Annotated in this window: 99 protein-coding genes, 3 tRNA genes and 1 pseudogene (1 of these 103 only partly in view); 54 read left to right on the top strand and 49 right to left on the bottom strand. The window is 70.6% G+C overall.

What is annotated here, in order from left to right; genetic code table 11:
- On the bottom strand, nt 1–153 hold the 5' portion of the coding sequence (locus tag ASF68_RS12760; protein WP_056010859.1) for a DUF4287 domain-containing protein. It extends 141 nt beyond the left edge of the window; the window shows 153 of its 294 coding nt (coding positions 1–153); it begins with the start codon at nt 151–153; the stop codon falls past the left edge of the window.
- 128 nt (nt 154–281) lie between these two features.
- Between ASF68_RS12760 and ASF68_RS12765 the strand changes: the two genes are divergently transcribed.
- Complete coding sequence (locus ASF68_RS12765; protein ID WP_056010862.1) at nt 282–662, top strand: DUF3054 domain-containing protein; 381 nt, start codon at nt 282–284, stop codon at nt 660–662.
- Nucleotides 663–669: 7 nt separating this feature from the next.
- Nucleotides 670–1,596, top strand: coding sequence for an isoprenylcysteine carboxylmethyltransferase family protein (locus ASF68_RS12770; RefSeq protein ID WP_056010865.1), 927 nt, complete (start codon nt 670–672; stop codon nt 1,594–1,596).
- A gap of 34 nt (nt 1,597–1,630) precedes the next feature.
- Here the strand turns inward: ASF68_RS12770 and ASF68_RS12775 are convergent, their stop codons facing one another.
- The 3 genes from ASF68_RS12775 to ASF68_RS12785 form a co-directional block, all read right to left on the bottom strand.
- On the bottom strand, nt 1,631–3,037 hold the full coding sequence (locus ASF68_RS12775; protein WP_056010868.1) for an MFS transporter: 1,407 nt from the start codon (nt 3,035–3,037) through the stop codon (nt 1,631–1,633).
- 5 nt (nt 3,038–3,042) lie between these two features.
- Nucleotides 3,043–3,495, bottom strand: a complete 453-nt coding sequence (locus tag ASF68_RS12780; protein ID WP_327078820.1) for a MarR family transcriptional regulator — start codon at nt 3,493–3,495, stop codon at nt 3,043–3,045.
- 70 nt (nt 3,496–3,565) lie between these two features.
- Nucleotides 3,566–4,624, bottom strand: a complete 1,059-nt coding sequence (locus tag ASF68_RS12785; protein WP_056010871.1) for a magnesium and cobalt transport protein CorA — start codon at nt 4,622–4,624, stop codon at nt 3,566–3,568.
- Nucleotides 4,625–4,971: 347 nt separating this feature from the next.
- On the opposite strand from ASF68_RS12785, the gene ASF68_RS12790 reads away from it, so the two are divergent.
- From ASF68_RS12790 to ASF68_RS12805, 4 genes are all read left to right on the top strand, one after another.
- Nucleotides 4,972–5,862, top strand: coding sequence for an alpha/beta hydrolase (locus ASF68_RS12790; protein WP_082498608.1), 891 nt, complete (start codon nt 4,972–4,974; stop codon nt 5,860–5,862).
- Between the two features lie 138 nt (nt 5,863–6,000).
- Nucleotides 6,001–7,419 carry an FAD-binding oxidoreductase gene (locus ASF68_RS12795; protein ID WP_235526802.1) on the top strand — a complete coding sequence of 473 codons (1,419 nt, stop codon included), beginning with the start codon at nt 6,001–6,003 and terminating at the stop codon, nt 7,417–7,419.
- Between the two features lie 56 nt (nt 7,420–7,475).
- Nucleotides 7,476–8,525, top strand: a complete 1,050-nt coding sequence (locus ASF68_RS12800) for a biotin/lipoate A/B protein ligase family protein (protein WP_056010874.1) — start codon at nt 7,476–7,478, stop codon at nt 8,523–8,525.
- A gap of 67 nt (nt 8,526–8,592) precedes the next feature.
- Nucleotides 8,593–9,138 carry a HEAT repeat domain-containing protein gene (locus ASF68_RS12805; protein WP_056010877.1) on the top strand — a complete coding sequence of 182 codons (546 nt, stop codon included), beginning with the start codon at nt 8,593–8,595 and terminating at the stop codon, nt 9,136–9,138.
- Between the two features lie 30 nt (nt 9,139–9,168).
- Here ASF68_RS12805 and ASF68_RS12810 read toward each other — a convergent pair whose 3' ends face one another.
- From ASF68_RS12810 to ASF68_RS12820, 3 genes are all read right to left on the bottom strand, one after another.
- Nucleotides 9,169–9,669: a hypothetical protein gene (locus tag ASF68_RS12810; RefSeq protein ID WP_056010879.1), complete on the bottom strand. Its 501-nt coding sequence runs from the start codon at nt 9,667–9,669 to the stop codon at nt 9,169–9,171.
- A gap of 57 nt (nt 9,670–9,726) precedes the next feature.
- Entirely contained in the window at nt 9,727–10,647 is a 921-nt protein-coding gene (ppk2, locus tag ASF68_RS12815) for a polyphosphate kinase 2 (RefSeq protein WP_056010882.1), read from the bottom strand.
- 64 nt (nt 10,648–10,711) lie between these two features.
- The gene (locus tag ASF68_RS12820) at nt 10,712–11,005 is read right to left on the bottom strand and encodes a GNAT family N-acetyltransferase (RefSeq protein ID WP_056010885.1); all 294 of its coding nucleotides are present in this window, start codon (nt 11,003–11,005) and stop codon (nt 10,712–10,714) included.
- Nucleotides 11,006–11,074: 69 nt separating this feature from the next.
- Between ASF68_RS12820 and ASF68_RS12825 the strand changes: the two genes are divergently transcribed.
- Nucleotides 11,075–11,944, top strand: a complete 870-nt coding sequence (locus ASF68_RS12825; RefSeq protein ID WP_056010888.1) for a site-specific DNA-methyltransferase — start codon at nt 11,075–11,077, stop codon at nt 11,942–11,944.
- A gap of 2 nt (nt 11,945–11,946) precedes the next feature.
- Here the strand turns inward: ASF68_RS12825 and ASF68_RS12830 are convergent, their stop codons facing one another.
- The 4 genes from ASF68_RS12830 to ASF68_RS12845 all read right to left on the bottom strand — a co-directional run bounded on the left by ASF68_RS12830 (nt 11,947) and on the right by ASF68_RS12845 (nt 17,808).
- Entirely contained in the window at nt 11,947–12,957 is a 1,011-nt protein-coding gene (locus ASF68_RS12830) for a LacI family DNA-binding transcriptional regulator (protein WP_235526803.1), read from the bottom strand.
- Between the two features lie 141 nt (nt 12,958–13,098).
- On the bottom strand, nt 13,099–14,547 hold the full coding sequence (locus tag ASF68_RS12835) for a GH1 family beta-glucosidase (protein ID WP_056010894.1): 1,449 nt from the start codon (nt 14,545–14,547) through the stop codon (nt 13,099–13,101).
- Between the two features lie 260 nt (nt 14,548–14,807).
- A complete protein-coding gene (locus ASF68_RS12840; protein WP_056010897.1) occupies nt 14,808–16,604 on the bottom strand; it encodes an MDR family MFS transporter in 1,797 nt (598 codons plus the stop codon).
- A gap of 109 nt (nt 16,605–16,713) precedes the next feature.
- Nucleotides 16,714–17,808, bottom strand: a complete 1,095-nt coding sequence (locus ASF68_RS12845) for an alpha/beta hydrolase (RefSeq protein WP_056010900.1) — start codon at nt 17,806–17,808, stop codon at nt 16,714–16,716.
- Between the two features lie 81 nt (nt 17,809–17,889).
- On the opposite strand from ASF68_RS12845, the gene ASF68_RS12850 reads away from it, so the two are divergent.
- Nucleotides 17,890–18,747 carry a D-alanyl-D-alanine carboxypeptidase family protein gene (locus tag ASF68_RS12850; protein ID WP_235526804.1) on the top strand — a complete coding sequence of 286 codons (858 nt, stop codon included), beginning with the start codon at nt 17,890–17,892 and terminating at the stop codon, nt 18,745–18,747.
- Nucleotides 18,748–18,827: 80 nt separating this feature from the next.
- Here ASF68_RS12850 and pgm read toward each other — a convergent pair whose 3' ends face one another.
- Together pgm and ASF68_RS12860 are read right to left on the bottom strand one after the other, a co-directional pair.
- Nucleotides 18,828–20,447 (bottom strand): phosphoglucomutase (alpha-D-glucose-1,6-bisphosphate-dependent), encoded by a 1,620-nt coding sequence (gene pgm, locus ASF68_RS12855; protein ID WP_056010909.1) that lies wholly within the window; start codon nt 20,445–20,447, stop codon nt 18,828–18,830.
- A 79-nt stretch (nt 20,448–20,526) separates the two neighbouring features.
- Nucleotides 20,527–22,074 (bottom strand): alpha/beta hydrolase, encoded by a 1,548-nt coding sequence (locus tag ASF68_RS12860; protein WP_056010912.1) that lies wholly within the window; start codon nt 22,072–22,074, stop codon nt 20,527–20,529.
- A gap of 291 nt (nt 22,075–22,365) precedes the next feature.
- On the opposite strand from ASF68_RS12860, the gene pheA reads away from it, so the two are divergent.
- On the top strand, nt 22,366–23,328 hold the full coding sequence (gene pheA / locus ASF68_RS12865) for a prephenate dehydratase (protein WP_056010914.1): 963 nt from the start codon (nt 22,366–22,368) through the stop codon (nt 23,326–23,328).
- A 14-nt stretch (nt 23,329–23,342) separates the two neighbouring features.
- Here pheA and ASF68_RS12870 read toward each other — a convergent pair whose 3' ends face one another.
- Nucleotides 23,343–24,011 (bottom strand): GntR family transcriptional regulator, encoded by a 669-nt coding sequence (locus ASF68_RS12870; protein ID WP_056010917.1) that lies wholly within the window; start codon nt 24,009–24,011, stop codon nt 23,343–23,345.
- 151 nt (nt 24,012–24,162) lie between these two features.
- Between ASF68_RS12870 and ASF68_RS12875 the strand changes: the two genes are divergently transcribed.
- The 4 genes from ASF68_RS12875 to ASF68_RS12890 all read left to right on the top strand — a co-directional run bounded on the left by ASF68_RS12875 (nt 24,163) and on the right by ASF68_RS12890 (nt 29,552).
- Nucleotides 24,163–25,392 carry an MFS transporter gene (locus ASF68_RS12875; RefSeq protein WP_056011974.1) on the top strand — a complete coding sequence of 410 codons (1,230 nt, stop codon included), beginning with the start codon at nt 24,163–24,165 and terminating at the stop codon, nt 25,390–25,392.
- A 76-nt stretch (nt 25,393–25,468) separates the two neighbouring features.
- Complete coding sequence (locus tag ASF68_RS12880) at nt 25,469–26,725, top strand: FAD-binding oxidoreductase (RefSeq protein WP_162239359.1); 1,257 nt, start codon at nt 25,469–25,471, stop codon at nt 26,723–26,725.
- A complete protein-coding gene (locus tag ASF68_RS12885) occupies nt 26,722–27,888 on the top strand; it encodes an FAD-dependent oxidoreductase (RefSeq protein WP_056010923.1) in 1,167 nt (388 codons plus the stop codon). The genes ASF68_RS12880 and ASF68_RS12885 overlap by 4 nt, the downstream gene beginning before the upstream one ends.
- Nucleotides 27,889–27,977: 89 nt before the next feature.
- Nucleotides 27,978–29,552, top strand: a complete 1,575-nt coding sequence (locus tag ASF68_RS12890) for an ABC transporter substrate-binding protein (RefSeq protein WP_056010926.1) — start codon at nt 27,978–27,980, stop codon at nt 29,550–29,552.
- 300 nt (nt 29,553–29,852) lie between these two features.
- Here ASF68_RS12890 and ASF68_RS12895 read toward each other — a convergent pair whose 3' ends face one another.
- The 6 genes from ASF68_RS12895 to ASF68_RS12920 all read right to left on the bottom strand — a co-directional run bounded on the left by ASF68_RS12895 (nt 29,853) and on the right by ASF68_RS12920 (nt 37,067).
- On the bottom strand, nt 29,853–30,458 hold the full coding sequence (locus tag ASF68_RS12895; protein ID WP_056010929.1) for a HutD family protein: 606 nt from the start codon (nt 30,456–30,458) through the stop codon (nt 29,853–29,855).
- Nucleotides 30,455–31,648 (bottom strand): imidazolonepropionase, encoded by a 1,194-nt coding sequence (gene hutI, locus ASF68_RS12900; protein ID WP_056010932.1) that lies wholly within the window; start codon nt 31,646–31,648, stop codon nt 30,455–30,457. The genes ASF68_RS12895 and hutI overlap by 4 nt, the downstream gene beginning before the upstream one ends.
- Nucleotides 31,645–33,114, bottom strand: coding sequence for a formimidoylglutamate deiminase (locus ASF68_RS12905; RefSeq protein WP_235526805.1), 1,470 nt, complete (start codon nt 33,112–33,114; stop codon nt 31,645–31,647). The genes hutI and ASF68_RS12905 overlap by 4 nt, the downstream gene beginning before the upstream one ends.
- Complete coding sequence (locus ASF68_RS12910) at nt 33,111–34,328, bottom strand: allantoate amidohydrolase (RefSeq protein WP_082498609.1); 1,218 nt, start codon at nt 34,326–34,328, stop codon at nt 33,111–33,113. Before ASF68_RS12910 ends, ASF68_RS12905 begins: the two co-directional genes overlap by 4 nt.
- Entirely contained in the window at nt 34,325–35,995 is a 1,671-nt protein-coding gene (gene hutU, locus ASF68_RS12915; RefSeq protein WP_056010935.1) for a urocanate hydratase, read from the bottom strand. Before hutU ends, ASF68_RS12910 begins: the two co-directional genes overlap by 4 nt.
- 103 nt (nt 35,996–36,098) lie before the next feature.
- Nucleotides 36,099–37,067, bottom strand: a complete 969-nt coding sequence (locus ASF68_RS12920; protein WP_056010938.1) for a diacylglycerol kinase family protein — start codon at nt 37,065–37,067, stop codon at nt 36,099–36,101.
- 57 nt (nt 37,068–37,124) lie between these two features.
- Between ASF68_RS12920 and serS the strand changes: the two genes are divergently transcribed.
- The 6 genes from serS to ASF68_RS12950 all read left to right on the top strand — a co-directional run bounded on the left by serS (nt 37,125) and on the right by ASF68_RS12950 (nt 42,469).
- Nucleotides 37,125–38,390, top strand: coding sequence for a serine--tRNA ligase (gene serS / locus ASF68_RS12925; RefSeq protein ID WP_056010941.1), 1,266 nt, complete (start codon nt 37,125–37,127; stop codon nt 38,388–38,390).
- On the top strand, nt 38,387–39,226 hold the full coding sequence (locus tag ASF68_RS12930) for an HAD family hydrolase (protein WP_056010944.1): 840 nt from the start codon (nt 38,387–38,389) through the stop codon (nt 39,224–39,226). Before serS ends, ASF68_RS12930 begins: the two co-directional genes overlap by 4 nt.
- Nucleotides 39,227–39,373: 147 nt before the next feature.
- Nucleotides 39,374–40,603, top strand: coding sequence for an LCP family protein (locus ASF68_RS12935; protein WP_200921157.1), 1,230 nt, complete (start codon nt 39,374–39,376; stop codon nt 40,601–40,603).
- Between the two features lie 96 nt (nt 40,604–40,699).
- Nucleotides 40,700–40,784 (top strand) — tRNA-Ser (locus ASF68_RS12940).
- Nucleotides 40,785–40,899: 115 nt separating this feature from the next.
- Nucleotides 40,900–42,240 (top strand): LCP family protein, encoded by a 1,341-nt coding sequence (locus ASF68_RS12945; RefSeq protein ID WP_082498610.1) that lies wholly within the window; start codon nt 40,900–40,902, stop codon nt 42,238–42,240.
- A gap of 140 nt (nt 42,241–42,380) precedes the next feature.
- Nucleotides 42,381–42,469: transfer RNA gene (locus ASF68_RS12950), tRNA-Ser, on the top strand.
- 206 nt (nt 42,470–42,675) lie between these two features.
- On the opposite strand, the gene ASF68_RS12955 is transcribed toward ASF68_RS12950, so the two are convergent.
- Nucleotides 42,676–42,924, bottom strand: coding sequence for a DUF2795 domain-containing protein (locus ASF68_RS12955; protein WP_056010950.1), 249 nt, complete (start codon nt 42,922–42,924; stop codon nt 42,676–42,678).
- A 102-nt stretch (nt 42,925–43,026) separates the two neighbouring features.
- On the opposite strand from ASF68_RS12955, the gene ASF68_RS12960 reads away from it, so the two are divergent.
- The 3 genes from ASF68_RS12960 to ASF68_RS12970 all read left to right on the top strand — a co-directional run bounded on the left by ASF68_RS12960 (nt 43,027) and on the right by ASF68_RS12970 (nt 45,830).
- Nucleotides 43,027–43,920, top strand: a complete 894-nt coding sequence (locus ASF68_RS12960; RefSeq protein WP_056010953.1) for a hypothetical protein — start codon at nt 43,027–43,029, stop codon at nt 43,918–43,920.
- A gap of 108 nt (nt 43,921–44,028) precedes the next feature.
- A complete protein-coding gene (locus ASF68_RS12965) occupies nt 44,029–44,997 on the top strand; it encodes a putative RNA methyltransferase (RefSeq protein WP_157580356.1) in 969 nt (322 codons plus the stop codon).
- A gap of 89 nt (nt 44,998–45,086) precedes the next feature.
- Nucleotides 45,087–45,830: an RNase H family protein gene (locus ASF68_RS12970; protein ID WP_056010959.1), complete on the top strand. Its 744-nt coding sequence runs from the start codon at nt 45,087–45,089 to the stop codon at nt 45,828–45,830.
- A gap of 78 nt (nt 45,831–45,908) precedes the next feature.
- On the opposite strand, the gene ASF68_RS12975 is transcribed toward ASF68_RS12970, so the two are convergent.
- Nucleotides 45,909–46,619 (bottom strand): endonuclease/exonuclease/phosphatase family protein, encoded by a 711-nt coding sequence (locus tag ASF68_RS12975; protein WP_056010962.1) that lies wholly within the window; start codon nt 46,617–46,619, stop codon nt 45,909–45,911.
- A 102-nt stretch (nt 46,620–46,721) separates the two neighbouring features.
- Nucleotides 46,722–48,956 (bottom strand): UvrD-helicase domain-containing protein, encoded by a 2,235-nt coding sequence (locus ASF68_RS12980; RefSeq protein ID WP_162239360.1) that lies wholly within the window; start codon nt 48,954–48,956, stop codon nt 46,722–46,724.
- 178 nt (nt 48,957–49,134) lie between these two features.
- Between ASF68_RS12980 and ASF68_RS12985 the strand changes: the two genes are divergently transcribed.
- Nucleotides 49,135–49,644, top strand: a complete 510-nt coding sequence (locus ASF68_RS12985; RefSeq protein ID WP_056010968.1) for a DUF4190 domain-containing protein — start codon at nt 49,135–49,137, stop codon at nt 49,642–49,644.
- A gap of 26 nt (nt 49,645–49,670) precedes the next feature.
- On the opposite strand, the gene ASF68_RS12990 is transcribed toward ASF68_RS12985, so the two are convergent.
- Nucleotides 49,671–50,567 carry a hypothetical protein gene (locus ASF68_RS12990; RefSeq protein WP_056010971.1) on the bottom strand — a complete coding sequence of 299 codons (897 nt, stop codon included), beginning with the start codon at nt 50,565–50,567 and terminating at the stop codon, nt 49,671–49,673.
- Nucleotides 50,568–50,692: 125 nt separating this feature from the next.
- On the opposite strand from ASF68_RS12990, the gene ASF68_RS12995 reads away from it, so the two are divergent.
- Nucleotides 50,693–51,058 carry a hypothetical protein gene (locus ASF68_RS12995; RefSeq protein WP_056010973.1) on the top strand — a complete coding sequence of 122 codons (366 nt, stop codon included), beginning with the start codon at nt 50,693–50,695 and terminating at the stop codon, nt 51,056–51,058.
- Nucleotides 51,059–51,190: 132 nt separating this feature from the next.
- Here the strand turns inward: ASF68_RS12995 and ASF68_RS13000 are convergent, their stop codons facing one another.
- From ASF68_RS13000 to ASF68_RS18800, 3 genes are all read right to left on the bottom strand, one after another.
- Entirely contained in the window at nt 51,191–52,219 is a 1,029-nt protein-coding gene (locus ASF68_RS13000) for a YdcF family protein (protein WP_056010976.1), read from the bottom strand.
- 61 nt (nt 52,220–52,280) lie between these two features.
- Entirely contained in the window at nt 52,281–53,861 is a 1,581-nt protein-coding gene (locus ASF68_RS13005) for a sodium:proton antiporter (protein ID WP_056010979.1), read from the bottom strand.
- Nucleotides 53,862–54,016: 155 nt separating this feature from the next.
- Nucleotides 54,017–54,187: a hypothetical protein gene (locus ASF68_RS18800; protein WP_157580359.1), complete on the bottom strand. Its 171-nt coding sequence runs from the start codon at nt 54,185–54,187 to the stop codon at nt 54,017–54,019.
- 33 nt (nt 54,188–54,220) lie between these two features.
- Between ASF68_RS18800 and ASF68_RS18805 the strand changes: the two genes are divergently transcribed.
- Nucleotides 54,221–54,499 carry a hypothetical protein gene (locus ASF68_RS18805; RefSeq protein WP_157580362.1) on the top strand — a complete coding sequence of 93 codons (279 nt, stop codon included), beginning with the start codon at nt 54,221–54,223 and terminating at the stop codon, nt 54,497–54,499.
- Between the two features lie 268 nt (nt 54,500–54,767).
- On the opposite strand, the gene ASF68_RS13010 is transcribed toward ASF68_RS18805, so the two are convergent.
- Genes ASF68_RS13010 through ASF68_RS13025 form a run of 4 tightly spaced genes read right to left on the bottom strand, consistent with a single transcriptional unit; the run spans nt 54,768 to nt 58,373 of the window.
- Nucleotides 54,768–55,607, bottom strand: coding sequence for a class II fructose-bisphosphate aldolase (locus tag ASF68_RS13010; protein ID WP_056010983.1), 840 nt, complete (start codon nt 55,605–55,607; stop codon nt 54,768–54,770).
- On the bottom strand, nt 55,604–56,617 hold the full coding sequence (locus ASF68_RS13015; protein ID WP_082498612.1) for a 1-phosphofructokinase family hexose kinase: 1,014 nt from the start codon (nt 56,615–56,617) through the stop codon (nt 55,604–55,606). Before ASF68_RS13015 ends, ASF68_RS13010 begins: the two co-directional genes overlap by 4 nt.
- Nucleotides 56,614–57,492 carry an ROK family protein gene (locus ASF68_RS13020; RefSeq protein ID WP_056010986.1) on the bottom strand — a complete coding sequence of 293 codons (879 nt, stop codon included), beginning with the start codon at nt 57,490–57,492 and terminating at the stop codon, nt 56,614–56,616. Before ASF68_RS13020 ends, ASF68_RS13015 begins: the two co-directional genes overlap by 4 nt.
- Nucleotides 57,489–58,373, bottom strand: coding sequence for an SIS domain-containing protein (locus ASF68_RS13025; protein WP_056010989.1), 885 nt, complete (start codon nt 58,371–58,373; stop codon nt 57,489–57,491). Before ASF68_RS13025 ends, ASF68_RS13020 begins: the two co-directional genes overlap by 4 nt.
- A gap of 176 nt (nt 58,374–58,549) precedes the next feature.
- Here ASF68_RS13025 and ASF68_RS13030 point away from each other — a divergent pair, with 176 nt between their 5' ends.
- The 5 genes from ASF68_RS13030 (at nt 58,550) to ASF68_RS13050 (ending at nt 64,074) form a co-directional block, all read left to right on the top strand.
- Nucleotides 58,550–59,338, top strand: a complete 789-nt coding sequence (locus tag ASF68_RS13030; protein WP_056010991.1) for a DeoR/GlpR family DNA-binding transcription regulator — start codon at nt 58,550–58,552, stop codon at nt 59,336–59,338.
- A gap of 261 nt (nt 59,339–59,599) precedes the next feature.
- Nucleotides 59,600–60,850, top strand: a complete 1,251-nt coding sequence (locus ASF68_RS13035) for a Gfo/Idh/MocA family protein (RefSeq protein WP_056010994.1) — start codon at nt 59,600–59,602, stop codon at nt 60,848–60,850.
- 23 nt (nt 60,851–60,873) lie between these two features.
- Nucleotides 60,874–62,211, top strand: a complete 1,338-nt coding sequence (locus ASF68_RS13040; RefSeq protein WP_056010997.1) for a sugar ABC transporter substrate-binding protein — start codon at nt 60,874–60,876, stop codon at nt 62,209–62,211.
- A gap of 11 nt (nt 62,212–62,222) precedes the next feature.
- Nucleotides 62,223–63,152, top strand: a complete 930-nt coding sequence (locus ASF68_RS13045; protein ID WP_056011982.1) for a carbohydrate ABC transporter permease — start codon at nt 62,223–62,225, stop codon at nt 63,150–63,152.
- A complete protein-coding gene (locus ASF68_RS13050; RefSeq protein ID WP_082456197.1) occupies nt 63,145–64,074 on the top strand; it encodes a carbohydrate ABC transporter permease in 930 nt (309 codons plus the stop codon). The genes ASF68_RS13045 and ASF68_RS13050 overlap by 8 nt, the downstream gene beginning before the upstream one ends.
- A gap of 4 nt (nt 64,075–64,078) precedes the next feature.
- Here ASF68_RS13050 and ASF68_RS13055 read toward each other — a convergent pair whose 3' ends face one another.
- The 6 genes from ASF68_RS13055 to ASF68_RS13080 all read right to left on the bottom strand — a co-directional run bounded on the left by ASF68_RS13055 (nt 64,079) and on the right by ASF68_RS13080 (nt 70,914).
- Nucleotides 64,079–65,275, bottom strand: a complete 1,197-nt coding sequence (locus ASF68_RS13055; RefSeq protein WP_056011989.1) for an acyl-CoA dehydrogenase family protein — start codon at nt 65,273–65,275, stop codon at nt 64,079–64,081.
- On the bottom strand, nt 65,272–66,498 hold the full coding sequence (locus tag ASF68_RS13060) for a hypothetical protein (RefSeq protein ID WP_082498613.1): 1,227 nt from the start codon (nt 66,496–66,498) through the stop codon (nt 65,272–65,274). Before ASF68_RS13060 ends, ASF68_RS13055 begins: the two co-directional genes overlap by 4 nt.
- A complete protein-coding gene (locus tag ASF68_RS13065; protein WP_056011000.1) occupies nt 66,495–67,160 on the bottom strand; it encodes a methionine ABC transporter permease in 666 nt (221 codons plus the stop codon). The genes ASF68_RS13060 and ASF68_RS13065 overlap by 4 nt, the downstream gene beginning before the upstream one ends.
- Nucleotides 67,153–68,379, bottom strand: coding sequence for an ATP-binding cassette domain-containing protein (locus tag ASF68_RS13070; protein ID WP_235526806.1), 1,227 nt, complete (start codon nt 68,377–68,379; stop codon nt 67,153–67,155). Before ASF68_RS13070 ends, ASF68_RS13065 begins: the two co-directional genes overlap by 8 nt.
- A 60-nt stretch (nt 68,380–68,439) precedes the next feature.
- Nucleotides 68,440–69,420 carry a MetQ/NlpA family ABC transporter substrate-binding protein gene (locus ASF68_RS13075; protein ID WP_056011003.1) on the bottom strand — a complete coding sequence of 327 codons (981 nt, stop codon included), beginning with the start codon at nt 69,418–69,420 and terminating at the stop codon, nt 68,440–68,442.
- A gap of 222 nt (nt 69,421–69,642) precedes the next feature.
- Entirely contained in the window at nt 69,643–70,914 is a 1,272-nt protein-coding gene (locus tag ASF68_RS13080; protein WP_056011006.1) for a hypothetical protein, read from the bottom strand.
- 142 nt (nt 70,915–71,056) lie between these two features.
- On the opposite strand from ASF68_RS13080, the gene ASF68_RS13085 reads away from it, so the two are divergent.
- Nucleotides 71,057–72,433, top strand: a complete 1,377-nt coding sequence (locus tag ASF68_RS13085; RefSeq protein ID WP_056011009.1) for an MFS transporter — start codon at nt 71,057–71,059, stop codon at nt 72,431–72,433.
- A gap of 26 nt (nt 72,434–72,459) precedes the next feature.
- Here ASF68_RS13085 and ASF68_RS13090 read toward each other — a convergent pair whose 3' ends face one another.
- Nucleotides 72,460–72,957: a MarR family winged helix-turn-helix transcriptional regulator gene (locus tag ASF68_RS13090; protein ID WP_056011012.1), complete on the bottom strand. Its 498-nt coding sequence runs from the start codon at nt 72,955–72,957 to the stop codon at nt 72,460–72,462.
- Between the two features lie 38 nt (nt 72,958–72,995).
- On the opposite strand from ASF68_RS13090, the gene ASF68_RS13095 reads away from it, so the two are divergent.
- Nucleotides 72,996–73,238, top strand: coding sequence for a hypothetical protein (locus ASF68_RS13095; protein WP_056011014.1), 243 nt, complete (start codon nt 72,996–72,998; stop codon nt 73,236–73,238).
- A 114-nt stretch (nt 73,239–73,352) separates the two neighbouring features.
- A complete protein-coding gene (locus ASF68_RS13100; protein ID WP_056011017.1) occupies nt 73,353–74,363 on the top strand; it encodes a DUF418 domain-containing protein in 1,011 nt (336 codons plus the stop codon).
- A gap of 36 nt (nt 74,364–74,399) precedes the next feature.
- Here the strand turns inward: ASF68_RS13100 and ASF68_RS13105 are convergent, their stop codons facing one another.
- The gene (locus ASF68_RS13105) at nt 74,400–75,203 is read right to left on the bottom strand and encodes an NAD(P)H-binding protein (protein WP_056011020.1); all 804 of its coding nucleotides are present in this window, start codon (nt 75,201–75,203) and stop codon (nt 74,400–74,402) included.
- 79 nt (nt 75,204–75,282) lie between these two features.
- On the opposite strand from ASF68_RS13105, the gene ASF68_RS13110 reads away from it, so the two are divergent.
- The 5 genes from ASF68_RS13110 to ASF68_RS13130 all read left to right on the top strand — a co-directional run bounded on the left by ASF68_RS13110 (nt 75,283) and on the right by ASF68_RS13130 (nt 80,705).
- Nucleotides 75,283–75,696 (top strand): helix-turn-helix domain-containing protein, encoded by a 414-nt coding sequence (locus ASF68_RS13110; RefSeq protein ID WP_056011023.1) that lies wholly within the window; start codon nt 75,283–75,285, stop codon nt 75,694–75,696.
- Between the two features lie 39 nt (nt 75,697–75,735).
- On the top strand, nt 75,736–76,137 hold the full coding sequence (locus tag ASF68_RS13115) for an MmcQ/YjbR family DNA-binding protein (protein ID WP_056011026.1): 402 nt from the start codon (nt 75,736–75,738) through the stop codon (nt 76,135–76,137).
- 84 nt (nt 76,138–76,221) lie between these two features.
- On the top strand, nt 76,222–77,736 hold the full coding sequence (locus tag ASF68_RS13120) for a hypothetical protein (RefSeq protein ID WP_056011029.1): 1,515 nt from the start codon (nt 76,222–76,224) through the stop codon (nt 77,734–77,736).
- 72 nt (nt 77,737–77,808) lie between these two features.
- Nucleotides 77,809–79,299 carry a hypothetical protein gene (locus tag ASF68_RS13125; RefSeq protein WP_056011032.1) on the top strand — a complete coding sequence of 497 codons (1,491 nt, stop codon included), beginning with the start codon at nt 77,809–77,811 and terminating at the stop codon, nt 79,297–79,299.
- 23 nt (nt 79,300–79,322) lie between these two features.
- Complete coding sequence (locus tag ASF68_RS13130; RefSeq protein ID WP_056011035.1) at nt 79,323–80,705, top strand: LLM class flavin-dependent oxidoreductase; 1,383 nt, start codon at nt 79,323–79,325, stop codon at nt 80,703–80,705.
- A gap of 19 nt (nt 80,706–80,724) precedes the next feature.
- Here ASF68_RS13130 and ASF68_RS13135 read toward each other — a convergent pair whose 3' ends face one another.
- The 3 genes from ASF68_RS13135 to ASF68_RS13145 all read right to left on the bottom strand — a co-directional run bounded on the left by ASF68_RS13135 (nt 80,725) and on the right by ASF68_RS13145 (nt 84,830).
- Nucleotides 80,725–81,966, bottom strand: coding sequence for an acyl-CoA dehydrogenase family protein (locus ASF68_RS13135; protein WP_056011037.1), 1,242 nt, complete (start codon nt 81,964–81,966; stop codon nt 80,725–80,727).
- A 123-nt stretch (nt 81,967–82,089) separates the two neighbouring features.
- Nucleotides 82,090–83,352 carry an acyl-CoA dehydrogenase family protein gene (locus tag ASF68_RS13140; protein ID WP_082498614.1) on the bottom strand — a complete coding sequence of 421 codons (1,263 nt, stop codon included), beginning with the start codon at nt 83,350–83,352 and terminating at the stop codon, nt 82,090–82,092.
- Nucleotides 83,349–84,830, bottom strand: a complete 1,482-nt coding sequence (locus ASF68_RS13145; RefSeq protein WP_082498615.1) for an LLM class flavin-dependent oxidoreductase — start codon at nt 84,828–84,830, stop codon at nt 83,349–83,351. The genes ASF68_RS13140 and ASF68_RS13145 overlap by 4 nt, the downstream gene beginning before the upstream one ends.
- Nucleotides 84,831–85,023: 193 nt before the next feature.
- On the opposite strand from ASF68_RS13145, the gene ASF68_RS13150 reads away from it, so the two are divergent.
- The 5 genes from ASF68_RS13150 to ASF68_RS13170 all read left to right on the top strand — a co-directional run bounded on the left by ASF68_RS13150 (nt 85,024) and on the right by ASF68_RS13170 (nt 87,523).
- On the top strand, nt 85,024–85,560 hold the full coding sequence (locus tag ASF68_RS13150) for a TetR/AcrR family transcriptional regulator (RefSeq protein WP_056011040.1): 537 nt from the start codon (nt 85,024–85,026) through the stop codon (nt 85,558–85,560).
- Nucleotides 85,557–85,919, top strand: a complete 363-nt coding sequence (locus tag ASF68_RS13155) for a multidrug efflux SMR transporter (protein WP_056011043.1) — start codon at nt 85,557–85,559, stop codon at nt 85,917–85,919. Before ASF68_RS13150 ends, ASF68_RS13155 begins: the two co-directional genes overlap by 4 nt.
- Nucleotides 85,916–86,242 carry a multidrug efflux SMR transporter gene (locus ASF68_RS13160; protein ID WP_200936427.1) on the top strand — a complete coding sequence of 109 codons (327 nt, stop codon included), beginning with the start codon at nt 85,916–85,918 and terminating at the stop codon, nt 86,240–86,242. The genes ASF68_RS13155 and ASF68_RS13160 overlap by 4 nt, the downstream gene beginning before the upstream one ends.
- A gap of 46 nt (nt 86,243–86,288) precedes the next feature.
- Complete coding sequence (locus ASF68_RS13165; RefSeq protein WP_056011046.1) at nt 86,289–86,900, top strand: GNAT family N-acetyltransferase; 612 nt, start codon at nt 86,289–86,291, stop codon at nt 86,898–86,900.
- 107 nt (nt 86,901–87,007) lie between these two features.
- A complete protein-coding gene (locus ASF68_RS13170; RefSeq protein ID WP_056011049.1) occupies nt 87,008–87,523 on the top strand; it encodes a hypothetical protein in 516 nt (171 codons plus the stop codon).
- A gap of 138 nt (nt 87,524–87,661) precedes the next feature.
- Here ASF68_RS13170 and ASF68_RS13175 read toward each other — a convergent pair whose 3' ends face one another.
- A complete protein-coding gene (locus ASF68_RS13175; protein ID WP_056011052.1) occupies nt 87,662–89,347 on the bottom strand; it encodes a hypothetical protein in 1,686 nt (561 codons plus the stop codon).
- A 310-nt stretch (nt 89,348–89,657) separates the two neighbouring features.
- Here ASF68_RS13175 and ASF68_RS13180 point away from each other — a divergent pair.
- A tRNA-Arg gene (locus ASF68_RS13180) sits at nt 89,658–89,730 on the top strand.
- A 143-nt stretch (nt 89,731–89,873) separates the two neighbouring features.
- On the opposite strand, the gene ASF68_RS13185 is transcribed toward ASF68_RS13180, so the two are convergent.
- Nucleotides 89,874–90,656 carry an HNH endonuclease family protein gene (locus ASF68_RS13185; protein WP_056011055.1) on the bottom strand — a complete coding sequence of 261 codons (783 nt, stop codon included), beginning with the start codon at nt 90,654–90,656 and terminating at the stop codon, nt 89,874–89,876.
- 210 nt (nt 90,657–90,866) lie between these two features.
- On the opposite strand from ASF68_RS13185, the gene fdhA reads away from it, so the two are divergent.
- The 9 genes from fdhA (at nt 90,867) to ASF68_RS13230 (ending at nt 97,501) form a co-directional block, all read left to right on the top strand.
- Nucleotides 90,867–92,087 carry a formaldehyde dehydrogenase, glutathione-independent gene (gene fdhA, locus ASF68_RS13190; RefSeq protein WP_056012001.1) on the top strand — a complete coding sequence of 407 codons (1,221 nt, stop codon included), beginning with the start codon at nt 90,867–90,869 and terminating at the stop codon, nt 92,085–92,087.
- A gap of 287 nt (nt 92,088–92,374) precedes the next feature.
- Nucleotides 92,375–93,412, top strand: coding sequence for an AraC family transcriptional regulator (locus ASF68_RS13195; RefSeq protein WP_056011058.1), 1,038 nt, complete (start codon nt 92,375–92,377; stop codon nt 93,410–93,412).
- Nucleotides 93,413–93,585: 173 nt separating this feature from the next.
- The gene (locus ASF68_RS13200; RefSeq protein WP_056011060.1) at nt 93,586–94,005 is read left to right on the top strand and encodes an Asp23/Gls24 family envelope stress response protein; all 420 of its coding nucleotides are present in this window, start codon (nt 93,586–93,588) and stop codon (nt 94,003–94,005) included.
- A complete protein-coding gene (locus tag ASF68_RS13205) occupies nt 94,002–94,190 on the top strand; it encodes a DUF2273 domain-containing protein (protein WP_056011063.1) in 189 nt (62 codons plus the stop codon). The genes ASF68_RS13200 and ASF68_RS13205 overlap by 4 nt, the downstream gene beginning before the upstream one ends.
- Nucleotides 94,187–94,540 (top strand): hypothetical protein, encoded by a 354-nt coding sequence (locus ASF68_RS13210; RefSeq protein WP_056011066.1) that lies wholly within the window; start codon nt 94,187–94,189, stop codon nt 94,538–94,540. Before ASF68_RS13205 ends, ASF68_RS13210 begins: the two co-directional genes overlap by 4 nt.
- Nucleotides 94,537–95,112, top strand: a complete 576-nt coding sequence (locus ASF68_RS13215) for a DUF6286 domain-containing protein (RefSeq protein ID WP_056011069.1) — start codon at nt 94,537–94,539, stop codon at nt 95,110–95,112. Before ASF68_RS13210 ends, ASF68_RS13215 begins: the two co-directional genes overlap by 4 nt.
- Nucleotides 95,112–95,714: a hypothetical protein gene (locus tag ASF68_RS13220; RefSeq protein ID WP_056011071.1), complete on the top strand. Its 603-nt coding sequence runs from the start codon at nt 95,112–95,114 to the stop codon at nt 95,712–95,714. Before ASF68_RS13215 ends, ASF68_RS13220 begins: the two co-directional genes overlap by 1 nt.
- Before the next feature lie 93 nt (nt 95,715–95,807).
- Complete coding sequence (locus ASF68_RS13225; RefSeq protein ID WP_056011073.1) at nt 95,808–97,058, top strand: Asp23/Gls24 family envelope stress response protein; 1,251 nt, start codon at nt 95,808–95,810, stop codon at nt 97,056–97,058.
- Nucleotides 97,059–97,084: 26 nt separating this feature from the next.
- Entirely contained in the window at nt 97,085–97,501 is a 417-nt protein-coding gene (locus ASF68_RS13230; protein WP_056011074.1) for a hypothetical protein, read from the top strand.
- 272 nt (nt 97,502–97,773) lie between these two features.
- Here the strand turns inward: ASF68_RS13230 and ASF68_RS13235 are convergent.
- The 3 genes and pseudogenes from ASF68_RS13235 to ASF68_RS13245 form a co-directional block, all read right to left on the bottom strand.
- Nucleotides 97,774–98,557, bottom strand: a 784-nt coding sequence (locus ASF68_RS13235) for an aldehyde dehydrogenase family protein (protein ID WP_157580448.1), incomplete at its 5' end; no start/stop codon positions are given.
- Nucleotide 98,558: 1 nt separating this feature from the next.
- Nucleotides 98,559–99,469 (bottom strand): annotated as a pseudogene (locus ASF68_RS13240) (aldehyde dehydrogenase family protein); the annotation flags it as partial.
- Between the two features lie 109 nt (nt 99,470–99,578).
- Nucleotides 99,579–100,901 (bottom strand): aspartate aminotransferase family protein, encoded by a 1,323-nt coding sequence (locus tag ASF68_RS13245; protein ID WP_369796472.1) that lies wholly within the window; start codon nt 100,899–100,901, stop codon nt 99,579–99,581.
- 62 nt (nt 100,902–100,963) lie between these two features.
- Between ASF68_RS13245 and ASF68_RS13250 the strand changes: the two genes are divergently transcribed.
- Complete coding sequence (locus ASF68_RS13250) at nt 100,964–102,526, top strand: PucR family transcriptional regulator (protein ID WP_056011077.1); 1,563 nt, start codon at nt 100,964–100,966, stop codon at nt 102,524–102,526.
- A 182-nt stretch (nt 102,527–102,708) separates the two neighbouring features.
- Here the strand turns inward: ASF68_RS13250 and ASF68_RS18810 are convergent.
- Together ASF68_RS18810 and ASF68_RS13255 are read right to left on the bottom strand one after the other, a co-directional pair.
- On the bottom strand, nt 102,709–102,840 hold a 132-nt coding region (locus tag ASF68_RS18810; protein WP_157580454.1), incomplete at its 5' end, for an aldehyde dehydrogenase family protein.
- Between the two features lie 21 nt (nt 102,841–102,861).
- Nucleotides 102,862–104,241 carry an NAD-dependent succinate-semialdehyde dehydrogenase gene (locus ASF68_RS13255; protein WP_056011080.1) on the bottom strand — a complete coding sequence of 460 codons (1,380 nt, stop codon included), beginning with the start codon at nt 104,239–104,241 and terminating at the stop codon, nt 102,862–102,864.
- Nucleotides 104,242–104,289: the final 48 nt, after the last annotated feature.

The raw sequence follows: 104,289 nt of genomic DNA on the forward strand, positions 1-104,289 counted from the left end.
GCGGCCGAGCTCGTAGTCGGTCTTCAACCACTCGAGGATCTCGCCGGCCTTCGTGGACCCGTCGAACCCACGGGTGTGCGCCTCGTCGACGAGCTCGCGGGGTGTCTTGCCGGTCTTGGCTTCCGCCGCGTCGAGGTAGGCCTGGAACGACATGACTGCTCCTTCGTCGGTGGGATGTCAGCGACATCGTACCCAGCACCGGTGGCGCCGCGACAGACCCGGTTCCGCGCCAGACGGCGACCCTCCAGGATGGGCGCCCGGCGCGCCAATAGGGTGAGGGGATGGAACGCCCCCGCAGGACCCCAGCAGGATTCGCCGCGACCGTCGGCATCGACCTCCTCGCCGTCATCGTGTTCGTCCTCATCGGCCGGGCCAGCCATGGCGAAGGGATCCTCGGCATCCTCGTGACCCTGTGGCCGTTCGCCGTCGGCCTGCTCGTCGGGCACGTGCTCGCCCTCGTCCTCGGCCAGCGCGAGACCCGCGCCGTGCGCTGGGCGGGCGTCATCGTCTGGGTGTCGACCGTCGTCGTCGGCATGGTGCTGCGAGCGGTGTCCGGTCAGGGCGTGCAGCTCAGCTTCGTCATCGTGACCGTCATCGTCCTCGCCGTCCTGCTCCTCGGCTGGCGCCTGGTCGCCTGGCTCATCGCTCGCCGGCGCCACTGATGCGCGCATGAGCGCCGTCGCCTGGGGGCGCTGGTACTTCGGCGTCCAGGCCGTCGCCGGCGCAGCCTGGTGGGTGTCGGTGTTCCTCGTCCCGTTCGTCCGCGACGCGACCCTCGGGTCCCTCGATCCGGTGATCATGGCGCTGCTCGACGTGCCGTTGTTCGTCGTCGCCTCGGCGCTCGCCGCGATCGGGATCCGCTGGGCGGCGATCCTGGCGACGGGATGGACGCTGCTCGTCACCGTCGCACTCGGCGTGTTCGCGGCGGTGACCGGCCAGGCGGGCATCGGAGCCCTGCTGATGGTCGGCGCCGCCGTCGGATCGGTCACGGCACTCGCGCTCGTCCTCACCGGTGGGATCCCGAGGGCGTGGATCGCGATCGGACCGTTCGCCTTCCGCCCGGCGGATCCGACGGCGTCGACCGGGGCGCAGCTCGGGCGGACGGCCATCGAGATCGTCGCGTTCTGGGGCGTCTTCCTCGCGGTCATCCCGGCGGTGCTGCGGTTCTTCGAGCTGCGGTGGCAGGTCGCGATCACGCTCCCCGGTGCCGAGCCGTTCGCCGTCATCGCCGGGGTCGTCGTCCTGGTGCTCGGCAGCATCGTCGGGCTGTGGTCGGCGGCTGCGATGGCGACCACGGGAGGCGGGACGCCGCTGCCGGCGGCGATGCCGAACCGCCTGGTCGTCGCCGGACCCTACCGCTTCGTCCGCAACCCGATGGCGGTCGGCAGCATCGTCCAGGGGATCGGCGTCGGCCTGCTGCTGTCGTCCTGGATCGTGGTGGTCTACGCGGTCTTCGGCGCGGTCGTGTGGAACGTCCTCGTCCGGCCCGTCGAGGAGGCCGACCTCGAGGCCCGCTTCGGCGAACCGTACCGTCGGTACCGGTCGGAACTCCGCTGCTGGGTGCCGAGCCTCCGCCCGGTGCCCGCCCGTCGGTGATCCAAGTCGAACGGGCCGCTGCTGGGCGGACCGGCTAGCGGCGGGAGCCGGTGAGTGGGCTGCGATCGTCGACCGGCGACGGTTCCGGCCTGGGTTCGGCTGCCGCAGTCACGCGCGGCTTCGCCTTCGGCAGCGGGATCGGCGAGGTGAGCGCGATCTGCTCCGAGAACTCCTCGGGGGTGACCGGTGCGACGACGCCGTCGTGGGTGAACTGCAGCCGCCAGCGGGAGTCCGGGGCGACGCGCAGGCGCAGGTGGTGCCGCACGACCCCGTAGAGCAGACCGGTGGCGCAGGCGATGAAGCCCGCCAAGGCCCCGAGCCCGAGTGCCCACCGCGGCCCGAGGGTGTTCGCGACCCACCCGACGATCGGCGCACCGATGGGCGTGCCACCCATGAGGATCGCCATGTACAGCGCCATCACCCGGCCGCGCACGGCGGCCTCGGTGGTGGTCTGGACGAGTCCGTTCGCGGTGGTGAGCAGGGTCACGGTCGAGAAGCCGACGAGGATGAGCACGGCGGCGAACGTCCAGTAGCTCGGCATGAACGCGGCCGTCAGGGCGGCGACACCGAAGAGGCCGGCCGCACCGACGATCATGCGCATCTGCGCCTGGGCCCGCCGCGCGGCGAGCAGCGCTCCGGTCAGTGAACCGATCGCGAGGACGGAGGAGAGGATCCCGTACTCACCGGCACCCTTCCCGAACTCGACCGCCATCGTCGACGCGAAGATCGGGAAGTTCATGCCGAACGCGCCCATGATGAACACGATCACGAACACGACCATGAGGTCGGGGCGTCCGCGGACGTAGTGGAAGCCCTCGACGAACTGCCCGCGGGCGCGTGGTGCCCGCGGTGGTCGGCGGAGCTTGCCGGTGCGGAGGGCGAGCAGCGCCCCGATGACGCCGAGGAAGGTGAAGGCGTTGACGACGAAGACCCACCCGGACCCGATCGCGACGATGAGGAGACCGGCGATCGCCGGGCCGACCATGCGGGCCGCGTTGAATGACGCCGAGTTGAGGGCGACCGCGTTCGACATGTTGTGCTCGTCGACGAGCTCCGAGACGAACGTCTGGCGGGCCGGGCCGTCGACCGCGTTGATGATGCCGAGTGCGAGCGCGAAGAGGTACATGTGCCACAGTTCGGCGTGCCCGAAGATGAGCAGCGCGCCGAGGGCGAACGCCAGGAGCATGAGGCTCGACTGGGTGAGGATGAGGATCTTGCGCTTGTCGAAGCGGTCCGCGATGAGGCCGGTGATCGGCACGAGCACCAGCTGGGGCCCGAACTGCAGGGCCATGGTGGCGCCGACGGCCACGGCGTCGTTGTCGGTCAGGTCGGTCAGGACGACCCAGTTCTGGGTGGTGGCCTGCATCCACGCGCCGACGTTCGACACGAGGGCGCCGATGAACCAGATGCGGTAGTTGACGCTGGACAGGGAACGGAACATTGCACTCACTGGGTGGCGAGTCTCCTCATGATCTCGGCTGCGCGGGCGAGGGTGTCGCGTTCGTCCGGGGTGAGCGCGCGCAGCTGCTGGGTGATCCACGCGTCGCGTTTCCGGACGGTCTCGGTGACGGTGGTGTGGCCCGCTTCGGTGAGGGCGATGGTGACCTTGCGGCGGTCGGCCGTGTCGGTTTCGCGGGTGACGTACCCGGCCTCTTCGAGGCAGTTGACGGTGCGGTTCATCGATGGCGCGGACACGCGGTCGCGTTCGGCGAGCGCACTGAGTGTCGCGGAGCCCTCTTTGTAGAGCCCTCCGAGCACGGAGAACTGCGGATCGCTGAGGTCGTCGACGCTTTTCTCGCCGCGCAGGCGCCTCGCCAATCGGAAGGTGCCCATGCGGAGTTCGGAGGCCTGCTCCGCGATCGTCCGTGCTGTCGTCTTCGGTGCCGCTGTACCTGCCACGAATGCTTAGCCTAGCTCATTAGTGAGGCTAAGTAAAGAGGTGTCGAAGGGCGCCCAGCGACCAGCGCCGTCACAACCAGCGGCGGAACCGGAAGATCGCGTACAGCGTGCCGGAGAGGGCGAGCATCGCGCCGATCGCGGCGGGGTAGCCGAACTGCCAGTGCAGCTCGGGCATCGCGTCGAAGTTCATGCCGTAGACGGTGCCGATGAGTGTCGGTGCGAAGAGGATCGCCGCCCATGAGGAGATGCGCTTGATCTCCTCGTTCTGCGCCAACGCCGTCTCACTCATCCGCCGCGACTCCTCGTTCTGCGCGAGGCTCGCCTCGGAGAGTCGGCGCATCTCCTCGTTCTGCTGCTGCGTCATGAGGGTCGCGTGCACGGTCAGCGCGTTCCGGAGCAGGTGACGGAAGGAGTCGACCCGCTCGGCGATCCGGAGGACGTGGTCGAGCACGTCCCGGAACCCGTTCCGCAGTTCCTCGTCGAGCCCGTACTTGTCGGCCCCCTGCAGGAGCCCGTGGAGCACGGCGCGGAGCGGGGCGGTCGCGCGCTGGAACGCCATCACCTGTCGCAGCAGTTCGTAGATGCGGCGCGAGACGTCCGCGGCGTCGCCGAAGAGCTCGTCCTCGATCTCGTCGATGTCGTTCTCCAAGCCGGCGACGACGGGTCCGTACCCGTCGACGACCTGGTCGACCACGGCGTGCAGGACGGCGTCGGGGCCGAGCGCGAGGATGTCCGGTCGCGCCTCGAGGCGCCGACGGACCTGACCGAGGTCGGGCTTCTCGGCATGCCGGACCGTGACCACGAAGCCGGGGCCGACGAACAGGTGCACCTCGCCGAACTCGACCCGCTCCTCGGCGTCCAGGTAGTGGGCGGGGCGCAGGACGACGAAGAGGGTGTCGCCGTAGCGTTCGAGCTTGGCGCGCTGGTGGCCCTTCAGGGCGTCCTCCACGGCGAGGGGATGCAGGTCGAACTCCTGCGCGACGGAACGGATCTCCGACGGCTGCGGGCGGTACAGCCCGATCCAGGCCATGCCGCGCTGCTCGTTCAGGAGTTCGTACGTCGCGTCGAGGGAGCGCGGGCTCGCCGAGCGTCGCCCGGTCACGTAGATGCCGTTGTCGATGAGTGCCATGAGGTCTCCGTCCATCGATGGACGGGAGCGTGCGGCGGCCGCGCGGGTGCGGACGATCCTGGGGGATCGCACCCGGGGAGGTGTGAGTGGGCGCCTCGGCGCCGGCGGGGCAGCGCCTACCGGGTGGGGGAGGCGGAGCGGTTCGTCGACGCGATGGCGCGGGTACTGTCACCAGCCATGGCCGCTCACCTCGCTTCCGTCGATCCCTGCGGCCCGCCGTTCGGGCCTCGATCACCGTACGCCTGCCGCTGACGAACCGCAAACCCGCATCTGTGGGCTGACCGGGACCTGCCGCGCGGTGTGGAGGAGGCGAGGCGTGGAGCGTGCAGAAGGCCTACGCTGGCGGGATGAGCGAGCAGATCCCGCCACCTGTCGACGCCGACGACGCGAACCGGCCGTTCGAGCCGAGGCCGTACACGACCGAGACGATCGTGGACGACGACGGCGTGACGATCTACCTCTACGTGTGGGAGGTGGCGAACCCGAAGGCCGTCGTGCACATCGCGCACGGCGCCGGCGAGCACGCCCTCCGCTACGGCCGCCTCGCCGCGGCACTCAACGATGCGGGCTATACGGTCGTCGCCGACGACCACCGGGGCCACGGCCGGACCGGCCTCGAACACCTGGGCCTCGGCAAGCTCGGGCCCCGCACCACCTGGGGTGCGATCGCCTCGCTCGCGGCCGTCGGTCGCCACCTGCGCACCCGGTTCCCGGAGTCGGCGTTGGCGCTCCTCGGCCACAGCTGGGGCTCGCTCATGGCGCAGAAGGTCGCGGCGCACCACGATCTCTACGAGTACCTCATCCTCTCGGGGACCTCGCTGGCCATGCCGGGCGTCATCAACGCCGGCGACCTCAACAAGCGGTGGCGGAAGACCGGAACCACGGGCCTCGAGTGGCTGAACCGGGATCCGGCCGCCTGGGCCGCCTTCGCCGCCGACGAGCGCAACTTCGACATCGGCGTCACGCCCGTGTGGAACCCGATCCAGGCGTTCGCCTTCCTCGGCCGGCCACCCCGCCACATGCCGCGCAAGCTGCCCGTGCTCATCCTCGGCGGCTCCGACGACGCGCTCGGCGGCGTCCGCGGGCTCACCCTCCTGCGGGACGCCTACGTCAAGCGCTCGAAGCTCACGGACGTGACGCTCATCATCTACCCCGATGCCCGGCACGAGATCTTCAACGAGCTGAATCGCGAGGACGTCGAGCGCGACGTCGTCCAGTGGCTCGACAAGCGCACCTGAGGCAGCTCCCGGCGCCGCGCCCGGTCCCTGAGCTCACCCCGTCTGGTCCCTGAGCTTGTCGAAGGGCGCGGGACCGGGACAAGTACGGCGACCACGGGGTACAGTCGCGGCATCCACTCTCGACGCGGAGGAGACCCGGTGACCTCGGACGGCCCCACCTACAGCCATCGTCGGCGCAACCCGGCCGAGCGCATCGCGCGGTCCCTCGCCGGGGCGAGCACCGTCCCGTACTGGCTCGACACCCCGGAACGCCCCACGCCGGAGCCCCGCCTCGTCGGCCACGTCGACACCGATCTGCTCGTCGTCGGTGGCGGCTACTCCGGGCTCTGGACGGCGCTCATCGCGAAGGAGGCCGACCCCTCGCGCGACGTGGTCCTCATCGAGGGCAAGGAGGTCGGCTGGGCGGCGAGCGGCCGCAACGGTGGCTTCTTCGAAGCGAGCCTCACCCATGGCGACGACAACGGGGAACGCCACTTCGCCGAGGAGCTGCCACAACTCGAACGGCTCGCGGACGAGAACTTCGACGGGTTCGTCGCCACGCTCGACCGCCTCGGGATCGACGCCGAGTTCGAGCACACGGGCGTGCTCACGGTCGCGACCGAGCCGCACCAGGTCGACGCACTCCGCGAGGTCTCGGGCGACGGCGTCTTCCTCGACCGCGAGGCGGTCCAGGAGCTCGTGCACTCACCGGTGTACCTGGCGGGTCAGCGCGAGTGGAAGAGCACCGCGCTCGTCCACCCGGCGAAGCTCGCCTGGGGATTGAAGCGCGCCTGCATCGAGCTCGGCGTCCGGGTGTTCGAGCACACGCCGGCGACCGGTCTGCGGCGCTCGGGCGAGGGCGTCGCGGTGACCACGCGGCAGGGGAGCGTGCAGGCCCGCCGGGTCGCGCTCGCCACCAACGGCTTCCCCTCGCTCCTCAAGCGCACCGAGCTGCTCACCATCCCCGTGTACGACTACGTGCTCATGACGGAACCGCTCACCGCCGAGCAGCTCGCGAGCATCGGCTGGACGGACCGGTTCGGCATCGCCGACTCGAGCCGCGAGTTCCACTACTCCCGCCGCTCGGCCGACGACCGCATCCTCTACGGCGGCTTCGACGCCGTCTACCACCGTGGCGGCAGGATCCGTCCCGAGCACGACCAGCGCCGCGAGACCTTCGAGACGCTCGCCGACCACTTCTTCACGACCTACCCGCAGCTCGACGTGCGGTTCACTCACGCCTGGGGCGGCATGATCGACATGTGCTCCCGCCTCTCGGCCTTCCAGGGCTCGGCACTCGGCGGTCGTGTCGCCTACAGCGCGGGGTTCACCGGGCTCGGCGTCGGGGCGACGCGCTTCGGGGCGAAGGTCATGCTCGACCTGCTGAGTGGCGAGTCGACGGAGCTGACCCGGCTGCGGATGGTGCGGTCCAAGCCGATCCCCATCCCACCCGAGCCCATCGCGAACCCCGCCATCCAGACGGTCCGCCGCGCCGTCGCCCGTTCCGACGCGAACGAGGGCCGCGACGGCCTGCTCCTGAAGGTCATGGACCGCTTCGGCATCGGGTTCGACTCCTGAGCCGATCGGCACCGCTTCCGGGGAATCCGGACGCCGTCCAGGAATAGGCTGGGGGCATGCATGGTGAGTACAAGGTCCCGGGTGGCAAGCTCGTCGTCGTCGATCTCGACGTGGTCGACGGTCGGATCGCCGACTTCCGCCTGGCGGGCGACTTCTTCCTCGAACCGGACGACGCGCTGGCGCTGATCGACCGCGCGGTCACCGGCCTGCCGGCCACCACCGACGCCGCCGGGCTCGCCGCCGCCATCCGCGGGGCGCTCCCGGAGAACGCCGTGCTCCTCGGCTTCACCCCGGAGGCCGTCGCCACCGCCATCCGCCGCTCGCTCGCGAAGGCCACCGGCTGGGGCGACTACGACTGGCAGCTCATCCACGACGGCTCGGTCTCCCCCCAGCTGCACCTGGCGCTCGACGAGGTGCTCACCAACGAGGTCGGTGAGGGCCGCCGCGGTCCGACGCTGCGCATCTGGGAGTGGGACCAGTCGGCCGTCGTCATCGGCAGCTTCCAGTCGCTCAAGAACGAGGTCGACCTCGACAACGCGAAGGCGAACGGCTTCGAGGTCGTCCGCCGGGTCTCCGGTGGCGGCGCCATGATGATGCAGCGCGGCGGGATCATCACCTACTCGCTCTACGTGCCGGCGGAACTCGTGAACGGCATGACCTTCGCCGACTCCTACGCCTACCTCGACGACTGGGTGCTCGTCGCCCTCCGCTCGCTCGGCATCGAGGCGACGTACCAGCCGCTCAACGACATCACGAGCCCATCCGGCAAGATCGGCGGGGCGGCGCAGAAGCGCCTCGGGAACGGCGCGGTGCTGCACCACGTCACGATGAGCTACGACATGGACGGCGAGCTCATGACGCAGGTGCTGCGCATCGGGCGCGAGAAGCTCAGCGACAAGGGGACGACCTCGGCGGCCAAGCGGGTCGACCCGCTCCGCAGCCAGACGGGCCTCTCGCGCGCCGAGATCATCGACCGTATGAAGGACACCTTCGTGGAGATCACCGGCGCAACCCCGGGCCACGTGACGGAGGCGGAGCTGGCGGCGGCCGAGTCGCTCGTCGAATCGAAGTTCGACACCGACGCCTGGCTCACCCGCGTCCCCTGACCCGGCCCTGCGTCGGTCGCCACGCGACCAGCGCACGCCGGAGCCCGCGGACTAGGGTGGGGGAACGATGACAGCGCAGAACGAGACACCCGACACCCCGGTCCCCGCCACGCAGGCCTCCCTCGAGCAACGACTCGCCGACGCGGTCGCCGCCGAGAGCGAGCCCCGCGTCGTCGAGCGCTGCGTCTCGCTCCTCGCCGGCCGGTACGAGGGCGAGGACTTCCTCCGCGTCGTCGGTGGCCACCACGCCGAGGGCATCCTCGGTGGCGCGCCCGCGTTGTACTGGCCGGAACTCTGGGGCACCCGCGCCCTGCTCCACGTCTGGGACGACTCGGCGACCTCGGCCGTCGTCGCCGCACTCGGCAACCAGGCCTGGCGCGTCCGCGAGATGGCCGCACGGGTGTGCGCCGAGCGTCGCGTCGGTGACGTCGCCACGATCGCCCCGCTGCTCAACGACGACCACGCCCGCGTCCGCGCGGGTGGTGCCAGGGCGCTCGCCGCCGTCGGGGGCGACGAGGCCAAGCCGCTCCTCGAAGGTCTCCTCCGCGATCCCGACCGCGAGGTCCGTCGCGCCGCCCAGCAGTCGGCGAAGGCGCTCAGCGCCCGCAGCTGAGCCACCGTCGCGCCGCGCCGACAGATGGCGCTAGTGGGTCGCCGCCTCCAGCACGATGATGACGACGCCGAACAGGGCGGTCGCCACACCGCCGAGGAGGCACCACCACCAGCGCGAGCCGCGCACCACGAAGGCCGCGCACCCGAGCACGAACAGCATCAGCGTCGACACCTGCAGTGCGAGGTTGACCGCCTGCTCATGGGCGAGGCCGCCCGCGACGCCCACGATGAGCGGGATGGTGGGCAGCACGGCGGAGAGCAGCATGCCGAACGACTCCTCGAAGCCGTGCCGGATCGACGCACCGAGGGTGACGGTGCCCTCGTGTCGGTCGTCACCGTGGTGGGCGAGCGCCGCCGAGTAGACGTGCGCCAACCAGAACACGACGAGGGTGATCGCGCTCGTGAAGAGCACCTGCTCGACGTCGTCCTCCTCATACACGCTCGACGCGCCGACGAGGCCGGCGTACACGATGGTGCCGTAGATCGCACTCGACGACGTGAGGCGACGCAACGGTGACGAGTTCGGCTGCATGATCCAGAGGATAGCGGGCCGGGCGGCACCGCGTCCGGCTTCCGGCGACGGCCGGGATCAGACCGCGTCGCTCCGCTCGCCGCGCTCGTAGACCGAGGCCGCGGGTCCGACGATGTTCGTGTCCGGGGTCCCCACCACCTCGTGGTCCTTGTTCGCATAGTCGAAGCGGTGCAGCACGTGCCGCATCGCCTCCACTCGGGCGCGCTTCTTGTCGTTGCTCTTCACGATGGTCCACGGGGCGTCGGGGGTGTCGGTCGCTTCGAGCATCGCCTCCTTCGCCCGGGTGTAGTCACCCCACTTGTCGAGCGAGGCGAGGTCCATCGGCGACAGCTTCCACTGCCGGACCGGGTCCACCTGGCGGATCGCGAAGCGGGTGCGCTGCTCGTCCGCGGAGACGGAGAACCAGAACTTCACGAGGTCGACCCCGTCGCCGACGAGCATCTGCTCGAACAGCGGGGCCTGGCGCATGAACTCGTCGTACTGCGCGGGTGTGCAGAACCCCATGACCCGTTCGACGCCGGCGCGGTTGTACCAGGAGCGGTCGAACAGCACGATCTCGCCGGCGGCCGGCAGGTGCTGCACGTACCGCTGGAAGTACCACTGGGTGGACTCACGGGCCGTCGGCTTCTCGAGCGCGACGACACGGGCACCGCGCGGGTTGAGGTGCTCGGTGAACCGCTTGATCGTCCCGCCCTTACCGGCGGCGTCACGCCCCTCGAACACGACGACGAGGCGCCGGTCGTTCGCCTTGATCCAGTTCTGCAGCTTCAACAGCTCGATCTGGAGCAGCCGCTTGTCGCTCTCGTACTGCTCGCGCGACATGCGCTCCGCGTACGGGTAGCCCTCGCGCCACGTGTCGATGTGGGAGCCGGCGGCGTCGAGCAGGATCGGGTCGTCGTCGTCGACGTCGACCACCTGGTAGCCGTCCATCCGGTCGAGCGGGGGCGGCGGAGCGTAGTGCGAGACGAGTTGCTGCATGGTCGGGACGCTAGTCCCCGTGCGTAACCGTGAGGTGGACGGCGGATGACGCGTCGGGGTCCCGTCAGCTCGCGGAGCGGGTGAGGAGGTCCTGGCGCTCCGGGTGGGCGTCGAACCACTCGCCGACGTACCAGCACATCGGGACGATCCGACGGTCGCTGTGCTGCTCGACGTCGTCGACCGCGTAGGCGACGAGTTCGCCCGCGTACCCCTTGCCGCGGAACGGCGGCGTCGTGAAGGTGCGGGGGAACGAGATCGAGTCGCCGGAGATCCGGTAGTCGACGACGCTCACCAGCTGGCCGTCGACGTGCATGGTGTATCGCTGGGCGTCGGTCTCGTTGGCAAACTCGGTGGTCATACCGGGTGCAACGCGCGGGCCGGGTCGTTCCTTCCCGCCGGGGCGGGGCCGGACTGCCAGAATGGGCACATGTCCCTCGCCGCAGCAGCTCCCGACGGGCCGCCGCTGTGGACGCACGACGGCCCGGACCTCGTGCTCGAAGGCGACAACCTCGACGTCGTGGCGCAGCTGCCCGACGAGGCGTTCACGCTCATCTACCTCGACCCGCCGTTCAACACGGGCCGGGTGCAGCGCCGCCACTCCTCGACCTCGGTGCGCACGGCCGAGACGGGCGTGAACCGGTTCGCGGGGTTCAAGGGGCAGGCGTACGAGCGCATCCGCGGCGACCTCCGACGGTTCGACGACGCCTTCGACGACTATTGGGGCTTCCTCGAACCACGACTCGTCGAGGCCTGGCGGGTCCTCGCCGCCGACGGCACGCTCTACCTCCACCTCGACTACCGCGAGGCCCACTACGCCAAGGTGCTGCTCGACGCCCTCTTCGGCCGCGAGTGCTTCCTCAACGAGATCATCTGGGCGTACGACTACGGCGCGAAGGCGCAGAGCCGCTGGCCGACGAAGCACGACACGATCCTCGTCTACGTGAAGGACCCGAAGGGGTACCACTTCGACAACGCGACCGTGGACCGCGAGCCCTACATGGCGCCCGGTCTCGTCACCGCGGAGAAGGCCGCACGCGGCAAGCTGCCGACGGACGTCTGGTGGCACACGATCGTGTCGCCGACCGGCCGCGAGAAGACCGGCTACCCGACGCAGAAGCCGGAGGGGATCCTCCGCCGGATCGTGCAGGCCTCCTCCCGCGAGGGCGACTGGGTGCTCGACTTCTTCGCCGGCAGCGGCACGACGGGCGCGGTGGCGAAGGCGCTCGGACGTCGGTACGTGCTCGTCGACGAGAACCCGCAGGCGCTCGAGATCATCCGGGCCCGGCTGGCCCGGTAGGGCTACACCGAGGCGCGCGACACGAGCCGGGTCGGCATGACGGTGACGCGCTCGACCGGCTCACCCGCGAGGCGTCGCACCAGTACCCGGGCCATCTCGGTGCCCAGATCGACGGGCGACTGCGCGATGGTCGTGAGCGGCGGCGCTGCCGTCTCGCCGTAGCGGTCGTCGTCGTAGCCGACCACGGCGATGTCACCGGGGATCGTCAGTCCGGCCTCGCGGATGACGGAGTAAGCGCCGGCGGCCATCTGGTCGTTCGCCGCGAAGAGCCCGTCGATCGGCACCCCGCGCGCGAGCAGGCGACGCATGGCGGCGGCGCCGTCGGCGGGGGAGAAGTCGCCCACCTCGATGAGGTCGGCGGACAGGCCGGCCTCGGTCAGTTCAGCGCGCCATCCGGCGAGGCGGTCCACCCCGCCTGGCATGTCCTGCCGACCGGCGATCGTCGCGATGTGCGTGCGACCCGCGTCGATCAGGCAGCGCGCCGCACTCCGCGCACCCGCCACGTTGTCGACGTCGACGTAGGTGCTGTCGACGACGTCGGCGCCCATGGGGCGACCGCCGAACACGATCGGCAGCTCCCGGCCGAGTCGCGTGTACGAGTGGTCGCCGCTGTGATGGGAGACGACGAGCGCCCCGTCGACGTTGCCGCCGAGCAGGTAGCGACGGGTCTTCTCGGAGTTCGCCTCGGAGGCGATGAGGAGGTTCAGCGTGTAGTCGGTCTCGGCGAGCTCGAGGGCGACCCCCTGCACGACGGAGGCGAAGAACGGGTCCGAGAACACGCGGGCGGTCGACTCCGGGACGACGAGCGCGATGACCTGCGTCCGGCGCGAGGCCAGCGATCGGGCGGCGCGGTTCGGCACGTAGTCGAGCGCCGCGATGGCCTCGTTCACGACGGCGACGACCTCCGGCGTGACCTTCGAGGAACCGTTGACCACCCGGGAGACCGTGGCGCGCGAGACACCCGCGCGGGCGGCGACCATCTCGAGCGTGGGGGCTCCTTGACCGGACAGCATCATCGTCCCCTTCCGAGCGGGTGTGCGTGGCCGAGTGCAGTGTATCGCCGCCCGTCTGGACGGCAGCGGCCGGTGACCGTTCTCAGGAGGTGACCGGCGTGTCGCGACCTCGCGGGCGCGACACGCCGGGTCGCTCCTGCGTCAGGACGGTTCGGCGACGGCGGGTGCCGTGCGCGAGGCGGCGATGCGACGCGCGTAGGCGAGTCCGCTGTCCTTGATCGTGCGCACCTGGGTGTCGTAGTCGACCCGCACGATCCCGAAGCGCTTGTCGTAGCCGTACGCCCACTCGAAGTTGTCGAGCAGCGACCAGACGAAGTACCCCCGCACGTCGGCGCCGTCGGCGATCGCCAGCTCCACCTGGTCGATGTGGTCCTGGATGAAGGCGTCGCGGTCGACGTCGTGGATGCGACCGTCCTCGGCGACGACGTCGTCGTACGCCGCACCGTTCTCGGTCACGTACAGCGGCGGCAGCGTCGGGTACTCGCGGCCGAGCCGGACGAGGAGGGTGCGGAGCCCGGCGGGGTGCACCTCCCAGTCCATCGCGGTGCGCGGCAGGCCGCGGCTCGGGAAGGAGATCCCGGTGGAGGCGAGCCAGGGGGAGCCGACCTCGCGTTCGGTCGCGCCCGAGTGGCCGCCGTCGGCACCGGAGTCGTCGGGGTGACCCGAGACGAGGTCGTCGTGGTAGTGGTTCACGCCGAGGAAGTCGATGGGCGCGGAGATGGCCTCGAGGTCGCCGTCGTGGACGAGTTCCTCGAGGCCGAGGCCGGCGAGGTCCTCGGTGACGTCGGCCGGGTAGGCGCCGAGGGCGATCGGTTCGAGGAAGATGCGGTTCATGATGCCGTCGACGCGGCGCGCGGCGTCGACGTCTGCCGGGTCCGTCGGGTCGGCCGGGATCGCGTTCGTGAGGTTGAGGGTGATGCCGATCTGCTCGGCGCCCAGCTCGCGGAGGCGGGTGGTCGCCAGCCCGTGCGCGAGGTGCTGGTGGTGGATGGCGGCGAGGGCGGCTGCCTCGTCGCGACGGCCGGGGGCGTGCACGCCGACCGCGTAGCCGAGGAGGGCCGAGCAGAACGGCTCGTTGAACGTCGTCCAGTGCTGGACGCGGTCGCCGAGGACGTCGTAGGTGGCCTCGGCGTAGTCGACGAAGCGGAGGGCCGTGTCCCGATTGGTCCATCCGCCCTGCTCCTCGAGGGCCTGCGGGAGGTCCCAGTGGTAGAGCGTCAGCCAGGGGAGGATCCCCGCCTCGAGCAACTCGTCGACGAGACGGCTGTAGAAGTCGAGGCCGGCGGGGTTGACCTCGCGGTCGCCCGGCTTGATGCGCGCCCAGCTCGTCGAGAACCGGTAGGCGTCGAGGCCCAGCTCGCTCATGATCGCGACGTCGGCAGCGCTGCGGTGGTAGTGGTCGACGGCGACCTCGAGGTCGTCGCCGTTCGCGATCGCTCCCGGCACGCGCGCGAAGGCGTCCCAGATGGAGTCCTCCTTGCCGTCCTCATGGGCGGCACCCTCGACCTGGGCGGCGGCGGTGGCCGAACCCCAGAGGAACGGCGGCAGGATCAGGGCCGGGCGGCTGGTGGGCTGGGGGGCGTGCGTCATCGGAGCTCCTCGTGGCTGGGTGCTAGGCCATGCTATCGCCTGCTGAGAGCGCTCTCATGCACGGGTGGGGTATGGGGCCGGCGCGGTGCGCTGACGTGAGCGCGGTGCACACACGTGAGCGCGCCCCTCCGGAGGGGCGCGCTCACGTGCTGGGGCCGCGGTCGGGCCGAATCGACGGCGCTCACGTCAGCGCGGTGCGCCGGCGCCGAACACCCCACGGTCACGTCAGCGCGGTGCGCTGGCGAACCGAGGAACGACGGTCAGCGCCTGGTACTCGGGTCGACGACGCGGTTGCTCGCGGTGTCGGGCGACAACTGCGACCCGGCCAGCTCGGCGGCCCGCTGCGCGGAGAGCGACAGCTCGTCCTCCGCATCCACGGCGGCCTGCGCGTCGGTCCGCTCCTGCAGGGCCGACTTCGCCCGCAGCGGCGGCGCCTTCAGGAACCAGCTCAGGACGAACGCGACGGCGACCACCGCGAAGCTCACCCAGAAGACCGTGACGGTCGCATCGGCGAAGCCGGTGAGGAACGGCGCGGCCAGGTCGTGGTTCGCCCCGAGGAGGAACGAGGTGTCGCCATCGAGCGCGGTACCCGCCGAGCCGCTGTTCTCCTGCGCCCGCTGCAGCACCTTGAGGATGCCCTCGTTCGCGGGATCGGACAGCACGGCCGGATCCTGCGCCGCGGCCCGGACGCGCTCGCTGAGCGTCGGGTCGGCGAAGGCCGCCGCGATCGTCGTCGGGATGCGCGTGTAGAGCACCGAGAAGATGACCGCCGTGCCCAACGTTCCACCGATCTGACGGAAGAACGTCGACGAGCTCGTCGCCACACCGATGTCGCGCGCCTCGACGGCGTTCTGGCTCGCGATCGTCAGCGTCTGCATGAGCTGACCGAGGCCGAGGCCCACGAGCAGCATGCCGCCCATCATCCACCAGACCGGCTTGTCGGCCGTCGCGAAGCTGAAGTAGAAGAAGCCGCTCAGCAGCAGGAAGGTGCCGACGATCGGGAACGCCTTGTACTTGCCCGTCCGCGCGATGATCTGGCCGCTCGCGATGGAGGAGATCATGAGGCCGAGGATCATCGGCAGCATGAGCAGACCCGACTCGGTCGGCGTCGCGCCCTCCACCAGCTGGAGGAACAGCGGCACCGTCATCATCGCGCCGAACATGCCGAAGCCAACGAGGACACCGAGGATCGTGGCGACCCGGAAGGTCGAGTTCTTGAAGAGCTTCAGCGGGATGAGCGCGTCGTCGCCCATCGCCCGCTCGACGAGGATGAACCCGACGATGCCGGCGACGCCGATCGCGTAGCAGGCGATGGAGCCGGCCGAAGCCCAGCCCCAGATGCGGCCCTGTTCGGCGACGAGGAGGAGCGGGACGACGGCCAGCACGACCGTGGCGGCACCCCACCAGTCGATGCGGACGCTGTGACGCGTGTGCGGGATGTGCAGGAAGCGCAGCACGATCGCGAGCGCGATGACGCCGATCGGCAGGTTGATGAGGAACACCCAGCGCCAACCGGTGATGAACAGCAACTCGGGTGCACCGGCGAACAGGCCGCCGATCAGCGGGCCGATGACGCTCGAGACGCCGAAGACGGCGAGGAAGTACCCCTGGTACTTCGCGCGCTCACGAGGAGCGAGCATGTCGCCCATGATCGTCAGCGGCAGGGCCATGAGCCCACCGGCACCGAGCCCCTGGATGGCGCGGAAGATCGCGAGCTCGTACATCGAGCCGGACATGCCGGCGAGCAGCGAGCCGATCAGGAAGATCGAGATCGCGATGATGAACAGCGGTCGACGACCGAAGATGTCGGACAGCTTGCCGTAGATCGGCGTGGAGACCGTCGACGTGATCAGGTACGCCGTCGTGACCCAGGCCTGCAGGGCCATGCCGTCGAGGTCGTCCGCGATGGTGCGCATCGAGGTGCCGACGATGGTCTGGTCGAGGGCGGAGAGGAACATGCCGGCCATGAGGCCGAAGATGATGAAGAGGATCTGCCGGTGACTGAGGACGGGCGTGGATCCCGGTCGCTCGGTCGAGGCGGGGGAGCTGGATGACATGCGGTCTCGTTCGACTCTGGGCGCGCCGGTTCACAGGCGCACCGACGTTGGGGATTTTGCGTAGTGTGCAAACTTACACCCGGCGCAAGTTCCGCGGCAACCGACCCGGTCAGGGTGTCGCGCTCGCTGCGGCGTCGAGCTCCGCGTCGAGCGCCGAGAGGTAGTCGAGGGTGGCGGTGAGCGCCACGTGCGCGTCGTCCAGGTCGAGGTGGAACTGGTACTCGTGCGGCAGCGCGGGCTCGTGGTCGGCGGCCCAGAACAGCTTCGTGACGGGGACCTCGGCGGCTTCGAGGGCCTGACTCATCGGTACGGACTGCAACCAGGTGAGGGCGTCGCCGTTGCCGCCGGTGATGAAGGTGGGCGGGAAGTCCGCGGTGACGAAGTCGATGGTGGACATGAGCGCACCGGTCGACGTCTCCGACCAGTCCTTCGTGCCCGCATAGGCCCAGAGCGCGGTCTGCAGTCCCCAGGCGCCGATGCCGTCGAGCTCCGCCATCGCCGTCATGTCGTAGACGCCGCAGTTGAGGATCGCGCCGACGAGCTGATCCGCGCGGATGCCGGGGGTCATACCGCTGAGGGCGGCGTAGTCGGGGTTCGTCGTGAGCACGGCCAATTGGCTCGCGAGCTGTGATCCGGCCGAGTCGCCGGCCAGGACGATGCGGTCCGGGTTCCCGTTCCACTCCGACGCGTGCTCGGAGATGTACGCGAGCGCATCGTTCAACTGGTCGACGGCCGTCGGGTAGATCGCTTCCGGGGCGATCGTGTAGTTCACGGCGATCGTCGTGTAGCCCTCGGCGGCGAGGATCCGCAGGTACGGTTCGACGTTGCCCTTCTCGCCGGAGATCCAGGCCCCGCCGTGGATCCACACGATGGTGGTCAGCGGCTCCGTGCCGTCGGCGGGAGTGAAGACGTCGAGGGTCGTGTCGACCTGGGGGCGCCCGCCACTCGGCGCGGCATAGGCGACGTCGCGGTACTCGGAGAGCTTCGTGTCCGGGACGTACGGCTCCATCTCGGCGACCGTCGCGGCGCCTCCGCGCTCGAAGACCGAGCGGATGAGCAGGGCGGACGGCCACGGGGTGATCGCCGCGACGATCGCGACCACGAGGCCCAGGCCGACCACGACGGCGACCGCGGTCAGCAGCCGACGGAAGCGCGGACGCCTGCGGTGCGTGGGCGCGTGGTGTGCTGGCGTCGCTGCGGTCATCGTCGGGCCCCTCGTCCGGTGTGCGTGCCTGTCGACAGTGTGGCAGAGGCGGACTCGGCGTGTCACGGTTAGGCTCGACGGGTGACCGCAGCCCACCAGCCCTCCCACCGACGCCCGGTCTCGCCGCGCGTGCGTCGCAACCGCGTGATCGCCTTCGGGGTGCTCGCGGCGGCGCTCGCGATCCTGCTGGTGGTGCTCGTCGTCAACATCGCCGGGGGAGCGACGCCCACCCCGGTCGCCGCAACGAAGACGCCGAGCGCCACGCCGACGGCCACCCCGACCCCGACCCCCACCGCGACGCCCACCCCGACCGAGACCACCCCGGTCGCCCCACCGGCGCCGCCCGCGTTCGACAAGGCCGCCTTCTCGATCGACGACCCGCTGAGCCCCTGGGTGGTCGTCAACAAGACCCGGCCGCTCAACCCCGTCGACTACACCCCGCCGGACCTCGTCGCCGTACCCGTCGCCCACACCTGGGACCCGCTGCTGCGCGCCGAGGCCGCCGCGGCGATCGTCCAGATGTTCGACGCAGCCTCGGCCGAGGCCGGCCTGTCACTCGCGTCGAACAGCGCGTACCGCAGCTACTCGAGCCAGGTGTCCGTGTACGACAGCGAGCCGGACGACGCGACGACCGCGCGACCCGGCTACAGCGAACACCAGACCGGCTGGACGATGGACATCGGCGCCGCGAGCGGGAACTGCTCGCTCAACACCTGCTTCGGCGACACGACCGAAGGACAATGGTTGGCGGCGAACGCGTACCGCTTCGGCTTCCTGCTGCGCTACCCGGCCGACAAGGTCGACGTCACCGGCTTCTCCTTCGAACCGTGGCACTACCGCTACATCGGGGTGTCGCTCGCGACCGAGATGCACAACACGGGCGTCACGACACTCGAGGAGTTCTTCGGACTCCCGGCCGCCCCCGGATACCTGAACTAGCCCTTCGACACGCTCAGGGACCGGGGTACGGCTCAGGGACCGGGGGTACGGCTCAGGTACCGGGACGGACCGGCCGGCGCCTAGGCGCCGAGGGCGTCGTCGACGATCCGCTTCGCCTCGGCCTGCACGAGCTTGAGGTGCTCGGCACCCTTGAAGGACTCGGCGTAGATCTTGTAGACGTCCTCGGTGCCGGAGGGTCGGGCCGCGAACCACGCGTGCTCGGTCACGACCTTGACCCCACCGATGGCGGCGTCGTTGCCCGGAGCGTGGCTGAGCTTCGCGACGATCGGGTCGCCGGCGAGTTCCGTCGCCGTGATCGCGTCGCCGTCGAGCTTGCCGAGGCGCGCCTTCTGCTCCTTCGAGGCCGCGGCGTCCACGCGCTCGTACACCGGGTCGCCGAAGCGCTCCGTGAGTTCGCGGTACAGCACCGACGGGGTCTTGCCGGTCACCGCGAGGATCTCCGCGGCGAGCAGGCACAGGAGGATGCCGTCCTTGTCGGTCGTCCACACGGAGCCGTCGAAGCGCAGGAAGCTCGCGCCCGCACTCTCCTCGCCACCGAAGCCGACGGAGCCGTCGACGAGGCCGGGGACGAACCACTTGAACCCGACCGGGACCTCCCACAGGCGACGCCCGAGGGACTCGGCCACGCGGTCGACCACCGACGACGACACGAGGGTCTTGCCGACAGCGGCGTCCTCGCGCCAACCGGGCCGGTTCGCGTACAGGTAGTCGATCGCGACGGCGAGGTAGTGGTTGGGGTTCATGAGCCCGGCGTCGGGGGTGACGATGCCGTGGCGGTCGGCGTCCGCGTCGTTGCCGGTGAGGAGGTCGAACTCGTCACGACGGGCGACGAGCGCCGCCATGGCCGACGGCGACGACGGGTCCATCCGGATCTTGCCGTCCCAGTCGAGCGTCATGAACGCCCACGCCGGGTCCACGTGCGGGTTCACGACCGTGAGGTCGATCTCGTACCGGTCGGCGATCGCCTGCCAGTAGTGCACGCTCGCGCCGCCCAAGGGGTCGGCGCCGATGCGGATGCCGCTGCGCTTGATGGCGTCGAGGTTGATGATGTGCTTCAGGTCGTCGACGTAGTTGCCGCGGAAGTCGTACGTCTCGACGGCCGAGGGCTCGGCCATCTTCACGTCGTGCAGGCCACCGGCGATGAGCTCGTTGGCGCGGTTCGCGATCCACGAGGTGGCGTCGGAGTCGGCCGGACCACCGTGCGGCGGGTTGTACTTGAAGCCGCCGTCGGCCGGCGGGTTGTGGCTCGGCGTGACGACGATGCCGTCGGCCTGGTCGCCGTTGCCCTCCGCGTTGTACTTGAGGATGGCGTGGCTGAGCGCCGGCGTCGGGACGAAGTCGTCGAACTCGTCGACGAGCACCCGCACCCCGTTGGCGACGAGGACCTCGAGCGCCGTCGTCTGGGCCGGGCCGCTGAGCGCGTGCGTGTCGGAACCGATGAAGAGCGGACCGGTGATGCCCTGGCCGGCGCGGTACTCGACGATCGCCTGCGTGGTGGCGGCGATGTGGTCCTGGTTGAACGCCGTGTTCAGCGAGGAGCCGCGGTGTCCGGACGTGCCGAACACGACCCGCTGCTCCGGGATCGAGACGTCCGGCTTGAGCGTGTAGTACGCGTCGATGAGCGACGGCACGTCGATCAGGTCGGCTTCGGTGGCGGGGGTCCCAGCGCGATCGTTCATCGCCCCAGTCTGGCAGCAACCGATCGGGTCAGGAAGGCGCTTGACCTCCGGATGTCGGGCACCCGACGATCGGGGACGGTCAGCGGGTGGCGAGGACCGCGGCGGCGCTCGCCGAGGCGGATGCGGTGGTCGCCGGGTCGGTCGTTCCCGCGGCGGCGGTCGCACCGGTGTGCCGCGTGCCGCCGGGAGTCGTGAGGTCGGGCAGCGCGTACGCCTTGCCGGTCACGATGCGCTGGATCGCGTAGAGGCTCTCGGTGGCCGGCCCGAGGTACTTGCCCCGGTCGTCGGCGTTGCTCGAGCCGACCGCGTTGTGGCCGTCGACGGCGCCGAGGCGGTCGCCGTCGCCGAGCGTCAGGCCGTTCGAGCCGAACACGGTGGCTCCCCAGGATCCACCGGTCGGGTTCGCCCGCCCGGACAGGATCTGCCCGAGCCCCGCGAGCGTGTCGGCACTCGCCTGCGAGGCGTATACGCGACTGGCGGGGACGTGGAGGTCGGTGATCGCGATCTCGGACGGGATGCCCGCGGAGCCGAGCATGACGAAGTCGTCGACGTGGTAATCGCCGGAGGCCAGGGCGAGCGAGGCCGTCGCCGTGCCGTAGGAGTGCGCCACGACGCTCAGCTGCGACGCGACACCGTGCGTCGTCCGGTACGCGTCGTAGCCGGCCAGCACGCCGGCGAGCAGGGGTGCCCCCTCGATGGCGCGGTCGTTGGAGGGCACCTCGAGGGCGGTCGGGCTGTGGCCGCCGATCCAGAGGATCACGGCGCTGTCCGCCGCAGCCGCCTGGATGCGCTTGGCCCCGCGCAGGTAGTCGTCGAGCTCGAGCGCGCTGCTGTTCATCCCCGGGACGAACACGGTGACGTAGGTGGCGATGTCGACGTCGCCGACCGCGACCGCGACGCGAGGAGGGCCGGACCCGGCCGACTGCAACGTGATGAGGTACTCGGGCTGGAGTCTGGCGGCGACCGCCTCCGGGGCGTACCGGTCGACGAGCAGCTTGATCGCGTCGAGTCGCGACACGGTCGTCGCGAGGGCCGTCGAGGCCGCCTCGCCGTCGACCTGGTCGGAGCCCGCCATCATCGCGCGGTAGCTCGCCTCGGTGTCGGTGAGGAGTCCGGCGAGGCGGGACACGTTGGCCGTCGCGCGGTCCGTGTAGGTGACGCCCTCGAGGTTGCCGATGATCGCCGGGTAGCCGGTCATGAGCAGCGCGCGGTATCCGGGTGGGAAGGCGGTCCAGAGCTGGGCGACCTGGATCGACGACATCGTCGTGAGCGCGGACGCCGCAGCGGCGAGGTCGCCGACGTAGGTGGCGGTGAAGGCCGCGGCACTCATGGTGGGGACCGTCGACGCCGCCGGCGCGAAATCGGTGGCGGCGATCGCGCTCGCCCCGGCGGTCGACGTCTGCGTCACGGTGACGACGCCGGCGAGGATCGCGGCGATGGCGACGGTCATGACGACCGACTTGACGAGCGTGGCGCGGGCGGCGGAGAGCGGTCGACCGACCCACGACGGGAGCCGCCAGGTGGGCAGGGTCCAGGAGGACGCTACGTCGAACGCGGCCTCGCCGCCCGCCGCGAGGTTCAGTCGAGGAGTGGTCCGCGAGGCGGCGTCGGTGAAGACACTCGTCACGTCACTCCTGTTCGTCGTCTCGGGCCATCGGGTGGAGCCTCGCGCGACGTCGGATCACGCATCGAGATCGGGGAGACGAACGGCCGTGAACTCGCATCCCGAGACGAGCGGCAGCGCCCAATACACCCTTGTATCCATTGTGACGGGTATTGGCGTGTTTTGAATAGCTCAAAACGGGGGGTATCTGGGCCGAAACGGCCCGTTTTTCCTGAATATCAGCCGGATGTGACCTGGATGGGAGTCAACGGGGCGTCGGGGGCGTGTCGCAGGCCACACGGTACGCTCGGATGCATGTCTGCCGCACCCCCCGAGGACGCCCGCCGGAGCTACAGTTTTCTCGGTCCGAGCGGGACCTTCACCGAGGTCGCCCTCGGTCAGGTCGAGGAGGCCAGAGGGCAGATCTGGAAGCCGGTCAGCAACGTCGGTGAAGCACTCGGCGACGTGCTCGCCGGGCGCAGTACGGCCGCCGTCATCGCCATCGAGAACTCGGTCGACGGCGGGGTGTCCGTGGCGCAGGATGCACTGGCCACGATGCCCGGTCTGCGCATCGTCGGCGAGGTGCTCGTCCCCGTCAACTTCTTCCTCGTCGCCCGACCCGGAACCCGCCTCGAGGACGTCGCGATCGTGAACGCGCACCCCGTCGCCTACGGGCAGTGCCACCTGTGGCTCGATGCGAAGCTGCCCTCGCACGGGCACATCCCGGCGTCGAGCAACGTGGCTGCTGCCGCGTCCTTGCTCGACGGTACCTCCACCGCGGACGCCGCCGTCGCCCCGCCCGGCATCGTCGACCACTACGAGCTCGACGTCCTCGCGGAGAACATCGGCGACAACCCGAACGCCGTGACCCGCTTCGTCGTCGTCAGCCGCTCCCGCGAGATCCCGGCTCGTACCGGTGCCGACAAGACGAGCCTCATCGTGGAGCTCCCGAACGACCAGGCCGGCTCACTCCTCGACATGCTGGAGCAGTTCTCCACCCGCGGCGTGAACCTGAGCCTCATCGAGTCGCGACCCATCGGCGACGCCCTCGGGCGCTACCGCTTCGTGATCGACGCCCTCGGACACATCGAGGACGAACGGATGGCCGACGCGCTGCTCGGGCTCCGTCGGTTCAGCCCGAACGTGATCTTCCTGGGCTCCTACCCGAGCGCCGACCGCACCGCCGTCGACTACCACTCGCGGTACAACGACGAGGTGTTCATCGAGGCGCGCGACTGGCTGCGCGGGCTGCTCTCGGCGGAGCCGCTCGAGGACTGAACGGCGGCGGTCGCTCAGGCGACGATGTCGACGCCGTGACCGCGCAGGCGACGCTGCTCGGCGGTGAGCGAGGCGATGAGTCGTCCGTTGGTGCCGCGGATGTGGTCTGCGACGAGCTCGGCCGCCCGCGTCGCGTCGCCGACCACGACCGCGTCGAGGATGGCGTGGTGCTCCCGGGAGGCCTGGTCGCGGGCCTCCGGGGTGCGGACCTCGAGCCAGCGGGTGCGGGCGAGTCTGACCATCGCCCCGTGCACGCCCTCGGCGAGGAGTCGGTTCCCGGAGAGTGCCGCGAGCTCCTCGTGAAAGTCGCCGCCGACTCGCAGCACGGTGCGCTCGTCGTCGGGACGCGGTTCGTCGAGAAGGGCGCGGACGGCGGCGAGCTGTGCCTCGGTGGCGCGTTCGGTCGCGAGTCGCACCGTCGCGGTCTCGAGGGCTTCGCGGTACTCGGCGATGAGGCCGATCTCCTCGAGGTCGATCGGGGCGACGATCCAGCCGCGGCCGTCGCGCTTCGCGAGCCCCTCGGACTCGAGCCGGGTGAGTGCCGCCCGCACCGGCGTCCGTGAGGCGGCGAACCGCTGTTCCAACCCTCGCTCGGTGAGGGACCGACCGGGCGCGAGGTCGAGGGTGAGGATGGCGGCTCGGAGGCGGTCGTAGAGCTGCGTCGTCTGCGTCGGGGTGCTCATCCGTGCTCGGTTCTCGTCGGTGGTCTTGGTATACCAAGATGGTGTACCGTCATGCTAGCAGTCGGATCGACCGGCAGCAGGAAGCGGTTCGATGACCGGGACGACCCCGCCCACGACGGCCCCCGCGGTCACCCGCGGAGGCCGCCCGCCGATGCCGAACGCCGGCCGCGCTTGGACGGTCCTCGGGCTCGGTGTTGCCGCCCAGACCGCCGGGACGCTCTTCGTCAGTACCCCGGCGTTCCTCATCCCGCTCCTGCACGCCGAACGCGGCATGTCGCTCGCCGAGGCTGGCGTCCTCGCCGCAGCGCCCACCCTCGGCATGGTGCTGACGCTCATCGCCTGGGGCTGGCTGGCCGACCGCATCGGAGAACGGATCGTCATCGCGGGCGGCCTCGCCCTCACCGCCCTGGCGGCCGCCGGAGCGATCGCGGCGGACGGACTCATCCCCTCGCTCGGCTACGGGCCGCTCGGGATCCTGCTGCTCCTCGGCGGAGCGGCGTCAGCGAGCACGAACTCGGCGAGCGGTCGGATCGTCGTCGGCTGGTTCCCGAAGGACCGTCGCGGGCTCGCGATGGGGATCCGCCAGATGTCGCAGCCGCTCGGCGTCACGGCCGCCGCGGTGACGGTGCCCTCGGTCGCGGCGGCGTCCGGCATCTCCGCGGCGCTCACGATCTCGCTCGTCGCGACGGGTGTCCTCGCGGTGGCCTGCGTCATCGGGCTCCGCAACCCGCCACGAACCGTCGTTCCGACGCCGGTGCCGACGGTGACGACGCCGAACCCGACCGCCGCCCGCCCACGCAACCCGTATCGCGGCGACGCCTTCCTCTGGCGCATCCACGCCGTGTCGATCCTGCTCGTCGTGCCGCAGTTCACCCTCACGACCTTCGCCCTCGTGTGGTTGGTGTCCGACCAGGGGTGGAACGCGCTCGCCGCGGGCGTCCTCGTCGGCGTCTCGCAGTTCGTCGGGGCCGTCGGTCGGATCGGTGTCGGCGTGCTCAGCGACCGGGTCGGCAGCCGGGTGCGTCCGCTCCGCTGGGTCGCCGTGTCCGCGGTCGTCGTCATGCTGCTCCTCGCCGGGGCCGGGTTCCTGCAGTGGCCGGTCGTGGTCGCCGTGGCGCTCGTGGTGGCCAGTACGGTGACGGTCGCCGACAACGGGCTCGCCTTCACCTCCGTCGCGGAGATGGCTGGTCCCGCCTGGGCGGGCCGTGCGCTCGGGGCGCAGAACACCGGACAGTTCATCGCCGCGTCCGTCGTCGGTCCGGCGGTGGGCGCGCTCATCGGCTTCGTCGGCTATCCCGTCGCCTTCCTGATCGTCGCGGTGCTGCCGGCGGTCGCGATCCCGATCATCCCGAGCGAGGCGGCCGAGCACGACCACCTGTAGCCCGGCGTCCGGTCCGCGGGTGTCGGAAAACGACGGCGTGGTCGGTCCGCGGGTGAGGAGTGAGTAGCCTCGAATGATGACCGACTCCCGTCCTGCGACCACCGTCATCGTCGGTGCCGGCCTGTTCGGCCTGTCGACCGCCGTCCACCTCGCCCGTGCCGGACGACGCGTGACGGTCCTCGAATCGGGCGCGGCTGCCGACGCCACCACCGCCGCGGGAGCCGGCTTCGTCGGACTCTGGGCGGCCGGGTACGCCTGGTATTGGAACGCGTCGGAACTGGCGCTCGAGCAGGCCGGCATCGACTTCTACCGCGGCCTCGACGCCGCCGGGTACGACATCGCCCTCCGCGACACCGGCAACGTCTGGCTCGCCCTCACCGAACAGGCCGTGCTCGACCACCTGCTGCCGTTCGCCGAGCACCCGCTCCGTCCAGAGGACGCCCGCCTCCTCACCGCCGTGGAGACCGCCGAACTCGTGCCAGGACTCGACCCGGAGGCGATCGTCGGTGCGTTCATCCACCCGGACGGCATCCAGATCAGCGCGCCGGACGCCGGGCTCGCGCTCGCGGACCTCGCCCGAGTGGAGGGCGTCGAGATCGTCGAGCACACGCCGGTCGTCGAGCTCCTCACCGAGGACGGCCGGGCGGTCGGCGTGCTGACCGCAGCGGGCGATCGGGTGCTCGGCGACGAGGTCGTCCTGGCCGCAGGCTCCTGGACGAACGAGCTCCTCAGCACGACCGGGCGCGAGCTGCCGTTCGCCCGCGTGATCGCGAGCCGACTCACCACTGCACCGTTCGGGCTCGGCGAACTGCCGACGCTGATGATCCCGGAGCTCGGCGGCCTCTGGATCAGGGAGCACCTCGGTGGCCTCACCTACGGCAACGGCGTCGGCTACGAGGCGCTCGCGGTCCGCGACAGCCCGGCCGAGCGCCGCCCCGACCGTCCCGACCTCGTCGAGGCGATGCGCGACCACCTGACCCCGATCGTCACGGAACTCATCCCCGCCGCCGCCCCCGTGCTCGACGCCGCGGAGGCCGTCCAGGGCGTCGTGTCGTACACGGCCGACCGCCGGTTCATCGCCGGGCCGATCCCGGAACTCGCCGGGCTGTACGTCGTCGCCGGAGACAACGAGTCGGGCGTCACCCACGGTCCCGGCCTCGGCCGCATGCTCGCCGAACTCATCGTCACCGGCGAGAGCCCCTTCGTCGACCCGTCGCGATACGCGCCCGATCGCTTCCCGGCCCGACCGTTCGCCGACGAGGCTGCGGTGGCCGCCGCCATGCCCGCACGCCGGGAAGTCGACGCCCGAGCCCGAGTGGAGCAGGCCCGATGAGCGCCCCCTCGCCGACGGCTGGACCGGCACCCCTGCCCGAGCGGGTCGAGGTCGTCGTCATCGGAGCCGGCGTCGTCGGAGCTGCCGCCGCGCGGACGCTCGCCGAGCGCGGCCGGAGCGTGCTGCTCGTCGAACGCTTCGAGCGCGGCCACGAACACGGCTCCTCCCACGGCGCGACCCGCATCTTCCGCCAGGGCTACGACGTCGACGACTACGTGGCCCTCACCTCGGAGGCGCTCGCCGGCTGGCGCGAGCTCGAGGAACGGAGCGGCCGGACCCTGCTCGAACTCACCGGCGCACTGGACCACGGCCGCCCGGAGATGCTCCGCGGGATCGAGGCCGCGATGACGCGAGGCGGGATCGCCTCGGAACGGCTCTCCCCGGAACAGGCCGCGGAGCGGTGGCCCGGTCTCCGATTCGAGCAGGAGGTCCTCCATCACGCGACCGGCGGGCGACTGTCGTCCGCGGAGGCGATCGAGGCGTTCCTCGACCTCGCCGTGGTGGCCGGGGCGACGCTCCGGTTCGGCGTCCGGGTGACGGCGGTCGAACCGATCCCGGCGACCGGGACGACCGCTGCCGGTGCCGTGGTCCGCACCGAGCTGGGTGACGTCACAGCCGACCACGTCGTCGTCGCCGCCGGATCGTGGACGCCGGACCTCGTCGGCGAGCTCGCGGCGAGCGTCGGCCGTCCGCTCCCCGAGATCGTCGTCACGCAGGTGCAGCCCGCCCACTTCCCGACCGCGGTGGCCGCGGACGCCTGGCCGAGCTTCGTCCACTACCCGGACGACGGCTCGAGCGTCTACGGTCTCCTCACCCCCGGCGAGGGCGTGAAGGTCGGCCTGCACGGCGGCGCGGTGCACGTGCACCCCGACGAGCGCGACGGCCTGGCCGAACCGGAGGAGCTCGCGCGCCTCACCGCGTACGTCGCCGAGTGGGTGCCCGGGGTCGACGCGTCGGCGCCACATACCATCAGTTGCCTCTACGACCTGAGCCCGAGCGAGGATTTCGTGATCGACCGGATCGACAGGATCATCGTCACGACGGGATTCTCCGGTCACGGGTTCAAGTTCGGACCCGTGCTCGGGCGGCTCGTCACCGATCTCGTCGACGGCGACGCCCCGCACCCGCGGTTCGCCCTCGCAGCCCACACCCCACCCGCGTAACGCCGCCTCCCTCGGGCGGACCTCCCGCCCAGCGCCACAGCACCCGGCGCCACCCACCCGCACCCGCAGTCACCCGAAGGACCCTCCCCATGAACCGATCCACCCGTTTCGCGGCCGTCGCCGTGAGCCTCGGCGTCGTCGCAGCCCTCGCCGGTTGTACGGCCCAGGGCGGCACGACGACCACGACCGCGCTCGTCATCGGGACGACCGACCAGATCGTCTCCCTCGACCCCGCCGGCGCCTGGGACCGCGGATCCTTCACCCCCCAGAACCAGATCTACCAGCACCTCCTGAGCTACGACGAGGGCGACGTGGTGCCCGCGCCCGACGCCGCGGAGTCCTGCGACTTCACCGGCGCGACCACCTACGTCTGCACCGTCAAGGAAGGCTTGACCTTCTCCAACGGGCACGCGCTCACGGCCTCCGACGTCGTCTTCTCCTTCACCCGCGTCCGGGAGATCGCCGCCGACAACGGCCCGTCGCCACTGCTCGCGAACCTGGAGAGCGTCGAGGAGGGTGACGACGACCAGGTGGTCTTCACGCTCAAGGTCTCGAACGACCAGACCTGGCCGTACGTCCTCACGAGCATGGCCGGACCGATCGTCGACGAGGAGGTCTTCCCCGCGGACAAGCTGCTGAGCGATGACGACGTGATCGGCTCCGGGCCCTACGAGGTCGACAGCTACCAGTCGGGCGGGCTGCTCTCCCTCGAAGCGAACTCGCGCTACTCCGGGACCCGGGCGAAGACGCAGCACGTGGTGCTCAAGCCGTACACGACGGCGTCGAACCTGCGGCTCGACCTGGAGAAGGGCGACATCGACATCGCCTACCGCTCGTTGACCGCGACGGACGTCGCCGACCTCCGCGGTGATTCCGAGCTGCAGGTCGTCGACGGTCCTGGCGGTTCGGTGCGCTTCCTCACCTTCAACCTGAACACCCAGCCGGGTGCGAACGACGCGCAGAAGCTCGCGATCCGGCAGGCGGTCGCCTCGCTCGTCGACCGGAAGGAGATCGCCGACCAGGTCTACAAGGGCACCTACGCGCCCGCCTACTCGGTGGTGCTCGACGGCCAGACGGGCGCGACGCCCGCGTTCCAGACCGCGTACGGCGACGCCCCGGACCGGTCGAAGGCCGCTGCCATCCTCGCCGCCGCCGGGGTCAGCACCCCGGTCGCCCTGCCGATCCAGTACACGAGCGACCACTACGGCCCCGACTCCGATCAGGAGTACGCGCTCATCAAGTCGCAGCTGGAGGAGTCGGGTCTGTTCTCCGTCGACCTGCAGTCGACCGAATGGACGAGCTACGTGAAGGAGCTCAACCCGGAGTCCGGCTACCCCGCCTACCAGCTCGGGTTCTTCCCCGACTACCCGGACCCCGACAACTTCATCCGCTCGGCCTACTCGACGACCGGCGCGTCCGTCGCCAACGGGTACTCCGACCCGGCCGTCGACGCGCTCATCGACACCGAGGCGACGGCGACGGACCCGGCGGCGCGCATCGCCGCGATCGAGCAGATCCAGGCGCTCACCGCGGAGGCGGCACCGATCATCCCGCTGCTGCAGGGCACGGAGACGGTCATCGCGCAGAAGAACGTGACGGGGCTCGAGGAGACGCTCGACGCGACCTACGTCTTCCGCTTCGCCGTCCTCGACCGCACGAAGTAGTCCGCCAGCTGGGGTGTGCGTCAGCGCGGTGCGCTGACGCGAGCGCGGGTCTGTGAGGTGAGCGCGCCCCTCCGGAGACCCGCGCTCGCGGCTGTGGGGTGCGCTCGCGCCGGGTGTGCGTCGCTCACGCGGACGCACCGCGCTGGCACCCCGTGGCGAGGTCTCATGCCAGCGCGGTGCGCTGACGCGAGACCTGTCGCATCGGCTTGAGCGCGGGTCTGTGAGGTGAGCGCGCCCCTCCGGAGACCCGCGCTCGCGGCTGTGGGGTGCGCTCGCGTCAGCGCACCGCGCTGGCATCCCTCACGAACCGGGGAAGATTCTCGCGATCGCGATCGTGGCGTCGCCGGTCAGAAGCAGGGTGCCCGCATCGAGTCGCAGGGTGTCGTGCACGTCGAGTGAGCCGTGACCCTCCGCCGACAGCAACCCATCGAGGAACACGACGAACGTGGTGGTTCCCAGCGTCGTCGTCACCAGCCTCGAACCGTCGACGACGGCGACCTCGAGCGATCCACGGAACCGGTCCCGCGACACCATGAGGTTGAGATCGAGGGTCGGACCGACCACTCCCCTCGACGCCACGGCCGCAGCCCCGTCGAAGGCGGCGACCTGCCATCGGTCCAACTCGACCGGCTCGCCGTCGATCACGAGCCCGAGGCCGCCGGCCGACAGCGCCATCAGCTGTCGGTCGACGCCCGGGAATGCGGAGAAGGCGACGTCCGACTCGACCGTCGCGATGCTCAGCGTCCAGCCCGGGCCGTCCGGCACGTCGAGGTCGCCCTCGGTCTGGCGCCGGACGGGCTCGGCGGCGATCTCCGTCGCGGTACCGAGCCCGTTCCGCCAGCGATAGCTCCGATGCCCCGCGGCCGGCAGCAGCACGACACCCGGTGCCTCGGCGAGATCGCTCACGGTCGGGTACCCGACGTGACGCGCTCACCGCGCTGCCACACGCCGACCGTCAGCGGCACCCCGGGGCGGTAGGCGAGGTGCGAGACCGAGGGGGCGTCGAGCACCTGCAGATCGGCGAGACCGCCCACGCGGAGCGATCCGACGGCGTCGACACCGTGCTCGCGCCCGACCGCCACCGCGGCCCCGCGCGTCGCCGCCCAGACCGCCTCGGCGATCGTGAGCCGCATCTGCAGCACGGCGGTCGCCACGCAGTACGCCATCGACGTCGTGTACGAGGTACCCGGGTTGCAGTTGGTGGCGAGGGCGATCGCGGCGCCGGCGTCGACGAGGGCGCGTGCCGGAGGGAACGGTTCACGGGTCGACAGGTCGCAGGCGGGCAGCAGGGTCGCCACCGTCGACGAGCCGGCCAGGAGGTCGACGTCGGCGTCGGCCAGGTGGTTGCAATGGTCGACGCTCGCGGCACCCAATTCGACCGCGAGCCGCACCCCGCCGCTCTCGCCGAGCTGGTTGCCGTGCACGCGGACCCCGAGCCCCGCGGCGCGACCGGCGAGGAGCACCTCCCGCGACTCCTCGACGTCGAACGCACCGACCTCGCAGAACGCGTCGATGTACGACGCGAACGGCGCGACGGCGTCGAGCATCGGGCCCGTGACGAGGTCGAGGTAGTCGCGGCGGTCGACGCCGGCCGGCACGAGGTGGGCGCCGAGGAAGGTGACGACGTCGGCGACCTCGGCCGCCGCTCGAGCGGACCGCGCCTCGCCCTCGACATCCAGCGCGTACCCCGTCTTCGCCTCCAGGAAGGTCGTCCCCTGGGCGAGCGCCTCCGCCCGCAACCGCTTCGCGCCCGCGACGAGCTGCTCCTCCGAAGCGGCGCGGGTGGCGGCGACGGTCGTGGCGATCCCGCCCGCCGCGTACCGGCCGCCGGCCATCCGCGCCTCGAACTCCGCAGAGCGGTCGCCCGCGAACACGAGGTGCGTGTGGGTGTCGACCCACCCGGGCAGCACGGCGCGTCCGCCCACGTCGGTCCGCGCGTCGGCGGCGGGGGCATCGGACGCCGAGCCCAGCCAGGCGATCCGACCGTCCTCGATGACGAGCGCCGCGTCGGTGATCCGGTTGCCGTCGGTGTCGCCCGGCCCGGAGCCCGCGTTGGTCGTGAGTTCGGCGATGCCGGTGATGAGTTCGGTCGTCATGGCTGCATCTCCTGCGAGGGGTGATCAGGTGTCGGGGACGAGGTGGCGGCTCGGGGCGTCCCTGTCGATGCTGCCAGCTCGGCGAGCGCCGCCGTGAGGAGCTGTTCCGGCGTGGTCTGCTGTGGAGTCGCGAGCAGGCGGCCGCGTTCGGCCACGAGTCGCCCGCCGACGATCACCCGTTCGACGTCGGACGCGGTCGCGACGAGGGCGAGCTGGGCCGGGTCGGCGCCGGTGGTCCGCAGACTCGACGTCGACACCTCGACGAGGTCGAGCGGGTCGCCGACGGCGAGCGTGTGGCGCCCGAGTCCGAGCGAGCGATAGCCGCCGGCGGTCCCGGCCTCGAGGAGTTCCGCGGGCGAGAACCGACCGCGTCGGCCGGAGGCGAGCCGTTCACCGGCCTCGAGGCCGCGCAGTTCGAGCAGGGGGTCGACGACGGCGTTCTGGTCGGATCCCACGGCGATCCGCGCGCCGGCGTCCGCGAGGCGGCGTGCCGGTCCGATGCCGTCGCCGAGGTCGGCCTCGGTCGTCGGACACATCACGACGGTCGCGCCCGAGCGTCCGATCGCCGTGATGTCGGCGTCGGTCAGATGCGTCGCGTGGACGAGGCTGATGCGCGGGTCGAGCGCTCCGAGCGCGGCCAGCACACCCGTCGGTGTCCTACCCGTCTTCGCGAGGGTGTCGAGGTTCTCCTGCGGTTGCTCCGAGAGGTGGACGTGCAGGGCGACGTCCTCCGGCAGTCCGGTGAGGATGGTGCGCATGGCCTCGACGGGCACGGCGCGCACCGAGTGCAGTGCGGCACCGAGGGTCACCAGTCCGGCCGCGTCGTGCGAGGCAGAGAGCGCCGTGCGGAGTCCGTGCCAGCGGTCGAGCCAGCCGGCCGCGTCGCCGTCGCCGAACGCGCGCTGTTCCACGAGGAGCGGCGCGGCCGGACCACCGGCGGGTCCGAGACCGCTCGCGAGGTAGGCCGTGTCGAGGAGGGTGAGCCGGATGCCGATCTCGGCGGCGGCCTCGGCGACCGCGAGTTCCATCGCGTGTGCGCTCGGGTACGGGGTGCCGTCGGCCTGGTGGTGCACGTAGTGGAACTCGCCGACCGCCGTCCAGCCGCACACGAGCATCTCGCCGAACACGGCGCGGGCGACCCGGCCGTAGTGCTCCGGGTCGAGACTCGCGGCCGCCGCGTACATCGCCTCACGCCACTGCCAGAAGTCGCCGCCGTCGGCGTGGGTGCGCCCGCGGAGCAGCCGGTGGAACGCGTGGGAGTGGGCGTTGCCCATGCCGGGGACCACGGTTCCGAGGCGTCGGTCGTCCGCCTGCGGGTCGACGCCCCGCTCGACGGTGGCGATGCGTCCTTCGTCGTCGGCGGTGAACCGGACGCGGTCGATCGGTCGGCCGTCGATGATCGCAGTCGCCGCCCAGGTGGGCGGTCGGTCGTCCGAGGAGACGGCGGCGGTGCTCGCGACGCTCACAGGACGCTCCGCAGCAGGGTCTCGAGCGCTTCGACCCCGGCGACGCAGTCGGCCGTCTCGGCGAACTCCTCCGGCGAATGCGAGACGCCCGTCGGGTTCCGGACGAAGACCATCGCCGTCGGCACCGCACCGTTCAGGACACCCGCGTCATGCCCGGCTCCCGTCGGCAGCAGGGGGACCCCGCCGAGCGTGCCGGCGAGCCGCGCGGCGAGCTCGGGGTCGAACTCGACGACGCCCGACCACGACTCCTCGATCAGCTCCGCCGCACATCCGGAATCGGCGACGGCCTCCTGCACGCGGGCGCCGATGTCCGCGACGAGGGCGCGCGTCTCGGTGTCGGTGGCCGCGCGGGCGTCCACCCAGGCGTCGACCTCCGAGGCGATGACGTTGGTACCGCCGGGCACGATGCGCATGCGGCCCACGGTGGCGCGGGCGTCGTCCGTCGCGAGGGCGGCCTGCTCGACCGCGAGGATCGCGCGGGCTGCGGCGACCACCGGATCACGGCGCTCGCGCATGCCCGTGGCGCCGGCGTGGTTGCCCTGGCCGCTCACGCGGAGCCGCCACCGGCCGTGGGCGAGGATCGACGACGCGACGGCCGTGGGCGAGTCCAGGTCGATGAGGCCGCGCCCCTGTTCCACGTGCAGCTCGATGAAGAGTCCGATGCGGGCGAGGGCCTCGTCGTCGCGGCCGAGGTGCTCGGGGGCGAGCCCGGCTGCGGCTGCGGCCTCGGCCACCGTGATCCCGTCGGCGTCCGTCAGCGCCCGGGCGGCGTCCGCGGTGATCGCCCCGGACAGGAGCCGGGATCCGAGGCAGGCGACCCCGAACCGCGACCCCTCCTCCTCGGCGAACACCACGACGGCGACGGGACGGGACGGCTGGAAGCCGGTGGCCTGCAGGCGTGCCACGGCGTCCAGGGCGGAGACGACGCCGAGCGGCCCGTCGAAGGCGCCGCCGCCCGGGACGGAGTCGAGGTGGCTGCCGGTGACGACCGCGTCAGGCCCCGGCGTGCCCCACCACGCCCAGAGGTTGCCGTTCCGGTCCGTCTCGACGTCCAGACCGAGCCGGGCGGCGCGGGCCGTGAACCACTCGCGCAGCTCGAACTCGGCCGGTGTCCAGACGTGCCGGGAGTACCCACCGCGTGCCGGGTCGACCCCGACACCGGCGATCTCGTCGAGTCCCGCCAGGCGGCCGTGGGCGAGCAGGCCGTCGGTCACTCGCCCTCCCACATCGGCACCCGCAGGCCGCGTTCGCGGGCGACCTCTGCCGCCCGCTCGTAGCCGGCGTCGACGTGCCGCATGACGCCGGTGCCCGGGTCGTTCACCAGCACGCGCGCGATCTTCTCGGCGGCGAGCGGCGTCCCGTCGGCGACGATCACCTGACCGGCGTGGATGGAGCGGCCGATGCCGACGCCGCCGCCGTGGTGGATCGACACCCAGGTCGCGCCGGACGCCGTGTTGAGCAGGGCGTTGAGCAGCGGCCAGTCGGCGATGGCGTCCGAACCGTCGGCCATCGCCTCCGTCTCCCGGTAGGGCGAGGCGACGGAACCGGAGTCGAGGTGGTCGCGGCCGATGACGACGGGCGCGCTCAGTTCACCCGAGGCGACCATCTCGTTGAACTTCAGGCCGGCGAGGTGGCGCTCCTGGTAGCCGAGCCAGCAGATGCGTGCCGGCAGACCCTCGAAGGCGATCTTCTCGCCGGCGGAGGTGATCCAGCGGCGCAGCTTCTCGTCCTCGGGGAACAGCTCGAGGATGGCGCGGTCGGTCGCGGCGATGTCGGCCGGGTCGCCGGAGAGCGCGGCCCAGCGGAAGGGCCCCTTGCCCTCGGCGAAGAGGGGCCGGATGTACGCCGGGACGAAGCCGGGGAAGTCGAAGGCGCGCGCGTAGCCGCCGAGCTTCGCCTCCGCGCGGATCGAGTTGCCGTAGTCGAAGACCTCGGCACCGGCGTCCTGGAAGCCGACCATCGCCTCGACCTGCTTCGCCATGGCGAGGCGCGACCGGGTCGTGAAGTCGGCGGCGTCGGTGGTGGACTCGCTCTGCCAATCGGCGAGCGCCGTGTCCTCCGGGAGGTAGGCGAGCGGGTCGTGCGCGCTCGTCTGGTCGGTGACGATGTCGATCGCGACACCGCGCCGCAGCAGTTCGGGGAAGACGGTCGCCGCGTTGCCGACGAGGCCGACGGACAGCGCACGGCGTTCGGCCTTGGCGGCGAGCACCCGGGCGACGGCGTCGTCAAGGTCGTCGGTCATCTCGTCGAGGTAGCGGTGTTCGACGCGACGCTGCAACCGGGACGGGTCGACGTCGACGATGAGGACGACGCCCTCGTTCAGGGTGACGGCGAGCGGCTGTGCGCCACCCATGCCGCCGGCGCCGCCCGTGAGGGTGAGGGTGCCGGCGAGGGTCCCGCCGAAGCGCTTGTCGGCGATCGCGGCGAAGGTCTCGTAGGTGCCCTGGAGGATGCCCTGCGTGCCGATGTAGATCCACGAGCCGGCGGTCATCTGTCCGTACATCGTGAGGCCCTCGGCCTCGAGCTTGCGGAACTCGGGCCACGTCGCCCAGTCGCCGACGAGGTTGGAGTTCGCGATGAGGACGCGCGGTGCCCACTCGTGCGTGCGGAAGACGCCGACGGGCTTGCCGGACTGCACGAGCAGGGTCGCGTCGGCCTCCAGGCCTTCGAGGGTGCGGACGATCGCGTCGTACGCCTCCCAGTTGCGGGCCGCCTTGCCGGTGCCGCCGTAGACGACGAGGTCCTCCGGGTGCTCGGCGACCTCGGGGTCGAGGTTGTTCATGAGCATCCGGAGCGGGCCCTCGGTCTGCCAGCTCTTGGCGGTGAGGGTGGTGCCGCGAGCGGCGCGGATGGTCCGGGGAGCGTGTGCCGAGTCGGTCATGCGCTCAGTCCACTCCGCCGGGGGTCGCCCGGCGAGTGCTGTCGATCACCTGGTGTCTGGTCCCCCAGACATCGAGCCGTCGAGGACCAGGGAGCCCTGGCCGCTACGGGAGGGTGACGAGCAAGCCGCCGCGGTGCGCGTCGAACGCGACCGTCGTCGCCATGCCGAACGCGTCTCCGTCGAGTTCGAGGTCCTGCGCCTCCTCCACCCGGACCGTCAGCGCCTCCGCCCGCAGGTTCGTCACCGTGTTCGCGCCGCGACCCTCGGTGAACCGGATCATCCGACGACCGACCGCCGTCCGTCGCAGCACCCGGTTCTCCCACGTCACCTTCCGCCACACGAGCAACCAGCCGAACGCGCCCCTCGGCTGCAGCACCGCCACGTCGAGGAAGCCGTCGTCGAGCTCGGCGTCCGGCATGAGCTGCACCCCGCCCTGCAGCGTGCCGCAGTTGCCGACGAGCACGGAACTCACCGTCGCCGCATGCTGCCGGTGCCCGCGCAGCTGGTAGTGGATGCGGAACGGTGCCGCCGTGATGATCGAGCGGAGGCCCGACTCGACATACGCGAGCCAGCCGAGCGACTTCTTCAGATCCGGGTTGGCGGTGGAGATCATCATCGCGTCGATCCCCATGCCGGCCATCACGACGAAGGCGTGCTCCTCCTCGGAGCCGTCGGGGCGCGTGATCATGGCCACGCCGATGTCGATGGCCCGCGTCTCGCCCGTGAAGGCCGTCGCGATCGCGGCCGTCTGGTCGCCGAGCGGCAGCTTCAGGTTCCGCGCCAACAGGTTGCCGGTGCCCGAGGGTATGAGGGTCAGCGGCACCCCGCTCCCGCGCAGTCCCTCCGCGACGGCGCGCACCGTCCCGTCGCCACCGGCCGCGAGCACGACCCGTGCGCCGTCGAGGACCGCACGTCGCGCCTGCCCGACACCGGGATCCTCGACACTCGTCTCGTAGAGGTGCGGTGCCGCCCACCCCGCCTCCTGCGAGCGGGCCTCGAGGGCGCTCCGCAACCGGGTGGCGTCGACCTTCACCGGGTTGTACACGAGCGCTGCGTGCGGGGGAGTCGGCATGGCCCAACGGTACTGTCCCGGGGCTCTGGCGCCGACCTCGATCGCTAGACTTGCCGGGTGATCGATCCCGTACTCCTCCGCGAACAGCCAGAAGTCCTCCGAGCGTCGCAGCTGAAGCGAGGGTCCTCCGTCGACCTCGTCGACCAGGCGATCGACGCCGACACCGCACGCCGCTCCGCCATCACCGGGTTCGAGGAGCTCCGCGCCGAGCAGAACGCCTTCGGCAAGCAGGTCGCCAAGGCCCCCAAGGAGGAGAAGGCTGCACTCGTCGCCCAGGCGCAGCAGCTCTCCGCCCGCGTGAAGGAGGCCCAGCAGGTCGCGACGGAGGCCGAGGCCTACTTCGCCGACATCGCCGGACAGATCCAGAACCCCGTCCTCGACGGCGTGCCCGCCGGTGGCGAGGCCGACTTCATCACGCTCCGCGAGGTCGGTGAACGCCCCACCTTCGACTTCACCCCGCGCGACCACCTCGAGCTCGGCGAGCTCCTCGGCGCCATCGACATGCAGCGCGGCACCAAGGTCAGCGGCTCGCGCTTCTACTTCCTCCGCGGTATCGGCGCGCGTCTCGAGATCGCCCTCATGAACCTCGCGCTCGACCGCGCGCTCGAGGCCGGCTTCGTCCCCCTCATCACCCCGACGCTCGTGCGCCCCGAGATCATGAAGGGCACCGGCTTCCTCGGCGAGCACGCCGACGAGGTGTACCAGATCGCCGGCGAAGACCTCTTCCTCACCGGCACGAGCGAGGTGGCGCTCGCCGGCTACCACTCCGACGAGATCCTCGACCTCGAGCAGGGTGCGCTCCGCTACGCCGGCTGGTCCACCTGCTACCGCAAGGAGGCCGGCTCGTACGGCCGCGACACCCGCGGCATCATCCGCGTGCACCAGTTCAACAAGCTGGAGATGTTCGTCTACACCAAGCCGGAGGACGCTGCGGCGGAGCACGAGCGCCTGCTGTCCTACCAGGAGGCCATGCTGCAGTCGCTCGGCCTCAGCTACCGGGTCATCGACACGGCGGCCGGCGACCTCGGTTCGAGCGCCGCCCGCAAGTTCGACGTCGAGGCCTGGGTGCCGACGCAGGATGCGTTCCGCGAGCTCACCAGCACCTCCAACTGCACCACGTACCAGGCTCGCCGCCTCGACACCCGGTACCGCACGGAGTCGGGCAAGACCACGCCGGTCGCGACGCTCAACGGCACGCTCGCGACGACCCGGTGGATCGTCGCGATCCTCGAGACGCACCAGCAGGAGGACGGCAGCGTCGTCATCCCGGAGGTGCTCCGGCCCTACCTGGGCGGGCTCGACGTGGCGCGGCCGATCCGATGACGTCCGAGACGACGCCCGCGCAGCCGGCCGCGACCTCGCCCCGGCTGCTCGTCGCGCTCGACATCGACGGCACCGTCCTGCACGAGGACGGCTCGCTCAGCCTGTCCGTCGCCGACGAGGTCCGCCGCGTGGTCGCCCTCGGCCACGTCGTCACCCTCGCCACCGGTCGGAGCTGGGAGAGCACCCGTCCCGTCCTCGAAGACCTCGAGTTGACGCCGCAGTACGTCGTCTGCGCGAACGGTGCGCTCATCATGAAGCGCGACGAGTCGAAGCCCGACGCCTACGAGCGCTTCTTCATGGAGACCTTCGACCCGACGGAGGTGCTCGGCCTCATCCAGCCGCACCTGTCCGAGGGCAGCTACATGGTCGAGTACCCCGACGGCTTCCGCAAGTACACGGTCGGCATGGAGGACTGGAACCTCGAGAACGCCGTCGAGGTGCCGTTCGAGGAGCTCGTCACGAGTCCGGTCACCCGCGTCGTCGTGGTGTCGCCGAGTCACGACGAGGAGGAGTTCCTCCGCATCGTCGACCGCATCGGCCTCAGCCAGGTGAGCTATGCGATCGGGTGGACGGCCTGGCTCGACATCGCCCCGAAGGGCGTCAACAAGGCGACCGCGCTCGAGCGGGTCCGGCAGTGGCTGGGCTTCGAGCGTTCGCAGATGGTCGCGGTCGGCGACGGCCGCAACGACGTCGACATGCTCGGCTGGGCGGCCGACGGCGGCCGTGGTGTCGCCATGGGTCAGGCACCCGAGGAAGTGCTCGCCGTCGCATCCGAGGTCACCGGCACCGTGACCGACGACGGTCTCTCTCAGCTCCTGAGGAGCATTTCGGGTTAACATCGTCCAAAGCTCTGTGCCTGCACGTCGTTTCCGGTGCGCACGGGGCGTCGGGGCGTGCCGGTTCCACCGGTCTCCTCCCGCGTCGCTGCAGCCCGGTCCGCCCGGGTTGGAGCCAGCCCTGTTCCTGAGATGAGAGCGAGATCCATGACCCGCCACGCCGACGCGTCCAAAGCGCGCGCCGCCGTCCGTCACGGCAGGCTCCGCAAGTCGAACCCGTTCGCCACCGTCGCGAAGGTGATCGCCGCGACGGCCGCCGTCGTGGGTGTGAGCGGCATCGCGGTCGCCGGTGTGGCCGCGCTCGACCTCGCCAACAGCGTGAAGCCGGTCGCGCACCTCGACAACGAGACGCCCGGCGCTCCGCCGCCCAACATCGGCGCGATCGAGGGTGGCGTCAACCTCCTCCTCGTCGGCAGCGACTCGGGTGACGGCAACGAGGCGTACGGCGAACGCGACGAGAACCTCAACGACGTCACGATCCTCATGCACATCTCCGCCGACCACTCGAGCGCGACGGTCGTCAGCTTCCCGCGCGACATGTACGTGCCCATCGGCGACTGCGCGAACGGCGGCAACGGCCGCGACAAGATGAACACGGCCCTCATGTACGGCGGTGCCGACGGCGGGCTGGCCTGCGCCGTGTCCACCGTCGAGGGCATCACCGGCCTCTCCATCCCCTTCGCCGCGCAGATCGGCTTCGACGGCGTCATCTCGATGTCGAACGCCGTCGGCGGTGTCCCGGTGTGCGTCACCGAACCGCTGAACGACGCCTGGAGCGGCATCAACCTCGACGTCGGCACCCACGACCTCTCCGGCGCGTCCGCGCTCGCCTTCCTCCGCTCGCGCCATGGCGTCGGCGACGGCAGCGACCTGTCGCGCATCTCGAACCAGCAGGTCTTCCTGTCCTCGCTCGTCCGCACGCTGAAGAGCAGCGAGACGCTGTCCGACCCGATCAAGCTCTACTCGATCGCCCGGGCCGCGTTGAAGAACGTGACCCTGTCGAACAGCCTGAACAACATCGACACGATGGTGTCGATCGCAGCAGCGCTGAAGGACATCCCGCTCGACCGGGTGGCGTTCGTCCAGACGCCGACCGCCACGGTCGAGGGCGGCGTCGAGGCGACCTCCGATGCCGACGTCCTGTGGACGGCCTTGCAGAGCGACCAGGCGGTCGCGCTGTCGGCGACCGGCAAGTACGTCGTCACCGACCCGAACGCCCCCGTCACGCCCGATCCTGCGGCGACCGATGCGGCTGCCGATCCCGCTGCGCCGGTCGACCCGGCGGCTGCAGGTCCGGTGGCGCTGCCCGACACGATCACGGGCCAGAACGCGGCACAGAACACCTGCACGGCCGGTCGTCCCGAGGAAGACCAGTAGTCACCGGGTGATCGGATGGGGCCGCTTCGCCGCTGGCCCCATCCGATACACTCGATCCTGGTCGGCCGCAGCGTCATGGCGGGCGATCGACCATCAGGAGGGCTGTCCGAGCGGCCGATGGAGCCAGTCTTGAAAACTGGTGGGCAGAAATGTCTCGTGGGTTCGAATCCCACGCCCTCCGCACTCCTTCGCCACACCGTTTCGCACTGTTCTCCACACCCGGATCGGTTGGCCTCGCCGTCGGCTCCGGGGTATCCGGCTGTGCGCTGCACATGCTCCCGTGGTTGAATCGACGAATGCCCCCGCATTCGCCCGACATCGACGAGCCCGCCGGCGACCCCGCGGCTCGACGCACGGCAGACCGTGGGCCACGCCCGAAGAAGCTCGCGACCATCGCCAGACACGGCCGTCTGAAGCGTTCGAGCCCGGTGGCGACGGGCCTGAAGATCCTCGCCTCGACCCTCGCCGTCGCCCTCGTGAGCGGTGGCATCGTCGCCGGTATCGCGCTGTGGGACGTCGCCGCGACGGTGAAACCCGGTGTCGCGCTCGTCGACGCGCAGGGTGAGACGGTCACCGACCTCCCCGCGATCGGCGCCTACCCGGGCGGCGTGAACCTCCTCATCGTCGGCAGCGACTCCCGCGAGGGCCAGGATGAACGGTTCATCGATCCTGAGGTCGAGGCGACGGGCAACCTCAACGACGTCACCATGCTCGTGCACATCTCCGAGGACCACAGCAACGCGACGGTCGTCAGCTTCCCTCGCGACATGTTCGTCTCCATCCCCTCCTGCCCCGACCCGACCGGGGGCTCGTTCGACTCGATGAGTCGGCAGAAGATCAACACCTCGCTCAGCTACGGCGGCCTCGCCTGCACCGCGCTGACGGTGTCGCAGCTCACCGGCCTCGAGATCCCGTTCGCCGCCGAGGTGCAGTTCAGTGGGGTGATGGCGATGTCGACCGCGCTCGGCGGGGTGACGGTGTGCGTCGCAGACCCCATCGAGGACGAGTACACGAACACCTTCCTGTCAGCTGGCGAGCACACGCTCGAAGGGTACGAGGCGCTCCAGTTCCTCCGCACCCGTCACGGCGTCGGCGACGGCAGCGATCTCAGCCGGATCAGCAACCAGCAGGTGTTCCTGTCGGCGATGATGCAGCAGGTGAAGAGCGCCGAGACGCTGACGAACCCCGCCATCCTCTATTCGCTGGCGAAGGCGGCGGCGCAGAACATGCAGCTGTCCGACAGCCTGACGAGTCTCGACACGATGATCGCGATCGCCATGACGCTGCGCGAGGTCGACCTGTCGAACATCGCGTTCGTGCAGTACCCGAACGAGGCCGTCGAGGGTGGTGTCGAGCCGATCGACGACGCCGCGACCGCCCTGTTCGCGGCACTCGCGAACGATCAGCCCATCCAGCTCACAGGTGCCACGGGTGCCGGTGCGGTCGCGAACCCGGCCGACCCTGCTCCCGCAGACCCGGCGGAGGGTGCCGATGCCGGCGCCGACCCGGCGGCGACGGCTCCGCCCGCGGATGCGACCGACACCTCGGCCGGTGCCGTCGTCCTGCCCTCGTCCGTGCAGGGCCAGACCGCCGACCAGCGGACCTGCTCCCGGGGCCGGACCCTCGAGGACCAGTAGTCCTCAGCGCCGGTCCCTGTCCTTCGACAGGCTCAGGAACCGGCATGCGTGCCGTCGCGCAGCCGATCGGGCCGGGGGATTCGTCTCCACGCCCATCTCCGGTTATGCTGGTCGTCGTGCGTCCGTTCGCGAGCGCACATGGAGACGTCGCATAGTTCGGCCTAGTGCACCACCCTGCTAAGGTGGAGTCCCCGTAAGGGGACCGCGGGTTCAAATCCCGCCGTCTCCGCACTGGATCTTCAGCTCGAAACCCTCGCCTCGGCGGGGGTTTCTGCGTTACACGACGCTTGTCGGAGGTGCCAGCGCGGTGCGCCGACGTCACCGCGCCCCTGGTGCGTGAGCGCACCCCTCCGGAGACCCGCGCTCGCGAGTGTGACCCGCGCTCACGTCAGCGCACCGCGTTGGGCAACCCGGCAGGTGTCGGGTGGGGGTGGGTCAGGCGGTGTGGCGGAGCTCGCCGTGGTGGCGGAGTTCACGGAGGATCGCGAACGATCCGGCGTATCGCTCCTCGGTGAGCGTGCCGAGTGCGGCGATCGTCCCTCGGTCGAGGCCGGAGCGGACGGCGACGGCCTGCAGCTCACGACGGGAGAGGGGGAACTCCACGGTCCTGAGGAGGCTCTTGAGGTCGGTGCAGGCAGCGGTCGCCGGTGGTTCCGCCGCGGCTGGGTGAGGTCTGGCTTCCATGTCCACATTGTCGGTACGGCCCCCCGAAAAGGCGACAGCACGGCTCGGTTCTGGCGCGAGAGGACGCTAGCCTGACGTGAAATGATGCGAGGGAGCCGCGCCATGCCTGAGGATCGCGACGACACGCCGCCGCCGACCGACCTCGCCGCCGCCGCGGTCGCCCTCCTGAGCCGTCCGCTGCCGACCTTCGTCACCGAACGGAAGCGGCTCGCCACCACAGCGCGCGAGCACGGTGACACCGATCTCGCCACCGCGATCCTCGCGCTCCGGAAACCGTCGGTCGCCGCCTGGGCGCTCAACGTGCTGGCCGCCCACCAGCCGACAGCCCTGGACGAGCTCGAGCACCTCGGCGCGGAGCTCGCCACGGCCCAGGGCGCAGGCGACGCAGCAGTACTCCGTTCGCTCGGCGCCGACCGGCGCGCCCTTGTCGCGCGGCTCGTCGACACCACCGTCGCGGCGGCCGCTGAGGAGGGCGCGACGCTCTCGTCGACGGTCGTCGAGACGGTGCGCCAGAGCCTGCAGGCCGCGAGCGCCGATGCTGAGTTGGTCGCGCAGCTCTCGACCGGACGGCTGACCGACGCTCCGACCTCGAGCGGTTCGGGGTGGGGTGGCGTCGTCGGCGGCCCCGGCGCGCGACGCGACGACGACGCCGAGGTCTCGGAGGAGCGCGGTCGCCAGACGCAGGGTGACGCTCCGGACGCCGATGATCGCCGCCGACGGCTCCTCGAACGGCTCGACGCGGCCGAACACGAGGCGGAGCTCGCGGAGGGCGCGAGCGAGGAGGCGAACTCGCTCCTCGACGACGCCGCAGTTCGCCGCGCCGACCTGCTCCGCGATCGCGAAGACCTCGCCCGCCGGCTGGACGAGCTGGATGCCGAGCTCACCGACGCCGCTCGCGAACTGGCTCGCCGACAGCGTGAGGCCGATCGCGCGCAGCGTTCCCTGGATGCGGCCCGCGAGGAGACGGGCCGCCTCCGCGCCGCACTCGACGAGTGACCCCGCCGGGCTCCGGTCGGCCGATGCCCAGTGGTCCGCCGGGAAGCGGCTCGCGCACCGCGACATCCCGGCGACCACGGACACCCGGCACGCGCCTAGACTCACCGTGTGGGTGAAGTGCGACAACCGGAAGCAGTCTGGCAGCAAGGGACACAGCAGTTGGAAGCGGAGCGTTCCGAGCGGATGCCGGTGCTCGGGGACGTGCAGCAGCACGATCGCCTGACCCTCGTCGCACCGGATCTCGCGTGCACGATCTGCTCCGCCGCGCTCGTGCTCGGCGACCGGGTGCTGCGGTGCCCGGCCGGGCACAGTTTCGACATCGCGCGCCAGGGGTATGCGTCGCTCGTCGTCGGTGGTCGGACGCCCAAGACCGGCGACACGCAGGAGATGGTCGCCGCCCGCGCGGCCTTCCTGGAGGCGGAGCACTACGAGCCGATCGCCGGTCACGTCGCCAGGACGCTGCCGCTCGCCCGCTTCCTCCCGGACGGCTCAGTCGACGACGACAGCGCCCCGCTCGTCGTGGACATCGCCGGAGGGACCGGCTACTACCTCGGCCGCATCCTCGATGCCCGGCCCGCCTGGCGCGGGTTCGGCTTCGACCTCTCGCCTCTCGCCGCTCGCCGGGCCGCGCGCGCTCACGGCCGGGCCGCCGCCGCGACGGCGGATGCGTGGGCTCCGTTCCCTCTGCAGACGGCGTCGGTCGACCACCTGCTCAGCATCTTCGGTCCGCGCAACGGCGCCGAGATGCGCCGCGTGCTGCGGCCCGACGGACTGCTCACCGTCGTGACCCCGCAGCCCGGTCACCTCGCCGAACTGCGCGACCGGCTCGGCATGATCGGGATCGCCGAGCGCAAGGACGCCCGTCTCGACGCCCAGCTGGAGGGCTTCGAGCTGCGCTCCCGCGAGACCCTGGACTACTCCGTCGAGCTCATGCCGGAAGAGGTGCGCGACGAGGTCCAGATGGGCCCGAGCGCCCACCACCTCGACGACGACGTCTTCGAGCAGGCCATCGCCGACCTGCCCGGATTCACCCGCGTCACCGTCGCTGTCACCGTGAGCGTCTTCGCTCCAGCCTGACCGCAGCCGCGGCGATGGATGGCAGAGGCCGTCGGCCGGGCCGTCGGTGGTGCGTCGATACGATGGAGGGCACTCATCGAAAGGCGCTCATGACGATCACCGCTGCCGCAGACGGCTCCGCCCTCGGCAACCCCGGACCCGCAGGCTGGGCCTGGTATGTCGACGACGACTGCTGGGCGGCCGGCGGATGGCCGCACGGCACGAACAACATGGGTGAGCTGCGCGCCGTCCTCGAACTGTTCCGCGCGACCGAGCACGTGGACGACGACCTCCACATCCTCTGCGACAGCAAATACGTCATCGACTCGATCACGAAGTGGATGCCGGGCTGGAAGAAGAAGGGCTGGAAGAAGGGCGACGGCAAGCCGGTCATGAACCTCGAGCTCATGCAGGAGATCGACGCCGCCATCGCCGGCCGTCGGTACCGGTTCGAGTGGGTCAAGGGACACGTCGGTCACCGGCTCAACGAGGCCGCCGACATCCGTGCCCGCACTGCCGCCGAGGCCTACCAGCGCAAGACGCCGGTGCCGGAGGGACCAGGCTGGACCGGTGCCGGAGCTGCGGAGGCCCCGTCGATCCCCGAGGCCGGCGCCGTCGCTGACGCCGCCTCCGAGACGACCGAGCCGGAGCTGTTCGCCGACCTCGAGGTGGAGGAGGAACGCACCGCTCCCGTGTTCGACGCAGAGGACGACGGCGCGCTGTTCTCACTCGACGTCGAACCGACGTGGCACCAGCTCACCCTCGACCTCACGTCCGACGAGCACGAGCGTCTCGTCCGCCGCGCCCGCGAGGCCGGCACGAGCGTCCAAGAGTTCCTCCGCAGCCTGATCTGATCACCCGGTGCCCCGTTCGTTCGCCCATTCTTGGGCGAGGGGACACCCGTTCGCCCAAGAATGGGCGAACGAATCAGGTCAGCGAGCGGCGGACTCCGGTGCGCCGTCGTCCTCGGGCACGGCGAAGCCGTAGCTCGCGTCGACGAGGATCGGCAGGTGGTCGGAGATCCCGCGACGCAGCGTCTGCACGCGGTCGATCTTCAGGCCGACGGACGTCGCGAAGTCGAAGTGCCCGCGGAACATCTTGTAGCGCGTGTAGGTGCTGCGGTCGCTCAGGCTGAGGTCGTAGCCGCTCTCCTGCATCTTCGTGCCGAGCCCCTTCTGGAAGAGGGGGTAGTTGTAGTCGCCGACCATCAGCGTCGGGACGTCACCCATGGCGTGCAGCTGCTCGTGCGCCGCCTTGATCTGGTGGCGACGCAGCGAGTTGAGTGCGGTGAGGGGCGCGGCGTGGAAGGAGGCGACGATGAGTTCGCGGCCGGCCTCGACATCGGTGAGGCGCGTGCCGATGAGCCGCTCGTGCGCGGGTGCCAGCACCATGTCGTGGAGCGACTTCTTCAGCGCGAAGGTCTGCGTCGACTCGGCGGTGAACCGGTCGCGGCGGTAGTAGATCGCGAGACCCAGGCGGTTGCGGTGGGTGCTGTCCGCGAGGTGCAGGCTGCCGAGCTCGGCAGGGAGCTGCAGGGTGTCCGCCTCCTGCAACGCGAGGACGTCCGGCCCGAACTCTTCGGTGAGCGCGACGAGTTCGCCGCTGGCCTTGTTCTTGCGGAGGTTGTAGCTGATGACCTTCATCCCAGCCTCACATTCTGTTGGCAGAGCTCAAGACTACGGTCCTCACCGCCGTCGGATGCTCTGGACGGGCCCGGACGACGGTGCGTCGCCGGACGAGGGCGGTCAGGAACGGGTGTCGACGACCGTGAGTCGCTGGGTGGCACGGGTGAGCGCGACGTAGCGGAGCGACAACGCCGACCGGCCCGAGCCGCCCAACTGCTCCGGCTGGACGAGGACGACGCTGTCGAACTCGAGCCCCTTGCTCTCGCGCGCGGTCCCGCTCCACACCCTGGTGCGGTCGGCTCCCGCATCGGCGAGCAGCGCGTCGATGTCCGCCAGCAGTGGGCGGGGCGCGATGACGCCGGCAATCCCGACGTGTGCGGTGATCGCTTCGATCGCCGCCCGCACGGCCGTCGCTGCGAGCTCCCCGGGGCCGACGGAGAGCTGCACGGGCTCCTCCTCGCCGCGACGGATCGACACGGGCGCAGGGGACTCCGGGTCGAGTTCGAGGCGGACCGGGTCGGCGAGGTCCATGATCTGCTCGGGCGTCCGGTAGTTGACGGTGAGGAGCTCCTGCGTCCACCGGGGGAGCTGCGGGCCGAGCAGCTCCTGCCAGCTGGAACGCGTGGCCGAGGTGCTCTGCTGGTTGATGTCGCCGACGAGCGTCATGGACCGGTTCGGTCCGCGGCGCAGGATCGCGCGTAGGAGCATCGGGGTCAGTTCCTGCGCCTCGTCGATGATGACGTGGCCGTAGACCCAGGTGCGGTCGGAGGCCGCGCGCTCCGCCGGGCTCCGGTCGTCTTCGATGGTCTGCCGGTCGGCGAGGTCCTGCGCGGAACGCAGGTAGTCGTCGTCCTGGGCCTCGTCGTCGATGCTGATGTCGCCGATCATCTCGAGCACGCTGCGTGCATACTCCACGTCGTGGCGGCGCTCGTAGGCGGCTCGACGCTGGCGTTCCAGCTCGGGCCGCTGGTCTTCCCCGATGAGTTCGGCCGCTTCGTCGACGAGGGCGATGTCGCCAGGGGTGAGGCGGTCGGCCCAGGCGGTGTCGCCGGTGCTGTCGGGGTCGGCGGGCGCACGGAGCAGGAGTCGACGCTCCTCGTCCGTGTGGTCCGGCGTCACGCGCGCCAGCAGCTCGGCATCGGTGAAGAGGCGGTCGATGATCTCGGCCGGGTCGAGGATCGGCCACATCGTGTCGAGCAGCTCCTCGACCTCGGGCTCCTCGCTCAGCTCTTGCCGGCGTTCGTCGGCGTCCTCGCCCGTGCGGGGCTCGAAGCCGTCGCGCTTCGCCTCGAGGCCGATGAGGTGCGTCAGGACGGCCCGGTCGAATCGCAGCTTCGCTTCGTTGTGGGGGGTGCCGGAGCGTTCGATGCCGGCCTTGATCCGGCGCAGGACCCCCGGGGTCACCCGCAGGGGGCCGTCGCCGGCGATGCGGATCGTCACCGCTTCGTCGAGCGGCACCTGTCGTTCGCGGACGGCGCGGGCGACCACGTCGGCCATGCGCAGCTGCCCCTTGAGCTCCGCGACGTCGAGCGAGTCCTCGGCGTGCGCGTCGAGGCCGGGGACGAGCGTCGCCGGCGTGACGAGCACGACGGCCGTCTCGCCGAGCGAGGGCAGCACCCGGCTGATGTAGTCGAGGAAGGTCGAGTTCGGCCCGACGATGAGCACGACGCTCCGCATGAGGCGCTCGCGGTGCTCGTAGAGGAGATAGGCGGCGCGGTGGAGGGCGACGGCGGTCTTGCCCGTGCCCGGCCCGCCCTGCACGAGGAGGGTGCCGGGCAGGGGTGCGCGGATGATCGCGTCCTGCTCGGCCTGGATGGTGTCGACGATGTCGGCCATGTGCTTGGTCCGTGCGCGACCGAGAGCGGCGAGCAACGCGCCGGACTCGCCGATGCCGCTCGGCTCGTCCTCGCTGAGCAGCGTGGTGTCGAGGACCTCGTCGTGCACCTCGGTGACACGGCGGCCGGCCGTCCCGATGCGCCGACGGAGGCGCAGCCCCTCGGGGCGCAGCGGCGTCGCGGTGTAGAACGGGCGCGAGGCCGGGGCGCGCCAGTCGAGCAGCAGCTGGTCACCGCTCTCCGGGTCGCGCAGGCCGATGCGTCCGATGTGGTGACGTTCCTCGGTCTCGCGCTCGAGCAGGCCGAACAGCAGACCGTAGCTGGACGACCGCAGCTCGACCATCCGCTGACGGTGATGGGCGACCAGGGCGTCACGTTCCGAGAAGCTGGAGTCGTCGTCGCCGTCGAAGGCCCGGAGGGCGAGCTCGGAGCGTCGTTCCTCGAGGTCCGACTGCGTCCGGATCACGTCGTGCAGCCGGTCGAGGTGGTCCTGTTCCTCGGCGATCGCGTCGTTCTGCACGGTGCTCCTTCTGGGTGTGGCGCGGTCCGTGTTCCGGGTTCCCTGCGAGGACCGCACGAATACGGTAGTCGCTTTCCAGCGCCTCACCGTCCCTGGAGGCGAAGCTCCCAGAGAGCTGGTGGGTGCGCGTGGCCCCGGGATCGGCACCGGATCGCGGCTGATCGATAGGCTGGCGGGCATGAGCGCACCGGACGGATGGAAGCCGCAACCCCCTGCACCGCAGGAGGCGTACCCGCAGCAGCCCACTCCGCCGCAATCCGGGGCCGTGCAGCCGTACGTCCAGCCGTATCCGGCGCAGCCGTACGCGCAGCAGTACCCGGTACAGCAGTACCCCGTGCAGCCCTACGCGCAGCAGCCGTACGCGCAGCAGCCGTACGCGCAGCCGATGTATCCGGCCCCCTACCCCTACCCCCAGTCACCGCCGCGTGGACTGAGCATCTCCAGCATGGTGATCGGCCTGGTCTCCCTGTTCTTCGGGTTCACCTTCCTGCTCCCGATCGTCGGCTTCGTGCTCGGACTCATGGCGCTCAAGCGGGAGCCGACCGGTCGGGCCATGGCGATCACGGGCGTCGTCCTCAACGGACTGTTCCTCCTCGGGTGGGCGGCGCTCGTCGTGCTCTGGGTGTTCGTCATCGGCGGCCTGCTCGCCGGCGTCGGCGGCGCGGCCTCGACCGGCATCAGCGCCTAGCGGGACCGGTCCGGTCGGCGACCCGGTCAGCCGGCGGGGACGACCGTGCTGACCATCGAGAGCACCACGGCGCCGTCGACCTCTTCGCGTTCGAGCCAGACCGCGATGCTCGAGAACTCGGTGAGCGAGGCGGCGTGCGTCCCGCCGCACGCGAGGACCGCCGGCCCGCCCGGCAGCTCGCAGTGCCACCGGCGGCGATCCGTGAGCTCGTCGCCGTCACGGTCGATCCGGACCGCTGCACCGCTGTCCAGCCAGCCGTCGAGGGTCTCGCGGATGCGTGCGCCGAGCGCCTCGAGGTCGTCGAGGGCGGCCGGGTCGAAGCCCTTCCGCCGGAGTGACTTGCCGATGCGGTAGCGGTCGGTCGACGCGTGCGGCGCGATCCTGGAGGACTCGCAGGCGAGCGCGTCGAAGTCCGGTGCGCCCAGGGTGTCGAGGACGACCTCCTTCCGCCAGGCGTCTGCGAGTGCGGCGTTCAGGGCGAGGGAGGCGAGGTGGCAGCCGGTGTGTCCGGCCGACAACGCGTGACGGGTGGCGGCGTCGACCTCGATGCGCGCCGTCGCGCCCTCGATCGCTCCGGCTGCGGTCGTCGCGTCGCGCGCAATGAGGTGGACGACGAGGAAGGCCCAGCCCTCGGTGCCCTTCTTCACCGGGACGGCGTCGCCGAGGTACAGCTCGGTGCCGTCCGTCGCGCCCACGACACAGTCGAGCACCGCGACCTCCCGGCCGTCGTCACCGTCGCCGAACCGGATGGTCGCCTGATCGGCGGGCTGGTCGGGCCACGCGGCGTCGACGGGGTGGCAGGCCGTCTCGTCGAGCACGACGGCGACGCGGTCGCCGACGGTCTCGACGTGCAGCACCGTGCCCGTCGAGACGAGGGCTCCTGCGGGGTAGGTGACGCGCGTGTCCGCGGTGGGGAGGGTCATGTCTCCACGCTAGCGCGAGCGCCTCTGATGCCCGGAGTCCACTGTCAACCCCGGGAAACCGTGGAAGGTCCCCCGTAGAGTCACGGGACACGGGGCGCGACGCGCTCCGCGGAGAGGAGTGCATCATGACGGATCAGCAGGACCAGCGTTCAGGCGACGACCTCGCGACCGGTGAGGCCGGAGCCGACCAGGAGGCCTGGGAAGGCGCCGACATCGACACGGCCGAGCTCGTGAGCTCCGACCAGACGACCGCCGGCTCGGGCTCGGACGGCTCGAGCCAGACCGTCGACGGCACGGGCTCCGAGGACGCCGCTCCCGCCGAGGAGCAGGCGACCGAAGAGGCCGTCGAGACCCCGGCGCCGTCGACCGAGCTCGACGAGCCGCTGGGCGACGCCGACGCCGACGGTTCGACCGACCACCAGCCCGACTCGGGGCCCGCCTCCGAGGTCACCGATGACGCACGTGAGGTCTACGACACCGCTCCCGACTGAGCGATCACCGGAACGACGCCCGACGGGCCGTCCTCGTGCACCTGCACGACGGCGGCCCGTCGTGTCGTGTCGGGAGTTCCTCGCGGGGGCGGCCGGTGCTGCGTGCGAGGACGATCCCCGAGGAGGCCCCGTTCAGATCGGGAGCAGCGACCAGACGACGGCGAGCGCGACGAGGGCGGCCGCCCCGGCGATCGCCAGGCCGTTGAGTGCGCGGTGCTCCACCATGATCGCGACGTACTCGCGGAGGAACGCGCTCGGCACGTAGTACGCGGCCGTCGGCGAACCGATCACCTGCGCGTCGCTGCCGATGGACCGCGCGAGGAGGGCGGCGCGGAGGACGTGGTAGTTGTTCGTGACGACGAGGGTGTCACCGTCCCGGCCGCTCGACTCCTGCAGCTCGCGCGAGCGGAGCAGGTTCTCGCGCGTGCTCGTCGATTCGGTCTCGGGGAGCACGTCCGCCGGTTCGGCGCCGTTCGCGATGAGGTACTCCGCCATGGCGACGCCCTCGGGTCTCGGCTCGTCCTCCCCCTGGCCGCCAGAGGGGATCAGGAGCGGCCGGCGCGTGCCCGGACGTGCGGCGCGATGGATGCGGAGCGCGAGGTCCAGGCGGCTGCGCAGCAGGGGAGGGACTTCGCCGTCGATCAGACCTGAGCCGAGGATGACGACCACGTCGGGCGTGACGGTGTGCCGGAAGCGGCTGTAGACCAGGGAGTAGACGCCGAACGCCGCGAAGGTCGCCGCCGCGTAGAAGCACGCGAATCCGAGGAGGACCCCCACGGCGACGAGGAGGATCGCGGCCCAGGACGGGAGCGAGCTCAGGTCGAGTCCGAGCACGAGGAGGACGGCGAGCACCGGGAGGACGAGGATCGCGACCCCCGCGAAGAGCGAGAGGAGGTTGCCCAGGCTCCGTCCCTCGAGCCGGATCATGGTGATGCCGTTCCCGATGAGGAGCACGGCGAGCACGCCGACGAGCAGGACCGCGCCGAACGCCGCCAGCAGCACCGTGAACGGCGTCGTGCGGGAGGCCTCCGTGAGGAGGGCGACAAGCCCGCAGGCGATGGCTGCGACGAGGAAGACACCGTTGCGTAGGCGGCGTGCGTCGCGGCGTCGACTCGCGAGGTACAGCACGGCGAAGACGACGGCCGGGAGCAACATGATCATGTCCTCATCCTGCCCGACGGTCCGTCCCGGCCCGATCCTCCGCCTCGGATCGCGTCGACCGCTACGATCGCGGTGGTTTCGGCGTCATCGCCTTGAGGGTCGCCTCCTCGGCGTCGATGGCGGCCAGGACCGCGGCGACGGCCGGCTCCTGGTAACGGCCCTCCGCGCGCGCGGCGAGGAGCGCCTCCCGTTCCGCGGCGATCATCTGTCGGCGCAGGCGGGCGAACGCGATGGTGCGGAGTTCCGAACCGTCCCCGGTGTACTGCTCGAGCGCATTGGCCACGAAGCTCGCATTGGTCCGCAGGCGGGTGAGCACCTGTTCCTCGTCGGCGTCCGTCGTCAGCTCGTCGAGGCGGGACAGGCCGGCCGTCTGGACCTCCGCCATCAGCATCAGCTGCTCGACGCGCTCCTGGCTGTGGTTCGGCGGCGGGAGGTGGAGTGCGCGGATGATCGCCGGCAGCGCGAGCCCCGAGAGGAGGGTGCCGACGACCACGACGAACGCCAGGAACTGCAGGAACTCGCGGGAGGGGGTGTCCTCCGGGAGCAGGAACACGGCGGCAAGGGTGACCACGCCGCGGACACCGGCTGCGGAGACGGCGATCCCGTTCCCCCACGACCAACTGCGTTCACGGAGTCGTCTGGGCCCGAGGCGGTAGATCGCCGTGACCGTCATCTCCCAGACGAAGCGCGAGACGATGAGCGCCGCGAGCACCCCGACACTGATGAACACGGTCGGCCAGAGCCCCGGTCCGGTCTGGATCGCTCCCTCGAGGATGCCTGCCAGGTTGAGGCCGATGAACAGGAAGACGGCGTTCTCGAGCAGGAACTGGATGGTGCGCCAGTTGAGCGACTCCGCGATGCGTGCCTCGGCCGATTGCACGATGGGCGCCCGGTAGCCGAGCAGCAGGCCGGCCGAGACGACGGCCAGCACGCCGGAACCGTGGATCGCCTGCGCCAGGAGGAACGCGAGGAACGGGGTGATCAGCGACAGGCAGGTGTCGAGCACTGGTGCGCGCAGGCGTCGGCGGACCTCCGAGAGGATCCAGCCGACCGCGAGACCGACGCCGACACCGGCGACGACCTCGATGACGAACTCACCGGCGATCATCACCGGGTTGACGACGCTCGTGATGGCGAGGATCGAGGCGTTGAGTGCGACGAGCGCGGTGGCGTCGTTCAACAGGCTCTCGCCCTCGAGGATGGTGAGCACCCGCCGGGGGAGTCCGAGACGGCCGGCGATCGCGCTCACGGCGACGGCGTCGGTCGGGGCGATGACCGCCGCGAAGGCGAAGGCGGCGGCCAGGGTGATCGAGGGGATGAGCAGCCAGCTCGCGAACCCCACCGAGACGACGGTGAACGCGACGGCGCCGACGGAGAGCAGGATGATGCCGTCGTTACGGGCGCGGATGTCGATGAGGGAGATGCGGATCGCGGAGGCGAACAGGAGCGGGGGCAGCAGGCCGTAGAGGATGAGGTCCGGTTCGATCTCGACGGTCGGGACGGCGGGGATGAACGACGCGACACCGCCGACGAGCACCAGGGCGACCGGGGCGGAGACGCCGGCTCGGCCGGACAGACCCGACACCGTGACGGTGACGACGACGAAGACGACGATCCATGAGATGAGGGCGACCGGATCCATGTGGGGATTGTCCCACCTGCCGGAGCGTCAGGACCCGTCCGATCGTCCGGACTCGTACCGGTGCCCGTGCTGGTATCGGTGATGCCGGTCGGCGCATGACGACGCCCCCGCACGGTCAAGCCGTGCGGGGGCGTCGGATGGAGCGGTGCGGCGACTCAGCCGCGGCGGTTCGAAGCGCTGTTCGAGGTGCGCGACGTGGAGCCTGTCTCGGGCGTGCGCAGGCCGAAGCGGAAGGTGAGCTTGTCGGTCGAGTGACCGCGGCCGTGGACGACGGTGCCCGAGGAACGGTTGGAGGACGCTGGGGTCCGAGTCTGGGTGATGGACATGATGGATCTCGATTCTGATGTTGCGGATGATGGATGAGCCGGATCCAGAAGGGGAATGCGACGACGATCGCGGCTGGTCGCATGGATGAAGCGACGAGACCGACCGGAGTGCAGCTGGGCCGTCATGCGGCCGTGCTGGTCGGCTGGGGCCGTCCGGTGGATCGTTGTTCGCCGTTCTGGGAAGCGGCAGGTGGTGTAGATGTCGGGAGCATCGGCGGATCCGTGGAGGTGTGGACTCTGCACACGGAAGCCGGTTGTGACATCGGCACTCAGGGAGAAACAGTACGTTGCGAAGCTGAGAAGAACCTGTGAGTGTCGATGTCTGGGAGGCTGCCGGTGTCGATGCCCGAGCCCGGACCCGGGCATCGACAGGCGACCGACGGTGTCGCGGAGCTTCGGGTCACCGAACCTAGGGGAAGGGGTGACCCTATCTCCCGCGCGCTCGAAGGGGTATCGAGCTCGGGAGGCCGGAGGGCGATCGCGGGGGTCGATCGGTTACCGGTGGTCCTGTCGGAAAAACTCCGACAGCAGATATATTAACAGCTCAGCGAGCGACGTTGCTGAGCGTCGCCTGTGAAGCTCAGTCGGTCGCGAGGAGGCGCAGGATCCGAGCGGTCTCGTCCGCGACCGCCTGTCGACCGGCGCGGACGTAGGTGCGGGGGTCGACCAGCTCGGGGCGTTCGTCGAGGACACCCCGGACGGCCCGGGTGAACAGGCCGTTCAGGTGCGTGGACAGATTGATCTTCGTCATCCCCGACCGGACGGCCGCGCGGAGCTCGTCATCAGGGAGGCCGGAGGATCCGTGCAGGACGAGCGGTACGGCGACCGACTCACGGAGTCGTCGGATGAGGTCGTGGTCGACGGCCGCTTCTCGGCTCGTCATGGCGTGCGAGGTCCCGACGGCCACGGCGAGTGCGTCGACGCCGGTCGCGGCCACGAACGCGGTCGCCTCGGCAGGCACGGTGCGGGCTCCTGGCGCGTGGACACCGTCCTTCCCGCCCACCTCACCGAGCTCGGCCTCGACGGCGACGCCACGCTCGTGGCAGAAGTCGACCATCTCCTTGGTGGCGCGCACGTTGTCCTCGTAGGGGAGGGTCGAGGCATCGAACATGACGCTGTCGACCCCGAGCTCGACCCCTTCGCGGATGAGCTCCGCCGACTCGACGTGGTCGAGGTGCACGAGGACCGGCACGGTCGCCGCCCGGGCGATGGCCAGCGAGGCGAGCGTGATGGGGGCGAGCGAGCCGTGGTACCGCACGCAGTTCTCGCTGATCTGCAGGATGACCGGCAGTCCCGCTTCCTCGGCACCGGCGACGATGGCCTCGGCGTGCTCGAGCAGGACGACGTTGCACGCGGCGATCCCCGCGTTCGACGTCGATGCGTGGCCGAGGAGGGTGGTGAAGTCGATGGCGGTGGTCATGGGGTCACTCCCGGGTGATCTGCGGCGGATTCGGACGGTGTGGTGGACGACGGTGTCGGCACCGCGGATGGTCCGGTGGTGGAACGGATGTTTGGGGCGATGAAGCTGCGGAACGCGTCGAGGTCGATCGATCCGGCGACGGGCTCCAGCACGGCCGCTGCTCCGGCGGCGGCGGCAGTCCGCAGCGCCTCGGGGAGGGTGTCTCCGGCGAGGAGGGCTGCGACGAGTCCGGCGGTCGCGGCATCGCCGGCCCCGGTCGGGTTGCCGCGCACGCCGGGGACGGCCGGCACCTCGTACTCGCCCGCCGCGTCTCCGGCGGTGAGTCCGTCGGCGCCGCGCGAGATGACCACGGTGCCGGCGCCGAGCGCGAGGAGGGCTGCACGGGCGGCGGTGAGCGTGGAGGTACCGGTCGCCTCAAGGGCCTCTTCGAGGTTGGGTTTGAGGATCGTCGCCCCGGCTCTCGCGGCGGCGAGCAACGCCGGCCCGCTGACGTCGACGACGACCGGGACACCCGCGTCGACGCCCACTCGCAGGATGGAGGCGACGACGGTGTCGGGGGTGTTCGGCGGCAGGGAGCCGGAGAGGACGAGCATGCTCGCGCCCTGGACCGCGATCGCGAGTTCGGTCGTCACCGCGGCCCATTCCTCGGGCGTCACCGCCGGCCCGGCCTCCGCGAACAGGGTGGGGTGGTGGTGGCCGTCGACCACCGCGACCGTCGAACGCGTCTCGTCGGCGAGGGAGACCACGCGGGTGGCGAGTCCGTCCGACTCGAGGGCGGTCCGGAGCCACGAGCCGGAGGAGCCGCCGAGGGGGAGTACCTGCACGGTGGGGATGCCCAACATCGCGAGGACGCGGGCGACGTTGACGCCTTTCCCGCCGGCGCGTCGGACGATGGAACCGACGCGCTGCGTCACGCCGATCTGCTGCTCGGCGACCTCGTAGGTGATGTCCACGGCGGGGTTCGGCGTCACGATGACGACCTGGCCGCCGTCGAGGCTCGGCGTGGTCATCGTGCCGTGACCAGACGTCGGGCGAGGATGCCCGCACCGACCGTTGCTGCCTCGTCGCCGTGACGGGCGGGCAGGATCGCCGGCACACGCACGATCGAGAGCCGTTCCCGCAGGGCGCGTTCGAGTGGTTCGAAGAGGGCTGGGCCGGCGAGGGCGAGTCCGCCGCCGACGACGATGGCGGCCGGTGCGGCGACGACGGTGATGCCCGCCAAGGCCTCCGCGAGCGCGCCGATCGCGTCGTTCCAGATCGCGACGGCCGGAGCCTCACCACGAGCGGCCGCATCGGCGACGGTCTTGGCGTCACGGGTGCCGGCGCGCCTCGCGATACCGCCGGCCGACGCGAGCTCCTCGACGCGGAGTCCGCGGTGCGGTCCGTCCTGGATCACGCGCTGCCCGATCTCGCCCGCCCAGCCGCCCCCGGCGAAGGGGACGCCCCCGATGACGAGCGCCGAGGCCAGGCCGGTGCCGACGGGGACGAACGCGATGGTGCCGTGGATCCCCGCCGTGGCCAGGGACACCGCCTCGGCGAGGGCGCCGGCGCGGACGTCCTGACCGAATGCGAGCGGGACGTCGAGCGAGGGGCGGAGCAGTTCCGGGAAGGCCAGGTCGCGCCAGCCCAGGTTGACGGCGTGGATGCAGACGCCCTGTTCCTCGTCGACCACGCCGGGGACGACCACGCCGACCGCGACCGGTGGCGAGACGGCGTGCGCGGTCTCGACGAGGCGGAGGACGACGTCCCTCGTCCGGCTGCCGGACGGGTCGTCGACCGGGGTCGCCTCGCGCCAGCGCCCGAGGACCGTGCCGTCGGCCGTCGTCAGTGCGGCTTTGACGCCCGTCCCGCCGACGTCGACCCCGAGGACCGCTCCGGCGGTCACGGCGTCAGGATGACGGAGCGCGTGAGCGACCGGGGGTGGTCGGCGTCGAGGCCGCGGGCCTCCGCCAGGGCGATCGCGAACCGCTGGGCGACGACGAGTCCCGCGATGGGGTCGAGGTCGTGCTGGACGAACGTCGCGCCGGTGGCCGCGACGTCGTCGGGCAGACCGGCAGGCGTGGGCCCGAGTGACCAGACGAGCCGGCCGGGCTGCGCGATGGCGATGGGGCCGTGGCGGTAGTCCATGGCCGGGTAGGACTCCGCCCAGAACTGGGCCGCCTCGCGCGTCTTGAGTGCGGCTTCGAAGGTGAGGCCGACGGCGTGCCCGAGCCCGATGAACGACACCTGGTCGGCCGAGAGGTGGTCGTCGATCGGGATGGTCAGGGCCTGTTCGGCCTCGACGGCGAGGGCCTCGACGTCGTGACCGAGCGAGCCGCGGAGGAGCGCGAGCGTCGTGGTGGCGAAGCGGGTCTGCACGACCGAGCGCTCGTCGGCGAAGGGGAGCGCGACCACGTGGGCCGCCGGGACCGTCGCCGGCGAGTCCTCGACGGCCGTGATGAGGACCGTGGTCACCGACTCGCCGACGGCCTCGAGCAGCTGCACGATCTCCGTCGTCGTGCCGGAGCGCGAGATCGCGACGATGCGGTCGTAGTCGCGGACACCCGGGAACTCGGAACCGGCGAACGCGTCGGTGATGCCGAACCCGGCCTGTTCGCGGAGGACGGCGTAGCTCATCGCGATGAACCAGCTCGTGCCGCACCCGACGACCGCGACGCGCTCGCCCGGCTGCGGCAGCACGGGGGAGAACTCCGGGACGAGGGCGGCTGCGGTGCGCCAGGAAGCGGGCTGCGACGCCAATTCGGCGGCGACGAAGGTGGCGGGCATGAAGTGCCTTTCGCGTGGAGGGACGCGATCGCGACGGGGCGATGCGTTGGGAGCAACCATACCGGATCGAATCTGATCGATACCAGAGCAAATCATCAGAATCGATCATACTGACGCTCGCCGAGCGCCCATATGATGGTCACAGTACGCCCGACTCGATCCGGAATGCAGGACAGATGACGCAACAACAGCGACTCAACGCCCTGCTCGAGCTCGTGAGCGAACGCGGCAACGTGACGATCGCCGAGATCGGCGAAGCACTCGGCATCTCCGCCGCGACCGCGAGACGCGACCTCACGGCACTCGCCGAACAGCGTCTCGTCACCCGGACCCACGGCGGTGCCGCGGCGCTCGGCACCGGCTACGAACTGCCGCTGCAGTACAAGATCGCGCGCCAGGCCGACGCCAAGCGGGCCATCGCGAAGGCGGCGGCCACGCTCATCAACGTGGGCGACGCCGTGGGACTGAACGGTGGCACCACGACGAGCGAGGTCGCGCGGGTGATCGGTCGGAGCGAGCACCTCGTCCGCTCCGACGGGGACGCCTCCGTCACGATCGTCACGAACGCGCTGAACATCGCCTACGAGCTCTCGGTGCGGTCGCACGTGAAGATCGTCGTGACCGGCGGCGTCGCCCGTCGGCAGTCGTACGAACTCGTGGGCTCGCTCGTCGCCGGCGCGCTCGCTGAGATCGCCCTGGACGTGGCGATCCTCGGCGTCGACGGGCTGAGTGCGCAGTTCGGCGCCACCACCCTGCACGAGGGTGAGGCCGCTGTGAGCCAGGAGTTCGTGAAGGTGGCGAAGCGGGTCATCGTGGTCGCCGACAGCACGAAGATGACCAAGGCGACCTTCGCCCGCATCTGCCCGCTCGACCGCATCGACGTGCTCGTCACCGACGCGGCGGTGGATCCTGCCCTGGCCGAGGCCCTGGCCACGGCAGGCGTCGAACTCATCATCGCCGACTGACCGCGGCCGGTCCGCCCGTTCCGGGGCCCTGCGACGTCCCGGGTCCCTCTGGTCGCCGAGCCTCCCTCCGGGTCACTGAGCCATCCCCCCGGTCACTGAGCCTGTCGAAGTGCGACCCCGCTCCACATGTTTCGGCGCGGTAAAACCTCTGCACCGCATCTGCCGAGCCCCTTGCGTGATCGCCGTGATCGCCTATTGTCATTTCATGATCGTTTTGGCATCATATGAATCAACTTCACGCAAGGAAGCGGATGTGATCGAGTGAGCAACGCACCAGCCACCACCCCCACCGGGCTCCGGGTCGCCGTCATCGGCACCGGTCAGCGCGCGTACATCGCGGAGCACGTGGCCGCGAGCCCGACGCCGTCGGCGATCGTCGCGGCGGTCGACACCACCGAGATCGGTCGCAGCCGCGCGCGGCAGATGTTCGGCGACGACCTCGACGTCTTCGACTCCCACCAGGCGCTCATCGCCCAGGGCGGTGTCGACGCCGCGATCGTCACGACGCCGGACTGGACCCACAAGGAGATCGCGGTCGACCTGCTGCGTGCCGGCATCGCCGTGTACCTCGAGAAGCCGCTCGCGATCACGCTGGACGACGCCGATGCCGTGCTCCAGGCCGCCTACGAGTCGCGGACGCCGCTCTACGTCGGACACAACTTCCGCCACGCCGCCGTCGTCCGGCTCATGCACGAGGTCATCGAGCGGGGCGAGATCGGCGCGGTCAGGTCCGTCTGGGTGCGTCACTTCGTCGGCAACGGCGGCGACTACTACTTCAAGGACTGGCACGCCGACCGTTCGCGCGTGAACACCCTCCTCCTGCAGAAGGCGAGCCACGACATCGACGTGGTCCACTTCCTCGCGGGTGCCTACACCCGGCGCGTCGTCGCGATGGGCGACCTCGCGGTGTACGGCGAGGTCGAGGACCGCGAGGACCGCAGCGGTCAGACGATGGCCGACTGGTTCTCCTACGACAACTGGCCGCCCGAGGCACAGCGCGGACTCAACCCGGTGGTCGACGTCGAGGACGTCTCGATGATGCTCATGACCCTCGAGGGCGGGATCACCGCGAGTTACGAGCAGTGCCACTTCACGCCCGACTACTGGCGGAACTACACCGTCATCGGCACCCACGGCCGGCTCGAAAACATCGGCGACACCGCCGGCGGGACGGTCAAGGTCTGGAACCGCCGACGCACCTGGAGCACCGAGGGCGACGCCGAGTACCCGATCGCGGGCGTCGAGGAAGGGCACGCCGACGCCGACGTCGACACCATGAACGAGTTCCTCGCCTTCGTGGCCGACGGGACCCCGACCACGCTGTCCCCGGTCGCCGCACGGCAGGCGGTCGCCGCCGGTGCGCTCGCCGCGCACTCGCTCCGGAACGGCTCGATCCCGCTCGACGTGCCTCCCCTCGACCCGACGCTCGTCGAGTACTTCTCCTCCCTCACCACCAGTACCGCGACGCCTTCCAGCACTGCACCGCATTCCCTCGACGCCACCGCCCGGTAGCGCACCTCGAAAGGACTCCCGTCATGCCTTCGTTCTTCACGAACCACACCTCATCACCAGGTGGCCGCGCCCGTCGCCGTGCCGTCCTCAGCGGCATCGGCCTGCTGGCCGCCGCAGCCCTCACCGCCGGTTGCAGCACCGGTGGCGGCGGCGGCGCGACCGGCGGCGAGTACGCCGCAGCCCCGAAGGACCTCAAGGCCGAGATCACCTACGGCGTGTGGGACCAGGCCCAGGTCGCGGCGATCGACGCCAACATCGAGGCGTTCAACGAGGTCTACCCCGACATCACCGTCAACGTGAACGTCACGCCGTGGGCGTCCTACTGGTCGAAGCTGCAGACGCAGGCGTCGAGCGACACCCTCCCCGACCTCTTCTGGTTGAACGGCCCGAACTTCCAGGTCTACGCGGCCAACGGCAAGATCGAACCGATCACCGGCGCCGTGAAGGCGGGCGACATCGACCCGAAGAACTACCCCGAGGCCCTGAACGAGCTGTACTCGCTCGAGGACACGCAGTACGGCGTTCCGAAGGACTTCGACACCGTGGGTGTCTGGGTCAACACGGCCCTGTTCGAGCAGGCCGGTGTGGCCCTGCCCGCCGACGACTGGACCTGGGACGACTTCGACACCGCAGCGCAGACGATCTCGACGAATCTCAAGGACCAGGGCGTCTACGGGGCCGCCGGCGGTATGGACGGCCAGACCACGTACTACAACACGATCCTGCAGGCGGGCGGCGAGGTCATCAACGCCGACCAGACCGAGTCCGAGTACGACAGCCCCGAGGCACAGGAAGGGCTCCAGTTCTGGACGGACCTCATCGCGAACGGTTCCTCGCCCAACATGCAGCAGCTGACGGACACCCCGGCCGACCAGTGGTTCACCTCGGGCAAGGTCGCCATGTACTGGGGCGGCAGCTGGCTGCGACCCCTCGTCGGTGAGTCCGACGTCGCCGCCACCACGCAGGCCTTCCCGCTGCCGATCGGCAAGGAGCAGGCGACGGTCATCCACGGCGTCTCCAACGTCGTGGCGTCCGCGAGCAAGAACAAGCAGGCAGCCCAAGCGTTGCAGGTCTTCCTCGCGAGCGAGGAGGCGCAGCAGCAGCAGGGCGACCTCGGTGCCGTCATCCCCGCGTTCAACGGCACCCAGCAGTCCTTCGTCGACTCCTACCCGACGATGAACCTGCAGGTCTTCCTCGACGCCCTCGACTACGCCAAGCCGCTGCCGGTCTCGGAGAACACCGCGGCATGGAACGCGCTCGAGGTCGAACTCCTGCCCGACGCGTTCAGCGGCGACAAGCCCGTCTCCGACGTGGCGAAGGAGATCGCCGAGCAGATGAACGCCGCCCTGGCCAAGAAGTGACCGGTCAGACCGTGACGCGCACCCCGTCGGCGCCGCTCTCCTCATCGAGGGCGGCACGGCGGGGTGCCGCCCGCGGCGACGGTGCCTGGCCGTGGGCGTTCGTCCTCCCGCTCCTCACCGGCATCGGCGTCTTCTTCATCTGGCCGATGATCCAGACCGCCTACTACTCGTTCACCGAGTGGGGCGTCTTCGGCGGAACCACCTTCACGGGTGTCGAGAACTACGTGCGACTGTTCGCCGACCCGCGGCTCTACGCCTCGCTCGGCAACACCCTCATCTACACGGCCGTCGTCCTCCTCGGCATCCCGATCGCCGTGTACCTCGCCAGCCTGCTGAACCTCCCGGGCCTCCGCTTCGCGAGCTTCTACCGGGTGCTCTTCTTCCTGCCGTACGTGGCGATGCCGACCGCCGTCGCGATCGTGTGGCGCATCATCTTCAACGGCGACTTCGGCATCCTCAACTACACGCTGTCGCTCGTGGGCATCGACGGTCCGTACTGGATCAGCACGCCGGGGACCGCGATGTTCGCCGTGGCCATCGTCGGTCTGTGGTCCTCGCTCGGCTTCTCGATGATCATCCTGGCCTCCGGGCTCAAGAACATCGCGCCCGAGCTGTACGAGGCCGCCGAGCTCGACGGGGCGACCCGGTGGCGTCAGTTCCGCTCCATCACGGTGCCGCTGCTCACCCCGAGCATCTTCTTCGTCACGATCATCACGGTCATCTCGAGCTTCCAGCTCTTCGACCTGCTGTACGCGATCCTCGGCAGCACGAACCCCGTGCTCCCGAAGAGCATGTCGCTCGTCTACTTCTTCTACGACCAGGGCTTCGTCCAGAACGACAAGGGCTACGCGTCGGCCATCGCGATCGTGATCTTCCTGATCATCGGACTGGTCACGCTCCTGCAGTTCCGGCTCCAGAAACGATGGGTGAACCATGACTGAGCAACTCACCGCGACGGCGCCGCTCACCACCCGCGCCGTCACCGTCCCGGGATCCGGCCGCCCGACGGCCGCCTCCGCTCGCCGCCGCGACGCCGGTCGCCCCGGCCAACGGCGCGGGTCCCACGTCGTCGCCCACATCGTGCTCGGTGTCGGCGGCCTCATCATGGCGTTCCCGTTCATCTGGCAGATCATCATGTCGCTGTCGACGAACGCGGAGGTGCAGAGCGTGGTCCCCACGTTCTGGCCGGCGGAACTGCAGTGGCAGAACTACGCCGCCGTGTTCGAACGGCTCCCGTTCCTCGACCAGCTCCGCACCTCGATCCTCATCACGGTCATCCGGACCGTCGCGCAGATCGTCCTCTGCACCATGGCGGGGTACGCGTTCGCCCGCATGCGGTTCCGGGGACGCACGATCCTGCTCGCCGTGACGCTCTCGATCCTCATGGTGCCGTCGCAGGCGTACCTCATCTCGCAGTACCAGATCGTGCAGGGCTTCGGCTGGTTGAACACCACGCTCGGCATCGTGGCACCGGGCCTGTTCAGCGCGTTCGGCACGTTCCTCATGCGGACGGCGTTCCTGAACCTCCCGACGGAACTCGAGGAGGCCGCCCGTATCGACGGGGCCGGACCGTTCCAGATCTTCTGGAAGATCATGCTCCCGCTCGCGAAGCCGAGCATCAGTGTGCTCGCCATCACGACGGTGCTGTGGTCGTGGAACGAACTCCTCTGGCCGCTCGTGGTCTCGACCTACGCGAACTCCATGCCGCTCGCCGCCGGGCTCGCGACGCTCTCGAGCGACAAGACCACGGACTACCCGGTGATGATGGCGGCGTCGATCCTCGCCATGGCGCCCGTGTTGATCCTGTTCATCGTGCTGCAACGCCGGGTGATCGACGGGCTCGCGTTCTCCGGGCTGAAGTAGGGCGTCAGGCCTCGCCGGTGCTCCACCAGGAGACGATCGGCGTGCCGTTGACGAGGTGGTCGCCGATCGCCCTCGCCTTGAAGCGGGCCGGGTTGTGCGAGGCGATCGTGCGGGCGTTCCGCCAGTGCCGATCGAGCGCGAGATGCGTCTCGACGGCGCTGGCACCGCCTACGTCGAACAGGGCGGTCGCCGCGTCCAGCACCGCGGGCAGGATCACGAGCTGTGCCCGGGCCGTGGCGAGCTCGACGGCGGCGAGCTGTGCCCGGATGCGTTCGGGATCGCCACCGAGGATCGCGCTGCTCGAACGCTCGAGCGCGGCCGACGCCGCGGCCAGCGCCGCGTCGGCCGCGAAGGACTTCGCCGACAGCTCGCCGACGACCTCCTGCACGATCGGGTCACCCTGAGCGGTGGCGGCCGCGCCATGGCTGTACGTCCTCGTCCGCGCGCGGACGAACCCGGCGGCGTCGTCGACGATCGCCCGCCCGATGCCGGTGACCGCGGCGAGCAGGACCAGCTGCACGAACGCGCCACCATGTGACGGCCGGTCAGGTTCGCGTCGCACCACCGTCGACGGGTCGACCGCGACATCGGTGAACACCGTCGTGCCGCTGCCGGTCAAGCGCTGCCCGAACCCGGTCCAGTCGTCGATCCGATCGACGCCGGGGGCGCCCGTGTCCACGAGCACCGAGACGAACTCGCCGTCCTGCTCGGCCGCGACCCCGACGAGGTCGGCGAACAGCGTGCCCGTGCTGTAGAACTTCGTCCCGTTCAACCGCAGCCCCTCGGGCGTCTCGGTGAGGCGGGTGGCGAGCGAGCCCACCTTGGCGGTCGAGCGTTCGTGGCTCGCGTTCCCGACGACGGCGCCGTCGGCGAGCCGGGCGAGGTGTGCCTCCCGGTCAGCGGACGCCGGCGCGTGCAGGGTGCGGTCGAGGTAGGAGAAGTGGGAGCGGAACAGCTGCGCGAGGTTGGGGTCGCGTCTGGCGAGTTCCGCGAGCAACTCGAAGAACTCGCCGTGCGTGGCCGCATCGCCGCCGTGTTCGCGAGGCAGGGTCACCCGGGTGAAGCCGGCCTCGCGAAGCGCTTCGACCTCGGCATACGGCAGGCGGCGCTCGCGCTCCCGCTCGACGGCGCCCCGCCCGAGTTCGTCGAAGAGCGGAGCGAAGCGCGCGACCAGATCCCGGTCGACGGTCGTCGCGCTCATGACGCCTCGCCATCCACCGTGACCGCCGCCGAAGCGGTCGCCGAAGCCGGCACCGGGGCCGTCGTCGCCGGTTCCGCGTCCGGCCGCGCGCCAGGCGCCTCCCACTCGGGCAGGGTGCCGAGCAGTTCGAACTGCCCGAGGGCCGCCGCACGTTGGACGGCCGGGTTGTGCGAGGCGATCGTGCGGACGTTCCGCCAGTGTCGGTCGAGCGCGGACGCCCGACCGACGGCGGAGGCCCCACCGACTTCGAAGAGCCGGCTGAGCGCGTCGAGGACGAGCGGGAGGACGACCTGCTGGACGCGGAAGACCTCCAACAGCGTCTCGCGGGCGGTGTCGGGACCGTTGCCCGACTCGCCCAGGGTCCGGGCGGCGGCGAGGACGAGCGCGCGGGCGGTGTGGACGACGCTGCTCAGCTGTCCGACGATCGCCTGCACGAGCGGATCCTGGCTGGGCAGATGCTCGCCCGCGTGGCCGACCGTGCGACGTCGCGCCCGCACGTAGTCGACGGTGTCCTCGAGCGCGCGCTGCGCGATCCCGGCGACCACGCCGAGCAGGATGAGCTGCTGCAGGGCGCCGGTGCGGTGCCATGCCGCCGCGTCGCCGCGGTGGACGACGAGGTCGCGAGGGTCCACCGGCACCCGGTCGAACGTCGTCGTGCCGCTCCCGGTCAGCGGTTGGCCGAAGCCGTCCCAGTCGTCCACCGAGCGGGTTCCTGGGTCGTGCGCCGAGACCGTCGCGGCGACCCGATCCGTGCCGTCGAGGGCCGACAGGTGGATCCAGTCGGCGTAGATGCTGCCGGTCGTGTAGTACTTGGTGCCCGTGATCGTCAGCGTCTCGCCGTCGCGGTCGAGGACGGTCTCGAGGTGGGCCGTCGCGTGGCGTTCGGACTGCGCGTTCCCGACGAGGTCGCCGTCGCGCAGCCGGGCGAACCAGAGCTCGCGGTAGGCGGCGTCGGGCGAGGCGAGCAAAGACTCGACGAACAGGATGTGCCCGCGCCAAACGTGCCCGAGGCTCGAATCCGCGGCGGACAGCGCGATGAGCCGGGTGAAGAGCTGCTCCAGGGTGAGCCCCGCGCCACCGGACTCCCGTGGGACCCGGGCGGCGGCGAAGCCGAGCCGCCGGAGCTCGGCGACCTCGTCGAACAGGAGGCGTCGGTCGGTCTCTCGCGCCACGGCGCCGCCGCGGAGTCGGGCGAGGAACGCGTCGAAGTCGGTGTCGTTCATCGGTGCAGCACCCGCTTCGCGAGGACGTTGCCCAGTAGTTGCGCGAGCTGCACGAGGACGACGAGGGTGATGACGACGAGGCCGACGACGATCCAATCGAACCGCTGGTAGCCGTAGGTCATGGCGAGGTCGCCGAGCCCACCGCCACCGAGTACGCCGGCCACGGCGGTGGCGTCGACGAGGGCGACGAGGATGTACGTCAGCCCGAGGATGAGCGGCCCGAGCGCCTCAGGGACGACGATCGTGAAGAGCACCCGCGCGGGGCTCGCCCCCATGGCGGCGCCGGCCTCGATCGCGCCCGGCGAGACGGCGACGAGGTTCGACTCGGAGACGCGCCCGATCGCGACGCTCGCGACGAGGATGAGCGGGATCGTCGCGGGCAGCGGTCCGAGCCCGGTACCGAACACGAGCCGCGTGAGCGGGATGAGCGCGATCGCGACGATGAGGAACGGCACCGGCCGGATCACGTTGATGATGAAGTTGAGGACACCGAACACGAGGCGGTTCTGCAGGAGGTTGCCGGGACGGCTCGCGTAGAGGAGCAGGCCCAGCAGGATCCCGATGACGGTCGCGACGGCGAAGGCGACGGAGACCATCAACCCCGTCTCGCCGATGGCCTTGAGGAGACGGGGGAAGAACGCCTCCGGGTCGAAGTCACGCATGGGTGTGCTCCTTCAGGATGGTGGGGTCCTCGGCGCGTGGTCGCCCTTCGACAGGCTCAGGGACCGAGGCGTGGGCGTCAGGGACAGAGGTGTGGGCGTCTGGGGCCGAGGGGTCTTGGGCGCTCGGTGCATGCCCTTCGACAGGCTCAGGGACCGAGGGGTGGGCGTCAGGGACCGTGGAGTGCGGCGTCGGCCCCGGGTCGATGGCGGTGACGGTCGCCGTGGCACGGAGGCCGTCGATGGCGGCGTCGACGCGGTCGTCCGGGCCGAGGAGTTCGACCGTGAGACTGCCGAACAGGCGGCCCTGGAGCTCGTCGACCCCACCGAACACGACGTTGAAGTCGATGTCGTTGTCGCGGGCGACCCGCGAGAGGAACGGGTGGTTGGTGTCGCGATCCTCGACGTGCAGCTGCACGAGCCGCCCGTGGTGCACGGCCCGGATCTTCGTGAGCACCTCCTCGGAGGGGATGTGGTGCAGGACGGAGGAGACGAAGCGGCGCGCGGTCGCCGTGCGAGGCGCGGAGAACACCTCGTAGACGCTGCCCTGCTCCACCACCTCGCCGTCCTCCATGACGGCGACCCGGTCGGCGAGCTCGCGGATGACGTCGATCTCGTGCGTCACCAGCAGGATCGTCACCCCGTACTCGGCGTTCACCCGACGGAGGAGTTCGAGGACCTCGCCGGTCGTCTGCGGGTCGAGGGCGCTGGTCGCCTCGTCGGAGATGAGGATCTCCGGGCGTGTGGCGAGGGCTCGTGCGATGCCGACGCGCTGCTTCTGTCCACCCGAGAGCTGCGAGGGGTAGGCGAGCGCTTTGTCGCTCAATCCGACGAACGCGAGGAGTTCCTCCACGCGGTCGAGGATCTCGGCGTCCGGCACCTTCGCGAGCTTCAGCGGGTAGGCGATGTTCTTGTAGACGGTGCGTGACTCCAGGAGGTTGAACTGCTGGAAGATCATGCCGATCCGTTGGCGTGCCGTGTACAGCGCTGATCCCGAGAGCGCCGAGATCTCGAGTCCTTCGACGATCACCCGTCCGGTCGTCGGGCGCTCGAGCGCGTTGACGGTGCGCAGGAGCGTCGACTTACCGGCGCCGGAGTAGCCGACGATGCCGAAGATCTCACCTCGCTCGACCGTCAGGTCGACGTTCCGAAGCGCCTCGAAGGCGCGGCCCTGCACCTCGAACGTCTTGCTGACGTCCTCGAAGGTGATCGCGGTACTCATAGCTGCTCCTCTCGCGGGACGGCCGCCCGGGAGCTCCCGGGCGGCCACTGCGTGGTCGTCCTATCCGGCTTCGGTCTGGAGCTCGGCGAGCTTGTCGCGGAGCTCCTTCACCGGCACCTGGACGAGGATCGAGTTCCCGGCGAACTCGTCGTCGAGGGCCTCGGCGACGCGCGGGTCGGCGTAGGTCTCCTCGAGGATCTTCCAGGCCGGGTTGTCCTTGTCGTCCTCACGGGTGGCGACGACGTTGACGTAGGGCAGGTTCTTCTCGGAGAGTGAGTCGTCGAGGAAGAGGGCGTCGTCCTTGGTGATGTTCTGACTCGGGTCGAAGTACGAGGTGCCGACGACGACGGCGGCGAGCGACGGGTCGTCGAACTGCTGCGGGATGCTCGTCGCCGGCAGCGGCACGAACTGGAGGTTCCGCTCGTTCGCGGTGACGTCCTCGACGGTCGGGAAGTTGCCGGCGTCCGCGGCGATCTCGATGAGGCCGGCCGCGGCGAGGATGTTCAGCGCGCGACCACCGTTCGACGGGTCGTCGGGGATCGCGACACGGGCGCCGTCGGCGAGGTCCTGCACGTCACCGAGCGTCTTCGAGAAGATGCCCCACTGCGTGATCACGGTCGAGAACACCGGCGTGAGGTCGGCGTCGTTCTCCGCGTTGAAGGCGGAGAGGTAGAGGATGTGCTGGAACGCGTTCGCGTCGACGGTGCCGGCGACGAGCTCGGTGTTCGGGAGCACCCAGTCCTTCACGTTGACCCACTCGACGTCGAGGCCCTTCTCGGCGGCGACCTCCTTCACGGCGTCCTGGAACTGCGTGTCCTCGGACACGGCGATCTTGACGCTGAGCCGTTCGGCGGGTGCGCCGGATCCGGTCGCGGCGTCGGCGGCGCCGTTCTGGCCGCCGACGACGACCGACACGGCGATCGCGATGGCGGCGACGGCGACGGCCGCGATCCCGCCGATCAGGATGGTTCGACGCTTCCGTTTGCCGGCGGCGATCGACTCGCGCAACTCGCTCGGTCCTGGTCCGGTCTGCTCGGTCATGAGTGGTCCTCGAATCTGTCTGTGGGTGCACTGGTGCGTGCACGGGGACAGTCTCCACAGGAGTTCGAGACGACGCTCGTCACGTTACCGAGGGCGGGTCACAGTTCGAGATGAAACGTAAACGCCGGGCGCTCGGCGGCGGAACGACCTACACTGCGGCACGACGACGAGCCCGACGCCCGCGGGCCTCCGGCGACCCGGACCCGTCGGCGGAGGCCGCACTCAGCCGAGGTCGTACCGTGCGAGGGCGTCCGCGTCCTGGGCGATCCGCGACGCCCGGCGAGCGGCGTCGAGCGCCTCGACCGGATCGGCCGCCGCAGCCGCCTCGGCCAGGGCGAGTTGGCGCTTCGCCTCGGCCAGCCGGGTCCTGGCGTCGGCACCCACCCGGTCTCGGTGCGCGGAGATGACGTCAGCCGCGATGCGCAGGTTGCTGTCGGCCGTGAACATCGCCCCTCGCATCGCCTCACGGGCGTTGTCGAGGCGCCTCCGTTCACTCCGAGCCGTCGCGAGGGCGGCGTCCAGCTCGATGTCGGCGGCGCGCACCGACTCGAGGCGTCGAGCGGGATCCGGCAGGATGCGCTCGCCGTCCGGCGAGGTCGCGGACTCGGCCAGCAGGAGGGCGCGGTTCGCGCGGTCGATCGCTCCGGCGATCACATCGGCCGTCTCCGGTCGCTCTGCCGACTCGCGGAGCTCAGCCGCTTCGACGACGACCGTCCGGAGTTCCCGAGCCGCCGCAGCGAGCTCGGCCTCCGCGGCACCGATGCCCGCAAGCGAACGTTCGACGGCGTCGAGCCGGTCCTCCGCCTGCTGCAGCTCCCGACCGAGGCCGTGGAGTGCCGCAGCGGTCGGGCGTCCGTCGGCGATCCGCTCGGCCGCGTGCCGCGCGTCCTCCACCGCCTGGTCGACCGTCGTCTGCGCGGTGCGACGGAGCACTCGGGCGTCCTCGACGGCGCTTGCCGCGTACCGTTCGGCGGCCGACGCGATCGCGAGCCCGGTCGTGGTCAGTCGGTCGCGCGCCCGGTCGATGCGTCGCTCGAGGTCTCCGAGGAGGTCGGGGGCGGAGCGCTCGGCACCACGCCGTTCGGCGAAGCCGCGCAACCGGGCGGTGAGGGTGCGCTCGACGTCCTCGCAGAGGTGGACGATGCGTTCGTTCCACTCGCGTCGCTGCCGCTCGGTGTCGGCGACCTCGTCCTCGAGGGCCTGGCGCAGTCGGAAGGCCTCGCCGAGTGCGGCTCGTGCCGCGGCGACGTCGGCGGCGTATCCGCGTGCGGCCTCGCGTCCGAACTCGGCTTCGGCGAACCCGACCTCGTCCTCGGCCTCACGGACCGCGTCGTCGGTGCGGACGAGCGCGATGCCGGCGCGACGGTGGAGGTCGTCGATCGACGCGATCGGGGTCTTCGGGGTGCGTCGGCGCAGGAACGCGAGGAGGAGCCAGACGATGATGCCGGCGCCGCCGAAGACGATCAGCGAAGGGAGCCACCACAGGTCGACCATGGTCTCCAGTGTACGAACGCGGGGCGGAGGATGGGCTGGGAGGGGGTGCGGCGGACGGCGGGCCGAGCGGGTCGTTCCGACGCCTGTCGAGCTTCCTCGCGCTGGCGCCTGGAGCGTCGGAACCCGGGTCTACGCTGAGGCCATGACCCGCCAGCAGCGCCTCGTGCTCACGATCGCGATCCTCTCGTCGTTCGTCGCGTTCCTCGACGGCTCGGTCGTGAACGTCGCGCTGCCGGCGATGACGAAGGAGCTCGGCGGTGGCCTCATCGTGCAGCAGTGGGTCGTCGACGCCTACCTCATCACCCTCGGTTCGCTGATCCTGCTCGCGGGGTCCCTGTCCGACGCGTTCGGGCGCATCCGCATCCTCCGCATCGGGCTCATCGGCTTCGGCGTGACGTCGATCCTCTGTGCGGTCGCGCCGTCCGCCGAGGTGCTCATCATCGCCCGCCTCCTCCAGGGCGGTGCGGCGGCCCTGCTCGTGCCGAGCTCGCTCGCCATCATCATCTCCACCTTCAGCGGCGCCGCGCAGGGCAAGGCGATCGGCACCTGGACGGCGTGGACCGGGGCCGCCGGCATCACCGGTCCGCTGCTCGGCGGGGTGCTCGTCGACACCCTGTCGTGGCGGCTCATCTTCGCGATCAACATCATCCCGATCCTCGTCACGCTGTTCCTCATGATGCGTGCCGACCGGGTGCCGGAGCCCGAGCACCGTCCGCGCATCGACGTCGTCGGCGCCGTGCTCGGGGCGGTCGGGCTCGGTGGTCCGGTGTTCGCCCTCATCGAGCAGGAGCGCTACAGCTGGGACAGCCCCATGCTCCTCGTGCCGCTCATCGTCGGTGTCCTCTCCTTCATCGCCTTCCTGTGGTGGGAGCGCCGGCACCCCGATCCGATGCTGCCGCTGTCGTTGTTCCGCGTGCGCAACTTCGGGTTCGGCAACATCGCGACGGTCTTCATCTACGGTGCGTTGTCGCTCGGGTTCTTCGCGATCGCCGTGTTCATCCAGCAGACGGCCGGCTTCAGCGCGACCCTCGCGGGAATCGCGACGCTCCCGCCGACGCTCGTCATGCTCGCGTTGTCGTCCTGGTTCGGGAAGCTCGCCGGCACGCACGGGCCGCGGTTGTTCATGACCCTCGGGCCCATCGTCGCGGGTGTCGGCTTCCTCCTGATGATGGGTGCCCAGCAGGACCTCGACTACTGGCTCCAGTTGTTCCCGGGCATCCTCCTCGTCGGTCTGGGGCTCGCGATCACGGTCGCGCCGCTCACCGCCGGCATCCTCGGGTCGATCGACCCGGCCCATGCGGGCATCGGTTCGGCCGTGAACAACGCGGTGTCGCGGGTGGCCGGACTCGTGACGATCGCGCTCGTCGGCATCATCGCCGGTGGTGCGCTCGGCGTCGGGGGATTCTCGCGGGTGGTGCTGGCCACGGCGGTGTTCATGTTCGTGGGCGGCCTGGTCTCGTTCGTCGGGATCCGGAACCCCAAGGCCGCGGCGGAACCGGCGCCGGCGCCCGCTGCCTGACCCGCTCCGACCGCTCGTCGCGTCGGTCAGCTCGGTTCGACGGTGGTGCCCGTGACGGCCGGGGCCGTGGTCGCCGCACCGATGACCGCGTGGAGCATCTCGCGGAGCTGTGTCAGATGGTCGGCGTCCATGCGCAGTTCCTGCATGACCCGGTGAGGGATGGCCTCCGCCTGTGTGCGGAGCTCGCGGCCGGCGGTCGTGAGGGAGACGTCCAGGACGCGCTCGTCCAACCGGCTGCGGTCGCGCCGGACGAGCCCGGCCGCCTCGAGCCGCTTGAGGAGCGGCGACAGCGTGGCCGGCTCGAGCTGCAGCGCACCACCGAGGTCTTTGACCGACCGTGGGCTGTGCTGCCACAGCGCGAGCATCACGAGGTACTGCGGATGGGTGAGCCCGAGGGGTTCGAGGATCGGGCGGTAGAGCGAGATGACGCTTCGTGACGCGACGGCGAGGGCGAAGCAGACCTGGTTCTCCAGCTGGAGGAGGTCGTCGGCCGTGGCGACGGTGGTGGATTCGTTGGCGGTCACGGTCCCATCGTACCCAAATGATTAGTACACTCATCAATATGAGTGAGAAGCGATCCTTCCGGGAGTCCGTCCGAGAGGCGGGCGGCCTGTACGGCTGGGTGAACGGGCGGATGTGGAAGGTGCTCGGGCCACCGCCGCTCGGTCCGTACAACGAGGAGCCCCTGCCGCCGTCGGCTCAGTCGGGGTGTCCGATCTGTGGTCACGCCATGTCGGAACACATCGTCGACCGCACGACCGGCCCGCGCACGCAACTGCACTGCCCGAAGGCGCCCGCCGCCTGACGTCTGACGCCCGGCGCCCGCAGGTGGATCGAGATCATCCTCTGGGTGCATGCGCCTCCCGCGGCGAGCTGCTGTACTACTGATATGTCTCATGCGTCGACCAGTAGCCCCGCCATGCCCAGTCCCTCCGCGTCCCCGACGGCCTCGCCTGCTCGTCGGTGGCAGCTCATCGACGCCCTCCGCGGCTTCGCGCTCGCCGGCATCCTCTTCGTCAACGTCCCCGACATCACCCGACTCGGTCAGGACATCCCCTTCGACGAGCGGCACGTGAGCACGATGGACCTCGTCCTCGAGTTCGCCGTGCAAACTCGGTTCGTCCCGATCTTCGCCTTCCTCTTCGGCATGAGCGCCATGTTCGTCATCGAGGGTGCGCGCCGACGCGGTGTGCACCCGCTCCTGCCGATGCTGCTGCGCTACCTCGCGCTGTTCGTGATCGGCTTCGCCCACGCCTTCCTCTACCCGGGCGAGATCCTCCGCGAGTACGCGATCTGCGGCCTCCTCATGCTGCCGATCGTGCTGTGGGCGCCGCGCTGGGTGACGCTCGGCCTCGGCGTCACCCTCACGGTCGCCGCCTACGCCCTCACCGGGGGTGGGCTCGCCACGCTCCCCGGTCTCCTCCTCGCCGGAGCCGGAGCGGCCGCCTACGGGCTGCCCAAGGTGCTCGACGCTGGCGGACGCCCGGTGTGGATCGCCTTCGCCGGCGCGGTGGTGCTCGCCGTCCCCGCGCTCTGGTGGCAGACGACGGAGCCCGGAGACCCCCGCTTCACGACCGCCGGTGGCATCGCGGGCGGCGTCCTCGCCATCGTGTACGTCACGGGCTTCGCCCTGCTCTGGCAGACGCCGGTCCGTCGGGCACTCGCCCTCGTCTTCGAACCGCTCGGGCGGATGGCACTCAGCAACTACCTCGGTGCCTCCGTCGTCCTCGCCCTCGTCGCACTGGTCGTGCCCTTCCGCGAGTTCGACGACCTCGCGCTCGTCAGCCTCGGCGCGCTCGTCCTCATCGCGATCCAGTCGGTGCTCAGCCGCCTCTGGCTGCGCCGATTCCAGTACGGTCCGATCGAATGGCTCTGGCGGATGGCGACCTGGCGTCGCGTGGTCCCGTTCCGGAAGCCCGCGCTCGCCTGAGGCCCAGCCCGGCTCGGGCGCGCAGGGGACCGACGATCACGGCGAGGGCGCCGCGACGGCAGACGCCGCCATGGCCACGGCGTCGGCGGGTTCGCGACCGAGGAGGTCACGGAGATCGTCGCCCGTGCCGGCAAGGAATCCGTGGCGGACCGCACTGAAGATCGACAGCAGCATCGGTGGCTGGAACGGTTTGAGCTGAGCGTGCATGAGCGCCTCCCGGCGTTCGGCGAGTGACGTCGAGTGGAGCCCGACGCCCAGGCGATCGGCCACCTGCCTCGCCGTGATCGGCTCGCCGACGAGGTCGTACCGGCGTCCGACGTGGGTGCCCGGCGCCATCGCGACGACGGCGGCGGCCTCGGCGAGGTCGGCTCGGGTGACGGCGGCGAGCGCCCCGTCGCCGAAGGCCGAGTGGAGTGATCCACCGGACCACTCCAGCAACGAACCGAAGAGCTCCGCGTACAGGCCGTTCCGGAGGATCGTCCAGGACAGCGGGCTGCGTTCCAGCCGCCGCTCCGTCCACCGGTGTGCGAGCGCGAACGCGAGGTGGTCGCCGGCCGTCGCGAGGCTCGTGTAGACGACGTGCCGGACCCCGTCGCGTTCGGCCGCGGCGATCGCCGTCTCATGGCGGGCGATCACGACGTCGTCCTCGGCTTCGCCGGCCGAGACGAGGACCAGCGTGTCGACGCCGAGGAAGGAGACGCTGCCGGGGTCGTCGAAGTCGATCCGACGGGCGCCGTCCTGCCCGCTGCGGTTGCTCGCCAGGGGTGCGGCGCCCCGAGCGGTGAGTGCGTCGAGGATGGCGCTGCCGAGTTGGCCGGTGGTTCCGGTGACGAGGATCATTTCAGGGCCTTTCGGTGTTCAGGATGATGACTCGGACGAGTCTGCGACCCCCGCCGAACACCCACAAGAAGGCACTTGCATGTCACTCACGCACACCGCGGTAACCGCCGACCTCGAACCCTGCGGCAAGGAGGGGCACCCGGATTGCGGCATCCGCGACGTCCTCGACCGCATCGGCGACACGTGGTCGGTGCTCGTCGTCGTGGAACTCGCGTCGGGTGAGCGGCGGTTCCGTGAGCTGCAGCGCGCGATCGACGGGATCTCCCAGCGCATGCTGACGCTGACCCTTCGTCGACTCGAACGGGACGGCCTCGTCGAGCGGACCGTGTTCCCGACCGTGCCGGCGCAGGTGTCCTACGCGCTCACCTCCTCTGGCGCAGCCCTCTCCCACCTCGTCAAGACGCTCGCCGACTGGTCCCTCGAGCAGCGGCCGGCGATCACGGCGTCCCGCGCGGCGTACGACGCGGCGCACCCCGGCCACGGCATCCGATGACCGCTGCCGCTTGACGTCCGTGAGGAGTAGCGTCGGCGCATGGAGCATCCGATCGTGCACGACGCCGACGATCCCTTCGTCGAACGGGTCCGGCAGGTGTGCCTCGCCTACCCGGAGGCCGTCGAGACGTTCGGCCATGGCCGCCCGAGCTTCAAGGCGGGGAAGCGGGTCTTCGTGACCGTCGGGTCGGAGATGCGCGTCCCGCACAGCATCACGTTCACCCCGGCTGAGGAGGAGCGCGGAGCTTGGCTCGAGGACGAGCGGTTCTGGTCGCCGAAGTACGACGGGCCCTCGGGGAAGCTCGCGTTCGACGCCGGACTCGACGGTGACGACGGGCGCACGCTGGACGACGTCGACTGGGAGCTCATCGCCGAACTCATCGACACCTCGTATCGCCAGGTCGCCCTCAAGCGGCAGCTGCGCGCGCTCGACGCCCGCTGACGGCGGAGACCTCGCCCCACGGACGGCACCATGCCAGACTGACGACCGGGGGAGCCGTGCGCTGCGGTTCGAGGACGGGGAGCTGTGAGCGACGACGGATCCGGGACGCGGATCGCCGATCCCGAGCCCGACGCGGTGCCGTCCGGGAGTCTGACGCCGGCCGGTCGAGCCGGAGCCGGAAGCCTCGCCGTGTGGCTCTCGCGCATGAGCGCCTACCTGCGACGCAGCGCCGTGCTCGCCGCAGCGACGATCGTCGTGGTCTCCGGAGTCGTCGGTGTCATCGCCGCGTTGGGGATCCTCGACCGGCAGATGGAGTACCGCGACGGCGACGGGTACCGGATCACCGGAGGTGGCAACCCGGCGACCTGGTCCGACGCCGTCTCCTTCTCACCCGCGGGCGAGTGGTACAGCGTCCTCGGCACCATCGGAACGTACCTCTGGTTCGCCCTCGCGGTCGTGCTCCTGCTCGTGCAACCGGCGACCGAGCTCGGCGGACGATGGGCCAGGTCCCGCGGATTCGGTGCGTTCTTCGGACTCGTCCCGGTGGCCGTCGTCGGCCTCGCGATCTGCGTCATCGCAGCGGTCAGGATCGACGGGAGCAATTCGCCCGGTTGGCTCGTGGGTTGGACCTCCTTCGGGACCGTCGTGTGGTTGGCGGTGGTCTACGGGCTGCCGATCCTGCTTGTCGTCGCGGCGATCGTCGGCCTCGCGAGGCTCGCCGACCGCGGGAGACGGCGTCGGTTCCTGCTCGTCCTCGGTGCCGTCCTCGCGGTCGCGGTCCTCGCCGGATCGCTCGGGCTCTTCCGCCCGCCACCGCTCGAGCCGGCGGCCGGTCCGCCCCTCGGTGGGGAGGCCGCGGCGTTCACGCAGGCCCTGGAACCGCTCGACGGCGTGGCGTCCGTCGACGTCCTCGGTGCGGGGGCCACGGTCCTCATGGACGCCGACGCCGGCGCCGACGAGGTGCTCGCCGCCGCCCTGGCCGCGCGTCAGGTCTCGGAGGAGCAGGCCGCCGCAGCTCAGGACGCCAGGGTCCAACCCGCCATCGTCATGGTCGTCCTGGCCCGCGAGTCGAGCGGCACCGATCAGGCCGCCGACGACCCGCAATCGGCGCCCTGGCGGCTGCAGCTCGTCCCCTCCGAGTTCCCGGCGGACACCCTGCCCACCCAGGTGGATCGGTTGCTGCGGGCGGAGGCGCTCGGCATCCAGATGGTCATCACGGGCGATCGGCCGGCGATCACGGTCCCCTCGATCGCCGCGTTGCCGGGCGTCGTCGCGGCCTTGGCCGAGATCGCCCCCGACGGAGCCTACGTCTCGGTCCCCGAACGGTTCTCGATGGTCTTCGACCCGCTCGACCTGAGCCCGGCGATGGTCGACGCGATCGTCGGTGTCGTCGTCGCGAACCCGAACGCCGAGTTCGAGCTCACCGCGCAGCCGAAGCTCTACGTGAACCACGTGACCCCCGAGGCCGCGGCCGCGATCGACGCGATCCTCCGGGACCCGGCGCTCGCCGGGACGAGCCCCTCCGGGTACCCCGCCGAGTACCAGATCCACACGATCGGCCCCGACGGCGACATATACCTCGAGGGCACCTTCGGCTGACGGCCTGCCGGTAACGGCATGCCAGACTGACCGCCAGGGGAGCGCCACTGCGGCGCGTTGAAAGCGGGGACCATGGACGACCGAGGAGCGACGGGCGACGAGCCGAGCGTCGCCGGAACCGACGTTGCGACGTCGAGTACGTCGTTGACGGAGCCTGGCCGTCCGCAGGAGTCCGCCCGTCGCCCGTCCCGCCGCTCCTTTCTGCTCCGCTACCTCTCCCGCTCGCTCGACCTCGCGGTGTCGGCCGTCCTGATCGTCGCCGTCGCCGGCGTCGTCACGACGCTCATCTCCATCATCGGAACGGCGATCCCAGCCGATCAGGCCACCGGCTCGTATGGGCTGGAAGCGCCCATCGTGGCGAACGGGCCGTCCGAGGCGGAGCTCTGGTACCAGATGCTCGGTTCGCTCGGCGGCTGGATCCTCGTCGCCGTCGGGGTCATGCTGCTGCTCGTCCAACCGGTGATGGAGGCGGTCCGTCGGGCGACGCCGTCGCGCGGACTCGCCGTGCTTGCTGCGGTGGCTGCGGTCGCTGTCGCGGGGGTCGGGTTCGGCGTGCTGGCGATGCTCGGGAACCTGCCCTGGATGGTGGTGACGGGAAGTGTGCCGAACACCTCCGGGTCCGCGTTCGTGTTCCTCGTGTTCGGCCTCGTCGTCTACGGCATCCCCGTCCTGATCGTCGCCGCCGTCATCGTGCTCCTGACGTTCGTGATCGGTCGCCGAAGGGTGCGGATCGTGACCAGGGTGCTTGCCCTTCTGGTCGTCGTCGCCGTCATCGTGGCGTCGACCGGAGCGTTCCGCCCACCGCCCGCCCAGGCCGTTGCCGCGGCACAACGTACGGAGGCCATCGACGGCTTCACCGATGCCCTCGCCGACGTCGACGGAGTCGCCGACATTGACGTCGACGGTCACGGCGCGACCGTCACGATGTCGCTCGACGCCGGAGTCGGCCAGGTGCTGGCTGCCGCCAGCGCGGCGAAGCGGGTCGGCGACGACCTCCAGGGCATCGCCATCGTCGTCATCCAGCGCGAGCCCGACCCGACCTCGCCGGCCCAGCAACAGGACCCGCCGCGCGGTCCTTGGCGCGTGCAGCTCGTACCGAGCGACCGCAGCATCGATGAGATCGCCGACCAGCTGCAACGGTTGATGCTGACGGAACGGTTGCAGGTCGACATCGACGTCGACGCTGCCGATGGGACGCCGCGCGTCACCGTCTTCTCCATGCAGGCCTTGCCGGCCGCGGTGCGCGAACTCCGGGAGCTGTATCCGGACGGCGCGTCCTACAGCGTGCAGGACCGCTTCTCGATGGTGGACGATCCGAGTGAGCTGAGCCCGGCGATGGTCGACGCGATCCTCGCCGTCGTCGAGGCCTACCCGGGCGTCGAGATCGAGGTGACGACGCAACCGAAGCTGTGGATCACCGACGTCACGCCCGAGCAGGGCGCGGCGATCGTCGCCATCCTGCAGAACCCGGCGCTCGCCGGAACGAGCCCGTCTGGCTACCCGGTCGATTACTCGATCAGCACCTCCGGCCCCGACCAGGACCTCGAGGGCACCTTCGGCTGACGGCCTGCCGGTAGCGTGAGGGGATGACCTCCGAGCAGCCCACCCGTCTCCAGTTCGGCGCCTTCGTGATGGACACGGGGTCGCACATGCAGCACGGACTCTGGCGGCACCCGGACGCCCGGCAGCACACCTTCGACGACGTGCAGCTCTGGGTCGACCTCGCGAAGACGCTCGAGCGCGGACGCTTCGACACGATCTTCTTCGCCGACGTCGTCGGGGTCTACGGCGGCGCCGGTGCGTCGTTCGACGTGAACGCCCGTGAGGGCATGCAGCTGCCGAGCAACGACCCCTCGATGCTGCTGTCGGCGCTCGCCATCAGCACCGAGCACCTCGGACTCGCCTTCACCTCGTCGATCCTGCAGGAGCACCCGTTCACCTTCGCGCGCAAGATCTCGACGATCGACCACGCCTCGGGTGGCCGGGTCGGCTGGAACATCGTCACGAGCTTCCTCGAGAACGCGGCACGCAACTACGGCCTCGACCGCCTCGTCGAGCACGACGAGCGGTACGCGTGGGCGGAGGAGTACGTCGAGGTCGTCGGCAAACTGTGGGAGGGCTCCTGGGACGACGGCGCACTCCTCGCCGACAAGGCCAGCGGCGTCTTCGCCGACCCGTCGAAGGTGCACCGCATCGACCACGTCGGCGAGCGGTACCGCGTCGAGGGTCCGCACCTGTCGTCGCCGTCGCCGCAGCGCTCGCCGTTGCTGTTCCAGGCGGGTTCATCGGGTGCCGGCAAGGCGTTCGCAGCGAAGGTGGCCGAGGTGCAGTTCATGATGGCGCCGAGCATCGAGGCAGCCAGGGCGTCGGCGGAGTCCACGCGCGCCCTCGTCGCATCGACCGGTCGCGACCCACGCGACGTGAAGTTCTGGCAGGCGATGTCGTTCATCGTCGGCAGCACCGAGGAGGAGGCGAAGCGCATCGAGGCCGAGTACGACGAGTACCTCTCCGCCGACGCGTTCCTCGCGCACTCCAACCTCGGGACGGACCAGGCGACCGGGAAGCCGATCGACCCCGAGACGCCGCTCAAGGACGTCGAGACGCAGGGCGGCCACAGCATGCTCGAGGCCCTCAAGGCCCTGTCACCCGATCGCGAGCCGACGGTGCGCGACCTCGCGAAGCTCACGGCGAAGCTCCGCGGCCGCGTCGTGGGGACGCCCGAGCAGATCGCCGACCACCTCGCCGAGTGGCGGGCCGCGGGGATCGACGGCATCAACGTCGCCAACTGGATGATCCCGTCGAGCTACGAGGTCTTCGTCGACGAGGTCATGCCGGTGCTGCAGGAGCGTGGGCTCGCGCAGCGCGAGTACGCACCGGGCACGCTCCGGGAGAAGCTGTTCGGCGCCGAGCCGACGCTGCCGGAGACGCACCCGCTGCGCGCGTACCGCGGGGCGTTCGCCGGTCGCTGAGGTCGGCGGCCGCGGTGGGCTACTCCGGCTTCGCCGTACCGACGGCCCAGACGAAGGGCGGCGGGGTGCCGTTGATCGACCAGTCGCCGACGATCCGCGTCTTGTAGATCACCGGGTTGTGGGAAGCGACCGTGCGCGCGTTCCGCCAGTGCCGGTCGAGCGCGTTCGTCCGACTGACCGCTGAGGCCCCCAGCGTGTTGAAGAGCAGCGTCGCCGATCGCGGAACGAGCTCCGACAGCACCACCTGCGCCTGAGCCGAACGGATCTCGGCCTCGATGTTCGCGTGCAGGTCGTCCGCGGAGTCACGGTCGGCGGCCGTGATCGATGCCCGCTCGATGGCCGCGGCGACCCCGAGGACCGCCTGCTTCGCGACGAACGCGATCGACGAGATCTCGCCGACGACCGCCTGGATCTGGCCATCGTCCTTCACGAGCGGCGCGAGCCCGTGACTGTAGACGCGGGTGCGGGCGCGGATCTGCTCGCCGGCCTCGCGCTCCACCGCGGCCGCGATGCCCGCGTGCACCGCGATGAGCACGTGCTGGTACAGCGCCGTCTGGTACCGGAAGCGGTCGCTGAACGCGTGCACCTGGTCGGCGTCGACGACGGCGTCCTCGAACACGATCGTGCCGGTGCCGGTGAGCTGCTGGCCGAAGCCGTCCCAGTCGTCGGCGATCGAAACGCCCGGCTGCTCGGTGCGCACCAGGACGGTGACCTCGGTGTCGGGCTGCCCCTCGACGACGAGGCGCGCGGTCGCATCGGTCCAATCGGCGTAGATGCTGCCCGTCGTGTAGAACTTGCGGCCGTTCACGACGTAGCCGCCGTCGCGCTCGGTGACGACCGTGCCGGACACGCCCAGCGCGCCGGAACCGACCTCGCTCCAGGCGTTCCCGACGATCTCACCGGCGACGAAGCGTTCGAGCCACGCCGTGCGGCGGTCGCTCGGCGCTGCGACAAGCTGGTCCTCGACGAGGGCGATGTGGCCGCGGAAGATCTGCGGCAGGTTCGAGTCCGCGGCCGCGAGCTCGATGAGGAGCTCGGTGAACTCAGGGAAGGTGAGGCCCGAGCCACCGAACTCAGTGGGGACGCGGAGGGCGCCGAAACCGGCGGCGGCGAGCTGCCGCACCTCCTCGCGCGGGAGCCGGTGCTCGAGCTCACGCTCGACGGCGCCGGCCTGGATCTCCGCGAACAGCGGGAGGAGGCGCTCGCGGGCGGCCGCGAAGCCGACCGGACGGGCGGTGGAGGTGGTGGGTGCGGAGGACATCTGGTTCCGTTCCGTTGGCGGCTGGGGCCCTTCGACAAGCTCAGGGACCGGTGATGGGGTGCTCAGGGACCGGCGGTCGTCCGGTCCCTGAGCCTGTCGAAGGGCGGGGCAGGGGCGGGTGGCCTAGGTGTACAGCGAGATGGGCTGCAGCTCGCCGTTCAGGTGGTTGGCCCCGACCTCGAGCTTCTTGTAGTCGACCGGGTCGTGGAGGGAGTGCGTGCGCACGTTGCGCCAGAACAGGTCGAGGCCCACGGACGCCTTCGCCGAACTGGAACCGGTGACCTCGAAGATCCGGTTCGAGACCTCGATGCCGAGCTCGGTCGACACGACCTTGAGCTTCGCGATCTCGATGGCGACCGCGCCGCGGTCCGCCGCCGTCACCTCGGCACCGCGGGCGATGATGCGGTCGAACCGGGCGTTGGTGCGGTCCGCGAGCGCTTCGACGGCGGCGATCGACGAGACGAACTCGCCGACGACGCGCTGCACGAACGGGTCGTCGCGGTAGGTCTCGGCGTGGCTGAGGAACCAGGCGTTCTTGCGGGCGCGGACGAGCTCCGTGCCCTGCGCCAGTGCCCCCTCCGCGATGCCGAGGTAGAGGTTGCCGAAGGCGAGCTGGATGCCGGGCGTCACGAGCGAGGAGAACGGTTCGTCGCCGACGGTGCCGAGGATGTCGGCCTGCTCGACGAGGACGTCCTCGAAGCGCACCGAGCCGGAAGCCGACAGTCGCTGCCCGAGTGCGTCCCAGTCGCCGAGGTAGGCGATGCCGTCGCGGTCGTGGTCGAGGACGAACTGGAAGATCGTGCCGTCGTGGTCGCCACCGCGGACCACGGCGTTGACGAGGATGACGTCGCCCGCCGAGGCGCCCGTGGAGAAGCGCTTGAGGCCGTTGAGGCGGAAGGCGTCGCCGTCCTGCGTGAGCGAGAGGTCGGGGTCGGTCGGGTTGACGGAGTCGCCCCAGATCCAGCGGCCCGCCACCGTCTTCCGGTGCCAGTCGGCCTGGGTGGCCGGTTCCGCGGTGAAGCCGATGTTGCCCGCGTTGATGTAGTGGTACGCGAGGAGCTGGCCGATGGAGGCGTCGACGCGCGACAGGATGCGGATGACCCGGAAGGCGCTCTCCCAGTGCCCGCCTCCGCCGCCGAACTCGGCCGGGTCGAGGAGGTTGACGAGCCCGGCGTCGCGGAGGAGGTCGAGTTCGTTCGTGGGGTCGAGGTTGGCGCGGTCGCGCTCGAGGACGTCGACGGCGAGCCGGGTCGCGACCTCGGTGGCGACGGCGTCCCAGTGCGCGAGCTCGGCCTCGTCGGCGTTGCCCGACCAGTACGTGCGTCCTTCGGGGACCTGCCGCCCGGTCACTGAGCCTGTCGAAGTGCTGATCGTGTCGATGCTCATGCTGAAGCTCCTTCGGTGGCGTATGCGGTGTCGTCGGCCGCGTGGGCGGTCGCGGTCTCGGTGTCGAACAGGGACGGCGCGGTGTCGTCGGCGGCACTCGGCCGCCCCGCGTAGGCGCCGCGGTACCGGTGGGCGGGGTGCCACTCGGGGATCACTGGCGAGCCGGTGCCATTGAGGCGCCCACGGAGGGTGCCCTCCGGGTACTCATCCCACACCCGGCCGCGGCGGCGGAGTTCCGGCACGAGGAGGTCGACGACGGCCTCGAACGTGCCCGGCGTGATGACGTAGGCGAGGTTGAACCCGTCGGTGCCGGCCACGTCGATCCAGCGTTCGATCTCGTCGGCGACCGTCGCCGCGCTGCCGACGAACACCGGGCCGATCCCGCCGATGCCGATGTAGTGGGCGATGTCGCGCGGCGTCCACTCGCGGTCCGGGTCGGCGAGCGTGAAGATCGCGAGCGCGGACCGGGCGGCGTCGGTGTCGACGTACTTGAGCGGTTTGTCCGGGTCGAAGGAGGAGAGGTCGAGGCCGGACCAGCCGCCGTAGAGGGTGAGTGCGCCGTCGAGTGAGACGTACTGCTGGTACTCCTCGTACTTCGCCTGCGCCTCCTCGTCGGTCTCGGCGACGATCGCGGTGGCGAGCGTGAGGATCTTGACGCTGTCGCGAGGGCGCCCGAGGGCTTCGGCGCGGTCGCGGATGTCGTCGGTCGTCTTGCGGGTCAGCTCGGGGACGAGTCCGTTGATGAAGACGGCCTCGCCGTGGGTCGCGGCGAACTGGCGGCCGCGGGCGGAGGCGCCGGCCTGGAAGATGACGGGCGTGCGCTGCGGTGACGGCTCCGAGAGGTGGATGCCGGGCACCTGGAAGTGCTCGCCGTGGTGGTCGATGGGGTGGACCTTCGTCGGGTCGGTGTAGACGCCGTTCTCGCGGTCGATGACGACGGCGCCGTCCTCCCACGACCCCTCCCACAGCTTGTAGGTGACGTCGAGGAACTCCTCGCCGATGCCATAGCGGTCGTCGTGCCCGATCTGCTGGGTCAGTCCGAGGTTGCGGGCCGCCGAGTCGAGGTAGGAGGTGACGACGTTCCAGCCGATGCGCCCCTTCGTGAAGTGGTCGAGCGTCGAGAACCGGCGGGCGAGCGCGTAGGGCAGTTCGTAGGTGGACGCGACGGTGACGCCGAAGCCGAGGTGCTCGGTCGCCTTCGCCATGGCGGACACCTGGATGACCGGGTCGCCGACGGGGAGCTGGGCGGAGTCGATGAGCGCGGGTGCCGAGGAGTGCCGGTAGACGTCGTAGATGCCCACGACGTCGGCGATGAACAGGGCGTCGAAGGTGCCGCGCTCGAGGAGCTTGGCGAGGTCGATCCAGTAATCGATGTCGTTGTACCGGTGGGCTTCGTTGGCCGGGTGCTTCCACAGGCCGGGAGCCTGATGGGTGACGCAGCTCATGTCGAACGCGTTGAGGATGATGCGCTTGCTCACAGGGATACCACCGGGTCGTCTCGTCGAGGCTGGGGCCGGCGGCCGGTCACGGCGCCGTCCAGCACGACGGTACTCGCGGGCTCCGAAGCTCGCGAGGGCCCCGAAACAGAGCGTCACATGGTGCGTCGGAACCGCCCCGACGCCCGGCTGCTTCTCAGCATTACTTTACCTTACGTAAGCTAAAGTAACTCGCATGAGACCCAGTGCACGGAACGAGATCCTCGACGCGGCCGTCCGCGTCGTCGACGCCTCAGGCGAGGCGAACATCACCTACGAAGCGGTCGCCCAGGAGGTCGGCCTGACGAAGGCCGGGCTGCGGTATCACTTCCCCTCGCGCGACGCGATGATGATCGCGGTCATCGAGCACGTCGTCGGCCGCTGGCAGCGTGAGCTCGTCGAGGAACTGGGTGGGCCGCTCGAGGAGTCCACCCTCGAGGAGCGGGTGCGGGCCTTCGTCACCTTCGCCGGTGACGGTGGCGCGAGCCAGGGCGAGTTCGTCGTGTTCGCGGAGGCGGTCCGCCGCCCCGAGCTCGCGGCTCCCTGGCTCGAATACCTGCGCACCTGGTTCGGCTTCGGCGAGGACGCCGACGCCACCACCCTGCTCCTCGTCTGGCTGGCCGCGAACGGCCTCTGGATCGCCGAGGCGACCGGCATCATCGACGTCGGACGCGAGCAGCGCGCCGAGCTCGTCGCACGGCTGCTCGCGCTCGCCGGAGGTGGTTCCCGATGAGGAAGTGGCTCATCCTCTCCGCAGCCATCCTGCTGGAGGTCACGGCGACGCTCTCGCTCCGTGGCGCGATCGAGGATCCACGGTGGGTGATCCTCGCGGTGGTCGGCTACTCGGGTTCCTTCGTCGCGCTGTCCCTGCTGCTCCGGATGGGCGTGCCGATCGGTGTCGTGTACGGCATCTGGGCGGCCGCCGGCGTCGCGCTCACCGCGGTGCTCGCCTCCGTCGTGTTCGGTGAGCAGTTCACCCTCCCGATCGGGATCGGCATCGCGATCGTGATCGCCGGGGTCGTGCTCGTCGAGACCGGCCACGGGCCCGACGGGGCGAAACCCGCCGCATCGACCGAGGAGGTCGGCGCATGATCTGGTTGCTCCTGGCCGGTGCCATCGTCACCGAGGTCACCGCGACGCTCTCCCTCCGCGCCTCCGAGGGCTTGCGGAAGAAGCGCTGGATCGCGCCCGTCGTCGTCTCCTACCTCGCGGCCTTCGGGCTCCTCACGATCGCCCTCGCGAACGGGATGCCCGTCGGGATCGCCTACGGCATCTGGGCCGCCTGCGGTGTCGCGCTCACGGCGATCGGTGCGCGCGTGCTGTTCAAGGAAAAACTCACCCCGCGCATGATCGTCGGCATCGGCTTGATCGCCGTCGGCGTGCTCGTGATCGAACTCGGCTCGCAGGCGCACTGACCCGCACCGCTCGTCACCACACCCCCTCCCACCCGAACGGAGTCCCATGTTCACCATCGCCCCCGCCTCGCCCGCCGACCTGGAGGACGCCGCGGCCGTGCTCGCGGCCGCCTTCCGAGAGGACACGGTCACCTCGACGCTCGTCTCCGGTGCTGACCGTGGCCGCCGGCTCGCCCTCCTGTTCGAAGCGATGCTGCGTTCGAGTGCGGCGTCGAGCAGTCGCGTCGACCTGGCCCGACGTGACACGGACGGCGTCGTCCTCGGTGTCGCCGTCTGGGAGACGCCGGACGCACGTCACTCCCTGCTCGACCAGGCGCGGCAGTTGCCGATGTTCGTCCGTGCACTCGGCCTGCGCGGACTTCCCCGAGCCATGCGCCTGCAGCGGACGCTCGCACAGCACCGCCCGGCCGAACCGCACTGGTACCTCGCACAGATCGGTGTGGGCGACGGCGCTCGCGGAGCCGGTGTCGGGGGTGCGCTGCTCGAATCGCGGCTGCGTGCCATCGACGCCGATGCGCTCCCCGCGTACCTGGAGTCGTCGAACGAGCGCAACCGCGCCCTGTATCGGCGGAGCGGGTTCCGGAGTATCGCGTCGATCGCGGGCATCCCGGGCGTGGTGCCGGCCGCGATGTGGCGGGACGTCGTGCGGCCTGCCTGAGCGCGGTCGGGCGGGGTGGGGACCGCTCCCCATTGAGTCGGTGGCCGGTCTGCGCCATCCTCGTCGTGGGTGGAACAGCCCGCAACCGACAGCCTTGGGGGGCTCCTGTGGACAGCAACACGCTCGCGATCATCGCCATGCTCGTCCTGCTCGCCATCGTCGGGTTGGGGGTGTTGAAGGGGCTCGGGCGTCGGAAGATCCGCGAGGCCGGCGAGAGCAAGCAGGCCAGAATCCCCGCGACCCTGCAGGAGTTCGGCCGCTCCGTCATCCTCGGCACCGACGCTGCGAGGGCCGTCGCACTCGTCGAGGGCCTGCCGAAGAGCCGGTTGAAGTCGCTGCGTCCGGGGGTGTGGGGACTGAACCAGATCTCGAAGGAGGACGCCGTCATCGAGGTGTGGCCGGCGGGCTCCGGATCCGAGGTGCTCGTCACCTCGCTCGAGGAGAACTTCGGGTTCCCGCAGGGCCTCGACGGGTGGCAGAAGTTCGCCGCTCAGCTGGAGGCGGCCGCCACGGCGCAGGGTGTCTCCGTCCAGCGTGGTGCGCGTGCCTTCCGCTACCAGCCGGCGCCCGCCAACAGCCTCGACCGCGCGCACTGGGTGCTCGAGAAGGTCGTCGCGCGGTAGCCTCCGGTCGCTGAGCCTGACCCCGGTCCCCGAGCCTGTCGAAGGGCGGTCCGGTGCCCCTCCGGTCCCTGAGCTTGTCGAAGGGCGGAGTCTTCTGGTCCCGGTCCCTGAGCCTGTCGAAGGGCTTGTTCGGGCTTGCTACAGGTTCCCGAGGTACGCCAGGCGCTCGCCGCCGAGCTCGATCGCGAGCGCCCGCTGCCGCTTCACGCGCCGCCATCGCACGATGAACAGGACCGTGCCGACGGCCGCGAGCACGACGCTGACGCCGAGCATGATCGGTCCGGTGGCCCCGAGCTCCTCCGGGTCGACGGACAGCAGCGCGCCCGCGAGGATCCCGACCCCGCCGAGGCAGGTGCCGGCGTACGCTCCGGCCGCGAACAGGCGTGACGCGGGGATCGGTCCGAGGAAGTGCTGCAGGAGGACGGGTGGGAGGCCTCTGCGGCGTTGTTCCGGTCCGCGGCTGTCGAGCCAGTCGAGGGAGAAGCGCTGGGCGATGCTGATCTCGCGGGCGCGAGCGATACCGCCGACGATCCACGCGACGAACGCGAGCAGCGCCGACCCGACCACCGCGACCGCGACGAAGGCGTTGGCGTCGCTCGGCAGGCGGTCGAGGACGCCTTCGGCGATGGCCGCCCCGAAGATCGCGAGCAGGGCGACACCGGCGAGGCCGAAGAGGATCCGGTCGCAGATCTTCCGGAGGGTGCGCGCGCCGATCGTCGCCGGGATGGGCTGGAGGTGGACGACGTCGTCATCGTCGGCGAGCCACGACCGCATCCGGCCCCGGTCCTGCGGTGGGACCCACGACGGGAGCTCGCGCTCGTCGTCCGGGTCGACGCGTTCCGCGTCCCGGTTGCCGAGCGATCCGTTCCGGTCGCCGAGCTTGTCGAGGTGCACCTGGTCGACGACCTGTTCCGCGGCCAGTCGGGCGGGGTCGTCCGGTCGTCGGAACCGGTCGTCGTCGCTGGTGTCGTCCTCGGCCTCCAGCGGGTCGGACTCGTCTTCGACGACCGACCCGTATTGCGGTGCGGGTGGGACGAACGGGGTCGGGTCCGAGTCCGGGGCGTCGGGCGTCGCCGGCGGTGCATCCGCGGCACGGTGCGTGGGGTCGGGCGCCGTGCCCTGCGCGATCCGCGTCGCTTCCTCCCGGACACTCCGGCCGAGCGGCCCGGCGGCCTGCACCACGGCGTCCAGCAGCTTCACGTCGCCCGAAGCCTCCGCTGCCGTGATGCAGTCGGCGATGAACCCGCGTCGACCGATCGTGACGTTCGAGCCCTTCCCGGCGAGTGAGCGGGAGATGCGTTCTCGGCCGACGTCGAGCGGATCCTGGCCGGTGTCGTCGGGGATGCCGCTGCCGGCGATGAGTGCGACGAGTGGCACGAGGTCGGAGGTGGGGAGGCTGCGGAGCCAACCGCCGTTCATGATGATGCGTGCCCGCGCGCCGGTGTCGGTCGTGATGCGGAGACTGAGGACCGGGGTGGTCGCGGCGGGACTGCGGGTGAGGAGTTCGCCGCTTACGATCGACCGGAGCGGGACCGCCTGGCCGCCGAGGAGCGCGGTGCCGCGGACGGCGTCGACGCCGACCGGGCGGAAGGCGCTCGCGAGGTGGAGCAGGCAGATGCCGGCGGTGATGAGGAAGAAGACCGGAATGGTGACGAGTGCCGTGGGTGCGATGTCGAAGATGCTGTCGACGACGCTCCCGGTGATCCAGCCGAGGACGGCGGCGAGGATGCCGGACAGGACCAGGATGAGGACGAGGTTCGACCGGACCGGAGGACGGCCGATCATCGTGTAGCCGTCGACGGTCGGTCCTGATGCTGCGTGCACGTGTCTCCTCCAGCGGGTGGTCGCATCGACTGTTCCATGTCGGTGTCGTTCCTGTCGAGCGCGACGCCCGGGCCCCTGAAGTTGTCTCCGGTCCCTGAGCTTGTCCCCGGTCCCTGAGCCTGTCGAAGGGCCACCCGCCTCCAACCGTGAGCCGGACGCCGCACCCGATCACTCCGGTCCCTGAGCCTGTCGAAGGGCAGCCCACCCCAGCTCCCTGCCCCCGCCGAGGCTCGATTGGCGTCTGGAGCCTCCGTGTTGTAGGCTCTACTTCGGCCTGCCGAGCCGAAGTTCTCTTCTCTCAGCAAGCAATGCGCCCGTAGCTCAACGGATAGAGCATCTGACTACGGATCAGAAGGTTGGGGGTTCGAATCCCTTCGGGCGCACAGTACGGAAAGCGGTCCACTTCGGTGGGCCGCTTTTTTCGTGCCGCGTGACAGCAGGACATCTGCGCGAGAACCGGACGGAATCACGCGAAGCGTCCTGCTCTCGTGCGTTCGTCCTGTTCTCGTGCTGTGGGCGGGTGCGGCTACGCGCCGCAGGTGCCCAGCGTGCTGGTCAGCTCCTGGCGATCGGCGTCGTCGAGCGTGAGGTCGTAGGCCATCAGCACGAGCACGAACCTGGCCGCATACTCGCAGTGCGAGGCGGCGGCCGGCGGCATCCAGTCGCCGGGACCGGAGTCCGACTTCGACGAGTTCGTGGCACCGTCGACGGCCTGCAGGTTGATCGGATCGTTCGCGAACTGCTCCCGCTGCTCCGGCGTCCACGCGTTCCCGCCATGCCGCCAGCCCCACGCCAACGGCACGACGTGGTCGATCTGCACCAGCTGGCTCGACCGCTCGCCACGCTGGAAATCGATCGTCGTCCCCGTGTAGAGGTCGTGCAGCACACCCGTGAGGACGACACAGTCGCGGGTGCCCGGCTTGAAGGTGACCCCGACGAGGTCGCGCGCGAGGACGTCGTTTCGGGTGTCGCAGCCGTTGCGATCGACGTCGGCCCAGCGCTGACCGAACAGCTCCCGGTCGTAACCGGTCGCCACCCGGGAGGCGGTGTCGACGTCGGCGAGCGCGTCCTCGACCGCCGACCCCGAGACGACCAGCTGCCCGGATGCGTCGACGACCGCGAACCCGGCCGCCTCGAGGGAGGCACGGGCGCTCGGGCTGACCGGCGCGGGGACCGGCGCCGCGGACGACAACGACGGCGATGGCGACAGGACACCGCCGAACACCGTCCCGCCGCCGAGCTGCGTGGCGACGAGGACCACGACGGCCGCCAGCAGGGCGACGAGCAACGCCACAGGAGTCTTCTTCATGCTGGGTGTTCTCCTCGGGGTTGCGCCTTCTCAGCGTAGAGGTGGGTGCTGACATGGATAGGTGGGCGCCCTTCGACAGGCTCAGGGACCGGGGTCGCGCCCTTCGACAAGCTCAGGGACCACGGGGCCTGCCGCTGCGGACGAGAGCGGGATAGGGTCATGCAGACACAGGGTGCCCCACACCGGGCGCCCGCGATCAAGGAGGATCACGTGTCAGGTAACAGAGCCGTCGCCTACAAAGCAGCCGGAGTCGTCGAGGTCATCGACATCGACTACCCCACCTTCGAACTGAAGGACGGACCGGGGGTGAACCCGGCCAACGTCGGTCGGAAGGTCCCTCACGGTGCGATCCTGCGAACGGTCGCGACGAACATCTGCGGCTCCGACCAACACATGGTCCGCGGTCGCACCACCGCACCGCCGAACCTGGTCCTCGGACACGAGATCACCGGTGAAGTGGTCGAGGTCGGGCCCGACGTCGAGTTCATCAAGGTCGGCGACATCGTCTCCGTCCCGTTCAACATCGCCTGCGGACGCTGTCGCAACTGCAAGGAACGCAAGACCGGCATCTGCCTCAACGTGAACCCGGACCGCCCCGGCAGCGCCTACGGCTACGTCGACATGGGTGGTTGGGTGGGCGGGCAGGCCGAGTTCGTGCTCGTGCCCTACGCCGACTGGAACCTCCTGAAGTTCCCCGACCGCGACCAGGCGCTCGAGAAGATCATGGACCTCACCATGCTGTCCGACATCTTCCCGACCGGCTTCCACGGTGCCGTCACGGCAGGCGTCGGCGTCGGATCGACCGTCTACGTCGCGGGTGCCGGCCCCGTCGGACTTGCCGCGGCGACCGGCGCGATGCTGCTCGGTGCCGCAGCCGTCATCGTCGGCGACATGAACGCCGACCGGCTGGCCCAGGCCCGGAGCTTCGGCTGCGAGACCGTCGACCTCACCAAGGGCGAACCGGGGGAGCAGATCGAACAGATCCTCGGTGTCCCCGAGGTCGACTGTGCGGTCGACGCCGTCGGCTTCGAGGCTCGCGGCCACGGCGGTGACGCAGGCCACGAAGCCCCGGCGACCGTACTGAACTCGCTCATGGACATCACGGCGGCCGGTGGAGCCCTCGGCATCCCCGGGCTCTACGTGACGGGTGACCCGGGCGGCATCGACGAGGCCGCGAAGAAGGGCGCACTCTCCCTGAGCCTCGGCACGGGTTGGGCGAAGTCACTGTCGTTCACCACCGGCCAGTGCCCGGTCATGAAGTACAACCACGGCCTCATGATGGCGATCCTCCACGACAAGGTCCACATCGCGAAGAACGTGAACGCCACCGCGATCACCCTCGAAGAAGCCCCGCGCGGGTACGCGGAGTTCGACGCGGGAGCGGCCCAGAAGTACGTGCTCAACCCGAACGGCTACCTCGACGCCGCGTAGGCGCCCAGGCTCCGACCGCTCCTGAGCGGTCCGCCGCCCGTACACCCGATCCGCCCTCCGGCCACCGCGCCGGAGGGCGGATTCGCGTTGTCACCGGGAGATCTCGACTACTGATTTTTCGCCAGAACACGTCCTGCAGGGCATCCGCAACAGCGTTGTCTGACGAACAGCTGTGTGAACCGTGAGATTCCCTCCTCACGGTCCGTCTCTCCAATGACGCGGAACACCGGCGGGGCCTTGGGGCCCGTCCCGCGGCGAAGAGATCCCCATCACGCACAAGGACGACCATGCAGCACTCCTTCCTCGCACCAGAAGCAGACCCGGAGCGCGAATCCGACATCACCGGCACCATGCTCGGCAGCACGAGCAGCTCGGTGTCGACGGTGCCGATCCGCAAGGTCACCGTCAGCGGCGACGACCCCGCGACCGCACGTCAGAACTACGAGCGCGCCTACGACGGCAGTCGCTTCACCGTCACCCGCGGTACCGAGCCGTTCTCGTTCCAGTGGGTGTCGATCGGCGACGACCGTGTCTCGCTCCGCACGGCCACGATGAATGGTCACGTCACCGGGGAGACCCCTGGGTTGACGGACTACGTGGTCTCCTGGGTGCAGACCGGCGGCGGATGGATCGTGCGACGTGACGGGCAGCGGATGGAGATCCCGCGATCCCCGTTCGTCCTGCCGTTCCACCGGCCGTACACGGTGCACCTCACCCCGCACCGGCAGAACTCCGTGGTCTTCGCACCCGCCTATCTCGAGGACCTCGCGACGGAGATCCACGCCGGCCCGAGTCAGCAGCTCTCCTTCGACCTCGAGGCGACGCCGACCACTGCGGCGATCGAACGCTGGCGGACCGCGCTGAACGCCTCCACCCCGGTGCTCACCGACGAGGCCGCCCCGCCGTTGCTGCGGATGAACGCTCAGCGACCCCTTGCGCTCGCCCTCCTGCAGCTCGCCCCGTGGGCGGTGTTCGACCTGCCTGAGACGCTCCGCGAACCCTCCATGGCCCGCACCCGCCTCGCGGTCGAATACCTGCACCACCACGCGGCGGAACCGATCACGCCCGCCGACGCCGCGAGGGCCGCGGGCCTCCACACCCGCACCCTGCAACTGCACTGCCGCCGCGAACTCGGGATGTCGCCGACCGCCTACCTGCGGGACATCCGGCTCGGCCGGACGAGGAGCGAGCTGGCCGCGAGCGCCCCGCAGGAGACGACCGTCGGCGAGGTGGCCCGGAAGTGGGGTTTCTCCCACCTCGGACGCTTCTCTTCGGCCTACCGGACGCGCTTCGGCGAGAGCCCGAGCCAGACCCTCCGCGGCTGAGCGAGGGCCTCGCCGCCCGAATATCCAGAAAATGAGTGCTTCGCTCGGAAATCGTCCGCGACCGTGAGGTTCGGGCGTGACGGACTGTCTCATTGATGTCGCCCGGCACACGGGCACCGCGGCCGGACCCCCGGACCGCGAAACCGCACCACCATCCTCGAAGGAGCAACACCATGTCGAACACCACCGACACCGCCACCCACGCCGCCACCACCTCCACCGGCAAGAACGTCATCGCCGACGGCGTCGTCCAGAAGGTCGCCGGCATCGCCGCCCGTGAGGTCCCCGGTGTGCACGACCTCGGTGGCGGAGCGGCCCGTGCCATCGGTGCGATCCGCAACGCGATCAACGCGCAGGACCGCGGCCAGGGCGTCAACGTCGAGGTCGGCGAGAAGCAGGTCGCTGCCGACATCGTGATCGTCGCCGAGTACCCCGTCGACCTCCAGCGTGTCGCCGACGACGTCCGTCGCAGCGTCACCGACGCGATCGCCAACGTCGTGGGCATGGACGTCACCGAGGTCAACGTGACCGTTTCCGACGTCCACATCCCGTCCGACGACGACAACGACGCTGACGAGAGCCGCGTCCAGTGAGCACGACCGACCGTGGCATCCTCGTCGGTGCCGTCCTCGCGCTCGCAGCCGTCGCCTTCGGCTTCTGGGCGATGATCCTCGTCGCCCTGTTCATGCTGATCGGGTTCGGCATCGGACGCGTGCTCGAGGGCAAGCTGGACCTGCGCGGCGTCGCCGACGCGCTCCGCGGGCGGCGGTCGTCGTGACCGCGGCGGTGGCGGCCGAACAGGCCGTGCATGGTCGCAACACGATCAGCTCCCGCGCCGTGCGTCGCGTCGTGTCTGCCGTCACCGCGGAGGAACTCGGTGTGCGGGCGTCGGAGGTCTCGGTCGAGCTCTCCGACGCCCACGGGGCCCTCACGGTCACCGCGAGCACGCCCATCCACGTGTCGCCGCTCGGCACCGACGCCCGCACCTCGGGAACGGTGCTCGAACGCCTGGCACGCGCACAGACCAGCATCCGTGAGCGGTGCCTGAGTCTGACCGGATCGACCATCGGACGCGTCGATCTCCACATCACGGGCGCGAAGCTCGAAGAACGAAGGAGGGTGTTGTGAGCACCCAAGCCCTGTACCGCCGTGCGGTGCGTCGTGAGACGCACTCGCCGCGGTCCGCCCTCGCGATCACGATCGCCATCGTGCTCGCGCTCGTCCTCGCCTGGCTCGGCACGGAGTCGGTGCTGGCCGCGATCGGGCAGCAGCCGCTCCTCGTCGCACCGAAGGACATCGTCACCGCGGTGTTGACGGCGGCGACGGCTCCGGCCCCGCTGCTCGTCGCCATCGGTGTCGTCGCGGCGATCGTCGGGTTCATCCTGATCGTCCTGTCGCTGGCACCCGCCCGCCAGGGTCGCCGTGGATCGATCGCCGACCGCACCGCGACCGTCGTGGACGACCGGGTGATCGCCCAGTCGCTCGCCCGCGCCGCCTCGTACGCCGGCGACATCGACCCCTCGCAGGTCAACGTCAGCGTCGGTGCCCGCAGCGCCCGTGTCGACGTGACCCCGACGAGCGGTCGCCGTGTCGACCAGCGCGAGATCCAGCAGGCGGTGGACGCGGAGGTCGCGTCCTATGACTTCCGGCCCGCACTCCGGGTGAAGGTCAAGCTCAACGAACAGGGAACGGTGGCCTGATGAACTCGACGAACCGATTCCTCAACCGCTTCTTCATCCTCGTCGTCGGACTCGTCGTCCTGGCGGCGGGTGCAGCGCTCTCCGTGGGCGCGCTCCTGCCCGACGTGCAGCGCACGATCAGCGAGAACGCCGAGCGCGCCGTCGGCCCGACCACCGACACGATGGACGCCCAGCCGTGGATCCTCTGGGTCGCCGCTGCAGCCGCCGTGCTCCTCATCGTCATCCTGCTGTGGTTCGTGCTCCGTCAGGGGCGCGGCCACACCGGGACGCTGCTGCAGGTCGACGAGCAGCCCACCAAGGGCACCCCGACGGGCGGTCGCGTCATCCTCGACGTGAAGCTCGCCGAGCAGGTCCTCGAGGAGGCCATCGGGCGCAACCCCGACGTCGTCGCGGTGGACGTGACCGGCTTCCGGATCCGCAAGCAGACCGCCCTGCGGCTCACCGCCCACGCCCGCCGTGGTGCTTCGCCGATGGAGCTGCGCCGCGACATCGAGGCCACCATCCACGAGTGGGACGGTGCCCTCGGGACGTCCACCCCGGTGGTCGTCCAGATCGTCAGCGGACTCCGCACCCGCCTCGCGAGCACCAACCGGGTCGTCTGACCCACCGCTCCGCGGCACCGCCGTGGCAGCCCGAACCGACAGCAGCATGACCGAAGGACCGATGCGCCGCCGACGCGGCGCGAGGAGGATCGCATGAGCGACGACACGAAGCACCCGGATCAGCAGCACATCCCCACGCCGGCCGAGGTCCGCGCCGAGCACCCGACGGTGCTCGTGCCCGCCCACGGTGACGACGAGGTGCGCCGCATCGAGTCGCACGACGGTGAGCATCCGGCGGCGGCGGAGCCCGCATCGACCTCGGCGGCGGTCCCCGCGGTGGAGCCCACGGCCGAGCCGGTCGCTCCGGACGAGGTGGCCGAGCCGGCCACACCGATCGACGTGGCCGAGCCGGCCGAGCCGAGTGCACCGGTCGTCGAGATCGACTCCGGTCGCCGACGTGAGCAGGAGCAGGACGAGCTCGCGCAGGTCATCGCCGCCACCGCTGAGACGGTCCCCGGTGTCCACGCGCTCGGCTCCCCGTCGGCTCGTGCCGTCGACAGCGCCAGGACCCGGCTGCTCGGCCGCACCTCCGTCCCGGGGGTCAACGTGCTCGCCGACGACGACGTGCTGAACGTCGAGGTCTCGTTGGTCGCCGAGTACCCGGCGAGCGTCGAGGAGGTCGCGGACACCGTTCGCGCCGACATCGCCTCGGTGCTGGAAGCGCGTCACTCGGGGCCGGTCGACATCGACATCACCGTCACCGACGTACACGGCCCGTTCGACCCGGCCGACCCGGACCCGGGCGAGCTGATCGACGGCGCGACCGCCGCCATCGACGACGCGAAGGCGAAGACGGGCGAAGCGATCGGTGCCGCTGGCGACGCCGCCGGGAAGGCGCTCGACTCGGCGAAGGCCACGGCCTCCGATGCTGCCGACGCCGCCCGCGCCGGTGCCGCGAACGTGGCCGATGCAGCTGGCGACGCGCTCGAAGGGCTGTCGAAGCAGCGGCCGGAGTCCGCTGACGATGCCGCGGTGTCCGTGTCGGACGGCGAGGTTCCGGTCGCCGATGCACCGACCGACACCACCGTGGTCGCCGTTCCGGTCGCGGACGCACCCGCAGCGGACGACGCGAACATCGCGGACGCGCCGGCTGCCACCGACCAGGTGGAACCGGCGACCCACGGCGATCTGCCGGAGGACCTCTCCGAAGCAGCCCAGAAGCTCGCGGAGGCCGCCGACGCGCTCGCGGAGGTGGCCGAGGAGGTGACGCGCGGCGTCGACCCGAGCCCCGCCGATGCGGACGCCGACTCAGGAACCGACGCGGGCGCGACGGCTCCCGCCGCCGCCCCTGAAGCCGCGTCGACGACGGATCCTGAGCAGCCCTCCCGTTCCCCCAAGCACTGACCGGTACCAGCGAACGGAGAACCGTCATGCCCCTCTTCAGTCGAACCCGGTCCTACGGGGCCAGCCGTCCGCGACCGCGTGCCGTCTGGGCTGCCGCGATCACCGGTGTCGTCCTCGTCGTGCTCGTGGTCGTCGGGGTACTCATCCCGATCCTCGGCCTCATCGGCGCTGCCGACGGTGCGACGGTCGGGGCGCTCAACGTCCCCGTCGGGAGCATCATCGCCGCGCTCCTCGTCGGCTACCTCCTCGCGCTGCTGCTGCTCCTTGGCTGTGTCCGCAGTCGCAACGGTGCACTGTCGTGGGTGCTGGCGGTCGCAGCGGTCATCTCGGCGCTGCTCGTGTCGCTGTGGCCGCTGCTCGCGGTCGCGATCGCCGGCGTCGATCAGGCGTCCGACATCGTCCCCTTCATCCAGGACCTCATCGGGCGGGTCACCGGCAACTGATCACCAGAGATCCGCGCGGCAGCAGGATGTCCTCCCTCAGGATCTCCTGCTGTCACGCGGATCTCCTGGTGTTAGCTCAGCCGGCGGCTGCGGTGCACCTCGGCCCGACCACCGGTCCCTGCCCGTCGACAGGCTCAGGAACCGCTTGTCGACGGGCGGTCGGGCCGGGGTGCCTCAGTTCTGGGGGAAGCCGAGGTTGATGCCGCCGTGGGAGGGGTCGAGCCAGCGGGCGGTGATGGCCTTCTGCTGGGTGAAGAANGGGCCGGGGTGCCTCAGTTCTGGGGGAAGCCGAGGTTGATGCCGCCGTGGGAGGGGTCGAGCCAGCGGGCGGTGATGGCCTTCTGCTGGGTGAAGAACCGCACACCCTCGGCGCCGTGGGCCTTGGTGTCGCCGAACAGGGAGTCCTTCCAGCCGCCGAAGGAGAACGTGGCGACCGGGACGGGGATGGGCACGTTGATGCCGATCATGCCGACCTGGATCTCGTTCTGGAACCGGCGTGCGGCACCGCCGTCGTTGGTGAAGATCGCGGTCCCGTTGCCGAACGCGCCACCGTTGATGAGCGCGACGCCTTCCTCGTAGGACTGCACGCGCACGACGGCAAGGACGGGTCCGAAGATCTCCTCCGTGTAGACCTTCGAGGTCGTGGGCACGTGGTCGATGAGGGTGGGGCCGAGCCAGAACCCGTTCGGGTCGCCGTCGATGGGGGTGTTGCGGCCGTCCACGACGATCGTCGCACCGTCGGCCTCGGCGATGTCGAGGTAGGAAGCGACCTTGTCGCGGTGCACCTTCGTCACCAGCGGTCCCATGTCGCAGTTCCGGCGCCCGTCACCGATCCGCAGCGTCGCGGCGCGCTCGGCGATCTTCCCGATGAGTTCGTCCGCGACCGGTTCCACAGCCACGACCACCGAGATGGCCATGCACCGCTCGCCCGCGGAGCCGAAGCCGGCGTTGATGGCGGAGTCGGCGACGAGGTCGAGGTCCGCGTCCGGCAGGACGAGCATGTGATTCTTCGCCCCGCCGAGGGCCTGGACCCGCTTGCCGTGCGCAGTGCCGGTCNTCCACAGCCACGACCACCGAGATGGCCATGCACCGCTCGCCCGCGGAGCCGAAGCCGGCGTTGATGGCGGAGTCGGCGACGAGGTCGAGGTCCGCGTCCGGCAGGACGAGCATGTGGTTCTTCGCCCCGCCGAGGGCCTGGACCCGCTTGCCGTGCGCAGTGCCGGTCTCGTACACGTACTTCGCGATCGGCGTCGACCCGACGAAGGAGATCGCCCGGACCTCCGGGTGGGTGAGGAGCCCGTCGACGGCCTCCTTGTCGCCGTTCAGCACCGTGAACACGCCGTCGGGGAGCCCGGCCTCCTTCCAGAGCTTCGCGAGCCAGATCGCCGCGGACGGGTCCTTCTCGCTCGGCTTCAGCACGACCGTGTTGCCGGCCGCGATCGCGATCGGGAAGAACCACATCGGCACCATCGCCGGGAAGTTGAACGGCGAGATGATGCCGACGACCCCGAGCGGCTGCTTCGTGGAGTACACGTCGACGCCGGTCGACACCTGCTCGGAGAACTCGCCCTTCAAGTGGTGGGCGAGGCCGGTCGCGAACTCCACGACCTCCTGCCCGCGCGTGATCTCGCCCAGCGCGTCCGAAACGACCTTGCCGTGCTCTTCGGTGATGATGTCCGCCAGCTCGCCCTTCTTCGCGTCCAGCAGCTCACGGAACTTGAACACGATCTGCTGACGCTTCGCGAGCGGCAGGTCACGCCAGGCAGGGAAGGCGGCGGCGGCGGACGCGACCGCGCGGTCGATCTCCGCCTGGTTCGCGAGCGCGACGTGCTTGGTGGCGACACCGAGCGCCGGGTCGTAGACGGGGGCGGTGCGGCCCGAGTCGGACGGGGCCTCGGCGCCGTCGATCCAGTGCGGGACGACCGGCAGCGAGCCGGACTCGGTGGTCGTGGTCTCGGTGGTGGTCATGCGGAGTGCTCCTGAAGATCGTCGGCTGCAGCGGTGGGGGTGTCGAGGGGGACGGGCGTCGGCGCGGGGAGTCCCGACACCTGGTCCCAGAACGGTTCCGGCTCGCCGGTCACGCGCGCAGCTCCGTGAGTGCGCTGTCGATGATCGCGACGCCGGTGGCGACCTCGTCCGGGGTCACGACCGCGGGCGGCACGACGTGGATCCGGTTCTCGCTGATGAACGGCAGGAGACCCGCCTCCATGAGGGAGGACTTGAACCGGCCCATGTCGGAGGCGGCGAGCGGGGCGCGCGTCTCGGGGTCCTCGACGAGCTCCACCGCCCAGAACACGCCGCTGCCGCGGACCTCGCCGATGACGTCGTGTCGCTCGGCGAGGGCGTGCAAGGCGGGCCCGAGGTGATCGGTGCCGATCGCCCTCGCGTGCTCGACGACGCCCTCCTCGGCCATCGCCGTGAGCGTGGCGACGACACTGGCCGACGCGAGCGGGTGGCCGGAGTAGGTGAGGCCACCGGGGAACACCTGGTCGTCGAAGCGGTGCGCGATCTCCGCCGACACGATGACGCCGCCGAGCGGGACGTAGCCGGAGTTGACGCCCTTCGCGAAGGTGATGAGGTCCGGTCGCACGTCGAAGGCGTCGAACGCGAACCACTCACCGGTGCGGGCGAAGCCGGCCATCACCTCGTCGAGGATGAGCATGATGCCGTAGCGGTCGGCGATCGCACGGATGCCCGCGAGGTAGCCGGGCGGCGGGGTCAGGACACCGGCGGTGCCGGGGATCGTCTCGAGCAGGATCGCGGCGATCGAGCCGGGGCCCTCGGCCTGCACCGTGCGCTCGAGGTGACGCAGCGCGCGCTCCGACTCCTCCTCCGGCGTCGTCGCCCAGAACTCGGTGCGGTAGAGGTACGGGCCGAACACGTGCACGTGACCGCGTGCGTACTCGTTGGGGATGCGGCGCCAGTCGCCCGTCGCGACGATGGCCGCGCCCGTGTTGCCGTGGTACGAGCGGTAGGTCGAGATGACCTTGTCGCGACCGGTGGCGATGCGGGCCATGCGGATCGCGTTCTCGTTGGCGTCGGCGCCGCCGTTGGTGAAGAAGACCTTCTCGAAGCCGTCGGGTGCCCGGTCGAGGATGAGTCGAGCGGCCTCGGCCCGCGTCGCGTTGGCGGCCGCTGGGGCGATCGTCGTGAGCTGGGCGGCCTGCTCCTGGATGGCCGCGACCACCTTCGGGTGCTGGTAGCCGAGGTTCACGTTGACGAGCTGGCTGGAGAAGTCGAGGTACCGTCGGCCGTCGTGGTCCCAGACGGTGCTGCCGAGCCCGCCCGCGATGGGGAGCGGGTTGAGCGTGCTCTGGGCGGACCAGGAGTGGAGGACGCGCTGGGTGTCGGCGTCGCGCACGGTGGCGTTGTCGAGGCCTGCGAGGAAGTCGTTGATCACCCCTGCAGCCTGGCAACCGGCGACGCCCGTGTACATATCGGATCCAGTGATAGGTTCGGCTCATGTCCACGCAACCCGTGATCGGCGGCGAGGTCGGTCGCGTCCACACCGGCGTCACGCTGCGCACCCTCATGGCCCAGCCGGTGTTCAAGCTCACGCTGCTCGTCGAGGGCGACGCCGCCGACCTCGACCGCGAGATCGCCTGGGTCCACAACTCCGACCTCGGCGACCCGACCCCGTGGCTCGAGGCCGAACAACTCCTGCTCACCGACGGCGCCCAGTTCGCCGGCTCGATGAGCGAGGAGCTGGCCGACCGCCGCACCGACGAGTACGTCCGTCGCCTGGCCGCCAGAGGGATCGTCGCGCTCGGCTTCGCGACGGGGATCATCCACGCCGACGTCCCGCAGCGCCTCATCGACGCCTGCACCCGACACCGGTTCACGCTGCTGGAGGTGGGCGAGCGGACGCCGTTCATCGGGATCATCCGCTTCGTCGCCGATGCGGTCGCGGCCGCCCGGGTGGCGTCGCTGGAGTGGTCGCTCGCCGCGCAGCGTGCGGTCGCGCGGGCGGCGCTCCGGCCCGACGGGCTCACCGCGATCCTGGAGGAGCTCGGGCAGCAGCTCGACTGCTGGGTCGCCCTCTACGACGCGCTCGGCAACCGGGTGGTGACGAAGACGCGGGAGCCGGTGCCCGAGGGCGTCGAGGCCGCGGTGGCGGACGTGCTCCGACGCGGCTCGCGCGCGGGCTTACACCTCGGCGAGGGCGCGGACGGCGCGACCCTGCTCACGCTCGGCCGACGCGGCGAGCTGCGGGGTATCCTCGCCGTCGGCTCCCGGGTGCCGCTCGACAACGCCGAGCACGACCTCGTGTCGAGCGTCATCGGCTTGGCGAGCATCGCGCTGGAACAGCACAGCGCCCTCGACCTCGCCCGTCGTCAGCTGCGCTCCGGGCTGCTCGAACTGCTGCTGTCCGGCGACCACGCCGTCGCCGAGCGCACGGCCGCGCGGCTCTGGGGGCCGCTCCCGCCCGATCCGATCCGCGTCGCGGTCGTCGACATCCCACCGGGGGAGCTGGGGTTCCTCTCTGAACTCGACGTCCAGGCCGCCGCGCACGGGGGCAAGCTGTTCTTCGCCGAGCAGGACGCACACATCGTCATCGTGTCGAGCGACGCGGACACCGGGCTGTGGAGCGGGGTCGTCGGCCGGCACGGACTCGCCGGCGGGGTGTCTGCGGTGACCACGTGGGCGGCGGTGAGCGACGGGCTCGCCGAGGCGACCCGCGCTCGCGCCTCGGCCGGGGAGACGCCGCGGCTCGTGCGGTACGAGGCGCTCGCGGAGCAGGGGTTGCTCGGACTGCTCAGTGCCTCGGGTGGTTCGGTGCTCGCGAACCGGTTGCTCGAACCGCTCGGGCGGCTGGGCGAGGACGCGCGCGCGACGCACCTCGAGACGGCACGCGTGTGGTTGGAGGCGAACTGCGTGACCGACCAGGCCGCCGGCCGCCTGGGCGTCCACCGGCAGACCCTGCGTGCACGCATCGCGACGCTCGAACGGCTACTCGACCTCGATCTCTCGCGCTTCGCCGACCGCACGGAGCTGTGGAGTGCCCTGCAGCTCGCCGAGCGCTGACGCCGCCCTTCGACAGGCTCAGGGACCGGAGATGGTCGGGTGTCGAGACCGGTTCCCGGCCGCTGAGCCCCACCAACCCGGTCCCTGAGCCCCACCAATCCGGTCCCTGAGCTTGTCGAAGGGCAGCACCGAGGACGGGCCGCACGTCGACAAGCTCAGTGACCGGGGCGCTCAGTGACCGATTACGCGATGCGGATGAGCTTCTTGTTGACGAACTCGTCCATGGCGGGCTTGCCCATTTCACGGCCGGTGCCGGAGCGCTTCACGCCGCCGAAGGGGAGTTCTGCGGCGTCGCCGAGGACGAGGTTGATCCANCCGGGGCGCTCAGTGACCGATTACGCGATGCGGATGAGTTTCTTGTTGACGAACTCGTCCATGGCGGGCTTGCCCATTTCACGGCCGGTGCCGGAGCGCTTCACGCCGCCGAAGGGGAGTTCTGCGGCGTCGCCGAGGACGAGGTTGATCCACACCATGCCGGCGTCGATCCCGTCCGCCACGCGCAGYGCCTGCTCCTGGTCGGTSGTGTAGACGTAGGAGCCGAGGCCGAACGGGGTGTCGTTCGCGAGGCGCACGGCCTCCTCCTCCGACGCGACGCGGTAGAGCGCGGCGACGGGGCCGAAGAACTCCTCGTGGAACGCGTCCATCTCGGGCGTCACATCGGTGAGCACGGCGGGCGGGAAGAAGTTCCCGTCCGGCTCGCCCGAGGCCAGGATCGTCGCGCCCTGCGCCTTCGCGCGGCCGAGCTGCTCGCTGAGGCGCTCGGTCGCGGCCGTCGACGACAGTGGGCCGAGCTGGGTGCTCTCCGCCATCGGGTCGGCCGGTGCGTTGCCGGTGAACACGGTGGTGAACTTCGCGGCGAAGTCGTCGAACAGCTCRTCGATGATGATGAACCGCTTGGCGGCGTTGCAGGACTGTCCGTTGTTGTCGATGCGCGCGTTCACGGCGTCCTGGACGGCGGCGTCGAGGTCGTCGGTCGACAGCAGGATGAACGGGTCGGACCCGCCGAGTTCCAGCACGACCTTCTTGAGGTGCTTGCCGGCGAGCTCGGCGACGGCGGAACCGGCACGCTCGGAACCGGTGACGGARACRCCCTGCACGCGYGGGTCGGCGATGACGGTCGCGATCTGCTCGTTSGTSGCGAAGATGTTCACGTACACGGAGTCGTGGGCGCCGAGCTCGGCTTCGGCGTCGTCGAAGATCTGCGCGATCGCGAGCGCCGATTCGGGGCACTGCGGGGCGTGCTTGAGGAGGATCGTGTTCCCGTTGACGACGTTCGGGCCGACGAACCGGGCCACCTGGTAGTACGGGAAGTTCCACGGCATGATGCCCAGCAGCACTCCGAGCGGGGCGCGGCGGATGAACGCCGACCCGGTGCCGTCGGAGAGTTCGATGGGCTCGTCGGCGGAGAAGGCTTCACCGTTGTCGGCGTAGTACTGGTAGATCGCGGCGGCGAAGTCGACCTCGCCGAGCGCCTGCTCGTAGGTCTTGCCCATCTCGCGCACGGCGATCTCGGCGAGCTGTTCGCGGCGCTCGGTGTGGAGGGCGGCGACGCGGGCGATGAGTGCTGCACGGTCGGCGACGGGAGCCTTGCGYGACCACTCCTCGTGRGCGGCGGAYGCKGCGGTGATCGCCTGCTGCAGCTCCTCGTCCGTGATCGTCGGGTAGTCGCGGAGGGTCTCTCCGGTCGCGGGGTTGACGACGGCGTAGTCGCTCACTGGTGTGCTCCTTTGTCTGAGGTGCTGCTGGTGCTGGCGCGGTGCCCG

The organism is Plantibacter sp. Leaf314, assembly GCF_001423185.1.
Taxonomy (GTDB): domain Bacteria; phylum Actinomycetota; class Actinomycetes; order Actinomycetales; family Microbacteriaceae; genus Plantibacter.

Coding starts and splice junctions, on each gene's coding strand:
- ASF68_RS12765 (WP_056010862.1), top strand. CDS start 282: ATGGAACGCCCCCGCAGGACCCCAGCAGGATTCGCCGCGACCGTCGGC.
- ASF68_RS12770 (WP_056010865.1), top strand. CDS start 670: ATGAGCGCCGTCGCCTGGGGGCGCTGGTACTTCGGCGTCCAGGCCGTC.
- ASF68_RS12775 (WP_056010868.1), bottom strand. CDS start 3,037: ATGTTCCGTTCCCTGTCCAGCGTCAACTACCGCATCTGGTTCATCGGC.
- ASF68_RS12785 (WP_056010871.1), bottom strand. CDS start 4,624: ATGGCACTCATCGACAACGGCATCTACGTGACCGGGCGACGCTCGGCG.
- ASF68_RS12790 (WP_082498608.1), top strand. CDS start 4,972: ATGAGCGAGCAGATCCCGCCACCTGTCGACGCCGACGACGCGAACCGG.
- ASF68_RS12800 (WP_056010874.1), top strand. CDS start 7,476: ATGCATGGTGAGTACAAGGTCCCGGGTGGCAAGCTCGTCGTCGTCGAT.
- ASF68_RS12805 (WP_056010877.1), top strand. CDS start 8,593: ATGACAGCGCAGAACGAGACACCCGACACCCCGGTCCCCGCCACGCAG.
- ASF68_RS12810 (WP_056010879.1), bottom strand. CDS start 9,669: ATGCAGCCGAACTCGTCACCGTTGCGTCGCCTCACGTCGTCGAGTGCG.
- ppk2 (WP_056010882.1), bottom strand. CDS start 10,647: ATGCAGCAACTCGTCTCGCACTACGCTCCGCCGCCCCCGCTCGACCGG.
- ASF68_RS12820 (WP_056010885.1), bottom strand. CDS start 11,005: ATGACCACCGAGTTTGCCAACGAGACCGACGCCCAGCGATACACCATG.
- ASF68_RS12825 (WP_056010888.1), top strand. CDS start 11,075: ATGTCCCTCGCCGCAGCAGCTCCCGACGGGCCGCCGCTGTGGACGCAC.
- ASF68_RS12830 (WP_235526803.1), bottom strand. CDS start 12,957: ATGCTGTCCGGTCAAGGAGCCCCCACGCTCGAGATGGTCGCCGCCCGC.
- ASF68_RS12835 (WP_056010894.1), bottom strand. CDS start 14,547: ATGACGCACGCCCCCCAGCCCACCAGCCGCCCGGCCCTGATCCTGCCG.
- ASF68_RS12840 (WP_056010897.1), bottom strand. CDS start 16,604: ATGTCATCCAGCTCCCCCGCCTCGACCGAGCGACCGGGATCCACGCCC.
- ASF68_RS12845 (WP_056010900.1), bottom strand. CDS start 17,808: ATGACCGCAGCGACGCCAGCACACCACGCGCCCACGCACCGCAGGCGT.
- pgm (WP_056010909.1), bottom strand. CDS start 20,447: ATGAACGATCGCGCTGGGACCCCCGCCACCGAAGCCGACCTGATCGAC.
- pheA (WP_056010914.1), top strand. CDS start 22,366: ATGTCTGCCGCACCCCCCGAGGACGCCCGCCGGAGCTACAGTTTTCTC.
- ASF68_RS12870 (WP_056010917.1), bottom strand. CDS start 24,011: ATGAGCACCCCGACGCAGACGACGCAGCTCTACGACCGCCTCCGAGCC.
- ASF68_RS12875 (WP_056011974.1), top strand. CDS start 24,163: ATGCCGAACGCCGGCCGCGCTTGGACGGTCCTCGGGCTCGGTGTTGCC.
- ASF68_RS12880 (WP_162239359.1), top strand. CDS start 25,469: ATGACCGACTCCCGTCCTGCGACCACCGTCATCGTCGGTGCCGGCCTG.
- ASF68_RS12885 (WP_056010923.1), top strand. CDS start 26,722: ATGAGCGCCCCCTCGCCGACGGCTGGACCGGCACCCCTGCCCGAGCGG.
- ASF68_RS12890 (WP_056010926.1), top strand. CDS start 27,978: ATGAACCGATCCACCCGTTTCGCGGCCGTCGCCGTGAGCCTCGGCGTC.
- hutI (WP_056010932.1), bottom strand. CDS start 31,648: ATGACGACCGAACTCATCACCGGCATCGCCGAACTCACGACCAACGCG.
- hutU (WP_056010935.1), bottom strand. CDS start 35,995: ATGACCGACTCGGCACACGCTCCCCGGACCATCCGCGCCGCTCGCGGC.
- ASF68_RS12920 (WP_056010938.1), bottom strand. CDS start 37,067: ATGCCGACTCCCCCGCACGCAGCGCTCGTGTACAACCCGGTGAAGGTC.
- ASF68_RS12930 (WP_056010944.1), top strand. CDS start 38,387: ATGACGTCCGAGACGACGCCCGCGCAGCCGGCCGCGACCTCGCCCCGG.
- ASF68_RS12935 (WP_200921157.1), top strand. CDS start 39,374: ATGACCCGCCACGCCGACGCGTCCAAAGCGCGCGCCGCCGTCCGTCAC.
- ASF68_RS12945 (WP_082498610.1), top strand. CDS start 40,900: ATGCCCCCGCATTCGCCCGACATCGACGAGCCCGCCGGCGACCCCGCG.
- ASF68_RS12955 (WP_056010950.1), bottom strand. CDS start 42,924: ATGGAAGCCAGACCTCACCCAGCCGCGGCGGAACCACCGGCGACCGCT.
- ASF68_RS12960 (WP_056010953.1), top strand. CDS start 43,027: ATGCCTGAGGATCGCGACGACACGCCGCCGCCGACCGACCTCGCCGCC.
- ASF68_RS12970 (WP_056010959.1), top strand. CDS start 45,087: ATGACGATCACCGCTGCCGCAGACGGCTCCGCCCTCGGCAACCCCGGA.
- ASF68_RS12975 (WP_056010962.1), bottom strand. CDS start 46,619: ATGAAGGTCATCAGCTACAACCTCCGCAAGAACAAGGCCAGCGGCGAA.
- ASF68_RS12985 (WP_056010968.1), top strand. CDS start 49,135: ATGAGCGCACCGGACGGATGGAAGCCGCAACCCCCTGCACCGCAGGAG.
- ASF68_RS12990 (WP_056010971.1), bottom strand. CDS start 50,567: ATGACCCTCCCCACCGCGGACACGCGCGTCACCTACCCCGCAGGAGCC.
- ASF68_RS12995 (WP_056010973.1), top strand. CDS start 50,693: ATGACGGATCAGCAGGACCAGCGTTCAGGCGACGACCTCGCGACCGGT.
- ASF68_RS13000 (WP_056010976.1), bottom strand. CDS start 52,219: ATGATCATGTTGCTCCCGGCCGTCGTCTTCGCCGTGCTGTACCTCGCG.
- ASF68_RS13005 (WP_056010979.1), bottom strand. CDS start 53,861: ATGGATCCGGTCGCCCTCATCTCATGGATCGTCGTCTTCGTCGTCGTC.
- ASF68_RS18800 (WP_157580359.1), bottom strand. CDS start 54,187: ATGTCCATCACCCAGACTCGGACCCCAGCGTCCTCCAACCGTTCCTCG.
- ASF68_RS18805 (WP_157580362.1), top strand. CDS start 54,221: ATGAGCCGGATCCAGAAGGGGAATGCGACGACGATCGCGGCTGGTCGC.
- ASF68_RS13010 (WP_056010983.1), bottom strand. CDS start 55,607: ATGACCACCGCCATCGACTTCACCACCCTCCTCGGCCACGCATCGACG.
- ASF68_RS13015 (WP_082498612.1), bottom strand. CDS start 56,617: ATGACCACGCCGAGCCTCGACGGCGGCCAGGTCGTCATCGTGACGCCG.
- ASF68_RS13025 (WP_056010989.1), bottom strand. CDS start 58,373: ATGCCCGCCACCTTCGTCGCCGCCGAATTGGCGTCGCAGCCCGCTTCC.
- ASF68_RS13030 (WP_056010991.1), top strand. CDS start 58,550: ATGACGCAACAACAGCGACTCAACGCCCTGCTCGAGCTCGTGAGCGAA.
- ASF68_RS13040 (WP_056010997.1), top strand. CDS start 60,874: ATGCCTTCGTTCTTCACGAACCACACCTCATCACCAGGTGGCCGCGCC.
- ASF68_RS13050 (WP_082456197.1), top strand. CDS start 63,145: ATGACTGAGCAACTCACCGCGACGGCGCCGCTCACCACCCGCGCCGTC.
- ASF68_RS13055 (WP_056011989.1), bottom strand. CDS start 65,275: ATGAGCGCGACGACCGTCGACCGGGATCTGGTCGCGCGCTTCGCTCCG.
- ASF68_RS13060 (WP_082498613.1), bottom strand. CDS start 66,498: ATGAACGACACCGACTTCGACGCGTTCCTCGCCCGACTCCGCGGCGGC.
- ASF68_RS13065 (WP_056011000.1), bottom strand. CDS start 67,160: ATGCGTGACTTCGACCCGGAGGCGTTCTTCCCCCGTCTCCTCAAGGCC.
- ASF68_RS13070 (WP_235526806.1), bottom strand. CDS start 68,379: ATGAGTACCGCGATCACCTTCGAGGACGTCAGCAAGACGTTCGAGGTG.
- ASF68_RS13075 (WP_056011003.1), bottom strand. CDS start 69,420: ATGACCGAGCAGACCGGACCAGGACCGAGCGAGTTGCGCGAGTCGATC.
- ASF68_RS13080 (WP_056011006.1), bottom strand. CDS start 70,914: ATGGTCGACCTGTGGTGGCTCCCTTCGCTGATCGTCTTCGGCGGCGCC.
- ASF68_RS13085 (WP_056011009.1), top strand. CDS start 71,057: ATGACCCGCCAGCAGCGCCTCGTGCTCACGATCGCGATCCTCTCGTCG.
- ASF68_RS13095 (WP_056011014.1), top strand. CDS start 72,996: ATGAGTGAGAAGCGATCCTTCCGGGAGTCCGTCCGAGAGGCGGGCGGC.
- ASF68_RS13100 (WP_056011017.1), top strand. CDS start 73,353: ATGCCCAGTCCCTCCGCGTCCCCGACGGCCTCGCCTGCTCGTCGGTGG.
- ASF68_RS13105 (WP_056011020.1), bottom strand. CDS start 75,203: ATGATCCTCGTCACCGGAACCACCGGCCAACTCGGCAGCGCCATCCTC.
- ASF68_RS13110 (WP_056011023.1), top strand. CDS start 75,283: ATGTCACTCACGCACACCGCGGTAACCGCCGACCTCGAACCCTGCGGC.
- ASF68_RS13115 (WP_056011026.1), top strand. CDS start 75,736: ATGGAGCATCCGATCGTGCACGACGCCGACGATCCCTTCGTCGAACGG.
- ASF68_RS13125 (WP_056011032.1), top strand. CDS start 77,809: ATGGACGACCGAGGAGCGACGGGCGACGAGCCGAGCGTCGCCGGAACC.
- ASF68_RS13130 (WP_056011035.1), top strand. CDS start 79,323: ATGACCTCCGAGCAGCCCACCCGTCTCCAGTTCGGCGCCTTCGTGATG.
- ASF68_RS13135 (WP_056011037.1), bottom strand. CDS start 81,966: ATGTCCTCCGCACCCACCACCTCCACCGCCCGTCCGGTCGGCTTCGCG.
- ASF68_RS13140 (WP_082498614.1), bottom strand. CDS start 83,352: ATGAGCATCGACACGATCAGCACTTCGACAGGCTCAGTGACCGGGCGG.
- ASF68_RS13150 (WP_056011040.1), top strand. CDS start 85,024: ATGAGACCCAGTGCACGGAACGAGATCCTCGACGCGGCCGTCCGCGTC.
- ASF68_RS13155 (WP_056011043.1), top strand. CDS start 85,557: ATGAGGAAGTGGCTCATCCTCTCCGCAGCCATCCTGCTGGAGGTCACG.
- ASF68_RS13160 (WP_200936427.1), top strand. CDS start 85,916: ATGATCTGGTTGCTCCTGGCCGGTGCCATCGTCACCGAGGTCACCGCG.
- ASF68_RS13165 (WP_056011046.1), top strand. CDS start 86,289: ATGTTCACCATCGCCCCCGCCTCGCCCGCCGACCTGGAGGACGCCGCG.
- ASF68_RS13185 (WP_056011055.1), bottom strand. CDS start 90,656: ATGAAGAAGACTCCTGTGGCGTTGCTCGTCGCCCTGCTGGCGGCCGTC.
- ASF68_RS13195 (WP_056011058.1), top strand. CDS start 92,375: ATGCAGCACTCCTTCCTCGCACCAGAAGCAGACCCGGAGCGCGAATCC.
- ASF68_RS13200 (WP_056011060.1), top strand. CDS start 93,586: ATGTCGAACACCACCGACACCGCCACCCACGCCGCCACCACCTCCACC.
- ASF68_RS13220 (WP_056011071.1), top strand. CDS start 95,112: ATGAACTCGACGAACCGATTCCTCAACCGCTTCTTCATCCTCGTCGTC.
- ASF68_RS13225 (WP_056011073.1), top strand. CDS start 95,808: ATGAGCGACGACACGAAGCACCCGGATCAGCAGCACATCCCCACGCCG.
- ASF68_RS13230 (WP_056011074.1), top strand. CDS start 97,085: ATGCCCCTCTTCAGTCGAACCCGGTCCTACGGGGCCAGCCGTCCGCGA.
- ASF68_RS13250 (WP_056011077.1), top strand. CDS start 100,964: ATGTCCACGCAACCCGTGATCGGCGGCGAGGTCGGTCGCGTCCACACC.